Raw genomic sequence first — 114,756 nt, 5'->3', positions numbered from 1 at the left:
GCGTGCTCGGCGGGGAGCCGATCGGCGCCCTGCGGATCTCCGACGCCGACCCGCGCCCGCGCCACCGCGGCGTGTCCCACCACTCGCTGACCGCCTTCGGCCGGGTGGCGCTGGCCGGGGTGACGCTGGTGGCCCCGCGCGGGCTGGGCTCGGAGCTCGGGCAGCAGGTCGAGGAGGACCTGGCCGGGCAGCCCGAGCGCAACCGGGTCGTGTGGGTCGACGTCGACGGGCTCGACGAGGCGCTGCAGCTGTCCCCGGTGACGCTGTCGACGATGGGCCGCGGCTGGCCCGAGGAGCGCGCGTACTTCCTCGCCGCCGCCGCGGCCGGCCGCTACGCCGCCCTGCGGGTGCCGCTGCCCGAGGACGCCTGACCCCCTGTGCACTTCCGCGGAAGTGCACAGGTCACATGCTGGCGATGAGCTTCTCCACCCGCTCGTCGACGCTCTTGAACGGGTCCTTGCACAGCACGGTGCGCTGCGCCTGGTCGTTGAGCTTGAGGTGGACCCAGTCGACGGTGAAGTCGCGCCGCTTCTCCTGCGCCCGGCGGATGAACTCCCCGCGCAGCTTGGCGCGGGTGGTCTGCGGCGGCACGTTCTTCGCCTCGAACACCCGCGGCTCGTGCGCCACCCGCTCGACCTGGCCGGCCCGCTCGAGCAGGTAGTACAGCCCGCGGGTGCGGGAGATGTCGTGGTAGGCGAGGTCCATCTGCGCCACCCGCGGCGAGGACAGCGACAGGTCGCGCTTGGCCCGGTACCGCTCGATGAGCGAGAGCTTGATGGCCCAGTCGATCTCGCGGTCGATGAGCGAGAGGTCGCCGGTGTCGACGGCCTTGATCACCCGCCCCCACAGCTCGAGCATCTGCCGGTGCACCGGGCCGAAGCCCTCCCGGTCGACGAACTCCGCCGCCCGCGAGTGGTACTCGGCCTGGATCTCCAGCGCCGACATCTCCCGGCCGTTGGCCAGGCGGACCTTGCGCCGGCCGGTGGTGTCGTGGCTGATCTCGCGGATGGCCCGGATCGGGTTCTCCAGCGCCATGTCCTTGATCGGCACCCCGGCCTCGACCATCCGCAGCACCAGGTCGGTGATCGTGACCTTGAGCAGCGTCGTCGTCTCGCTCATGTTCGAGTCGCCGACGATGACGTGCAGCCGCCGGTAGCGCTCGGCGTCGGCGTGCGGCTCGTCGCGGGTGTTGATGATCGGCCGCGAGCGGGTGGTGGCCGAGGACACGCCCTCCCAGATGTGCTCGGCGCGCTGGCTGACGCAGTAGATCGCCCCGCGGGGGGTCTGCAGCACCTTGCCCGCGCCCACCACCAGCTGCCGGCTGACCAGGAACGGGATGAGCACGTCGGCCAGCCGGCTGAACTCCCCGTGCCGGCCGACGCAGTAGTTCTCGTGGCAGCCGTAGCTGTTGCCGGCCGAGTCGGTGTTGTTCTTGAACAGGTAGATGTCGCCGGTCACGCCCTCCTCGGCCAGCCGCTGCTCGGCGTCGACCAGCAGGCCCTCGAGGATCCGCTCGCCGGCCTTGTCGTGGACCACGAGCTCGACGAGGTCGTCGCACTCGGCGGTGGCGTACTCGGGGTGGCTGCCGACGTCGAGGTAGAGCCGCGACCCGTTGCGGAGGAACACGTTGGAGCTGCGCCCCCACGACACCACGCGGCGGAACAGGTAGCGCGCGACCTCGTCCGGCGACAGCCGGCGCTGTCCCCGGAACGTGCACGTGACGCCGTACTCGGTCTCGATGCCGAAGATCCGTCGGTCCACGGACCGAGCCTAGGCGCCGGATGCGACTCCGGCCGTTTCCCGCCGCGGCCCGTCGGTCAGGACGCTCCGGACCCGCTGCCGGTACCGCCGTCGGTGCCGCCGCCCTCGCCGTCGGCCGGGTCCTGCTGAGGGCCGCTGCCCTCCCCGGTGCCGGCCGCGCCGCCCGCGGTGTCCGGCGCGGCGGGGTCGCCGAGACCGGCCGGGGTGCCCGGCTGCGGCGCGCTGGGGGTGTGCGCGTGGGTGGCGCCCTCGGTGGCGGCGTCGCCGGTCGCCTTCTCCCCCAGCAGCGACCGCAGGGCGGCGCCCACCACCCGCCGGAACGCCCGCTTGGGCCGCCGCCGGTCGAGGACGGCGACCTCGAGCTGGGTGGCGGCGAGCAGCTCGCCGTGCCCGTTGCCGCTCGACATCGCCGGGCTGACCGCCGACAGCGCGCGGACGCCGACCATCAGCGCCTCCCCCAGCGGCAGGCCCGCCCGGAAGTTCTCCCGCAGGTGGCCGGAGACGGCCTCGGCCTGCCCGCCCATGACGACGAAGTCGGGCTCGTCGACGACCGAGCCGTCGAAGGTCAGCCGGTAGAGCTGGTCGCCCTCGGGGTCGGTGCCGACCTCGGCGACGCACAGCTCCACCTCGTAGGGCTTCATCTGCTCGGTGAAGATCGCGCCGAGGGTCTGCGCGTAGGCGTTGGCGATGACCCGGCCGGTGACGTCGCGCCGGTTGTAGGAGTAGCCGCGGACGTCGGCCAGCCGCACTCCCGCCACCCGCAGGCTCTCGAACTCGCTGTAGCGGCCGACGGCGGCGAAGCCGATCCGGTCGTAGATCTCGCCCACCTTGTGCAGCGTGGAGCTGGGGTTCTCGGCGATGAACAGCACGCCGTCGGCGTAGGTGAGCACGGCGACGCTGCGGCCGCGCGAGATGCCCTTGCGGGCGTACTCCGAGCGGTCCCGCATCAGCTGCTCGGGCGAGGCGTAGTACGGCATGGTCATGGCGGTCAGGCCCCCCGGTCGACGTTCTCGCGGTCGGCGGCGGCCCGCTCGGTGACGATGGTGTCGGCGACCTCGGCGACCTCGGCGTCGGTCAGCCGCACCGCACCCTCGGCGTCGACGCGGTAGACGATCGGGTACAGCCGCCGCACCGGGTCGGGACCGCCGGTGGCGGAGTCGTCGTCGGCGGCGTCGTAGAGCGCCTCGACCACGGTGCGGGTGGCGGTGTCGCCGTCGAGACCCTGCCGCCAGGTCTTCTTCAGCGAGTTCTTGGCGAACAGCGAGCCCGAGCCGACCGCGGCGTAGCCGCGCTCCTCGTAGTTCCCGCCGGTGACGTCGTAGCTGAAGATCCGGCCCGGGATGGCGCCCGGGGCGGCGTCGAGGTCGTAGCCCGCGAACAGCGGGACGACGGCGAGGCCCTGCAGCGCGGCGCCGAGATTGCCGCGGATCATCTGGGCGAGCCGGTTGGCCTTGCCGTCGAGGCTCAGGGTGAGCCCCTCGATCTTCTCGTAGTGCTCGAGCTCGACCTGGTAGAGCCGGACCATCTCGATGGCGATGCCCGCGGCGCCGGCGATGCCGATGACCGACCACGAGTCGGCCGGGTAGACCTTCTCGATGTCGCGGCTGGAGATCAGGTTGCCCATGGTGGCGCGGCGGTCGCCGCCCATGAGCACGCCGTCGGCGTAGGTGACGGCGACGATCGTGGTGCCGTGCGGGGTGAGGTCGCCGGCGTTCACGGTGGGCAGGGGGCGTCGGCCGGGCAGCAGGTCGGGAGCGGTGACGGCGAGGAAGTCGGTGAACGAGGAGCCCACCCGGTCCAGGTAGGCGGGCGGGAAGCCGCTCCGGCCGGTGTGCGACTGGGTCAACCCGTCCACCTCTCCGCCCCTCCCGGGGTCGCTCCTCGACGTGCCGCGGGCGACCCGCGGCGGCTCGTCGCCGACCCTACCGGCGCTGCTGGCGGCCCACCTGCGGCACGGACCGGTCGGGCGGCCGGCGGCGGTGCCCCGTCCGGCCCGGGGACGGTCCGGGTCCGTCGCGGTGCCCGTGCCACCGCCGCCGTCGTGTGCGGAAGTTGGGGATAACGGTCGACCGCCCGCCGACCTCGTGCTCGTAGGGGATCGCCTGCGTACCGGAGCCGGGTTCAGCGGGCTGCCGGCCGCTCCAGGGAGGCGATCAAGGCCGCCACCCGGGCGCGCACCAGGTGGTGCGTGGGACAGCCGGCTCCGCGGCGACGCAGCTCGAGGCCCCCAGGGCGGGGCGACCGTCGCTGCCCCCGTGACACGCGCTGGCGAGGCACCGGCTCGTCGACCGTCCGGCCCTGCGCCGCGCGGTGGCGCTCGACGTACCCGGCGGCGGCCCGCAGCACCACGGGGTCGTCCTTGAACTGACCCAGGTCGCCGTTGCAGTTGAAGCAGAGCAGCTGGCGCACCCGGCCGGTGGCGTGGTCGTGGTCGACGTGCACCGCCGGTTCCACCTCGCAGATGGCACACATGCCGCCCTGTGCGGCGAGCATCGCGTCGGCTTCCTCGGCCGTGATGCCGTAGCGCCGCTTGAGGTGATAGGTCCGCGATCCGCCCACCTTGTCCTTGGAAGCCTTACCGCGGATGTTGTGACAGGGCTTGCAGTAGGTGTACACGCCACTGGGGTTCGCAGTGGTCGTGGGAAAGTCCGAGACGGGCTTGACGGTGTCGCAGTCCGGACACCACTTGGACCCCGACGGCACATCTCGACCCACTGGGAAGCGGCGGCTCGGCGCACCGAGCCGCCGCCGTCGAGATTCCTGGGACCTCGCCCGCGCATGGTCGCGGCAGTAGAACGCCAGGCCGTCCGCTCGGCGCCTGTCGCGGGTGAACTGGTCGACCGGACGGTCGGTGCCGCAGTCAGGACACCATTTCGAGGCGACCATTCAAGCCGCTATTCCGGATAGCCGTGATGGGGTTTCACTGGCCCCCTTTTTGCACATATGAGCGAACGAATTCCTCCGCATTTTCCTCGAGGACGTCGTCGATTTCATCGAGAATGGCGTCGACGTCCTCGGACATCTCCTTGTGCCGCTCGGCGACCTCGGTGTCGACCGACGCCTCGACCTCCTCGGTCTCCTCCCGGGTGCGGGTGGTCCGCTGCTGCCCGCCGGTGTCCCTGGTGGCCATGTGCCCTCCCCTGGTGCACGCCGAGTGCGTGTCCCCGCCGAAACTACCCGCAGGTACCGACATCCAGCCCCCTCAACGGGCGGCGCCCAACCGTTCGAGCAGCGCGTCCCGGATGGCCGGCCGGGAGCCGAACACCAGCAGGAACACCGCCTCCCGCGCCGTCCGCTCGGCGACGCTGCCCGCGCGGGCCGCCCCGCTGCCGCCAACGACCGCCAGCGCGCCGGCGGCTCGGTGGGCCAGGGCGGCGGCCTCGGCCCGGGCGGCGGGCAGGTCCGCCGGACCGGCGGCGTCCAGCCGCGCCCGGACGGCGTCGAGCTCGGCGTCCAGCGACGAGGGACCGACCAGCCGCGTGCAGCGGCGGACCAGGCCGAGGGCCAGCGAGCCGTTGACCCGCAACCCGGCCGCGTCCGCCGCCCGCACCTCGGCCACCGGGGTGGTGCCCAGCAGCCGCCCGGCCGGCACCCGGTGACCGGTCAGCCGCAGCTCCACGGTCGCGCTGGCCTGCACCGCCGCCAGCGACTGCGGCACCGCCTGCAGGGTCGGCCCCTCGACGGCGTCGACGAGTGCGTAGGCCACGTCGTCGCCGTCGCGGGCGGCGACGAGCAGCACGTCGACCAGCCCCCAGCCGGTCACCCACGGCACGGCCCCGTCGAGCACCGGGTCCCCGCCGTCCCACCGCAGGGTGACCGGCGCGGCGTCCGGGCGGGTGGCCGCCTGCAGCGCGATCCCGCCCCGCCGCCGGCCGCGGCACAGGTCGGCCAGCAGGTCCGGGTGCGTCCCGGCGGCGGCCAGCCGGCCGACGGCGCCGTGGTGCTGCAGCCAGACGAACGCGGTCGCGAGGTCGCCGGCCGCGAGTTCCTCGACGACCGCGGCGAGCGTCGCGCCGTCGGCGCCTCCTCCCCCGGCGGCGGGCGGGCCGACCAGCCCGTACAGGCCGGCTCCGGCCAGGGCGTCGAGGTGCCCGCGCGGGAGGACGCCACCGGCGTCGACGGCGGCGGCCGCGGGCGCGAGCAGCTCCTCGGCCAGCCGGCGGGCGACCTCGACCGGGGCGGTCACTCAGCCGCCGGTGATGGTGTCGACCAGCTCCTGCGCGCTCGACGTCGACTCGAACAGCACGCCCACGTGGTCGCGGGTGCCCTTGAGCGGCTCCATCGTCGGGATCCGCACCAGGTTCTCCCGCCCGAGGTCGAAGACCACCGAGTCCCACGACGCCGCGGCCACCTGCGCGGGGAAGCGCCGCAGGCACTCGCCGCGGAAGAACGCCCGGGTGTCGCTGGGCGGGGTCACCATCGCGCGGGTCACCTCCTCGTCGGTGAGCAGCCGCTGCATCGAGCCGCGGGCCACCAGCCGGTGGTAGAGCCCCTTGTCCGGCCGGACGTCGGAGTACTGCAGGTCGACCAGCTGCAGCCGGGAGTCGCCCCAGCCCAGCCCGTCGCGGGACCGGTAGCCCTCGAGCAGGCGCAGCTTGGCCGGCCAGTCGAGCCGGTCGGCCAGCCGCAGCGGGTCGTCGGCGAGGGCGTCGAGGACCTCGGCCCAGCGGCGGAGCACGTCGGCGGTCTGCGCGTCGGCCCCGCCGGTGCGCTCGACGAAGCGGGCGGCCTGGTCGAGGTAGGCGCGCTGGACGTCGACGGCGGTCATCCGCCGGCCGTCGCGCAGCCGGACCAGGTGGGTCAGCGAGGGGTCGTGGCTGACCGCCTGCAGCGTGGCCACCGGCTCCTCCACGGTGAGGTCCTCGGTCAGCGCCCGCGCCTCGATCATCGCCAGCACGAGCGCCGTCGTCCCGACCTTGAGGTAGGTCGCCAGCTCGGCGAGGTTGGCGTCGCCGACGATCACGTGCAGCCGGCGGTACTCGTCGGGGTTGGCGTGCGGCTCGTCGCGGGTGTTGATGATCGGCCGCTTGAGGGTGGTCTCCAGGCCCACCTCGACCTCGAAGAAGTCCGCGCGCGAGGAGATCTGGAAGCCCTGGGTGCGGCCCTCGGTGCCGATGCCGACCCGGCCGGCGCCGGCGAACACCTGCCGGGTGACGAAGAACGGGATCAGCCCGCGGATGATCTCGATGAACGGCGTCCGCCGGTCCATCAGGTAGTTCTCGTGCGCGCCGTAGCTGGCGCCCTTGCCGTCGGTGTTGTTCTTGTACAACTGGATCGGCTGGGTGCCCGGGATGCGCGCGGCCCGGCGGGCGGCCTCGGCCATCACCCGCTCCCCCGCCTTGTCCCACAGCACGACGTCGCGGGGGTTGGTGACCTCCGGCGTGGAGTACTCGGGGTGGGCGTGGTCGACGTAGAGCCGGGCGCCGTTGGTGAGGATGACGTTGGCCATCCCCGAGTCCTCCTCGAGGTCGTTGTGGTCGAGGGCCTGGGCCGGGGAGAGGTCGAACCCGCGGGCGTCGCGCAACGGCGACTCCTCCTCGAAGTCCCACCGCGGCCGGCGGCGGGTCGGCGCGTCGGCCACCGCCCAGGCGTTGACCACCTGGCTGGAGAGGGTGGTCGGGTTGGCCGTGGGCTGCCCGGGCACCGAGATGCCGTACTCGACCTCGGTCCCCATCACCCGCCGAACGCTCATGCGACCGAGACTAGGCCCCGCCGGCGGGCCGCCCTGCGGCGCCGCGGCAGGTCAGGCGCGCACGCTCGTCGTCGTCCGGCCGCCGCCCGCGGGGACCAGGACGCACCGGCCGTAGGGGTACTCCGGCCACTCCGCGGGCGTGTCGGTCCAGACGTCGACGACGTAGCCGGCCGGCACCGCGCCGCCGCCGTAGTCCTCGGCCGCCGCGGTGCAGCTGCCCACGACCGACCGGCGGGTCTCCTCGTCCGGGTGCGGCGCGCCCTCGGGCAGGTCGGCGACCTCGGTGCCGACCGGCTCGGCCTCGTGCGGCTCCGAGCACGGCACCACGGTGTAGTCGGCCACCGACCCGACGAAGCAGGTGCGGTGCCGGGCGGCGTCCTCGCCCTGCAGCACGCCGGCCAGCACGCCGGGCGCGGTCTCGGGCACGAGGTAGCCGTGGAAGACGTCGCAGCGGATCCAGCGCGCGCCGGCGGCCCACTGCTCGGCGTCGGGCAGGTAGGGGGCGAACCAGGCGTAGGGGTCGTCGAGGGCGTCCCCGCCCAGGTACTCGCGGACGACGTCGAGGTCGCACAGGTCGGCCAGGGCGCCGCTGATCGGGCTGTCGGGGTCGTCGAGGTCGGCCTGCGTCGGGCGGGGGGCGTCGTCGGCCAGCCCGCTCTCCCCCACCACGGCCGTCTCGGCGTTGTGGGAGCCCGAGCAGTCGGCCCGGTCGGGTGGGTCCAGCGGCGTGCCCTCCTGGCCCTCGGCGATCGTCCAGCAGGTGCCCACCAGCGGGGGCTGCGCGGGGTCCAGCGAGCCGGGGTCGGCGGGGGGCACGGTCGGCTTGGCCACCTCGAGGGCGGCGTAGGAGGCCGAGCCGTGGACGGTGTCGACGCACCCGGTGACCAGGAGCACGGCGAGCAGCCCACCCGCACCGCACCGGTGTGCACGCCGCATGCTCCTGGCCTTCCCGCCGGGATGACCTGGCCCCTCCACCGGGCCCGGGCATCCCGGCGGGCAACCAGGTAGCACGCGGCGACGAGGGGCGCAACGGCCCCGGGCCGCGGCGCGGTGCCCGGCCATCCCGTGCCGGCGACGGGGTGGCCGGGACCGGCTCAGAGGTACTGGCCGGTGTTGGTGGCCGTGTCGATGGCGCGGCCGGAGTCGTTGCCCTTGCCGCTGATGAGCGTGCGGATGTAGACGATCCGCTCGCCCTTCTTGCCCGAGATCCGCGCCCAGTCGTCGGGGTTGGTGGTGTTGGGCAGGTCCTCGTTCTCCTTGAACTCGTCGACGCAGGCCTGCATCAGGTGGCCGACCCGCAGGCCGCGCGAGCCGGTCTCCAGGCTCTCCTTGATGGCCATCTTCTTGGCCCGGTCGACGATGTTCTGCAGCATCGCCCCGGAGTTGAAGTCCCGGAAGTACAGGACCTCCTTGTCCCCGTTGGCGTAGGTGACCTCGAGGAAGCGGTTCTCCTCGCTCTCGGTGTACATCCGCTCGACGGTGCGCTGGATCATCGCCTGGATGGTCGCCTCGGCGCTGCCGCCGTTCTCGGCGAGGTCGTCGGGGTGGATGGGCAGCGACGGCGTCAGGTACTTGCTGAAGATGTCGCGGGCGGCCTCGGCGTCGGGCCGCTCGATCTTGATCTTCACGTCGAGCCGGCCGGGGCGCAGGATCGCCGGGTCGATCATGTCCTCGCGGTTGGAGGCGCCGATGACGATGACGTTCTCCAGGCCCTCGACGCCGTCGATCTCGCTGAGCAGCTGCGGGACGATCGTGGACTCCACGTCGGAGGACACGCCCGACCCGCGGGTGCGGAAGATCGAGTCCATCTCGTCGAAGAACACGATGACCGGCGTGCCCTCGCTGGCCTTCTCCCGGGCGCGCTGGAACACCAGCCGGATGTGCCGCTCGGTCTCGCCGACGTACTTGTTGAGCAGCTCCGGGCCCTTGATGTTGAGGAAGTAGGACTTGGCCTGCCCCTCCCCCTTCACCGCGGCGACCTTCTTGGCCAGCGAGTTGGCCACCGCCTTGGCGATGAGCGTCTTGCCGCAGCCGGGCGGGCCGTAGAGCAGGATGCCCTTGGGCGGGCGCAGCTCGTACTCGCGGAACAGGTCGGCGTGCAGGAACGGCAGCTCGACGGCGTCGCGGATCTGCTCGATCTGCCGGGCCAGGCCACCGATGTCGGAGTAGTCGATGTCGGGGACCTCCTCGAGGACGAGCTCCTCGACCTCGCTCTTGGGGATCCGCTCGTAGACGTAGCCCGACCGGGACTCCAGCAGCAGCGAGTCACCGACCCGCAGCGGCTGGTCGGTCAGGGAGTCGGCGAGGAAGACCACGCGCTCCTCGTCGGTGTGGCCGATGACCAGCGCGCGCTGGGTGACGCCGTCGAGGGGCTCGAGCAGCTCCTTGAGCATGACGACGTCGCCCTGCTTCTCGAAGCCGAGCGCCTCGACGACGTTCATCGCCTCGTTGAGCATGACCTCCTGGCCGGGGCGCAGCGCCTCCCCCTCGACCGCCGGGGAGACCGACACCCGCAGCTTGCGGCCGCCGGTGAAGACGTCGACGGTGCCGTCGTCGTGCCGGCCGAGGAAGACGCCGTAGCCCGACGGCGGCTGGCCGAGCCGGTCGACCTCCTCCTTGAGCGTGACCAGCTGCTCGCGGGCGTCGCGCAGCGTGCCGGCCAGCTTGTCGTTGCGCTCGGAGAGGAAGGCCGCGCGGCCCTCCGCCTCGGCGATCCGCTCCTCCAGCACCCGCACCTGGCGCGGGCTCTCGGACACCTTGCGGCGCAGCAGGCCGATCTCCTCCTCGAGGTAGGAGATCTGGGCGAGCAGGGCGGAGACGTCACGCTCGCGCCGCGCTCGGAACTCGTCGGGACCATCGCCATGGCCGGGGCCCATCGCGCACCTCCGCACACATCAGGGGGAGCCAGGAGGCAAATCTATACACGCCGACCGACACCCTGCCCGGGGCTCGCGCGGGAGGTGACGCGCCTGAGCGGCCCCGGTGCAGGGGCCCGCCCCGAGCCTGCGAGGGGTGGGGGGCACCGGGGTCCTTCTACTTCTGCGGACGGCGCTGGCGCACCGGGGCGACGACGCCCTCGGCCAGCCGGCGGGCGGTCACCAGGAACGCGGTGTGGGCGACCATGCGGTGCTCGGGACGCACCGCGAGGCCGACGGCGTGCCAGGGGCGCACCAGCGACTCCCAGGCGTAGGGCTCGGTCCAGCAGCCCTGGGCGCGCAGCGCCTCGACGTAGGTCGACAGCTGGGTGACCGTGGCCACGTAGCCGACGAGCACGCCGCCGGGGCGCAGCGCCGCGGCGACGGTGGGCAGCACCGCCCAGGGCTCGAGCATGTCGAGCACGACCCGGTCGACGACCTCCTCGGCGGGGTGGCCGGCGAGGTCGCCCAGCCGCAGGTCCCAGGTGTCCGGCACCCCGCCGAAGAAGGCGCCGACGTTGCCGCGGGCGACGTCGGCGAAGTCCTCCCGCCGCTCGTAGCTGGTCACCCGGCCGTGCTCGCCGACGGCGCGCAGCAGCGAGCAGGTCAGCGCCCCCGACCCCGCGCCGGCCTCCAGCACCCGCATGCCGGGGCCGATGTCGCCGCTGCCGACGATCTGCGCGGCGTCCTTGGGGTAGATGACCTGGGCCCCGCGCGGCATGGACAGCACGAAGTCGGCCAGCAACGGCCGCAGCGCCAGGTAGCCGGTGTTGGCGGTGGAGTGCACGACCGAGCCCTCGGGGGCGCCGATGAGGTCGTCGTGGGCGATGGCGCCGCGGTGGGTGTGGAACTGCCTGCCCGGTTCGAGGACGACGGTGTGCAGCCGGCCCTTCGGGTCGGTGAGCTGCACCCGGTCGCCGGCGGCGAAGGCGCCCGGCACCGGCGAGGGAGCCTCCTGCCCCCCGCCGCTCCCGGGAGCGCGCTCGGGGACCGGGTCGGAGGCGGGCGCGGGCGCGGCGCTCGCCGCGGTCTGGCTGGGCTCGGGCTGCGGGTCCACGGGCGGCCAGCCTAGGCGAGCGGCCGGACGGGTCCGTCCGGCGCGGGCACTCGGAACTGTCGGAGGAGCGACCTAGCCTCGAACCCATGACGGCAGTCGTCTTCCCCGACACGGCACCCGGTGACGGTGAGCAGTCCCCCGGAGGGACCGCGCCGCGCCGGCCGTCGCTGTCGCCCAGCCGTGCGGCGGACTTCAAGACCTGCCCGCTGCTCTACCGCTTCCGCACCATCGACCGGCTGCCCGAGAAGCGCAGCGCGGCGGCGGTGCGCGGCACCCTGGTGCACGCCGTCCTCGAGCGGCTCTACGACCTGCCGCAGGCCCAGCGCACCGTCGAGGCCGCCCGCGAGCTGGTCGGCCCGGCGTGGGAGGAGCTGCGCGCCGACCCGGAGGTCGCGGCGCTGTTCGCCCCGGGCGAGGACGGCGGGCAGCCGCCGTCGCTGGAGGCGTGGCTGGAGTCGGCCGGCAAGCTGGTCGAGACCTACTTCCGGCTGGAGGACCCGACCCGCATCCAGCCCGAGGGCCGCGAGCAGCTGGTCGAGGTCACCCTGCCCGACGGGCTGCTGCTGCGCGGCTACGTCGACCGGCTCGACGTCGCCCGCAACGGCGCGCTGCGGGTGGTCGACTACAAGACCGGCTCGATGCCGCGGGAGGCGTTCGAGGCCAAGGCGCTGTTCCAGATGAAGTTCTACGCGCTGGTGCTGTGGCGCACCCGCGGCGTGGTGGCCAGCCAGCTCAAGCTCATCTACCTCGGCGACGGCGAGGCCCTCACCTACGCCCCCGACGAGGGCGAGCTGGTGCGCTTCGAGCGCACGCTGCTGGCGATCTGGGCGGCGATCGAGCGGGCGGTGGCCACCGGCGACTTCCGGCCCAACCGCACCCGTCTGTGCGACTGGTGCGACCACCAGGCGCTGTGCCCCTCCTTCGGCGGCACTCCCCCGCCCTTCCCCGCCGAGGCGGCGGCCGCGGCCGGGTGGGCGACGCTGCCGGTCGTCGAGCGCGACTGACGGCGAGCCCCTCACCGCTCGCGAGCCCACGCGCGGTGGCCGTCCGCCGGTGCCGTTCCCGGTCGGTGCCCTCCTGGTCGGTGCCGCCCACGGCCGTGTCCGTGGCAGGGTTGGGGATAACGGTACGAACAGCGGAACGCGCCCGGTCCCGTTGACCGGCGCGGTGCCCGGCACCAGCGTCGGGCCCGCCACCGTCCCCGACCCCGGGGGGCCCGCATGCGGGGATACCGGGCCGAGCGCGCCTTCGACGGCGAGCGGCTGCTGCCCGGCGGTGCGCTGGTGCTCGTCGAGGACGGCCGCATCGCCGGCGTCGAGCCCGCGTGGGCCGCCGCACCCGACGGCACCGAGGTGACCGCCCTGCCGGGGACGACGCTGCTGCCCGGGCTGGTCGACACGCACGTGCACCTCTGCGGCGACGCCGGCCCGCGGGCGCTGAACCAGCTGCCGGAGCTGACCCCCGACCAGGTCGACGCGATCGTGGCGAGGAGCCTGCAGCAGCACCTGGCCGCCGGGGTGACCACGGTGCGCGACCTGGGCGACGTCGACTGGGCCGTCGTCGAGCGGGCGCCGCGCACCGGGCCCACCGTGGTCGCGGCCGGGCCCCCGATCACCTCACCGGGCGGGCACTGCTGGGCGATGGGCGGTCAGGCCCGCGGCGTCGAGGCGCTGCGGGCCGCGGTGCGGGAGCGCGCCGGGCGCGGTGCCGGGGTGGTGAAGCTGATGGCCAGCGGCGGGCTGCTCACGCCGGGCACCGACGCGACCGCCTGCCAGTTCACCGACGCCGAGGTGCGGGCGGTGGTCGACGAGGCGCACCGGCTCGGCCTCCCGGTGACCGCGCACGCCTACCCGCTGGCCGCCATCCGGCAGGTGGTGGCCGCCGGCGTCGACGGCATCGAGCACGCCCTGTGCCTGGACGGCGCCGGCTGGGGGATCCCACCGGACCTCACCGCGGACCTCGCCCGCGCGGGCACCGCCGTGTGCCCCACGCTGGGCATCACGCCGGGCAGCCTGCCCGCGCCACCCGCCCGGGAGCTCTTCACCCGCCTCGGGCTCACCCAGGAGGCCCGCGCGGCGCAGTGCGCCCGGCTGCACGGGGCCGGCGTGACGCTGGTCAGCGGGGTCGACGCCGGCATCACGCCGGGCAAGCCGCACGGGATCCTCGCGCGGGCCGTCGCCGCGCTCGCCGGCGGCGGGCTGCCGGCGGTGGCGGCGCTGGCGACGGCGACCTCCGCGGCGGCCCGGGCCTGCGGCCTGGGCGGGCGCACCGGACGGCTCGCACCGGGCCTGGACGCCGACCTGCTGCTGGTCCACGGCGACCCCACCGCCGACCCGCTCGCGCTCGAGCGGGTCGCGCTGGTCGTCTCCCGCGGCCGCGAGGTGGTGCCGGCGGCCTGACCTCAGCCGCGCGGGGCCGCCGGCTGCCGGTCGAGCACCAGCCCCTCGAGGTCGGCGACACCCACGCCGGCCAGCGTGTCCCGCAGCACCAGGCCCGGCGCGGGCGCCAGCGGCTGCAGCGACGGGACCCCGAGCACGGCGCAGCCGGCGGCCAGGCCCGCGGCGACCCCGCACGCGGAGTCCTCGACGACCACGCAGCCGGCGGGGTCGACGCCGAGCGCCGCGGCGGCCTGCAGGTAGGGCGCCGGGTCGGGCTTGCGGGCGGGCACCTCGTCACCGCAGACGGTCAGGTCGAAGGGCGGCACGTCGAGATCGCGGACCAGCTGCGCGATGACCAGGTCGGCGAGGCGGCGCGGCGTCGTCGTCACCAGGGCGGTGGGCAGGGCCGCCGCGCGGACCTCCCGGAGCAGCTCACGGGCACCGGGGCGCCAGGACACCTCCGCCGCCAGCAGCCCGGCGACGACGTCCTCGACCCAGGCGGCGTCGGCCTGCCACCGGGCCGCGCGGTCGAGGCCGAGGTCGGCGTACACCAGCTCCATCGAGGTGCGCATGCTGGTGCCGACAATGGCCTCGCGGGCGGTGGGGCTCAGCTCACCGCCCAGGCGGCGGGCGAGGGCGAACAGCGCCGTCCCCCAGTGCTGCTCGGTCTCCACGAGCGTGCCGTCCATGTCGAACAGGACGGCGGCGAGGTCGTCGGGCATGCGATCGGCGGTTCCCTCGGTCGGGCGGCTCCCGGCTGCCCGGCGGGCACGCAGCGGGAACGGTCTCGGACACGGTCACGGCCACGCCGCGCGCGCCGCGGGCCCGTCGTCGGGCCCGGTGCCGGCGGGCACGCGGTGGATGGCCACCGGTCCCCAGTGTCCCAGCCGGCCGCGCCCCCCGCGCCGCCGGCGACCCCACGTGAGACGAGGCTCGCACCGGCCGGTCAGGGACGTGGCCCGGCGGGCGGCGGTGCCGCGGGGCGGGCGTCCGCGACGGCCTCGTCCACGATCGCGAACACCGCGGGGCGCTCGCGCTCGGCCAGGGCCCGGCGCAGGACGTCGCGCACCTGCCCGACGGGGTGCACGACGGCCAGGGCCACGCCGGCGCGGGCCAGGTCCTCGTGCAGCTGGTGCAGCACGTCGGCGCCGGTGACGTCGAGCCACGGCGTGGTCTGCCCGTCGAAGACGACCCGCCGCACGCCGGGTCCCGGCAGTGCCCGCACGGCGGCGCGGACGTGGTCGGCGTTGGCGAAGAACAACCCGGACTCCAGCCGGAACACGACGGCGCCGGGGACCTGCTCGGCCCCGGGGTGGCGCTCGAGGTCGACCCACAGCCCGCCGTCGGCGCCGGCCGTGCGGCCCAGGCGGGTCACCCGCGGCCGGGAGGACCGGGCCAGCACCAGCAGCAGGGAGGTGCCCACCCCGATGCACAACCCCGGCAGGGTGCCGAACACCAGCACGCCCAGGAGGGCGGCGAGGGCGGCGGCGAGGTCGGCCCGGGCGGTCAGCCACCGCAGCCTCCCGGCGCGGCTGCCGGTCCACACGCGGGCGAGCCGGCGCAGGGCGGGGACGTCGACCAGGTCGACGACGGCGGCGATGACGACGGCGGCCAGCGTCGCCTCGGGCAGCTGCTCGAACAGCCCGGTGAGGAACAGCAGGGTCAGCACGGCCAGCACCGCGCAGGTGACGCCGGACAGCTGGCTGCGGGCGCCGGCGGCGCCGTTGACCGCGGTCTTGGACAGGCTGCCGTTGACCACCATCCCGGAGGCCAGCCCGGCGCCCACGTTGGCCGCGCCCAGGCCGAGCAGCTCGCGGTCGGCGTCGATCTCGTAGCCGCGCCGGGCGGCGTAGGCCTTGGCCGCGCCCAGCCCCTCGGCGAAGCCGACCAGCAGGACGCCGAGGGCGGGGCCGACGAGGTCGACGTGGTCCCGCAGGTCCAGGCCGGCCGGCAGCCCGAGCTGCGGCAGGCCCGGGGTGATGGCACCGACCACCTCGACGCCGCGGTCGGGCAGGTCGGTGACGGTCATGAGCAGCACGCCGGCCAGGACGACGACCAGGGACGCCGGCACGCGGGGCAGCCAGTGGCGCAGCGCGAGGACGGCGGCCAGGCTGCCGGCCCCCACCAGCAGGGTCGGCAGGTGCACGTCCCCGAGACCGGTCACGACGCCGGCCAGCTTCGCGACGAACTCGCCGGAGGGGGCCTCGATGCCGACCAGGGCGGGGACCTGGCCGACGATGATCGTGAGGGCCAGGCCGACGATGAACCCCTTGAGCACCGGCTCGCTGACCAGCGTGGCCACGAAGCCCAGCCGCAGCAGACCGGCGACCACCCCGAGCAGGCCGACGACCAGTGCGAGCGCGGTGGTCAGCGCGACGAAGGCCTCCCCGGCGGGATCGGTGTAGGCGGCCACGACGCCGGCGGACAGCGCGGCGGTGGCCGACATCGGGCCGACGACCAGGTGCCGGCTGCTGCCGAGGAGGGCGTAGAGCAGCAGCGCGGGCACCGCGGCGTAGAGACCGACGACCGGGGGGACGCCGGCGATGGTGGCGTAGGCGAAGGACTCCGGCACGAGCACCGCCCAGACGGTGAGGCCGGCGGCGAGGTCGGCGCCCAGCCAGCGCCGCTGGTACCCGGCCAGCGAGGCCGGCACCAGCGGCCGCCACCACCGGGCTCCCGGCGCCTCACGCCGTGACACCGGCGATCCCGTGCCCGGCCACCACCGCGCCCATGACGGTGAACACGGTGCCGGTGATGACCGCGTTCTCCTGCACCAGCCAGGCGTGCAGCGCGTCCAGCGGCTTGGTCATCCGCTCGGCCGCCGCCGCGTGGGCGAGGACCGGCACGGCGACGGTCGAGGCGGCGAGGACGGCGAACAGGGCCACGGCCACCACCGCCCCACCGGTTGCCAGCCCGGCGGAGCCGACCGTGGCCCCGGCGGCCAGACACAGCCCGAGGTTCTTGGGGTTGAGCGCCGAGAGGGCGACGCCCAGGGCCGCGGCCCGGCCGGCGGTCACCCGGTCGAGGGCGGCCATCCAGCCGGGCAGGGCCGGCGCGGCCCCGGCGTGCGGGCGCGCGCGGAACTGGCCGATCCCACCGGCCAGGAGCAGGGCGCCGAGCACGACCTGGACCCAGGCGACCACCGGCGACGGCCCGCCCTCGGCGGGTGCGACGACCCCGCCCAGCAGCACGAACAGCGACGTGACGGCGACGATGCCGCCCACCCAGCCGAGCAGGAAACCGGCCGCGGCGCCGCCGGCGTGCGAGGACAGCAACAGCAGGACGACGGCGATGACCGGCACCGGGCTGACGGCCACCCCCACCGCGTAGGGCAGCACCTGCCCGAGGACCTCGCCCACGCTCGGCCACCTCCCTCGGGGCGTGGCGTGCCGGCGCCCGGGGAGCCCCGGGCACCGGCACGGAACGGTGGGTCAGTCGGCGAAGGCGGCGCGCAGCCGCTCCTCCTCCGCCGCGGACAGGTTGGTGGTGATCAGGTGCGGGCGGTGCACCTCGAAGGCGCTCCGGACCTTGTCCGGCACGACGTCCGAGGTCATCACGAACAGGGCCGAGGTGCCCGGCGTGACCTGGTCCCGCACCTCGCGGATGAAGTCGTCGTCGATGCCGACGTCGCCCATCGCCCCGCCGAGCGCGCCGAACGCGGCGCCGATCGCGGCACCGAGCAGCGGCACGAAGAAGACCAGGCCGAGGAGCAGCCCCCAGAAGCCGCCGCCCAGCGCGCCGCTGCCGACCAGGTTGTCGGCCTGGTGGGTCTTGGGCTTCCGGTCCCCCGGGTACCAGGAGACGGTCGCGGCGTCGTGGACGTGGACGAGCTCCTGCTTCTGCAGGTCGGTGAGCGTGTCGAGCGCCATGTCGGCGCCCTGGGGGGAGTCGAACCGCCAGACGGACAGCGTTGCCATGCCAGCTCCTCGGGTGGGGACGTCGGTGCCTCCCACGGTGCGGAGCCCGCCGCGGTGCTCCCTCACCCGTAGCAGGCGAACGGCCCGGTCACCGCCGTGGAGCACCGACCCGGACACCACCCGTGTCACCGATGAGCTACGCACGGTGACGTGACGCCGTGTCGTCTGGCGGGTCCTCACCGACCGTGCATCCGTTCTCTTCCCTGCGGCGAAGTGGTGGCTGAGTCTGTGCCGTGCGACCACGGGGGCCGCCGTGACCGTGGACCCTTCCTCCACTCCCCCGGCGGGTACCCATGGGCCGTCGTCGACCGAGGAGAGGTCGAACCGGATGCAGGTGCTGCAGAGCAAGCTGCGCCGACCGCAGGTGAGCCAGTCGGTCCTCGACCGCACCTGGCTGTTCCGCCGTCCGCTGACCCGCGCACCCGACACCGGCGACGAGGGGACACCCGCCGGCACGTCCGTGACGGTCCTCTCGGCCCCCGCGGGCACCGGGAAGACGACGGTGATGTCCACCTGGGCGCGCGACCGGTCCGAGCAGGGTGCGCGGGTCGCGTGGGTGGCACTGGACGGCGGCGACAACGACCCGGACACCTTCTGGACCACGGTCACGGAGGCGGTCCGGGGCGCGCTCTCCACGCCGTCCGGGGAGGCGGTGGACCCCCCGCAGACCGGTGCCGGCAGCTGGCGGCCCCCACCGGCGGTCCGGCTCGAGCTGCTGATCGCCCAGGTCCCCGGGCCCCTGTGGCTGTTCCTCGACGACCTGCAGGAGGTGGACAACCCCGAGGTCCTCGCCGGCCTGGACGCGGTCGTCCGCCGTCCTCCCGACGGGCTGCACCTGGTCCTGGCCACCCGCCGCGACCCGGCCCTGTCCCTGCACCGCTGGCGGCTCAGCGGCGGCCTGCGCGAGATCCGGGCGGCCGACCTGGCGCTGGACGCCGACGAGGTGCGGCGCATCCTCGGCCAGCACGGCGTCGAGGTCACCGACGACGACCTGCGCCTGCTGGTGGAGCGGACGGAGGGCTGGGCGGCGGGGATCCGGCTGGCCGCCCTCACCCTGGCCGACGCCCCGGACCCGCACGTGGTGGTGCAGCGCTTCGCCGGCGACGAGCGGCAGGTGGCCGACTACCTCGCCACGGAGGTGGTGGCCGGCCTGGGCGACGCCGAGCGGCGGCTCCTGCGGCTGTGCGCGGTGCCCGAGCAGCTGACCGCCGAGCTGGCGGTCGCCCTCACCGGGGACCCCGCCGCCGAGGACGTCCTCGAGCGGCTGCACCGCAGCAACGTCCTCGTGGTCCGCCTGACCGAGACCGAGGACTGGTACCGGATGCACGCCCTGCTGCGCAGCCACCTGCTCGCCGGGCTGCGCCGCAGCGACCCGCAGGAGCTCGCGGCCGCCCACCGCCGCACGGCCCTGTGGCTGGCCGGCCACGGGCACCTGGCGTGGGCGATCGGCCACGCCCTGCAGGTCGGCGACCCCGCCCTGGCCACGGAGATGCTCACCGCGCACGGGCCCACTCTGCTGGCCGACGGCCGGGGTCAGGTGCTGCACCGGCTGATCCGCTCGGGTCCCGCGGACCTGCTCGGCGACCCGGCCGTCGCCCGGCTCGCCGTGCTCGCCGCCCTGGAGGTGGAGGACACCCCGGCGACGGCGACCCGTCCGGCCGCGGTCGACGGCGGACCGTCCGCGCCGCGCAGCGACCCGCTGGACGCGCTGGTCGCGCTGCAGCAGGCCCGGCACCACCTCGCGCTGTCCCCGGCCGTCCTGGCGGCCACGACCGGGGTGCCCGACGTCGCCGACCCGGACCTGCGGCTCCTGCTGCTCCTCGTCCGGGCGCGGGTGCAGTACCTGTCCGGCCGGCTGGAGGAGGCCGGGGCCGGCTGGCAGGAGGCGGCCGAGCTGGCCCGGCGCACCCGGAACGGGCACGCGCTGGTCGGTGCGCTGACCGGCCTCACCGCCCTGGAGACCACCCGCGGGCGCTTCGACGCCGCCTGGGCGCTCGCGGAGGAGGCCATCCGCGTCGCGGCCCGTCTCGGCCCGCTGCGCAGCCCGGACGTCGGCGCGGTCCTGGTGATGGCCGCGCGCTGCGCCCGGCAGCGCCTCGACGGAGAGGGTGCCCGGCACCTCGCCGCCCGCGCGGCGGTGATCCTCGACGACAGCCCGAACCTGTCGGCGCGGCTGTCCATCCGCTGGCTGCGGGCGGTCGTCGACCTCGAGGCCGGCGGCGACCCGCTCGAGGCGGCGCGTCACCTGACGGCGAGCTGGGCGCTGGCCGGGGAGGAGCGGATCTCACCGCTGGTGGCGATCCACCTCGCGTTCCACCAGCACCGGTGCGCCTGGCTGGCGGGCCGGCCCGACTGGGCGGCCGAGGCGCTGGTGCACCTGGCCGAGCACGCCGGGCCGGGTGGGGAGCTGGCCACGCTGCAGGCCCTCGAGCACCTGGCGCGGGGACGCCACGACGCCGCCCGTGCCCGCGTGGCGCCCGTCGTCGGCGGCCGGCTCCGGTGCCTGATGCCGATCTTCCACCTGCAGGCGTGGCTGCTCGAGGCGCAGCTGGCCGCGACGGCCGGGCAGTCCGCGCGCAGCCACGAGGCGCTCCAGCGGGCACTGCAGATGGCCGGCGAGATGCAGGCGCTGCGCGGTTTCCTCGACGTGCCCGGCATCCCCGCCCTGCTCGACGAGCAAGCCGGCCGGTTCGGCCGGCTCGACCCCCTGGTCGAGCGGATCCGCGCCGCGTCCCGCACCCGGCCGGACCACCCCTTCGTGCCGATGACCCCGCGGGAGCTGGCCCTGCTGACCGACCTGCCGGCCCAGCTGACCCTGGAGGAGATCGCCGCCCGCCAGCAGGTGTCGGTCAACACCGTGAAGACGCACGTGCGCTCGATCTACCAGAAGCTGGGTGCCTCCAGCCGCCGCGACGCCATCGCCACCGCCCGCCGCCGCGGCCTGCTCTGACCGGGGTGGAGGCCGGGACGGGTCAGTCGGGCAGCCGGCGCAACTCCACGACGGTCAGGGCGAGGGACTGGAAGCGGGCCAGCAGGCCGTGCAGCTGCGCGCCGTCACCGACCGGCCCGAACAGCACCGTGCCGCCGGCGGATCCCGGCCGGGCGGTGAGCTCGGGGAACGCGGCGCACGTCTCCTCGGACAGCCGGCCCGGGAGCAGGAACTCGTAGCGCGGGACGGTCGCGCCGCCGGTCCGGGTCTGCTCGGGCATCAGCGCCTCCGTCGTCGGCATCGGTGGCCGGCCTCCTGCATGACCCCGTGACCGGCAGGAGTCTCGTGCGCCGGCCGGCCCCCCGGATCACCCGCGCCGGATGAGCGGCACCCGCCCCGGGCGGGTCAGTCGGGCAGCTGGCGGAACTCCACGACGGCGAGGCCGAGGTGCCGGAACCGGTCGAGCAGGCCGTGCAGGTGGGCCCGGTCCTCGACCGGCCCGAACAGCACCGTCCCCCCGGTCGCGCTCCTGCCCACCGCCAGCTCGGGGAAGGCGGCGGCGACGGACTCCGGCACCCGGCCGGGGAGGAGGAACTCGTACCGCATGCACCCGACCCCCTGACTGTCCGCGTCCGGCCGATGCTCCCCCGGACGCGGTCCGGCGGACCTCACCCGGCCGGCGCGAGCCCGGCCGTCACCGGCGCGACCGCAGCAGCCAGCCGACGGCCGCGCCGAGCAGGACCATGATCGTCAGGATGAGCCACACCGGTGCCGAGACGTCCACGGTGAACAGGTCCACCGTCACCCGCTCGCGGTTCTGCACGATGAACACGACCGCGACGACGGCCGGGACCAGCGCGACGACCTGCCCGGGACGGAGCGACGCCGCCGGGCGCTGCGGGGACGAGGTCGCGGGTCGGTCGGCCATGGCGGTCCTCCACCGGGCGGGGGTCCGCCCGGGCGGCGGACCCTCCGGGACACGCTCGCCCGCGCGGGGACCGGCGCGGATCACCTGATCCAGATGACCCGGCCCGGACCGGCCCGCGGTGCCCGGCTCACCTGCTGGGGGCGACGCCCCGGACGGGCACCGGCCGCACCCTGCACGCGTGACCGACCCCGCTGGTGACCGCGTCCTGCCCCGCTGGCTGGTCGTCCTGCTCGGGGTCGCCGCCACGGTCATCGCGGTGGCCGGGGTGCGCAGCGCGGCCGACGTCGTCGCCCCGGTCTTCCTGGCCCTCATGCTGATCATCGCCGTCCACCCGGTCCTCACGTGGGCCCGGCGGCACGGGGCCCCGACCTGGCTGGCGCTCACCCTCGCCCTGCTCGTGCTCTACGCCGTCGTGATCGGCCTCGTGCTCACCCTGGGGGTGTCGGTCGCCCGGCTGGCCACGCTGCTGCCCGAGTACCGGGAGGAGATCGACGGACTGATCGACGACGTCGGGGGGCTACTCACCTCGCTCGGCATCGGCCAGGACGAGGTCGACCGGGCGCTCGCGGGGATCGACCCGGAGTCCGTGCTCGGCTTCATCGGCGGGCTGGTGTCGGGGCTGCTCGACGCGGTGAGCAACCTGCTGTTCGTCCTCGCCACGGTCCTGTTCATGGGGGTCGACGCCGGCGGGCTGCCCGACCGCCTGCGATCGGTGCCGGGGGCCTCCCCCGCCCTGACAGCCGCGCTGGGCGGCTTCACCCGGAGCACCCGCAGCTACCTGGTGGTGTCGACCGTGTTCGGCCTGGTCGTGGCCGTCGTCGACACCGTGGCGCTGTTCCTGCTCGGCATCCCGCTGCCGATCCTGTGGGGGCTGCTGTCCTGGATCACCAACTACGTGCCCAACATCGGGTTCGTGATCGGGCTGGTCCCCCCGGCGCTGCTGGCCCTGCTCGTGGACGGACCCGGCCTGGCGCTCGTCGTGGTGGTCGTCTACAGCGTCGCCAACTTCGTGATCCAGTCGATCATCCAGCCGGCCGTGGTCGGCGACGCCGTGGGCCTGTCGGTGACCGTCACGTTCCTCTCCCTGGTGGCCTGGACCTGGATCCTGGGCCCCCTGGGTGCCCTGCTCGCCCTGCCGCTCACGCTGCTGGTGAAGGCGGTGCTGCTCGACGCCGACCCCGGTCGGGAGTGGGCGCGGACGCTGGTGTCCAGCCCGCCGCCGCGACCCGGGCGGCGGGCGCGGCGGCGGCCCGGGCCGGACGCCGCGGCACCGGGACCCCCGGCCCCCGGCCCCGACGACGCTCCTCCCGCGGCGCCGGACGGCCGCGGACCGGCCGGCCCGGACGGTGCCCGGCCGGCGCCCGAGGACGCGTCCCGCGGCGCGCCGTGACCGTCTCCTCCCCCGGTCCCCGGCTCGCGTCCTGGCGCTCGGGCCTGTCGTCCTCGCTGCTCTGGCGCTGCGCGCGGCGGTTCGTCGGCATCACCGGCTACGACCGGGCGCTGGGCCTGGCGGCGCAGGCCTTCGTCGCCACCGTCCCGACGACCGTGGTCGTCTCGTCGGTGACCGAGGAGGCCGGGGACGGCCTCGCCGAGGGGGTCGTCACGCGGTTCGAGCTGTCCGGCGACACCGCGGACCTGGTGCGCGAGGCGCTGCGGCCACCGGCCGACACCAGCCTCACCGTGTGGGGGGCCTGCCTGCTCGTGGTGTCCGGCATCGGCTTCACCCGGGCGCTGCAGCGGGCCTTCCGGGCGGCCTGGCGGATCCCGCCGTCGCCGGGGTGGCGCGGCTGGCTCGGGGGCGTCGGCGGCGCCGTCGCGGTGGCCGCCGTCGTCGTCGCCGGCATCGGCGTGGCCGTCCTGGTCGACGGCTTCCGGGGAGCCGGCCCGGCGGCCTTCGCGGTCCGCGCCTGCGTCTCCGGCGTCCTCTGGCTCGTGGCCACCCGGCTGCTGCTGGGCTGGTCGCTGCCCTGGCGCCCGTTCGTGCCCGGCGCGGTCGTGGCCGGCGCGGGGACGGCCGCGACCTGGCTGGTCTCCGAGGTCTGGCTGCCCCAGGCGTTCATCTCCCAGGCCGGGACCTACGGGCTGGTCGGGATCGTCGTCGTGCTCATCAGCTGGCTCATCCTGATCGCGCTGCTCCTGGTCGTCGCGGCCGTGGTGGGCGCCGAGCTGTGGCACGCCCGCGGCGACCCAGCGGCCTCCACCCGGCCGGACGGCATCGCACCGCTCGCCCGACCCGGGTGATCCCCCCGCGCCGGGCGACGACCCGGCCTCGACGGGCCCGGACACCCGAGGAGGACACCGGCATGGAGACGCTCGCGGCCCCGTACACGTTCGAGGGCGGCTACCCGACGCCGGAGACGGTGCAGCCGGTCTACGACGACGCCGACCTGGCCCGGGCCGTCACCGTGTACCGGTCTTCCTCCCCACCGTGTCCGGCGCGGCGGTCTACCAGGGCGACCTGGCCGCCGGATCGGTGCCCGACCGGGTCTTCGGCGCCATGGACGCCCGGCCCCGGCACGTCGGCCTGACCCTCGACTCCGACACCCCGTACGGGCCGGTCGTGCTCGACCTGCACGAGGGTCCGGTGGTGATCGAGCTGCCGCCGGGCCCGCTGCTCGGCGTCGTCCTCGACCTGCACCAGCGGTGGCTCGCGGACATGGGCCTGCCCAGACCGGACGCCGGGCGGGGCAGGTCCCCCGTGGTCCTGCCACCGGACGGGGACGGCCCGGTGCCCGCGGCCCTCGACCTCCTCACCCGGGTGGTGGTCCGCCCCCTCACCGCCACCGGCGGGCCGGGCGCCGCCTCGTGGATCGACGTCTCCGGCGCGCCCCAGGACGCCACCCCGCACCGCTGGGAGGAGGGCCTGGAGTTCCGGCGCGTGCTGCACGACGTCGTCGACACCGAGCCGCACGCACCGGAGCGGAGCGTGGTGTACGGCCTGCTGGCCGCGCTCGGCATCGCGCGGGGCCGGCCCTTCGCACAGGACGAGCGGATGACCCGGATCCTCGGGGAAACGGCCCGGAGGGGAGCCGCGCAGCTGCGGGTGCAGTCGCTGGCCGACCGCCGGCCCGACCGGGTGCCTGGCCCGGCACGCACTGGGAGTGGGCCACGCTCGGGCAGGACCCGGAGTTCGTCCGCCCGCGACGGTGACCTGGACGCCGACGCCCGCGACAAGTGGTTCTTCCAGGCCATCGGCGTGTCCCCCGCGATGATGCGGCGGGCGGTCGGCGCCGGCTCCCTCTACTGGCCGGGGACGCGGGACGCCACCGGCGCCTGGCTCGAGGGCGGCGTGTCCTACCGGCTCGTCGTCCTCCAGCCGGTGCCCGCGCGGCTGTTCTGGTCGGTGACCGTCTACGACGCCGCCACCCGCAGCCAGGTCTCCACCCCGCAGGGCCGGGCCGCGATCCGGTCACTGTTCGAGCTGGCCGACCAGGACCCGGCCGCACCGGTCGAGCTGCGGTTCGGACCGGAGGACCCCGGCGCCGGCAGCCGCTGGACCAGGACGGTCCCCGGCGCCGGGTGGTTCGCCTACGTCCGCGCCTACGGTCCCGAGCAGCCGGCGTTCGACGGCTCGTGGCGGCTGCCCGACGTCGAGAGGACCGGCTGACGGTGCGCCGGGCCGGGGGCCTCACCTGCCACGGATGAGCCGCGCGCCCGGCCGCGGCGTGCCCGTGCGGCACCGGACCGCTCCGGTCCCCGGTTGCCGTCCGAGACCTCATGCGCCCCGGGGGAGCCGCCCGCGGCGGGGGCGCTGCGACGGTCGCACCGACGCCGACCGACGGAGCAAGGAGCCCCCATGCCCCCCGACCACGCCGACCGGACCGACTTCGAGAACGCCGAGCGCGGGTTCGTCGACCGGCTCGAGCCCTGTCGCGTGACGGCCGCCGACGGCCGCACGGTCTGGGACCTGGAGCAGTACGCCTTCCTCGACGGCGACTGCCCGGACACCGTGCACCCGAGCCTGTGGCGGCAGGCCCAGCTGTGCCGCATCAACGGCCTGTTCGAGGTGACCGACGGCATCTACCAGATCCGCGGGTTCGACCTGTCGAACATGACGATCGTCGAGGGCGACACCGGGGTCGTCGTCATCGACCCGCTCATCTCGGCCGAGACCGCCGCGGCGGGCCTCGCGCTGTACCGCCGGAACCGCGGTGACCGCCCGATCACCGGGGTGGTCTACACGCACTCCCACGGCGACCACTTCGGCGGGGTCCGTGGCGTGCTGCCCGACGGCGCCGGCGGTGTCCCGATCCTCGCCCCGGCGGGCTTCCTGGAGCACGCCGTGTCGGAGAACGTCTACGCCGGCGGCGCCATGCTGAGGCGCGGCGACTACATGTACGGGATGCTGCTCGGCGCCGGTCCGACCGGCCAGACGAGCACCGGCCTGGGCATCGCCGGGTCCACCGGCACGCCGGGGCTGCTCGCACCCACCGTGGACGTCACCCGCACCGGGCAGGTCGAGACCGTCGACGGCGTGCGCATCGTCTTCCAGCTCACGCCGGGGACCGAGGCGCCGGCGGAGATGAACGTCTCCTTCCCCGACCGGCGGGCGCTGTGCATGGCCGAGAACGCCACCCACAACATGCACAACCTGCTCACCCTGCGCGGGGCGCTGGTCCGGGACCCGCGCGTGTGGTCGCGCTACCTCGACGAGGCGATCGAGCTGTTCGGCGCCGACACCGACGTGGCCTTCGCCTCCCACCACTGGCCCACCTGGGGGACCGAGAACGTGGTGCGGTTCCTCGCCGAGCAGCGCGACCTGTACGCCTTCCTGCACGACCAGACCCTCCGGCTGCTCAACGAGGGCCTGACCGGGATGGAGATCGCCGAGGAGTTCCGGCTCCCGCCGGCGCTGGACTCGGCCTGGCACGCCCGCGGCTACTACGGCTCGGTCTCGCACAACGTCAAGGCGATCTACCAGCGGTACCTGGGCTGGTTCGACGGGCACCCGTCCTCGCTGTGGGCACACCCGCCGCAGGCCGCCGCCACCCGCTACGTCGACGTCATCGGTGGCCTCGGTGCCGTCCTGGAGAAGGCGAGGGGCTACGCGGACGCCGGTGACCTGCGGTTCGCCGCCGAGCTGCTCAAGCACGCCGTCTTCGCCGAGCCGGAGGACGCCGACGCGCGGAACGCCCTGGCCGACGTGTACGAGCGGCTCGGGTACGGCTGCGAGAACGCGACGTGGCGCGGCTTCTACCTGACCGGCGCCGAGGAGCTGCGCCACGGCATCCAGCCTCCGCCGCTCACCTTCGCCGAGGGCATGGCCGCCGCGCTCACCGTCGAGCAGCTCTTCGACACCCTGGCCATCCGCATCGACGGCCTGCGCGCGGCGTCCGAGTCGCTGGTCATCGACTGGCGGTTCAGCGACCTCGACACGATGGTCCGCACCCGGCTGTCCAACGGGGCGCTCATCCAGACGACCAACCCACGGTCGGCCGCCGACGCGGACCTGGAGGTCACCCTCACGAGGGCCCAGCTGCTCGGTGTCCTGGCCGGACACGGCCTCGAGGGCACCAAGCACGTGGGCGATCCGGCGGCGTGGACACGGCTCCAGGACTGCCTCACCACACCCGACCGGGCCTTCCCCGTCGTGACGCCCTGACCCGGCCGCCGGCCCGGACGTGACACCGGCCTCCGACGGGTGTACAACGTGAGTGAGTGCTCACTCACCTCGCTGTCCCCTGTTGGAGGAGAAGCACCATGCCAGCGGCTCCGGCCTCCCCGCCCACCACCACGCCCACCACCACGACCTCACTGCGCACCACCGCGCTGCGTCGGACCTTCGGCCCCGTCGTGGCCGTCGACGACCTGACCCTGGCGCTGCCCGCCGGCGGCGTGGTCGGCCTGGTCGGCCCCAACGGTTCCGGCAAGTCCACCCTGATCCGCATGCTGCTCGGGCTGGTCCGCCCGAGCGGGGGCACCGGCGAGGTCCTCGGCGAGCCGATCACCGACCCGACGGCCTACGCCGGCCGGGTCGGCGCGCTGATCGAGAGCCCCGCCTTCGTGCCCGGGATCTCCGCGCGGGCCAACCTCGTGTCCCTCGCCCGCCTGCGCGGGGTGCCCACCGGCCGGGTGGACGAGGTGCTCGACGTCGTCGGCCTCCTCGGCCGCGACCGGGAGCCGGTCCGGCGCTTCTCCCTGGGCATGAAGCAGCGCCTGGGCATCGCGGCCGCGCTCCTGCCCGACCCCGCCCTGCTGGTCCTCGACGAGCCGACCAACGGCCTCGACCCCGCGGGCATCGTCGAGATCCGGGCCCTGCTCCAGCGGCTGGGCCGGTCCGGCCGCACGGTGGTCGTGTCCTCGCACCTGCTCTCGGAGATCGAGAGCATCTGCACCCACCTGGTCGTCATCCGCTTCGGCGTCCTGCTCTACAACGGGACCGTCGCCGACCTGCTGGCCCGCGCCGCGACGCACGTCGACGTCGCCCCCGAGCACGAGGCCGACACCGAGCGGCTCGGCGGCGTTCTCGCCCAGGCCGGGTGGGACGTCTCCGCGGCGGCGCCCGGCCGGCTGCGCGTGTCCACCGACACCGACGCCGCGGCGGCGGTCAACCGGGCCGCCGCCGCGGCCGGCATCACCCTGCGCGCCCTGACCGTCACGCGCGACAGTCTCGAGTCGGTCTTCCTCGCGATGACCGGCAGCGACGACGGCGAGCTGGCCGCCTCCCGCGCGGCAACCGCGGAGGGGTCCCGGTGACCGCCGTCGTCCGCAGCGAGCTGGTCCGGCTCCGCCGGCGCAGCATCCTGGTCGGCTGGCTCGGCCTCACGGCGCTGTTCACCGTGCTGGTCGACCTGGTGGTGTTCCAGGTCGTCGAGCCGGGCGCGCCCCCGGCCGAGAACGGGCCCGGCGTCACGTTCCCCAGCGCCGCCGAGCTGCTCAGCAGCGAGGGGATCGTCGCGGGCCTCGGCGCCGCCTCGTCCTTCTCCGGCGTCATCGCCCTCGCCTTCTGGGCGCTGGCCTCGGCGTCGGACTGGTCGACCGGCCTGGTGCGGGTCCTCGCCGCCGCCGAACCCCGCCGCTGGCGCCTGCTCGCCGGCAAGTGGGTCGCCCTGGCGATCACGACCGCCGGCGCGACGCTCACCGCCGTCCTGGTCAACCTCCTGGTGGCGCCGGTCGCCGCCTCCGCGGGCGGGTACGAGCCCACCGCCTGGGGCGACGACGTGGTCTCCGTCGTGCTCGGCGCGGCCGTGAACCTGTACCTGTCCCTACTGGTCTGGGGCACGATCGGCCTGGCCCTGGCCACCGTCACCCGGTCGGCCGGGATCGCCATCGGCATCGGCGTCGGGTACGTCCTGCTGGTCGAGGCGGTCCTCACCGTGGCCGTCGAGTCCCTCCGCGAGTGGCTGCCGGGCACGACGATCACCGCCCTCGCCCAGGGCGGCACGGCCGACCTCGCCTACAGTGGCGCCCTGGGGCTGGGCCTCGCCTACGTCGTCGTCGCGGCCGCCGCCTCACTCGCCGTCTTCCGGCGCCGTGACATCACCGACTGACCCCGTCCGGCGCCGCACCGCCGACCCGGGAGCCCTGACCATGCCGCGCGGCGTCGACACCCGGGCAGCCCTGATCCGGGCCGCGACCGAGCTCGTCGCCGAGGTGGGGTACCACGACGCCACGACCCGGGCCATCGCCGAACGCGCCGGGGTGGCCGAGGGCTCGATCTACCGCCACTTCCCCGACAAGCGGGCGCTGTTCGTCGCCGCGGCCCTCGAGGGCCAGCGGGGGCCGGCCGAGTGGCTGGCCGACCTGCCCGCCCGCGCCGGGGACCGGCCGGTGGCCGACGTCCTCACCGAGGTCCTCGTCGAGCTCTCCCGGCTGCGGGAGGCCGTCGTCCCCCTGGAGCTGGCCATGGCGGCCACCCCCGAGCTGCAGCGGCAGCTGGCGGGAACCGCGCTCGAGGAGGCGATCGCGGCGCGGGGCGGTCCTCCGCAGCTGCTCGCCGACTACCTGCGCGCCGAGCGCGACCTCGGCCGGGTGCGTGCCGACCTCGACCCGACGCGCACGGCGGTGGTCCTGCTCGCCACCCTCTTCGGCGTGCAGACCAGCCCGCTGGCGGCCCCGGGCGGCCTCGACGAGCGCGGCATCCGCGAGGTCGTCACCCTGTTCGTCGACGGGATCGCCCCGCGGGCGCCGTCCTCCCCCGACGCCGGGTCCCGCTAGGACGGCGGCTCCCCCGCCATGGCCCGGGCCCAGCCGCCGGGGTCCCGGACGGGGTGGCCGTGCACCGGCACGACCAGCGCCGGCTCGAGCCCGGCCAGCCGGCGCCGGGAGCGCCGCACCGCTGCGGGGTCGTGGTGCAGCGACGCCGGCAGGTGCAGCCACCGCGGGCGGCGGGGGTCGCGGGACAGGTTGACCGGGCCGTCGCCCACCACGAGGGTGCGGTCGGCCTCCCGCCACAGCGCGATGGTGCCCGGGCTGTGACCGGGGACCTCGACGACCCGGAAGGACCCCACGGCGTCCCCCTCGCGCAGCCGCCGGTCGACCGGTGCCCGCTCGGGGTCGGCCAGCCGGGCCACGGCCCGCCCGACCCGGCTGGTCACGGTGTCGATGCGCCCGGACTCGAAGCGGTCGGCGTCGCCGTGGCCCATCTCCAGCCGGGTGCCCAGGGTGGCGCACAGCCAGGCGGTCGACCCGAGGTGGTCGGCGTGCGCGTGGGTGACGACGTGCGCGGCGACGTCACGCCCGCGCAGCAGGGCCGCGAGCCGGCGCCGCGACCAGCGCACCCCGGAGTCGACGACCACGTCGTCGACCACGACCAGGTTGAGCCACGGCCCGGGCACCGTCGGGCCGGACCAGACGCCGTCGGCGAGCTGCCGGAGCTGCGCGGGCACCGGCCGAGTCTGGCGCACCCCGGGCCGGGGTGGCGGGCCGGGGATCCCCACGGGCCAGGGATCCCCACGGGCGCGAGGGACCCCGGCCGGCGCCGAGGCTGGCACCGGTGACCCCGCCCCGGAGAGGACCCGGCCATGGCCAACGACCACCTGATCCCCGCCGCCCGCCGCGTCGGACGGCTGTTCCACCCCGACGACGTCCGGGCCGAGGACCGCGGGATCGCCGACGGCGAGGACGCGCTGTGGCCGGTCGAGGCCGACTTCTCCCTCGACGGGGCCACCGAGTGGCTCAACTCGCCCCCACTGACCGGAGCGGACCTGCGCGGCCGGGTCGTCATGGTCAACTTCTGGACCTTCACCTGCATCAACTGGCTGCGCCAGCTGCCCTGGGTCCGCGCGTGGGAGGAGGCCTGGCGCGGCTCGGGGCTGGTCGTGGTCGGCGTGCACTCGCCGGAGTTCTCCTTCGAGCACGACGTCGACCACGTCCGCCGCGCGGTGCAGGACCGGTCGATCCGCTACCCCGTCGCCGTCGACGACCACTTCGCCGTGTGGCACTCCTTCCACAACCACTTCTGGCCGGCGCTGTACCTGGTCGGTGCCGACGGGCGGCTGCGCCACCACACCTTCGGCGAGGGCGGCTACGAGGAGACCGAGGCCATCGTCCGGCAGCTGCTCACCGAGGCCGGCGCCGGCGACCTCGGCCCCGAGCCGGTGCCGGTCGACGCCCGCGGCATCGAGGCCCCCGCCGACTGGGACACCCTGCGCTCCGCGGAGACCTACCTCGGCTACGACCGCACCACCGGCTTCGCCTCCCCCGGCCGGCTGGTCGCCGACCGGCCGCACGCCTACACCGCGCCGTCCCACCTGCGCACCGGGCACTGGGCGCTGACCGGCGGCTGGACCATCGGCCGCGAGGCGGCGGTGACCGAGGAGGCCGGCGCGCGGCTGAGCTGCCGCTTCCACGCCCGCGACCTGCACCTGGTGGTCGCGCCGCCGGCCGGGGCCGCCGCGCGGTTCCGGCTGTCGCTCGACGGCCGCCCGCCCGGTGCCGACGCCGGGGACGACGTGGACGCCTCCGGAGAGGGCGAGGTCACCGGCCCGCGCCTGTACCAGCTGGTGCGCCAGCACGGCGCGGTCGGGAGTCGCACGGTCGAGATCGAGTTCGCCGACCCCGGCGTCGGGGTCTACGCGTTCACGTTCGGCTGACCCGCCGCCGGCCGGGCACCGCCCGCGGACCGGCCCCCGTGCGCCGGCCCGCGGGCGGTCAGCTCCCGACCGCGACCGCGCGGCGTCGGGCGCGGCGCAGGACCACCGCGCCGACCCCGGCCGCCACGGCGACGCCGATCACCACGCCGGTGCCGTTGCCGTCGGCCGGCATCTGCGTGGCCGGCGGGCAGGCGGCGTCGGCCGTGCGCGCGGCCAGGTTGATGCCGCCCAGGTGCCACATCGGCCCGCCGCCGCCGGTCACGGTCACGGCGAACACGCCGTGCCGGACGCCCGGGTCGAAGGTGGTCGGCTGCGGGCTGCCGTACCCGGTGGGCGTGACCCGGTTGGCCGGGCCGACCGGGATCTCCACCGGCGCGCCGGTGCGGTTGTCGTAGCCGAACACCGCCGTCCAGCTGCCGTCGTCGTGCCGGACGACGCAGTCGACGACCGGGACGACGTCGGGCGGCGCCGAGCGGTTCGGCGCCGCACCGGCCACCCCCGGCGCGAGGACGACGACGGCGCCGACCGCTGCGGCCGTGGCCGACCGCGCGAGGCGGGACCGGCCGCGGCGGGCCGGCGGGGTGCTGCTCATGGGGCGCGGGGTCCTGTCGTCCGGGCGGGCGGCTGTCCTGACACCGGACCATCGGCAGCCGGCCGGGCCGCTGCAGCCGGACGGCGGGCGACCACCCGCCCGGGTGAGGACTACTCGAAGCGCACCGGCTGGCCGGTGGCCTCCAGCACCGACAGCCACAGGTCGCCCAGCGGGTCGACGTGGTTGCGGCGGCTGACCGCCAGCGGCATGGGGATGTGCACGAACCGGCGCCGCCGGCGGGCGACGATCACCTCGGTGCGCCCGGCCATCGCCGCGTGCACCGCGGCGTGCGCCAGGCGCAGGCAGTAGGCGCTGTCGTAGGGGTTGGCCGGCACGCTGCGGATGGCGTAGCTCGGGTCGAAGTAGCGGACGTTGTTCTCCACCCCGGCCTTGTCCAGGTGCTCGCAGACCAGCCGGCGCAGCAGCCGGCCGATGTCGCCCAGCCGCACGTTGCCCGACGCGTCCCGCCCGGGCTCCTCCTCGTCGATGTGCTCCTGGCCGGCGCCCTCGGCGACCACCACGACGGCGTGCCCGCGGTCCTCGACCCGGCGGCGCAGGTGCTCGAGGAAGCCGCGCTCGCCGTGCAGCGCGAAGGGCACCTCGGGGATGAGCACGTAGTCGGCGTCGTCCTTGGCCAGCACCGAGTAGCAGGCGATGAAGCCGGAGTGCCGGCCCATCAGCTTGACCAGCCCCACCCCGCCGGGCGCCGACCGCGCCTCGACGCTGGCCGCGTGGATGGACTTGGTGGCCTCGGCCATGGCGGTCTGGAAGCCGAAGCTCTGGTCGATGTAGGGGATGTCGTTGTCGATCGTCTTGGGGATCCCGACCACGGCCACCTTCAGGCCGCGCTCGCCGATCACCCGCACGACCTCCATGGCGCCGCGGATGGTGCCGTCGCCGCCGACGACGAACAGGATGTTGATGTTGAGCCGCTCGAGCGCGTCGACGATCTCCTCGGGGTCCTGCACGCCCCGGGAGGTGCCGAGGATGGTGCCGCCCTCGTCGTCGATGTGCTGGACGACCTCGGGGGTCAGGTCGACGACGTCCTCGCCGTAGTGCGGGATGAAGCCGCGGTAGCCGTTGCGGAAGCCGACGATGCGCCGCACGCCGTAGTGCCGGCTCAGCTCCAGCACCAGCCCGCGGATGACGTCGTTGAGGCCCGGGCACAGCCCGCCGCAGGTGACGATGCCGACCCGGGTCTTGGCCGGGTCGAAGTAGATGCGCTTGCGCGGGCCGCCGGGCTCGAGGCTGGGCAGCTGCTCGACCGGCAGCCCGCGGGCGCCGGCCATGGAGATGGTGTCGTCGAAGAGGATCCGGTCCTCCTCCACCACCGAGTGCTGCGTCGTCTCGCGCGAGGCGAGCCGCTCGGCCAGCGGCGAGTCGATGCGGCACGGACCGAGCGTCCGCACGGCGAGGTCCTCGTGTCCGATCACGGCTCCACGGTTCCACACCGGTGCCGCGGCGCTGCGCGCGGCACCCCGGTCATCAGGACGTCATGTCGAATCCGTGACCGTGCGGCCGTCCGCACCATGTGCCCGACCCTGCGCTGCGGGGTGAGGTCGGGCACCGCACGGTGGGGACGGCGTCAGTCGACGAGGTCGAGCGCGGCGCCGACCAGCGAGTCGACGTCGAGGCCGTGGTACCGGTACACGCTGTCGAGGTCGCCGCTCTGCCCGAAGCGGGTGACGCCCAGGTGCGTGGCAGGCACGCTCCGCACACCGGCGAGGAAGGCCAGCGTGTGCGGGTGGCCGTCGAGCACGGTGAGCAGCGGGGTGGCCCGGTCGGCGGGCAGCACGGTGTCGAGCACCCACGGCGCGGCCTCGTCCAGGCCGCGGCGGGCCTGCGCGGCGCGGAACAGCAGGCCGGGGCTGGTCACCACCACCACGTCGGCGGGGAACCCGAGCCCGTCGAGGCGCTCGGCGGCGGCCAGGGCCTCGGGGACGACGGCGCCCATCGCGGCCACGGTCACCGCCGGGCGCGGCACCCGGCGCAGCGGGTAGGCGCCGGCCACCACCTGGCGACGGCGGCGCTCCCGGGCGGCGGGGTCGGCCGGGACGGCGGCCAGCGCCTGGTCGACCGGGCGGGTGGACAGCCGCAGGTAGGCCGACTGCCCGCCGGGGCGGCCCATCTGCCCGAGCGCGGCGAGCAGGCACCACTCGGCGTCCAGCGCGAACGCCGGCTCGTAGGAGAGGCAGCCAGGCTGCTCCAGGCCGATCGACGGCGTGGTGATCGACTGGTGCGCGCCGCCCTCGGGCGCCAGCGTCACCCCCGACGGGGTGCCCACCAGCAGCGACTGCCCGCCGGCGTAGACGGTGAACGACCACGGCTCCAGCGCCCGCCCGACGAAGGGGTCGTAGAGCACGCCGATCGGCAGCAGCGGCTGGCCCCAGCGGGACCAGGTGGCGCCCAGCTCGCCGATGGCGCCGACCAGGTTGGTCTCGGCGATGCCGAGCTCGACGTGCTGGCCGGAGGGCCGCTCGCGCCAGTGCAGGATCGTCTCGGGGTCGTCGGCGAACCAGTTGCGCCGGTCCTCGTGCGACCAGACGCCGACCTTGTTCACCCAGCCGCCGAGGTTGGTCGAGCTCGACACGTCGGGGCTGACGGTGACCACCCGCCGGCCCACCCCGGGCGCGGCGCGGTTGAGGTCGAGCAGCGTGCGGCCCAGCGCCGCCTGGGTGGTGGCCGTGCCGTGGGGGGTGCGGCCGAGGTCGGCCGGGACGTCGGGCGCCGGGGCCTGCTCCGGCGGGGTGCGGGCCAGCCGCTCGGCGGCGGCGGCGAGCAGCCGCGCCGGCGCGCTGCCGGCCGGGAAGCCGGCCCAGGGGTCGGCCGGGTCGACGCCGACGCGCGCGGCCAGCTCGCCCAGCTGCGCCTCGGTGAGCAGCGCCGAGTGGTTCTGCGGGTGGCCCTCGGTGGCCAGGCCGTGGCCCTTGAGCGTGTAGGCGATGACGACGGTGGGGCGGGTGTCGTCGATCTGCGCGAAGGCCTCCCGCAGCGCGGCCAGGTCGTGCCCGCCGAGGTTGCGCACCGCGGCCACCAGGGCGTCGTCGGGCACGTCGGCGATCAGCGCGGCGACCGCGTCGGCGCCGGGCTCCTCCCCCGGCAGGTGGGCGCGCAGCTCGGCCGGCGCGCGGCGGACCATCCGCTGGTACTCGGCGTTGCTCATGCCGTCGATCCGGGCGCGCAGCGCCGGCCCGCCGGGACGGGTGAACAGCTCCTCGAGCAGCCGGCCGTACTTGACGGTGAGCACCTGCCAGCCGGCCGCGGCGAACATCCCCTGCAGCCGGGGGACGCCCATGGTGGGGACGACGCGGTCCAGCGACTGCCGGTTGAGGTCGACCACCCACACGACCTCGCCGAGCTCGGCGACCATCGGGTCGAGCACGGCCTCCCACACCGCGCCCTCGTCGAGCTCGGCGTCGCCGACCAGCGACCACTGCCGCCCGGTGCCGCCGGCGCCGAACTGGGTGTTGACGTAGCGGCGGGCCAGCGCGCCCCAGATCGGCGCGGTGGCGCCGATGCCGACCGAGCCGGTGGAGTAGTCCGCCGGCACCGGGTCCTTGAGCCGCGAGGGGTAGGACTGCAGGCCGCCGAACTGGCGCAGCGTGGTCAGCCAGGAGGCGTCGAGCTGCCCGAGCAGGAACTCCAGGGCGTGCAGCACCGGGCTGGCGTGCGGCTTGACCGACACCCGGTCGTCGGCGCGCAACTGCTCCAGCCACAGCGCGGTCATGATCGTCACCATCGAGGCGCTGGAGGCCTGGTGGCCGCCGACCTTGAGACCCGACGGGTTCGGGCGCACCCGGTTGGCGTGGTCGACGACCGCGGTGGCCAGCCACAGCACGCGCTGCTCGATCTCGCGCAGGGCGGCGTCGTCGGCGCCGGTGGCGGGCGGCCGCGGGGCGGCGAGCGTCATGGGACTCCTGTCGGGCGTCGGTGGGGGGACCACAGGATGGCGCGTGCCCGTGGTCCGCCCGTGGCGAGGTCCTGCGTGCCACCCTGCCCTGCCACGACCGGACCGTCGCCCGAGGAGGCCGGCAGCCGATGACCGCACCCGACCGCGAGGAGCTGCTCCGCTCGCTGTACCGGGCCTTCACCGTCCGCGACCTCGACACCGTGCTCGGAGCGATGAGCCCCGACGTCGACTGGCCCAACGGCTGGGAGGGCGGCCGGGTGCACGGGCACGACGGCGTCCGCGACTACTGGGAGCGCCAGTGGGCGCAGGTCCGGCCCTCGGTCCGGCCCACCGCCGTCCGCGAGCGCCCCGACGGCTCCGTGGAGGTCACCGTCGCGCAGGTGTTCCGCGACCCGGGCGGGGCGGTGCTGTCGCGGCGCACGGTCCGCCACGTGTACCGGTTCACCGCCGGCGACCTGGTGGCCCGGATGGACGTCGAGGCGTAGGCGCGCCGGGAGGTCCCGACACGCCCGGTGTCCGTGCGACCCTGCTGGGTATCGGACCGCCGTCCCCGGAGGACGCCGACCATGACCGACCCCGACCGCGACGAGGTCATCCGGTCGCTGTACCGGGCCTACAGCGCGCACGACCTGGACGGGGTGCTCGCCGTGCTCAGCCCCGACGTCGACTGGCCCAACGCCTGGGAGGGCGGCCGGGTGCACGGACGGGACGCCGTCCGGGCCTACTGGGAGCGCCAGTGGCAGCACATCCGCCCCTCCGCCCGGCCGACCACCATCCGGGAGCGCCCCGACGGCGCGGTCGAGGTCACCGTCGCCCTCGTCGTCCGCGACCCGGCCGGCACCCTGCTGTCGCGGACCACCGTCCGCCACGTCTACCGCCTCGCCGGCGGGCTGGTGCAGCGCATGGACGTCCGGTACGAGCGGTAGGGCGTGTCTGACGGACCCATGCCGAGGGGAGCGACGTCCAGGTGGATGCTCCGCAAGGCCGAGGGGCCGCCGGATACCGGGGTTGTATCCGGCGGCCCCTCGAACGCAGCGGAGCGCCGCCTGGGCGGTGCTACCGAGGCTGGAGGTCCGTCAGACACGCCCTGGGCGCAGCGGCCCCGGCCGGCGCGAGGGGCGGCCGGGGCGCCACGGCGTCAGGGCACGAGGATCGCGCGCCCCCGGACCTTCCCGGCGTCGAGGTCGCGGAGCGCGTCCACGGCCCGGTCGAGCGGGTACTGCTGGGTGTGCAGGGTGACCTTCCCGGCCTGTGCGAGCACCATCAGCTCGGCCAGGTCGGTGTAGGTGCCGACGATGTTGCCCACGACGTTCTTCTCCCCGGCGACGAAGTCCAGCGTCGGGATCCGCAGCTCGCCGCCGTACCCGATGACGTAGTACGAGCCGGCGGGGCGGGTCATGCGCCAGCCGTCCATCTCCGCACCCTGCTCGGCGACGAAGTCGAAGACGACGTCGGCGCCCCCGCCGGTCAGCTCCTGGACGGCCCGCACCTGGTCGCCGTCGGCGACCACGGTCTCGTCCGCGCCGATCCGCCGGGCGAGGTCCAGGGCGTCGGGGTTGCGGTCGACGACGACCACCCGGGTCGCCGAGAGCGCGGCCAGGCACTGCACGCCGATGTGCCCGAGGCCGCCGGCGCCGATCACCACCGCCGTCGTGCCCGGGTGGAGCAGCGGGAGGGCCTTGCGGACCGCGTGGTAGGCGGTGATGCCGGCGTCGGCGAGCGCGGCGACGTCGGCGGGGTTGGTGGAGGGGTCGAGCTTCACGCAGGCGCGGGCGGTGGTGCGCAGGTACTCGGCCATCCCGCCGTCGTCGTTCGACAGGCCGGGGAAGAAGGCGTTCTCGCACTGCATGTCCCGGCCGGCGCGGCACGGCATGCACAGCCCGCAGCTGGGCTGGGGGTGCAGGATCACGGTGTCCCCGACGGCGACGTTGGTGACCCCCTCCCCCACCCGGTGCACCCACCCGGCGTTCTCGTGGCCGATCACGTAGGGCAGGTCCGGGTTCTGCAGCTCGGCCCACTGGCCCTCGAGGATGTGCAGGTCGGTCCGGCAGACCCCGGCGCCGCCGATCTTGACGATGACGTCGAGGGGCCCCTGCAGCCGCGGTTCGGGGATCTCGTCGATCCGCGGGTCGGCGTGGTACTCGTGCACGCGGACGGCCTTCACGAGCGCACCTCCAGGGGGATGAGCGGACGGTCGTCGGGTCGGGGGGTCTGGTCGGCCTCCGACCCGGGGTAGCGGGTGGTGAGCAGCCCGCGGCAGAAGTGCGCGTTGCCGTCGACCGAGATCCGCACGGAGCGGGCCCGGCGCAGCACCGGCTCGGCGCGGGCGGGGTCGGGGCGGGTGCCGTCGTCGTGGAGCAGCACCGGGGCGGCGTCGTCGACGGGCAGGCCGAGGGCCGCCCGCCGGCGGCGCAGGGCGGCCGCGGCGTCGGCCGGGAGGTCGCCGAGGGTGGCCTCCCGGACGTCCACCGCCGGGTCGGTGCGGAGCAGGGCGGTCAGCGCCCGCTCCATCGCCGCGGTGTGCGCCTTGCGCCGGAAGGTCGCCCGCAGCTCGTCGAGGGACTCCTCGGCCTCGTGGCCGAAGGTGCCCCGGTAGCCCAGCCCCGCGGCGAGCCCCCGGTTGATGAGGTCGGAGTCGTGGTGGTCGTCGAGCTCGACCACCACCGAGTCCACCCCGGGGAGCGCGGACACCGCGTCGTGGGCGTCGGAGACCATCAGCCAGGCGAAGTTGGGCGCGCAGAACGAGGTGGGCAGCCGCAGGTGCACCTCGACGGCGCGCCCGTCCACGGACACCGAGCGGACGAAGCCGACGTCGGTGATCGGCTCGTCCAGCTCGGGGTCGACGACGGTGCCGAGCGCGGCGCGGACCGAGCTCTCGGTGACGGGGGCCTCGGTTCCGCCCAGCGCGGGGAGGACGGCGGTCACCGGACGCCCGCGAGGTCGGCGGCGGCAGGCTCGCGCGGGCCGGTGGCGGTCTCGTCGGCGTCGGGCAGCCGCAGGTGCTCGGGCACCGGCAGGTCGTAGAGCTTGGCGGCGTTGAGGCCGAGGACCTTCTTCTTCACCTCGGTGGTCAGCGGGGCGTACTCGGTCATGTCCTCGGGGATCTGGAAGTCGACGAACCGCTCCACCAACCACTTGGGCGTCCACAGCGCGTAGTCGCTGGCGAAGAGGATGCGGTCCTCGCCGAGCCAGTAGACGAGCTCGCCCATGATCTGCGCGAAGTACCGGGGGCGGGTGTGGATGAACGGGATCGCGACCGCCAGGCCCGCGTGCACGTTGGGCTCCTGGGTGGCGATCCAGCAGAAGTCCTCCAGCCGCGGCAGCCCGCAGTGCTCGACGACGAAGTTGAGGTCGGTGAAGTCCGAGGCGGCGTGGTCGACGTCGGCCACGTCGAAGGCGTCGCGGTCGAGCGGGCGGATCGTCGGGCCCTTGTGGATGTGGATGGTGCGGATGCCCAGCTCCCGGCAGGCCTCGAAGTAGCGGTAGGCCATCGGGTCGGTGAGCTTCCAGCCGCGGGAGTCCCCGTGCCAGTCGGCGGTGTAGAGCTTCACGCCCTGCAGGTGCATCCGCTCGGCGTTGGCGCGCAGCGCGTCCAGGCCGTTCTCGCCGTCACGCGGGTCCCAGTAGTGGTTGTAGGTCAGCTTGTCGGGGTGGGCCTGGGCGAGGGCGAAGGCCTCCTCGGTCTGGCCGAAACCGCGGTGGTAGAACTCGGCCAGCCGGGCGGGCTGGAAGACAGCGTGGTCGACGATGCCGTCGACGAAGACGTCGCGCATCAGCCGCTCGCCGCCCTGGTAGAGGTACTCCTCGTAGCCCCAGACCTCGGACTCGGGCGACAGGTTGCGGTGGTAGTCGTAGAAGCAGTCGATGAACTGCTTGCCGTGGACGTTGCGCTGGTTCTCGGGACGGGCGTCCCACAGCGCGATGTGCGAGTCCACCACGTAGTACTGCTCGCCGTCCTTGGTGTACATCCGTCGGCCTCCGTCGGCTCCGGTATGTGAGGCGGGTCACCTCTGGGCTGCCGACGCTACGTCCGGGGGAGCAGGCCGCCCACGGTCGCGCCGTCTCACTCTGAGACACCCTCCGCGGGCCGCCGGCGCGTACATTGCCGTGGCACAGGTCACACGCCCCGATGCGTCCGACAGCCGGCCGGGAGGCCCCGTGGACGAGCCGGTCCCCGCCCCCGACCCGCTGCCCGACCCGGCGCTGGCCGCCCGCGGTGCCGCGCCGCGGGTGCGCGCCTCCTGGCGGCGCAGCCAGGGCTACGGCGTCCCGCCCGACGAGGTCGTGCCCGTGTTCACCGGGTCCCCGGACACCGGCTCGCTGCTCTACGAGTGCGCCCACCGGGTGCTCACCGACCTGCAGGCCACCATCGCCGACGAGCCGGTGAGCCTGATGGTCGCCGACCCCGACGGGTTCGTGCTCGCCCGCCTCGGCGAGGACGCCTCGATCCACCGGGCGCTGGACCGGGTGCACCTGGCGCCCGGGTTCTCCTACAGCGAGCGCAACGCCGGCACCAACGGCCTGGGCCTGTCGCTGGCCGACCGGACGCCGTCGCTGGTGCGGGCCGGCGACCACTGGTGCACCGACCTGCGGGGCTACACCTGCGCCGCCGCGCCCGTGCTCGAGCCCACGACCGGCGAGCTCGCCGGCAGCATCAACCTGACCACCTGGTCGGACTCCTCCTCCGACCTGCTGCTCGGCCTCGCGCAGACGGCGGCCAGCGCCACCAGCGCGCTGATGGCGGTGCGCACCGGCGGGCGGCCGGTGCCGCGGCCGGCGCCGCGCGGTGAGGTGTTCCGGGTGATCGGCGGGTCGCCGGCGCCCGACGGCGGCGACCCCTGCGTCTCGGCGGCGTGGCGGTCGGCGGTCGACGCCGCCGCCGCCGCGGTGGCCGCCGCACGGGTGGTGGCCGTCGTCGGGGAGCCGGGGACGGGCAAGGCGACGCTGGCCGCGCTCGCCCGCCGCCGGCTGCCCGGCCGCCAGCGGCTGCTGCACGCCCGGGCGCCGGAGGCCGGGGACGTCGCGCCGTGGCTGGACCTGTGGACCCCCGAGCTCCGCGACGCCGACACCTGCGTGATCGTCTCCGGTCTGCACACCCTCCCGGCGTGGGCGGCCGGGGAGCTCGCCGGGGTGCTGGCCGCGGTCCGCCGCTCCGGCCGGCCGCAGCCGTTCGTGCTCACCGCGCCGGACTACCCCGCGCTGCCCGACCCGCTGGCCCGCCTGGTCGACGCCGTCGTGGAGGTGCCGCCGCTGCGCGCCCGGGCCGACGACGTCCTCCCGCTGGCCGGGTGGACGGCGCGCCAGGAGCGCCACCGCACGGTGTCGTTCACCCCGCGCGCCGCCCGGGCACTGGCCGGCTACGGCTGGCCGGGCAACGTCGCGCAGCTGCGGCGGGTGGTCCGCGAGGCGGTGACCCGCGCCGACGTCGTCGACGTGCACCACCTCGCCCCGGAGGTGCTCGACGGCGGCGGCCGCCCGCTGTCGCGGCTGGAGCGGCTCGAGCGCGACGAGATCGTGCGGTGCCTGACCGAGCCGGGGACCACGATGACCCGGGTCGCCGAGGAGCTGGGCATCGGCCGGGCCACCCTCTACCGCAAGATCGCCCAGTACCGGATCGCCGTCCCGCCCCGCTCCGGCTGACCCGCTCCCCGGGCCGGACCGGCCCCGGCCACCTAGGGTCGCGGGCAGGAGGTGGGGCGGTGTCGGACGGGCTCTACGTCACCGGCTGCGAACCGGCCAGCGGCAAGTCCGCGGTCGCCCTCGGGGTGTTCGAGCTGCTCGCCCGGCGGGTGGGGCGGCTCGGTGTCTTCCGGCCGGTGGTCTCCGCGCGGGAGGGCTCCGACGGCGTCGTCGACCTGCTCCTCCCCCGCGCGCACCCGGACCTGACCGCGGACGCGTGCGCCGGGGTGACCTACGCCGACGTGCTCGCCGACGAGGACCGCGCGCTGTCGGAGATCGTCGCCCGCTACCGGGCGCTGGCCGCGCGCTGCGACGGGGTGCTGGTCGTCGGCTCGGACTTCAGCGAGGCCGCCGCCGCGCGGGAGCTGGCGCTCAACGCCCGGATCGCGGCCAACCTCGGGCTGCCGGTCCTGTGCGTCGTCTCCGGCCGCGACCGCGACCCCGACGACGTCGCCGTCGCCCTGGGCGTGGGCCGCGAGGCCATGCGCGCGGCCGGGGCCGAGGTCGTCGCCGCCGTCGCCAACCGGGTGCCGCCGGCGCGGCTGGCCGCGGTGCGGGCGCGGGTCGGCGGCGGGGACCCGCCGGTCTACGTGCTCCCGGAGGCGCCGGTGCTCACCGCGCCGACGATGGCCGAGGTGGCCCGCGCCTGCGACGCCCGCCCGCTGGCCGGGGACGACGGCACGCTGGGCCGGGAGACCTCCGGGGTGCTGGTGGCGGCGATGACCATCCCCAACCTGCTCGAGCGGCTGGTCGACGACGTCGTGGTCATCACCCCCGGCGACCGGGCCGACGTCGTGCTCGGCGTGGTCGCCGCGCACCTCGCCGGCGGGCTGCCCGCCCCGGCCGGGCTGGTGCTGACCGGCGGCATCGAGCCGGCCGCCCCGGTGCGGCGGCTGCTCGAGCACCTGCCGGCCACCGTGCCGGTCGTGGTGACCGACCGGGACACCTACGTCACCGCCACCCTCGCCGGGTCGGTGCCCGGCCGGATCCGCCCCGGCGCGCAGCGCAAGATCGACGTCGCGCTGTCCCTCGTCGAGGAGCACGTCGACGCCGGGGAGCTGCTGGGCCGCACCGCGCTGGCCCGGCCGCGGGTGACCACGCCGCTGATGTTCGAGCACGAGCTGCTCGACCGGGCGCGGGCCGACCGCCGCCACGTCGTGCTGCCGGAGGGCACCGACGAGCGGGTGCTGCGCGCCGCCGAGCGGCTGCTGCGGCGCGGCGTGGTCGACCTGACCCTGCTCGGGGACCCCGCCGAGGTGCGCGCCGCGGCCACCCGGGCGGGGGTCGACCTCGGCGCGGCGCGGCTGCTCGACCCCTGCGACCGCGAGCTGCGGGAGCGGCTGGCGCTGGAGTACGCCCGGCGGCGGGCGCACCGCGGCGTGACCATGGACGCCGCCCGCGACCTCGTCGTCGACGTCTCCTACGCCGGCACGCTGCTGGTGGCCCTGGGGATGGCCGACGGGATGGTGTCGGGCGCGACCCACACGACCGCGCAGACCATCCGCCCCGCACTGGAGCTGATCAGGACGACCGAGGGCGTGTCGATCGTGTCCAGCGTGTTCTTCATGTGCCTGGCCGACCGGGTGCTCGTCTACGGCGACTGCGCGGTCAACGTGCACCCGAGCGCCGAGCAGCTGGCCGAGATCGCGATCACCTCGGCCGGCACCGCGGCGCGCTTCGGCGTCGAGCCGCGGGTGGCGATGCTGTCCTACTCCACCGGCTCCTCGGGCAGCGGCGAGGACGTCGACCGGGTGCGGACGGCCACCGAGCTGGTGCGCGAGCGGGCCCCGGAGCTGTCGGTCGAGGGGCCGATCCAGTACGACGCCGCGGTCGACGCCGGCGTGGCGCAGGCGAAGCTGCCCGGCAGCGCGGTGGCCGGGCGGGCCACGGTGTTCGTCTTCCCCGACCTCAACACCGGCAACAACACCTACAAGGCCGTGCAGCGCAGCGCCGGCGCGGTGGCCGTGGGCCCGGTCCTGCAGGGCCTGCGCGCGCCGGTCAACGACCTCTCCCGGGGAGCCACGGTGCAGGACATCGTCAACACCGTGGCGATCACCGCGATCCAGGCGCAGGGGCCGGCCGCCGGGGGCGGGGCGCAGTCGTGAGAGGGCGGGTGCTCGTCGTCAACTGCGGCTCGTCGTCGCTGAAGTACCGGCTGGTCGACGTCGCCGCCGGCGAGGCCCTGGCCTGGGGGCTGGCCGAGCGGGTCGGGCAGCCCTCCGGCCGGCTCAGCCACTCCCGGCCCGGTGCGCCGCCGGCGGTGGTCGAGCAGGCGCTGCCCGACCACGGCGAGGCGCTGGCCGCGGCGCTGGCCGCCTTCGAGCGCAGCGGCCCGTCGCTGGCCGACGCCGGGCTGGTCGCGGTCGCCCACCGGGTGGTGCACGGCGGCGACCGGTTTTCCGCGCCGGTGCTGGTCGACGACGGCGTGCTGCGGGCCATCCGGGAGCTGGCCACCCTCGCGCCGCTGCACAACCCGGTCAACGCCGTGGGCATCGAGGTGGCCCGCCGGACCTTCCCCGGCCTGCCGCACGTGGCGGTCTTCGACACCGCCTTCCACGCCACCCTGCCGCCCGCGGCGCACACCTACGCGGTGCCGCCGCAGTGGGCGCGCGAGCACGGCGTGCGGCGCTACGGGTTCCACGGCACCTCGCACGCGTTCGTCTCCCGCGCCGCCGCCGGACTGCTCGGGCGGCCGGTCGAGCAGGTCAACACCGTGGTGCTGCACCTGGGCAACGGCGCGAGCGCCACCGCCGTCGCCGGCGGCCGCAGCGTGGACACCTCGATGGGCATGACCCCGCTGGAGGGGCTGGTCATGGGCACCCGCTCCGGCGACGTCGACCCCGCTGTCGTCGCGCACCTGCACCGGGTGGCCGGGCTCGGGCCCGAGGAGGTCGACCGGGCGCTGAACACCTCCAGCGGCATGCTGGCGCTGGCCGGCACCAACGACCTGCGCGAGGTGCACCGGCGGATCGCCGACGGCGACGCCGACGCCGCGCTCGCCCTCGACGTGTTCTGCCACCGGGTGCGCAAGTACGTGGGCGCCTACCTGGCCGTGCTGGGCCGCACCGACGCGATCGCCTTCACCGGCGGCATCGGGGAGAACGACCCGGTGGTGCGGTCGCGGTCGCTGGCCGGGATGGAGCCCCTCGGCGTCCGGCTCGACGAGGAGCGCAACGCCGACCGGTCCCCCGGCGGGCGCCGGGTGTCGGCCGACGACAGCGCGGTCGCGGTGCTGGTGGTGCCCACCGACGAGGAGCTGGAGATGGCCCGCCAGGCCGTCGACCTCCTCGCCCCCTGAGTGCTCCTCGCCCCTTGAGTGCCATCAGCGCGCAATAGGCACCCGGGCGCCCGTCCCCAGGTGCCTTTCGCGCGATGAAGGCACCTCGGGCCGTCCTGACGACCGTGCGCGCCGGTGCCGCCGGGGGGCGGGGCGTCAGCCGGCCGGGCCCCCGAGGAGCCGGCGGACGGTGCGGGCGGCGACCAGTCCGGACTCGATCGCGCCGTCCATCGTGCCGGTCCACCCGGAGGCGTGGTCCCCACCGGCCAGGACGACCCGTCCCTCGGGCGCCTGCAGCGCGGGGAGGGCGGCGAGCCGGCCGGGGCGGGCGGTGGCCCAGGTGCCGCGGGAGAACTCGTCGGTGCACCAGTCGTGGGCGGTGACCGCCTCGATCCGCGCCCCGGCCGGCAGCAGCTCCTCGAACGCCGCGCGCACCGCCCCCTCGTCACCGGGAGGCACCCGGGCAGCGTCCGGACCGAGGGCGAAGAGCAGGTGCCGGCCGTCGTCGAGCAGCTCCCAGCTGGTCACCACGGTGACCGGGCGCGAGTCGGGCGCCAGCGCGAGGACCGGCTCGTCCACCCCGCCGACCAGCGCCCACAGCTTGACCCCGCGGCCGGCCTGCCCCTCCGCCACGACCGCCTGCGTGGCCCGGTCGAGGGCCGGCCGGAAGTCCACCGACCCCAGCACGTTGATCGGCAGCGCGACGACCGCGGCCGACGCCGGGACGGCGGTGCCGTCCCGGGTCGTCACGGTGACGGTGGCGTCGTGCTGCTCGACCCGGGCCACCGGCGCTGACGTGCGCACCTCCGGGGCGCCGTCGTCGGCGAGCGCCGTGACGAGGTCCGCCGTCCGGATGCCGAAGGCGCCCATCGCGTCCATCCACAGCCAGAGGTCCCAGCCGGCCAGCGCGATCTCGCGCACGAGCGTGAGCAGGCCGGCCTCGGAGTTCGGTGCCGACGCCGAGGTGGACAGCAGGGCGGCGGCCAGGTCGCGGTCGGCGGCCGACAACTCGGTGGCGTCGAGCCGGTCCTGCACGGACAGGCCGTCGAGCGCCGCGACGGCGTCGGGGACGGCGAGGGGCAGGTGCGGCAGGGGGAAGACCTCGCGGCCCTCGGGGAGCAGCCGGGCGAACACCTCGGTCAGCCGGGGGGCGAGCGCGGCCATCGGCTCCTCGTGCAGCCGTCCCCCGCTCCAGTAGATGGCCCGCCCGGGTACCGGGAGCGGCCGGTACGGGATGCCGTACCGGGTCAGCTCGGCGAAGACGTGCGGCTGGAACCAGTGCACCTGGGCGCCGCCGAGCTCGACGTCCCGGCCACCCAGTTGCGCGGTGCGGGTCCGGCCGCCGAGCCGGTCCCGGGCCTCGAGCACCAGGACCCGCAGGCCGGCGTGCCGCAGCTCCCGGGCCGCGGTCAGGCCGGCCAGCCCGCCGCCGACCACGACGACGTCCTGCCCGGGGGGCTCGGCCATGACCGCCTCGTCTCCGCCCGGGCCCGCGGCACGCCTCCGGTCCCGGGCCAGGGCACCTCGGTAGCAGCAGCGGCGGCCACGCTAGGGCCTGGCCGCTCCGCCGAGCGGGGACGACGTCGTCGTCGGGCGTCCGCGCGGTGGCGTCGTGCCCGACGGCGAGCCCCTCGTCGCTGCGGGCGAGGAACGGCGGCGCGGTGCCTCTATCGCGCTATCGGCCCCCGACGGGCGGGCCCTCAGTCGTCGTCGGTGCGGTAGCCCAGGTTGGGTGCCAGCCAGCGCTCGGCCTCGGCGAGGGTCCAGCCCTTGCGGCGGGCGTAGTCCTCGACCTGGTCGCGGCCGATCCGGCCCAGGTTGAAGTAGCGCGCCTCCGGGTGGGAGAAGTACAGCCCGCTGACCGCGGCACCCGGCCACATGGCCATCGACTCGGTCAGCCGCAGGCCGATCGCGGCCTCGACGTCGAGCAGCTCCCAGATCGTCTGCTTCTCGGTGTGCTCCGGGCAGGCCGGGTAGCCCGGCGCGGGGCGGATGCCGCGGTAGCGCTCGGCGATCAGCGCGTCGTTGTCCAGCCGCTCGTCGGCCGCGTAGCCCCAGAACTCCCGCCGCACCCGCTCGTGCAGCCGCTCGGCGAACGCCTCCGCCAGCCGGTCGGCCAGCGCCTCGAGCAGGATCGCCGAGTAGTCGTCGTGGGCGGCCTTGAACGCGGCCACCCGCTCGGCCGCGCCCAGCCCCGCGGTGACGGCGAAGGCGCCGACGTGGTCGGCCAGGCCGCTCTCCCGCGGTGCGACGAAGTCGGCCAGCGACGTGCGCGGGGCGCCGTCGCGGCCCTCGGTCTGCTGCCGCAGCTGGTGCAGCACCGCGCGTACCTCGCTGCGGGCCCCGTCGGTGTAGACCTCGATGTCCTCACCGGGCCCGTCCTCGCCGTCGACCCGCGCCGCCGGGAACAGCCCGAACACGCCGTTCGCGGTCAGCCAGCGCTCGGCGACGATCCGGTCGAGCATCGCCTGCGCATCGTCGAACAGCCGCCGCGCCGCCTCGCCGGTGGCCGGGTTGTGCAGCAGGTCCGGGAACCGGCCGCGCATCTCCCACGCGGTGAAGAACGGCTGCCAGTCGATGTAGCCGCGCAGCTCCTCGAGCGGGTAGTCGCGCAGCACCTGCACGCCGGTCCCCGTGCGCGGCTGCGGCGGCTCGTACGACGACCAGTCGAGCGCAGGCGCCGCGGTACGGGCGGCGGCGATCGGCAGCAGCGTGCGGGTGTCGGTGCGGGCGGCGTGCCGCTCGCGCAGCCCCGCGTACTCGGCGTCGGTGGCGGTCAGCAGGCCGGGGCGCTGCTCGTCGGACAGCAGCGCGGCGACGACGGGCACCGACCGCGACGCGTCCTTCACCCAGATGACCGGGCCGTGGTAGCGCGGCGCGACCTTGACCGCGGTGTGCGCGCGCGAGGTCGTCGCCCCGCCGATGAGCAGCGGCACCTCGAAGCCCTGCCGCTCCATCTCGGCGGCCAGGCCGACCATCTCGTCCAGCGACGGGGTGATCAGCCCGGACAGGCCGATGACGTCGGCGCCGACCTCCTTGGCGGTGTCCAGGATCTTCTGCGCCGGGACCATGACGCCGAGGTCGACGACGTCGTAGTTGTTGCACTGCAGGACGACGCCGACGATGTTCTTGCCGATGTCGTGGACGTCGCCCTTGACGGTGGCCATGACCACGCGGCCGTTGGTGCGCTCGGCGTCGCCGGGCTGCCGCTCGGCCTCGATGAACGGCACCAGGTGGGCGACGGCCTTCTTCATCACCCGCGCGGACTTGACCACCTGCGGCAGGAACATCTTGCCGGCGCCGAACAGGTCGCCGACGACGTTCATCCCGCTCATCAGCGGGCCCTCGATGACCTCGATCGGCCGGCCGCCGCGGGCGGCGATCTCGAGGCGCAGCTCCTCGGTGTCGGCCTCGACGAACTCGTCGACGCCCTTGACCAGCGCGTGGGTGATCCGCTCGGCGACCGGCAGCGACCGCCACTCCTCGGTGGCCGCCTCCTCGGCGGCACCGGTGGCGGCGTACTCCCCGGCGATCTCCAGCAGCCGCTCGGTGGCGTCGGGCCGGCGGGCGAGGACGACGTCCTCGATGCGCTCGCGCAGCCGCGCCGGGACCTCCTCGTACACCTCGAGCGCACCGGCGTTGACGATCCCCATGTCCATGCCGGCGGCGACGGCGTGGAAGAGGAACACCGCGTGGATGGCCTCCCGGACGCGGTTGTTGCCGCGGAAGGAGAACGACACGTTCGACACCCCGCCGGAGACCCGCGCGTGCGGCAGGTTCGCCTTGATCCAGCGGGTGGCCTCGATGAAGTCCAGCCCGTAGCGGGCGTGCTCCTCGATGCCGGTGGCGACGGCGAAGACGTTGGGGTCGAAGACGACGTCCTCGGGCGGGAGGCCCACCCGGTCGACGAGCACGTCGTAGGCCCGGCGGCAGATCTGCTGCCGCCGCTCCAGGGTGTCGGCCTGCCCGTCCTCGTCGAAGGCCATGACGACGACGGCGGCGCCGTACCGGCGGCACAGCTCGGCCTGCCGGACGAACTCCTCCTCGCCGTTCTTCAGCGAGATCGAGTTGACGATCGACTTCCCCTGCAGCTGCTGCAGGCCGGCCTCGATGACCTCCCACTTCGAGGAGTCGACCATCACCGGCACGCGGCAGATGTCGGGCTCGGCGGCGATCAGCCGGGTGAAGCGGGTCATCGCCGCGACGCCGTCGATCATGCCCTCGTCCATGTTGACGTCGATGACCTGCGCGCCGGCCTCGACCTGCTGGCGGGCCACGGCGAGCGCGCCGGCGTAGTCGCCGTCGCGGACCAGCCGGCGGAAGCGCGCCGAGCCGGTGATGTTGGTGCGCTCCCCGACGTTGACGAACAGCGAGTCCTCGTCGACGGTCACCGGCTCCAGGCCCGACAGCCGCAGCGCCGGGCGGGCCGCCGGCGGGGTGCGCGGCGCGCGCCCGGCGACGGCGGCGGCGATGGCGGCGACGTGCGCCGGGGTGGTGCCGCAGCAGCCGCCGACGAGGTTGACGAAGCCGTCCTCGGCGAAGTCCTGCAGCACGCCGGCGGTCTCCTCCGGCGCCTCGTCGTACTCGCCGAAGGCGTTGGGCAGGCCGGCGTTGGGATAGCAGGAGACGAAGGTGTCGGCGACGCGGGCGAGCTCGGCGACGTAGGGGCGCAGCTCCTTGGCGCCCAGCGCGCAGTTGAGCCCGACGGCGAGTGGCCGCACGTGCCGCACCGAGTGCCAGAACGCCTCGGTGGTCTGCCCGGACAGGGTGCGGCCCGACGCGTCGGTGATCGTGCCCGAGACGACGACCGGCCAGCGGCGGCCGCGCTCGTCGAACAGCGACTCCAGGGCGACGATCGCGGCCTTGGCGTTGAGCGTGTCGAAGACCGTCTCGACCAGCAGCAGGTCGGCGCCGCCGTCGACCAGGCCGTCGGCCTGCTCGCGGTAGGCCGCGACGAGCTCGCCGAAGGTGACGTTGCGGGCGCCGGGGTCGTTGACGTCGGGCGAGATCGACGCCGTCCGGGTGGTCGGCCCGAGGGCGCCGGCGACGTACCGGGGCCGCTCCGGGGTGCGGGCGGTCATCGCGTCGGCCTCGCGGCGGGCCAGCCGGGCGGCGGCCTCGTTGATCTCGCGGGCCAGGGAGGCCATGCCGTAGTCGGCCAGCGAGACGGCGTTGGCGTTGAAGGTGTTGGTCTCGACGACGTCGGCGCCGGCCTCGAGGTACTCGCGGTGGATGCCCGCGACGAGCTCGGGCCGGGTGAGCACGAGCAGGTCGTTGTTGCCCTGCAGGTCGGCCGGCCAGTCGGCGAACCGCTCCCCGCGGTAGTCGGCCTCGCTCGGCCGCTGCTGCTGGATCGCCGTCCCCATCGCGCCGTCGAGCACCAGGATGCGCTGCTCGAGCAGGGCGGTGAGCTCCGTGGTGGCGTCGGGACGGAGCTGCGGGGCGTCGGTCACGGGCGTCCTCGGGGTCGGTCAGGCGGCAGGTCCTGCTGCTCGGGCAGCAGCCGCTGGGCCGCGTGTGTTCCCTGCGTCGTCGGAGGCGGTGCCGCGGGCCCGTGCCATCCTCCCACCCGCGCCACGCGGGGTGCGCGCCGCGATCGACGTAGGCTCGCAGGGGTGATCGACCCGAAGTCCGCTCCCGATGACCTGCCCCAGCTGAACCAGCCGGTGGCGGTGGTCGCCTTCGAGGGTTGGAACGACGCCGGGGACGCCGCCACCGGGGCGCTCGAGCACCTCGAGCTCATCTGGGACGCCACCCCCCTCGCCGCGCTCGACCCCGAGGACTACTACGACTTCCAGGTCAACCGCCCCACCGTCTCCCTGGTCGAGGGCGTCAGCCGGCGCATCGAGTGGCCGACGACGCGGGTCTCGGTGGCCCGGCCGCCGGGCAGCGACCGCGACGTCGTCCTCATCCGGGGGATCGAGCCCAACATGCGCTGGCGCGGCTTCTGCGCCGAGCTCATCGAGCTGTGCCAGGAGCTCGACGTGCAGACCGTCGTCGCGCTGGGCGCGCTGCTCGCCGACACCCCGCACACCCGGCCCACGCCGGTGAGCGGCTCGGCCTACGACCAGGAGTCCGCCCGGGCCTACGGCCTGGAGACCTCCCGCTACGAGGGCCCGACGGGCATCCTCGGCGTCTTCCAGGACGCGTGCGTGCAGCAGGGCCTGCCCGCGGTGAGCTTCTGGGCCGCCGTCCCCCACTACGTCTCCCAGCCGCCCTCCCCGCGGGCCACCGTCGCGCTGCTGCAGCGGGTCGAGGAGGTGCTCGAGCTGCCGGTGCCGCTCGGGGCGCTGCCCGCGCAGGCCGACGACTGGGTCCGGACCGTCGACGAGATGGCCCAGGAGGACGCCGAGGTCGTCGAGTACGTGCGCTCCCTCGAGGAGCGCGCCACCGAGAGCGACCTCTCCCAGGCCAACGGCGACCAGATCGCCCGGGAGTTCGAGCGCTACCTGCGCCGGCGCGGCTCCTCCCCCAGCTGACCGGTCCCGGTCGCCGGCCCGCCGTGGTCGGCGCCCGGCCCGGTCGGCGCGGTGGTCGGGGATAACGGTCGGGTTCGCGGCGTTGCGGGCGTTCCTCGCGCACTGCGGGCGCTGCAGCACCGGCGATCCGCGGGGAACGCCGGCAGTGCGGGGCCAGGCCGCCCCGCTCCGGTCACCGGCGCAGCAGCGGGGCCATCCGCGCCGCGGCGTCGTCGCCGAAGAGCCGGTCGTGGGTGGCGAGGGCGAACCGGTCGGTCATCCCGGACACGTGGTCGACGACCTGGGTGACCAGGTCGGCCTCGGTGTCGCGGTAGGTCGGCGGGATCAGCTCGGGGTGGGCCAGGTGGTGGTCGACCAGCCGGCGGATGACGTCGATGGCCAGCTGCTTCTGCCCGGCGGCGGTCTCGGACAGGTAGACCCGCTCGAACATGAACGTCCGCAGCCGGTGCATCGCGGCCAGCGGCTCGGGCGCCATGACCACCCGGCCGCCGTCGGCCAGGGAGCCAACGACGACGGCGTCGACCATCGCCCCGACCATGGCGCTGCCCGGCTCGCCGAAGGCCTCGCGCGCCACCGCGGGCAGGTCGCCGGGCACCAGCACCCCGGCGCGGACGGCGTCGAGGGCGTCGTGGGACAGGTAGGCGATCCGGTCGGCGTAGCGGACGCACTCCCCCTCGCGGGTCGCCGGCGGCGGCGTGATCTTCCAGCTGTGCGCGCGGATCCCGTCGCGGACCTCCCACGTCAGGTTCAGGTGCTCGAGGACCTCCACGATCCGCACGCCCTGCGCCGCGTGGTGCCAGCCGCCGGGCACGTAGGGGTCGAAGGCGTCCTCCCCGATGTGGCCGAACGGCGAGTGGCCGACGTCGTGGCCGAGCGCGATGGCCTCGGCGAGGGTCTCGTTGAGCCCGAGCGCGTGGGCGATGGCCCGGGCCACCTGGGTGACCTGCAGGGTGTGGGTGAGCCGGGTGACGAAGTGGTCGCCGTCGGGGTTGAGGAAGACCTGCGTCTTGTGCTTGAGCCGGCGGAAGGCCTTGGCGTGCAGGATCCGGTCGCGGTCGCGCTCGAAGGCGGTGCGCAGCCGGTCCTCGGGCTCGTCGACGGCGCGGCCGCGGGTGGCCGCCGAGCGGGCCGCGGCGGGGGCGAGCCCGGACTCCGCCGCCTCGCGGGCCGCGCGGCCGGTGAGCCGGAACCCGCCGGACACTCAGCCCTCCTGCAGCGCGACACCGAGCAGCGCGTCGACGGCGTCGGCCACCATCGCCGGGGCGCCGTCCTCGGCCTCGCCGTCCCCGGCCAGCGTGGCCGCCGCCCAGGCGTCGACGACGGCGATCGCGCCGGGGCTGTCGAGGTCGTCGGCGAGGCGCTCGCGGAGCCCGGCGAGCACCGGCGCGGCCGGGGCGCCCGCGGTCAGGGCGGCCGCCCGGCGCCAGGTGGCCAGCCGCTCCTGCGCGGCCGACAGCAGGTCCGGCGTCCAGGCGCGGTCGGTGCGGTAGTGGCCCGAGAGCAGCGCCAGCCGGATGGCCATCGGGTCGACGCCCTCGCCGCGCAGCTTGGAGACGAAGACCAGGTTGCCGCGGCTCTTGCTCATCTTCTCGCCGTCGAGGCCGATCATCGCCGCGTGCACGTAGGCCCGGGCGAACGGGCCCTTCTCCCCCGTCTCGGCGGCGGTGAGCGCCTCGGCGTGGACGGCGGAGTACTCGTGGTGCGGGAAGACCAGGTCGCTGCCGCCGCCCTGCACGTCGAAGCCGGTGCCGATGGTGTCCAGCGCGATCGTGGCGCACTCGATGTGCCAACCCGGTCGGCCGGCGATGCCGCGGGGGCCGGGCCAGGCGGGCTCGCCCTCGCGGCGGCCGCGCCACAGCAGCGGGTCGAGCCGGTTGCGCTTGCCCGGCCGGTCGGGGTCACCGCCGCGTTCGGCCGAGAGCGCCAGCATCGTCGTCTCGTCGTAGCCGGACTCCGCGCCGAAGCCGGGGGCCTGGGAGACGTCGTGGTAGACGTCGCCGGTGCCGTCGCCGATCACGTAGGCCAGGCCCTCGTCGAGCAGGGTCTCCACGTGCGCGACGATCCGCGGGATCGCGGCCACCGCGCCCACGTAGTCCTCCGGCGGCAGCACCCGCAGCGCGGTCATGTCCTCGCGGAACAGCGCCGTCTCGCGCATGCCCAGCACGACCCAGTCCTCGCCGTCGCGCTCGGCGCGCTCGAGCAGCGGGTCGTCGATGTCCGTGACGTTCTGCACGTAGTGGACGGCGTGCCCGGCGTCCCGCCACACCCGGTTGACCAGGTCGAAGGCCAGGTAGGTGGCCGCGTGCCCGAGGTGGGTGGCGTCGTAGGGGGTGATGCCGCAGACGTACATCCGCGCCACCGCACCGGGCTCGGTGGGCACGACCTCCCCGCGCGCGGTGTCGAACAGGCGCAGCACCGGACCGGAGCCGGGCAGGGTGGGGAGCAGCGGGGCGGGCCAGGCGAGCACGACGCCGAGGGTAGTTGCGTGTCCGGCGCCCCCCCGCCGCCCGCCCCGCACCTGGGGACGGCGCCCCGGCGCGCGATCCCGGCCCGCGCTGTGTGCACACGGCGCGGGCCGGCCGGCGCCGCGACGACGCCACGTGCACAGGACGTGGCCGACGGACCCGCCCGGTCGCGCGCTGCGCTGGGCCCCGTCAGCGGCGGGGCAGCCCGACCAGGACCTCGTCCTGCTCGGCCGGCCGGCGCGACGGGCGGGTGTCCCCGTCGGTCACCTGCCGGACCGCCCGCCACTGGCCGGGTGCCCACGCCCGTGTCAGCAGGCCGTCGTCCGACAGCGCGACCAGGGCGCCGCTCTCCGTCGCCAGCAGCCCGGCCTCGACCCGCTCGTCCTCGCCCCCGGTGGTCTGCACCGTCCAGATCGGCATCCCGTTCTCCCCCTCACGGCACCGCCCCTCGGCGCCCCGGTCCCAGCAGACAACGGGGCCGGGTGGCCGGGTGCAACCGTTCCCCGGCGCGCCATCGCTGTCCGTCAACGGAACGGCAGAGGACGGAAATCCGGGCCCGGCCGTCCTCAGTCGTCCTCGTCGACCCAGTCCAGGGTGCGGGTGACCGCCTTCTGCCACTTGCGGTAGTAGCGCTCACGCTGGTCGACGGGCATCTGCGGCGTCCAGCGGCGGCCCTCGGCCCACTGCGCGGTCAGCTCGTCCTGGCCGCTCCAGAAGCCGACGGCCAGGCCCGCGGCGTAGGCGGCACCCAGCGCGGTGGTCTCGGCGACCCGGGGCCGGACGACGTCGACGCCGAGGATGTCGGCCTGGAACTGCATGAGCAGCTCGTTGACCACCATCCCGCCGTCGACCCGCAGCTCGGCCAGTGCCACCCCGCTGTCGGCGTCCATGGCCTCGACCACCTCGCGGGTCTGGTACGCGGTCGACTCCAGCACCGCCCGCGCCAGGTGGCCGCGGTCGACGTAGCGGGTCAGCCCGACCACCGCACCGCGGGCGTCGGAACGCCAGTGCGGAGCGAACAGGCCGGAGAAGGCGGGCACGAAGTAGGCACCGCCGTTGTCCTCCACCGAGCGGGCGACCGCCTCGATCTCGCCGGCGCCGCCGATGAGCCGCAGGTTGTCGCGCAGCCACTGCACGAGCGAGCCGGTGACCGCGATCGACCCCTCCAGCGCGTACACCGGGTCGTCGTCGCCGAGCATGTAGCAGACGGTGGTCAGCAGCCCGTTCTCCGAGCGGACCGCGGTCTTGCCGGTGTTGAGCAGCAGGAAGTTGCCGGTGCCGTAGGTGTTCTTGGCCATGCCCGGCGTGAAGCAGACCTGGCCGAAGGTGGCCGCCTGCTGGTCGCCGAGCGAGCCGGCGATCGGGACCCCGGCCAGCGCCCCGCCCTTGCGGCCCTCGCCGTAGACCTCGGAGTTGGAGCGGATCTCGGGCAGCATCGAGGTCGGGATGCGCAGGTCGGCGGCGATCGACTCGTCCCACTGCAGCGTGCCCAGGTCCATGAGCAGCGTGCGCGAGGCGTTGGTGACGTCGGTGAGGTGCAGGCCGCCGTCCGGACCTCCGGTGGCGTTCCACAGCAGCCAGCTGTCGATGGTGCCCATGAGCAGCTCGCCGCGCTCGGCCCGCGCCCGGGCGCCCTCGACGTTGTCGAGGATCCAGGTGACCTTCGGCCCGGCGAAGTAGGTGGCCAGCGGCAGGCCGGTCCGCTCCTTGTAGCGGTCGGCGCCGCCGCCGAACTCGCCGAGCTCACGGCAGATCGCGTCGGTGCGGGTGTCCTGCCAGACGATCGCGTTGTACACCGGCTCGCCGGTGGTGCGGTCCCAGACGACGGCGGTCTCGCGCTGGTTGGTCAGCCCGACGGCGGCCAGGTCTCCGGCGACGGCGTCGGCGCGGGCCAGTGCCAGCCCGACCACGTCCCGGGTCTTGGCCCAGATCTCCACCGGGTCGTGCTCGACCCACCCGGCGCGGGGGAACACCTGCCGGTGCTCCTCCTGCGCCCGGGCGACGACCGCGCCCGCGGCGTCGAAGACGATGCAGCGGGTGCTCGTCGTCCCCTGGTCGATGGCGGCGACGTACCGGGTCAACGCTGACCTCCAGGCTCGGGTCGGACGGGGTCTCAGGCGGAGGCGGCGAACGGCCGGATCTCGGGGGCCTGCAGCCGGGCGCGCTCGGCGGAGGTGTCGTCGGGCATCGCCTCGGCGGCCCGCTCGGCCTCCACCCGCGCCAGGTAGGTCGCGACCTCGCGCTCGCGCTGGTCGTCGTCCCACCCGAGCAGCCCGGCCATGAGCTCGGCGGCCGGCCGGGCCGACGCCGTCCCCCGGTCGGCCTGCTCGTAGGACAGCCGGGTCCGGCGGGTCAGCACGTCCTCGAGGTGCAGCGCGCCCTCGGCGGTGACGGCGTAGACCACCTCGGCGCGCAGGTAGTCCGGCGCGCCCTCCAGCGGCCGGCCGAGGTCGGGGTCGGCGTCGACGAGGGCCAGCAGCTCGTCGACCAGGCTGCCGTAGCGGTCGAGCAGGTGCTCCACGCGGGTCTCGGTCCAGCCGTGCGCGCGGGCGAGGTGGGCCTTGCGGTTCCACCGCACCCGGTAGCCGTCGGCGCCGGCCAGCGGCAGCTCCTCGGTGAGCGAGGCGGGGATCGGCGCGTCGGGGTCCTCCCCCGGCGCGCGGTCGGCCAGCGCCATGTCAACGACGTCGCGGGCCATCACCCGGTAGGTCGTGTACTTGCCGCCGGCGATCACCGTGAGCCCGGGCCGGACGGTGGCCACGGTGTGCTCGCGGGACACCTTCGTCGTCGCCTGCCCCTCCTCGCCCACCGGCTGCAGCAGCGGCCGCAGGCCGGTGTAGACGCCGAGGACGTCGTCGCGGCCGAGCGGCCGGGTGAGCACGTCGTTGGCCCGCTCGAGGAGGTAGTCGACGTCGGCGGCCGAGGCGACCGGGTGGTCCTTGGCCAGGTCCCACGGGGTGTCGGTGGTGCCGATCACCCAGTGGGTGGGCCACGGGATGATGAACAGCACGCTCTTCTCGGTGCGCAGGATGACCCCGTCCTCGCCGGCGATGACGTCGCGCGGGACGGCGATGTGCACGCCCTTCGACGCCCGCACGGTCAGCCCCTGGGCACGGAAGAGCTCCTGGGTCTGGTCGGTCCAGACGCCGGTCGCGCCGACGACGTGCCGCGCGCGGATGGTGAGCTCGCGGCCGGTCTCCAGGTCGACCGCGCGCACGCCCGCGACCCGGCCGCCCTCCTCGAGGTAGCCGACGACCTGGGTGCGGCTCGCGGCCAGCGCGCCGTGGCCGACGGCGGTGCGCACGAGCACCTGCACGAGGCGGGCGTCGTCGACCTTGGCGTCCCAGTAGCGGATGGCGCCGACGGCGGCGTCCTCGCGCAGCGACGGCGCGACCCGGCGCAGCGCCTTCCGCGACAGGTGCCGGTGCAGCGGCACGCCCTGCCCGCCGACGCGGCCGAGCAGCCCGCCGAGCACGTCGTAGAGCGCGATGCCCGCCCCGGTGTAGGCCCGCTCCCACACCCGGTGGCGCAGCGGGTAGAGGAACGGCACCGGGTGCACCAGGTGCGGGGCGAGCCGGCCGACGAGCAGGCCGCGCTCGTGCAGCGCCTCGCGGACCAGGGCGAAGTCGAGCATCTCCAGGTAGCGCAGCCCGCCGTGGACGAGTTTGCTGGCCCGGCTGGACGTGCCCGAGGCCCAGTCGCGCTGCTCGAGCAGGCCCACCGACAGGCCGCGGCTGGCCGCGTCGAGGGCGGCGCCGGCGCCGGTGACCCCGCCGCCGATCACCAGGACGTCGAGGACGTCGGCGGACATGCGGGTGAGGGCGGTCGTGCGGACCTCGGGCGAGAGGGCGGTGGACACCGGGCGGCACTCCTGGCTGGGGACGGCGGCAAGGCCCGGGGCGGGCCCGGGGCCACCGCGAGTCTCCCCCACCAGCGGCGACGGCGGGTGGTGGGACGGACACCGGCCCGCGGCGCTAGCGTCGCCAGGGCGGGCACGAGGAGGGGGACGGCGATGACCACCCAGGCGATGGACACCGCGGAGTACCTGCCGGCGCTGAGCCGGACCGACGCCCGCTTCGCCGACGCCGCCGCCGAGGCCCTGCTGGCCTCCGGGTGGCGGGCGCCGGTCCCCGGCTGTCCGGACTGGACCCTCGCCGACCTCGTGCGCCACCTCGGGGAGGTCCAGCACTTCTGGGCCTGGGTGGTGCGCACCCGCGCCGCGTCGCCGGAGGGCTACGCCGAGCCGCCGCGCCATCCCGACGACGAGTTGCTGGGCTGGTCGATGGCGCAGGCGGCGGAACTGGAGACGGCGCTGGCCGCCGCCGACCCCGCCGAGCGGGTCTGGACGTGGGCGCCCCGGCAGGACGTCGGCTGGGTGCTGCGGCGGCAGGTCCACGAGGCGGTGGTGCACACCGCCGACGTCGAGCAGGTGCTCGGCGACGTCCGGCCGATCCCCGCCGGCCTCGGGCTCGACGGCCTCGACGAGTGGCTGGAGGTCATCGTGCCCGGTGCGCTGCCCGACGGGCCGCCGCCCGGCGCGCACCCCGTCGTGCTGCACGCCATCGACGCCGGGGTGGAGCGCACGCTGTTCGCCGGGTCCCGCCCGCGCCCGGTGGCGACGCTGCGCGGCACCGCGGGCGACCTGCTGCTGGCCTGCTGGCGGCGGGTGCCGCTGGAGGTGCTCACCGTCGACGGCGACGGCCTGCAGGCGGCCGCGATGATCGGCCTGGTCGACATGGAGTGACCCGGCTCCCGGGCCGGCTCAGGGCCAGGTGACGGCGTGCCGCTCGAAGGCCTCGCCGGTCTGGATGCCGACCACGCAGAACACCAGCCCGGCCGGGTCGGTCATCTGCCAGAACGAGCCCATGTCGGCCTTCCGGCGGGCGCCCAGGGCCTCCAGCCGCGCCACCTCGGCGGGGATGTCGTCGGTCTCGACGTCGACGTGCCAGCGCGGCGGCGTCCCCTCCCCGGTGCGCTGCACCTCGAGGTGGAAGCCGTCGGCGAACGAGCCGAGCGAGTGCCAGCTCGGGTCGGTCATGTCGGGTTCGACGGGGTGGCCGGTGGCCGCCGACCAGAAGTCGAGGCCGGCGGCGTGCACGTCCGGCGGCAGGTCGAGCAGGAGGATCGCGAGGCGGCTGCGGTGCGGCATGCCCCCGGATGCTGCCCGAGCGCTCAGAACGGCGGCCAGGGCAGCGCCGGCCACTGCCCCGACGGCTCGGGGTGCAGCTTGGTGCGCAGCAGCTCGGCCACCCGCTGCTGGGTGCAGCGGACCTCGCGCCGGGTCAGGTGCTCGTGCAGCGTCTCGCCGAGGTCGCCGCGCAGGTCGTCCGCGAGCCGCTCGAGCACCTCCAGGGCGGCCAGGGGCAGCGGCTTGCCCGCCCAGCGCCACAGCAGGGTGCGCAGCTTCGGGTCGGCCGAGAAGCAGATGCCGTGGTCGACGCCGTACACGTGACCCGACGCCGTCGGGATGATGTGCCCGCCCTTGCGGTCGGCGTTGTTGACCACCGCGTCGAACACCGCCATGCGGCGCAGCCCCGGGTGGTCGGAGCGGACGAAGGCGGCCAGGTCGACGCCGGGGTCGCCGTCGATCCACAGCTGCACCATGCCGGGGCCGAACGGGCCCTCGCGCAGCACGGTGGGCGGCACGATGCCCCAGCCGGTGGCCTCGCTGACCAGCGCCGCCGACACCTCCCGCCCGGCGAGGGTGCCGTCGGGGAAGTCCCACAGCGGCCGCTCGCCGGCCACCGGCTTGTAGACGCACTCGGCCTCGAGCTCGGCGGTGCGGATGGCGCCGACGAGGGTGACGTTGCTCGCGTCGAGCATCCGCCCCTCGAGGTCGATCTCGCCCTCGACCAGGAGGGTGCGCGCCTCGGCGTCGGTGTCCGGGGCGCGCAGCTCCCGCGCGGGCCGGCCGCCGGTCACCGCCGCGCTCCGCGGTTCAGCGGCGGTAGCCGTTCTGCCGCGGGCAGACGTGCCCGGTGGGGTCCAGCGGCAGCGAGCACAGCGGGCAGGAGGGGCGGCCGGCGGCGACGACGCGACGCGCCCGGGCGACGAACGACCGGGCGGCGCCGGGGGTGATGGTCACCCGCAGCGCGTCGGGACCCTCCTCGGCGTCGGAGAGGATGGTCTCCTCGTCGACCGGCTCGTCGGTGGCCGCCACGGCCTCGACGACGACGGCCTGCGCCTCGCCGTCCCAGGCCAGGCCCATCGCCGCGACGCGGAACTCCTCGTCGACCGGAGCGGTGAGCGGCTCGAGGTCGTCGACGTCGGCGGTGGCGGGGACGGCCGTGCCGGGCCGGGAGGCGATCTCGTCGAGCAGCTCGTCCATGCGCTCGGCGAGCACCTGCACCTGCGACTTCTCCAGCGCGACGCTGACCACGCGGCCGTCGTCGTCGGAGGCCTGCAGGTAGAAGGTGCGATCCCCGGGCTGGCCGACCGTCCCGGCGACGAACCGGGTCGGGCGCTCGAAACGGAAGACCTGGCGCGGCACGCTGCCAGGTTACGCGGGCGGTCCGACGACCGCCGTCACGTCGCGGCCGCGCCGGCGCCGCCGCCGACGACGGCGTCGGAGTCCCTGCCCCGGCGGCGACGGGGCCGCTTCTTCGGCGGCACCAGGGCGGCGACGTCACCCCCGGTGTCGTTGACCCGCAGCACGAAGGGGCGGGTCTCGGTGTAGCTGACCACCGAGATCGAGGCGGGGTCGACGACGATCCGCTGGAAGGCGTCCAGGTGCAGGCCGAGGGCGTCGGCGAGCACGGCCTTGATGACGTCGCCGTGGGAGCAGGCCAGCCAGACCGCGTCGGGACCCAGCCGGTCGTTCCACTCGCGGACGGCGGCGACCGCGCGGGCCTGGGTCTGCGCCAGCCCCTCGCCCTCGGGCCCGGGGAACACCGCCGCGGAGGGGTGCTGCTGCACCACCTTCCACAGCGGCTCCTTGACCAACTCCTTGAGCGGCCGGCCGGTCCAGTCGCCGTAGCGGGCCTCGCCGAGCCGGTCGTCGGTGCTCAGCTCGAGCCCGCGCCCGTCGAGCACGGCCCCGGCGGTCTGCCGGCAGCGCTCCAGCGGGCTGCTGACGACCGCGGCCAGCGGCACCGGCGCGAGCCGGGCGCCCACCGCGGCCGCCTGCGCCTGCCCGGCCTCGTCGAGCTCCACGCCGGGACTCCACCCGGCCAGCACACCACCGGCGTTCGCCGTCGTCCGGCCGTGCCGCAGGAGGATGACGGTGGTCACGCGGCCGAGCGTAGGCGGACCCGCGCCGGCGTCCTCCCTCACCGCAGGGGGGGGGGGGGGCGGGGGGGGGGGGGGGGGGGGGGGGGGGGGGGGGGGGCGGCGGGGGCGGGGGGGGGGGGGGGGGGGGGGGGGGGGGGGGGGGGGGGGGTGGGGGGGGGGGGGGGGGGGGGGGGGGGGGGGGGGGGGGGGGGGTGCCCGGCCCCCGCCCGCCGCCCGCCCCCGCGGGGGGCCGCCCGCGGCCCCGGCGGGGGCGGCCCCCCCCCGACGATCAGGTCACCTGATCCCGGCGGGACGCCTCAGTTGGGCGCGAGCACGCCCGCGCCGACCAGTGCCAGCAGCGCCAGGCCGAGCACCACCCGGTAGACGACGAACGGGGTGAACGTGCCGCGGTCGAGGTAGCGCAGCAGCCAGGCGATCACCGACAGGCCCACGCCGAACGCGATCACCGTGGCCAGGAGGGTCGGCCCCCAGGCGACGCTCTCGCCGGCCACGCCGCCGGTGAGCGCCTCGTAGGCCTGGAAGAACCCCGACCCGAGCACCGCGGGGATGGCCAGCAGGAACGAGTAGCGGGCCGCGGCGGCGCGGGTGTAGCCGAGGAACAGGCCCATCGTGATGGTGCCGCCGGAGCGGGACACGCCCGGCACCAGCGCCATCGACTGCGCCAGCCCGAACAGCAGCCCGTCGCGGACGGTGAGCTGGCGCAGCTCACGTGTCTTGCGGCCCACGCGGTCGGCCCAGTAGAGGACCAGCGAGAAGGCGACCAGCGCGATCGCCACGATCCGCAGGTCGCGGAAGGTGGTCTCGATGTCGTCCTGGAACAGCAGCCCGAGGACCACGATCGGGATGCTGCCGACGATGATCAGCCAGCCCATCCGGGCGTCGGGGTCCGCACGCATCGAGCGGTCGGTCAGCGCCCGCAACCAGGCGACGACGATGCGCGCAATGTCCCTGCGGAAGTAGAGCAGGACGGCGGCCTCGGTGCCGATCTGCGTGATCGCGGTGAACGCCGCGCCCGGGTCACCCCAGCCCGACGCCTCGCCGACCACCCGCAGGTGCGCGCTGGAGGAGATCGGCAGGAACTCCGTGAGCCCCTGCACCAGCCCCAGGACGACCGCCTCGAACCACCCCACGCCGCTCAGCCCCGGGACCGGGTGGGACGGCGGACAGGACGGTTCGGGACTCGCGACGGCACGGGGGGACAGCCTAGGCCGACCCCCGCGGCGGACCCGGGCACGACCCGGCGCGGCGCCGTCCACACCCGCCGCGTCCCCCGGCTCCTGTCGGCCGGCGGCGGTAGGTTGGCCCGTCGTGGAACAACGGGCGCTGGGACGCAGCGGCCTGGTCGTCTCCCGGCTGGCGCTGGGCACCATGACCTGGGGCCGCGACACCGACGAGGACGAGGCGGCGATGCAGCTGACCGCCTTCGTCGACGCCGGCGGCACCCTCGTCGACACCGCCGACGTCTACTGCGACGGCGACAGCGAGCGCACCCTGGGCCGGCTGCTGACCGACGTCGTCCCCCGCTCGGAGGTGCTGCTGGCCACCAAGGCCGTGGGCCGCACCGGGCCCGGGCCGCTGGGCCGCGGCGCCTCCCGCGGGCACCTGCTGGCGGCGCTGGACGCCTCGCTGCGGCGGCTGGGCGTCGAGCACGTCGACCTGTGGCAGCTGCACGCCTGGGACGACCTCACCCCGCTCGAGGAGACCCTCGCCGCCTGCGACGCCGCGGTCGCCTCGGGCCGGGTCCGCTACGTCGGCGTGAGCAACTACACCGGCTGGCAGACCGCGCAGGCGGCCACCTGGCAGCGCGCCTGGCCCGGGCGGGCGCCGCTGGTGAGCACCCAGGTCGAGTACTCGCTGCTGCAGCGCGGCGTCGAGCGGGAGGTCGTGCCCGCCGCCGAGGCGCTCGGGCTGGGCGTGCTGGCCTGGTCGCCGCTGGGCCGGGGGCTGCTCACCGGCAAGTACCGGGCGGCGACGCCGGAGGGCTCGCGCGGCGCCTCGCCGCAGTGGGCCGGGTTCCTCGACGACCTGCGCTCGGCCACCGCCGACCGCATCGTGGAGGCCGTGGTCACCGCCGCCGACGGGCTGGGCACCACCCCGCTGGCGGTGGCGCTGGCCTGGGTGCGCGACCGCCCCGGCGTCGTCGCGCCGGTGGTCGGCGCCCGCACCGCCGCGCAGCTGCAGGAGTCCCTCGACGCGGAGTCGGTGCGGCTGCCCGCGGCGATCCGCACGGCGCTCGAGGACGTCTCGGCGCCGCACTTCTCCTACCCCGACCAGCGGGCGGCCCGGTGACCACTCCCTCGACCGGCACCGCCCCCTCCCCCACCGCGCCCGACCCGGTCTTCGCCGCGTTCTGCGCCGCCGGGCTGTGGCCGAGCCTGGGCAAGCGGGCCGCCGCCGAGCTGCCCGGCGCGGGCATCACCTCGCCCGACGACGTCACCGTCGCCCGGCTGCTCAAGCTCCCCCGGGTGGGCAAGCAGCGCGCCGAGCGGCTGTTCTCCTCGTTCCTGGCGGCCGCGCCCACCTACGGCGTGGTCGAGCTGCTGGTGCGGGCCGGGCTGGAGGCGCGGCTGGCGTCCTCGGCGGCCGACGTCCTCGGTGACGACGCCGCCCGCCGGCTGCGCGACGACCCGTGGTCGCTGCTCGGCCTGCCCGGCGTCACGCTCACCGACGCCGACCGGCTGGCCATCTCGGTGCTGCGCGGGGCCGACCGGCAGGACTCCCGCCGCGGCCGCGCGATCGTCGTCATGACGCTGCGCACGGCCACCCGCGACGGGCACACCGTGCTGCCGGCCGACCTGGTGGTGGCGGCGCTGCGCGCCGAGGGCATCGCCGATCCCGCGGCGGCGGTCGTGGCGGCGGTCGAGTCCGGCGACGTGCTCGACCACGAGCCGCCCGAGCCGGAGTGGGACGAGGACGCCGACACCGAGCCGCCCGAGCCCGACCCGGCGCTGCGGACGCTGTCGCTGGCCCGCTACGGCATGGCCGAGGAGGCCGTGGCCGAGAACGTCGCCCGGCTGGCCGCCACCGCCGAGCGGATCGCCGACCCCGCCGCGGTCCGGTCGGTGGCCAAGGGCCTCGACGAGGCGCAGAAGCAGGCGGTCGCGCAGGTGCTCGGCGCCGGCGTCTCGCTGCTCACCGGCGGGCCCGGCACCGGCAAGAGCCGCACGGTGGCCGCCGTCGTCCGGCTGCTGCGGGCCAAGGGCACCGAGGTGGCGCTGGCCGCGCCCACCGGCCGGGCCGCCAAGCGGCTGGAGGAGCTCACCGACCACCCGGCGGTGACCGTGCACCGGCTGCTGGGCGCCCAGGGGTTCGGCGGCGGGTTCGCCCGCAACGAGGAGTGGCCGCTCGACGCCGACGTCGTCGTCGTGGACGAGGCCTCGATGCTCGACGTCGAGCTGACCGCGGCGCTGCTGGAGGCCTGCCCCGACGGCACCCACCTGCTGCTGGTGGGCGACCCCGCCCAGCTGCCCTCGATCGGCCCCGGTCACGTGCTCGGCGACCTCATCGACTCCGGGGTGGTCCCGGTGACCGAGCTGACCACGCTCTACCGGCAGGCCGAGGGCGGCGCGATCGCCCGGCTGGCCTCGGCGGTGCGCACCGGCGAGCTGCCGCCGGTCGACTCCCCCGACCGGGAGGTCGTCGTCGTGCCCGCCACCGGCAGCGGCGAGGCCGCCCGGCGGGTGGTGCAGCTGGTCACCGACTCGATCCCGCGGGCGCTGCGGATCGACCCGCGCAACGTGCAGGTGGTGACGCCGGTGCACCGCGGCCCGGCCGGCACGATCGAGCTCAACAAGGCGCTCAAGGACCGGCTGAACCCCGGCGAGGGCACGGTGTTCGGCTTCGACGTCGGCGACCGGGTGGTGGCCACCGCCAACCACCTCGACCTCGAGCCGATCGGGTTCGCCAACGGCGAGGTCGGCGTGGTGACCGCCACCGGCGAGGGCTCGCTGACCGTCGACTTCTCCTCCGGCCCGGTGACCGTGCCCGGCGACGCGCTGCCCGACCTCAAGCACGGCTGGGCGATCACCGTGCACCGGGCGCAGGGGTCGGAGTGGCCCGGCGTCGTCGTGGTGCTGCCGCCGGAGGCCGGCGGGATGCTGTCGCGGCCGCTGGTCTACACCGCGCTCACCCGGGCGCAGCAGCACCTGTCGATCGTGCACGCCTCGGGTGCGGCGCTGGCGCGGGCGGTGCGGGAGGTCGACGTCCGCCCGCGGCGCACCCGTCTGGCCGGGCTCCTCCGCGAGAACCTGTCCCCGGCGTAGGCGGCGTCCTCCGATCCGGCGCACCGTAGGGTCGAACCGTGATCCGGGTCTGCTTCGCCGGCGTGACCGGCTGGACCGCGCCGCCCGTCCTGGCCGCCATCGACGCCGCCGACGACCTGGTCCTCACCGCGGGCGTGTCCCGGTCGGCCGCCGGCCAGCAGCTGACGGCGGTCACGGCGTCGCGCAGCGAGGGCCGGGTCTCCGCCTCGGTCGCCGACGCGCTCGCGTCCGCGGAGGTCGACGTGCTGGTCGACTACACCAGCGCCACCGCGGTCGAGGAGAACGTGTGGACCGCCGTGCGGGCCGGTGTGCACACCGTCGTCGGCTCCAGCGGGCTGACCGACGACGACTACGCCCGGCTCGACCGGCTAGCCCGAGACCGGGGCGTCGGGGTGGTCGCCGCGGGCAACTTCTCCGTCCAGGCCGCCGTGCTGCAGCGCGCCGCCACGCTGGCCGCCGCGCACGTCGACCGCTGGGAGATCGTCGACTACGCGAGCGCCGGCAAGCCCGACGTGCCCAGCGGCACCGCCCGCCAGCTCGCCGAGGCCCTCGGCGCGGTGCGCACGCCGGCCCCGGCGGTCCCGCTGGCGGAGCTGCACGGCCCGGTCGAGGCGCGCGGCGCGGAGGTGGCCGGCAGCCGGGTGCACTCGGTCCGGCTGCCGAGCTTCGTGGTCAGCACCGAGGTCGTGTTCGGCGGCACCGGCGAGCGGCTGGTCCTCCGGCACGACGCCGGCGAGACCCCGGACCCCTACGTCGCCGGCACCCTGCTGGCCATCCGGCGGGTGGCCGAGACGCCCGGCGTGCGCCGCGGCCTGGACACCCTGCTGTTCGACTGAGTCGTCGTCGGGATCAGTCGCGGCGGGCGAGCCCGGCGCGCAGGGCGCAGAGCAGCCGGGACGTCGCCGCGTCGACCTGGCCCGCGCAGGTGAGCGGGCCCGGGAAGGGCACCCGGACGTCGCGGTGCCCGCCGGCGCCCTCGACGCGCAGCCGGTAGCCGAACCGGTCGAGGCCCAGCGGCCGCAGCGTCTCCCCCGCCGTCACCGGCACCCGGCTGCGCGCGACCGCGCTGCCCAGCAGGGCCAGCACCTCGGGGTGGTCGCGGTCGAGGTGGCGCAGCAGCCGCTCCTCGACGCCGGCCAGCGGGTCGGGGCGCGCGGCGGCGTAGTCGGCCGGCGAGACCTCCGCGCAGCCGGTGCCCTCCCGCAGTACCACCTCGGCGAGGTCCAGCCGCAGCAGGGTCGCCGTCCCACCGACGTCGAGCAGCGCCTCCTCGGGGCGGACCTCGGCGAAGGCGACGGCGGCCGCGCGCCGGTCGGCCTCGGGCACCGGGGTCAGCCAGCCCGACAGCCACAGCGTGGCGCGCACCGGGTCGCGCAGCGCCACCGGCGCCCGGTCGCTGACCATGAGCAGCGCGCTCACGTCCCGGTCGGGCGCGCGGTCGAGGGCCGCGGCCACCTCGCCGTCGCCGGGCTCCAGCACCAGCACCTGGCCGGCGGCGGTGGTGGCGTGCGCCAGCGGCCGGCTCGGGTCGCGGCCGGGGAGGCAGAGCGCGGCCGCGGCACGGGTGGCCACGGTGCGCGCGCGCTCGGGAGCGGCGGCGACGGACGGCGCCTGCGGACCGTTGCAGGTGGTCATGACTCCCCTTGAGCGTCGACTTAGGGAAGCCTAACCACATCGGCGTGCCCGTGGGTAGCCACGCGCCCCCGATCGGGCGGCGAGCCGGCGCCGGACGTCGTCAGAGGGCGCGGTCGTCCTCGTCGTACGGCACGTCGGCCTCCTGCTCGAGGACGTCGGCCTCGTTGGCGTCCACGTCGCCGACCGACCGCGGCGCGCCCGCCGTCCCCGGCGCGGCGGCCAGCTGCTGCTCGAGCGCGTCGGCCTCGGGGACGCCGTCGCCGATCGGGTCGGCGTCCCCGGCGAGCTCGGGAGCGGCCGGCTCGAGCAGCGCCTCCTGCTCCGCGCGGTCGGCGTCGCTCGCGGTACCGGGATCGGTCACGGGTCCTCCTCGTGCTGCGGACGGTGCTCGGATGAGGCGCTGCCCATCCTGCCGCCGGGGGCTCCCTGGGGCAGGCCGGGAGGCGGCGCACACATGACCGGCAGGTGTCGTGCGTGGCAACATCGGTCGGGTGAGCGCGGCCGACGACTGGGAGTACGCGCCGCTGCGGATCCCGCCGGGCACGTCCCGTTCCGCAGCGGCGACCATGCTGAGCCTGCAGGTGGACGTCGGCGGCTGGGAGCTCGCCCGTCTGCAACTGCACGCCGACGGCACCCGCAAGGCGATCCTGCGACGCCGGGCGCGGCTGTCCTACCTGCCGATGCCGGTCACCTAGCCGGACTCAGGGGACGAGCACGACCTTCCCGACCGTGCCGCGGTCGGCGAGGGCCGCGAGCGCCTGGGGCGCCTGGTCGAGCGGCAGCACCTGGCCGATGAGCGGGTCGATCGCGCCGGCCTCGACCAGCCGGACCAGCTCGTCGTGGGTCTGGCCGATCACCGCGGGGTCCTTCTTCTTGTACAGGCCCCAGTGCAGGCCGACGACGCTGTAGTTCTTGACCAGCGCGTGGTTGGCCGGCGCCTCGGGGATGCGGCCGCTGGTGAAGCCGACGACGACCAGCCGGCCCTCGAAGGCGATGCACCTGCGGCTCTTGTCGAACACGTCACCGCCGACCGGGTCGTAGACGACGTCGGCTCCCTCGCCGGCGGTGATCTCCTTGACGACCGGGACGAAGTCCTCGGCGGTGTAGTCGATCACGTGGTCGGCGCCGAGCTCGCGGCACACCTCGACCTTGTGCGGGCCGCCCGCGGTGGCGATCACCTTCGCGCCCGCGGCCTTGCCCAGCTGGATCGCCGCCGACCCGACGCCGCCGGCGCCGGCGTGCACCAGCAGCCACTCCCCCGCCTGCAGGTTCGCGCGGCGGTGCAGGCCGACGTGCCCGGTCTGGTAGGTGAGGTAGAGCGCGCCGGCCTTCTCGTCGCTCATCGAGTCCGGCACCGGCCAGGCGTCATCGGCGTTCATCAGCGCGTACTCGGCGAAGGCGCCGGGCCCGCCCGCCGGGCTGCCGATCACCCGCCGGCCGTCCTCGGTCTCGCCGCACAGCTCCACGCCGGGCGTGTAGGGCAGCGGCGGGCGCTCCTGGTACATGCCGGCGGCCATCAGGACGTCGGGGAAGTTCAGCGCCGCCGCCCGCACCTTGACCAGCAGCTGACCCTCGCCCGGGGTGGGCCGGTCGACGTCCTCCAGCCGGAGCACCTTCGAGGGGTCGCCGAGCTCGTGTACCCGCCATGCACGCATGCGCCCGACCCTGCCAGACGCCCGGTGACCGCCGTCACCGGGCCCGGGGTGGCTCCGCCGGGATCAGGTGACCTGATCATCGGGCGTCCTCCCTCACGGTGGGCCACGAGGGAGGACGCCCTGCGGTGAGGGAGGACGCCCCGCGGTGAGGGCGGCCCGACCGCGTCAGAGCATCGACGGCGGCCGCAGCGCCTCGGGGACGACGGCGGTCTCACCGGTCGCCGTCTTGGCGCTGGGGACACCCTTGAACCGGTAGGGCACGGTGCCGACGCCGGGCTGGATGACGTACGCCGCGCCCGGCTCCCCCGACTCCCAGGCCCGGACCATCGCGTCGGCGACCTCGGCGGCGGGGATGACCGGGAAGCCGGCGGCCTCGAACTCGTGCCGGATGCGGTCGATGATCGCGGTGTCGGCGAACCCGGGGCAGATCGCGGAGATGGTGATGCCCTCGCGGGCCAGCCGCGGCGCCATCGACCGGACGAAGGCGATCGCGCCGCTCTTGGCGACGCTGTAGCCGGGGTCGCTGGGCATCGGCGAGAGGCCGGCCAGCGACGCGGTCACCACGATCGCGCCCCCGCCGGCCCGCCGGATCGCCGGGCGGGCGGCCACCGCGCCGTAGACGACGCCGAACAGGTCGATGTCGACGACCCGCATGAACTCGTCGAGGTCGAGCGCGTCGTCGCTCTTGGCGGCGGAGATGCCGGCGTTGAGGTAGGCGGCGTCGAGCCGGCCGTGCTCGGCCTCCACGCGCGCGACGACGGCCTCGTTGGCCGCGCGGTCGGTGACGTCGAGGGCGGCGAAGGGGCAGCCGAGCTCCTCGGCGACCGACCGGTTGCGCTCGGTGTCGAGGTCGGCGAGGACGGCGGTGACGTCCCGCTCGCGCAGCGCGGTGGCGAGGGCCCGGCCGAAGCCGCCGGTCCCTCCGGTGATCAGCGCGACGGAGCCGGGACCGGGAGGCGTGGGAGAGGTCACCCGGGCATCACACCACGGTCGCCGACGGCGCCAGCGCGGCGTCGACGGCGGCGGTGACGTGCAGCCGGGCGGAGGGCAGCAGCGGCACCGGGGAGTCCTCGGGCGCGAGCAGCAGCTCCAGCTCGGTGCAGCACAGCGCGACCGCGTCGGCGCCGCGTGCGGCCAGTCGGGCGACGACGCCGCGCAGCTCCGCCCGGGTCACGTCGGAGAGCACGCCCCGGCACAGCTCGCCGAAGATCGCGGCGTCCACCCGGTCGACGTCGTCGTCCGGGGGCACGAGCACCGTCAGGCCGGCGGCGGCCAGCCGCTGCCGGTAGAACGGCTCGCGCACGGTGCCGGCCGCCCCGAGCAGGCCGACCACCGGGCCGGGCGCCGCGGCGGCCACCGCGTCGGCGATGTGCAGGAACGGCACGGTCAGGCCGGTCTCCAGCGCCGGTGCGACCTTGTGCATGTAGTTGGTGCACAGCAGCACGAGCTCGGCTCCGGCCGACTCCAGCGACCTCGCCTCGGCCAGCAGCAGCGCGGCGGCGTCGTCCCAGCGGTCCTCGACCTGGCACGCCCGGACCGCCCGGAAGTCCAGGCTGCGGACGAGCAGCGAGGCGCTGGCCAGGCCGCCCTCCCGCTCGCGCACCAGCTCGTTGGCGACCCGGTAGTACAGCGCGGTCGACTCCCAGCTCATCCCGCCGAGCAGCCCGATCGTCCTCATGGCGGTCAGCCTGGCGGCGCACGAGCCTGCCGACCAGACCGAGAGGTCGACCGCCGGACCCAAGCGCTGCTTGGATGTCGCCGTGGACCCCCGCCGGTTGCTCGTCTTCCGCGAGGTGGCCCGGGCCGGCTCGCTGGCCGGCGCCGCGCGGACGCTGGGCTGGACCCAGCCGGCGGTCAGCCAGCAGGTGCGGCGGCTGGAGGCCGAGACCGGCACGCCCCTGGTGGTGCGCGAGGGCCGCGGCGTCGCGCTCACCGAGGCCGGCCGGGTGCTGCTGCGGCACGCCGAGGGGGTCGCCGACCGGCTGGCGGCGGCCGAGCAGGACCTGGCGGCGCTGACCGGGCTCGCCGCCGGGGTCGTCCGGCTGGCCGCGTTCCCGACCGCCGCCGCGGTGCTGGTGCCCCCGGCGCTGGCCGACCTGCGCGGCCGCGCGCCCGGCCTGCGGGTGCACTTCGCCGAGCTGGAGCCGCCGGAGGCCGAGGCGGCGGTGCGCGAGGGCGCGGCCGACCTCGCCGTCGTCTTCCGCCACGACGAGGACGACGACCCCGTCCCCGGCGACCTGCTGCGCGAGCCGCTGCACCGGCACGCGGTGCAGGCGGTCGTGCCCGCCGGCGCGCCGGCCCCCGGCCGGCTGGCCGACCTGCGCGACGAGCCGTGGATCGCCGGGTGCGACCGGTGCCGGCAGCACCTGCTGCGCTGCGCGCGGCGGGCCGGCTTCACCCCGGACGTCCGGTTCGCGACCGACGACCACGTCGTCGTCCAGCGGCTGGTCGCGCGCGGCCTCGGCGTGGCGCTGCTGCCGGCCTGGGCACTGGCGGTCAGCACCCAGCCGGGCGTGACCGCCGTCGCGCTGGCCGACGTCGACGACCGGGTGGTGGAGACGCTGGTCCGGCCCGACGCCCGGCGGGTGCCGGCCGTCGCCGCGGCCCTCGAGGCGCTGCGGGCCGCCTGCTGAGGCGTCCTCAGACCGACCGGAGGAACCGGTCGAGCACCCGGACGCCGAAGCGCAGCGACTCCACCGGCACCCGCTCGTCGATGCCGTGGAACAGCGAGGCGAAGTCGAGGTCGGCGGGCAGCCGCAGCGGCGAGAAGCCGAAGCAGCGGATGCCCAGCCGCTCGAAGCTCTTGGCGTCGGTGCCGCCGCTCATGGTGAACGGCACCGGCCGGGCGCCGTCGTCCTCGCTCTTCAGGGCCGCGACCATCGCGTCGACCAGCGGGCCGTCGAAGGTGGTCTCCACGGCCTGGTCGTGGACGATCCACTCGCGCTGGATGCCCTCGCCGATGAGCGAGGCGAGCTGCCGCTCGAACTCCTCCGACTGGCCGTGCAGGAAGCGGCCGTCGACGGTGGCGCTGGCCGTCCCCGGGATGACGTTGGTCTTGTAGCCGGCGTCGAGCATGGTCGGGTTGGCGGTGTTGCGCAGGGCCGCGCCGATCATGCGGCTGATGCTGCCGAGCCGGGCGAGGGCCTCCTCGGGCTCGTCGGGGTCGATCTCGATGCCGTAGGCCTCCTCGACGGCGGCGAGGAACTGCCGCATCGGCGGGGTGAGCACGGTGGGCAGCCGGGTCGAGCCCAGCCGGGCGACGGCCTGGCACAGCCGGGTGACGGCGTTGTCGTCGTGGACGAACGAGCCGTGCCCGGGCTTGCCGCCGGCGGTCAGCCGCATCCAGGCCAGGCCCTTCTCCGCCGTCTGGACGAGGTAGAGCCGCAGGCCGTCGCGGACGGTGATGCTGAACCCGCCGACCTCGCTGATCGCCTCGCTGCAGTCGGCGAACAGGTCCGGGTGCTCGTCGACCAGCCAGCGGGCGCCGAGGGTGCCGCCGGCCTCCTCGTCGGCGACGAAGGCGAGGACGACGTCGCGCGGTGGCCGGACGCCGGTGCGGGCCCAGTCGCGCACCAGCGCCAGGACCATGGCGTCCATGTCCTTCATGTCGACCGCGCCGCGGCCCCAGACGTAGCCGTCGCGCTCCTCGCCGGAGAAGGGGTGCACGCTCCACTCGGCCGGGTCGGCGGGGACGACGTCGAGGTGTCCGTGGATCAGGAGAGGCGGTCGCGAGCGGTCGGTGCCCTCCACGCGGGCGACCAGGCTGGCCCGTCCCGGCTCGGACTCCAGGATCTGCGAGCCGATGCCGACCTCGTCGAGCTTGCCGGCCACCCACTCGGCGGCCACCCGCTCGCCGGCGCCGGTGGCGGTGTCACCGGTGTTGGTGGTGTCGATCCGGATGAGCTCGCTGAGCAGTTCTGCGACCTCGGCCTGGGCCTGGACGGGACCTTCGCTCTCCACCCGGCGAGCGTAGGGCTGGACGCCGTCCGCACGACGCAGCGCCGGGCCCTGCTCCGGTAGGCGCCGCCGGGTTGGTATCCTGGTCCCGCACTCGTCCGGGTGGCGGAATGGCAGACGCGCTAGCTTGAGGTGCTAGTGCCCTTTATCGGGCGTGGGGGTTCAAGTCCCCCCTCGGACACAACACCGCCCCGGTGTCTCTGCAGGTCAGAGGCCCGGGGCGCTTCCCTGCCCGGCCCCGATGACCCCCGGAGTACTGCTGTGGTAGCGCGCGGTCAAGGTGCGCCGCGAGTAGCGCGGCGAAGCGGTCGGCGGCTTGCCTGCCCATGTCGGGGTGCACGTGCTGGTGGACGATCAGCGTGATGGTGGCGCTCGTGTGCTTCAGGGCGCTCGGAGACGACCTTCACCGGTTCCTGCCCCGAGGCCGGGGACTCCGGCGAACGCGGGAGCCAGCTGGTCGACCCAGGATCCGCCCCCACCTCTGCGGTGATGCCGGTGAGTCGCTGGCCGGTACCTGGACCCTAACGAGCCTCCTCCCCGTCCGCGCCATCGAGGACTGACGTGCTCGACGTGGCGACGCGGCCGACGAAGGACTGCGAGCCCATGGGACGACTCCTCCGGAGCGGCGGCGGACCCGAACAGGGAGCCGTTCGCGCTGGCGGCCACGGGGTCGGCCACCTCGCACACATCGAACGACGTCACCCACAGCGATCGGCCAGCCGCTGCTCTCCGATCGTGGAGGCCGCTGACGCCTTGCAGCGGGCGGTGCTGCGTCGCCTACACCATCCGTGACGAGGCGACCTTCGTCGAGCTCGTGCTATCTCCCAGAGCGCTGGCATCTACGGGTGGCCATCCCCTCGGGACCGGAGGGCTGCCGGGATCGTCCCGAGCTCAGGCGAGTTCAGGATCCGGCCTCGGCGACGTTGTGGTTGTACCGCAGCATGTTGTCCGGGTCATAGCGCGCCTTGAGTTCGCGCAGGCGCGCGAAACCGGAGCCGTAGGCCTCCCGGATGCGGTTCTCCTCCCCTCGGTCGACGACGTTGGAGTAGACGCGACCGCTGCCGAAGGGGGCCAGGCCATCCCAGACCTGCCGCACCCAGGCGGTGTGCATGTCGTCCTCGCTGGGGTCCATCCACATCGCACTGACGATGAGGTCGAACTGCGGCTCACGATGGGGGAAAGCAGTCGCTCCTTCCGGGACGCGATTGGGCGCGCCGCCGTACCACTCCAGGACGATGGCGGAGAACGGCGAGGTTCGTGACGCCGCGGCCTCGACCATTTCCTCGACCACACCGTCCGACACCTCCTGCAGGAACGAAGATCTCCAGCGGTACCGAGCTCCTGCCGGGAACGCTGCGTCGAGCAGGGATTGCATCTCGACGTAGGGGCGCTGCTGGAACATGTCCGCGATGGGCCTCCCGAAGGAGCGCACCGGCGCGAGGACCGCCTCGGCTTCCTCGAGCGCTCCGTGGTAACAGCCGATGAGTGCGACGACTGGCGTGCCGTCAGGGGCGGAGAGGAGCCCGCAGTAGAGGCCCAACTCTTCAGGAGCAGTGGGGATGAATTCGCGGTAGAAGCGCAGCACGTCCGTCGCGTACTCGGCCGCATGCAGGATCATGCCGCCGACGATCGTGGGGCCGACGGGATGCAGCCGGAACTCCAGGGACGTCGCGATCCCCAGGTTCGCGCCGCCTCCGCGCATACCCCAGAACAGCTCCGGATGGTCATCCGCGCTGGCCGTGCGCAGCACGCCGTCCGGGGTGACCACGTCAACCGACACGAGGTTGTCACAGGAATGGCCGTACTTGCGTGCCAGCCAGCCGACGCCGCCACCGAGGGTGAGCCCGGCAATTCCGGTCGTACTGACGATTCCACCCGTGGTGGCCAAGCCGAAGGTTTGCGTCTCCCGGTCCAGGTCTCCCCAGAGCACTCCGCCCTCCGCGCGAGCGGTCCTGTTCTGCGGGTCCACCCGGATGGCCCTCATCGCCGAGAGATCCGCGACGACTCCGCCGTCACACATGGCCAGCCCGGCAACGTTGTGCCCACCCCCGCGGACAGCGAGCGGTAGCCCGGCGTCACGTGCCAGTGCAACGGTTCGCAGCACATCCGCCACGCCTGCGCACCGTGCGATGAGCGCAGGCCGCTTGTCCACCATCCCGTTCCACAAGGCCCGTCGCGCATCGAACCCGTCGTCGGATGGCGTGAAACACTCACCGCGATGCTCTGCCCGGAAGACTTCGAGCATGTCCCCCGACAGGCCACTAGCCAGCATCGACCCGGTCATGTGAGCACCTCCAGAGCTGGAGATCGGGTAGGGCCTCCAATGGCTCATGGCCCAGAGATCCCGCCCCCGGCGGACGCGCCCGGACGAGAGCGCCCGTACGGATTCTGGCGAGAGGCGTAGCACGCAGCCACCGTCGGCCGACCCTGTCTGCAGCGGGCGAGGACGTGGTAGGCATCCGGGCCGTCGGAGCACCGTGCCATTGGCTCGGGATGGCGCGATGTGTGCTGGCATCCGTCCCGGAACGAGGGCCCGCTCGGGGCGGGGGCCAAGCTTCACGCGCCGAGGGCTCCACCGCGGCGTTCGGGCCCTCACGACTACGAGTTCCTCGTCAGTGCGGACGTATTCTCGCCGCGCTGCGTCTACGGTCGATTTCCGCTTGTCCGGTCGAGTCATGGACCGGTCAGAGCCGTGTGCGTATGTAGCGTGTCGCCCCTCGGACACAGCATCGCCCCGGTGTTACTGCAGGTCAGGAGCTCGGGGCGCTTCCGTGTCCGGGCCTCGAGGGTCCTCGTGATACCGCTTTGATACTTCACGGCTGGATCAGCCGTCGAGCAACGCGGCGAAGCGCTCGGCGGCTTCGCGACCCATGCCGGGGTGCACGTGCTGGTACACGGTGAGCGTGATGGTGACGTTCGCATGCCCGAGGCGCTCGGAGACGACCTTCACCGGCTCGCCGACGGCCAGCAGCAGGGTGGCGTGGGTGTGCCGTAGGTCGTGCAGCCGGATCTCCGGCAGCCGGTCCTCCCCCAGCCCCCTGCGCGCCTGCACGACCTGCTCGACGAACCGGCGGGAGTACCGCTCGGGGTGGCGATGCGCGCCGTCGAGGGTGCCCAGCACGAGCGCGGCGTCCCGCACAGGCTCGGGTGCGAGCGGGGCGCGGGTGGCCCGGTAGGCGCGCAGGGCGGCGACCGTGTCGTCATCAATGTCCACGACCCGCGCCTGGCCGGTCTTCGTGGGTCCCTCGACGAGCTGCTGGCCGTCCCCCATGGCCTTGACGACGCCCACGCTGCGCCGCACCTGGAGGCAGCCGGCCTCGAGGTCCACGTCCCGCCAGCGCAGGGCCAGCGCTTCGCCCCGGCGCACCCAGGTCGCGGCCAGCAGCCGACCAAGCGATAGCGAGGTCCGGATCGCGGCTCTCGGCCCAGGCCAGGAAGCGTCCGAGCTCACGGGCGGTCCAGGCCTGCATCTCCGGCGGCCTGGCCTCCGACGGGCTCGGCGGCGTGGAGCGGTCGGTGGGGTTCACGGCCAGCCGGCCGTGCTTGACGGCGTCCCCCAGCGCCGACCGCAGGATCGTGTAGACGCGGCGCACCGTGCGGGCCGACAGCCCTCCTCGGCCGTCCGCACGTCCCGAGGTCTCCAGTGTGCGCATCCACGCGTCCACCGCCGTCCCGGGGAGCCGGGACAGCGGCGTTCCGCCGAGGTAGGGGTCGATGTGCAGCCGGACCTCGAGTCGCTCGAGGAGACCATCGAGATCCTCGCCGATACCGACGCCATGCGGCCTGCACGCCTCCGAGGCCGAGGGCCGCGACGACCTGGAGGCGACGATGGCCCGCCGGCGCCGTCAGCCGCGGTGACCGACCAGGACGCCTACCTCCTGGCCACCACCCCCACCGCCCGCCGCCAGCTCACCGACCACCTGCCCGAGCCCGTCGCCGCGGCCGCCTACGAGTTCGTCGTCGGCCCGCTGCTGGACAATCCCCACCCCGTCGGCAAGCGGCTCCGCCCCACCCCTCGACGACCGGCACAGCGCCCGCCGCGGCACCTACCGGGTCGGCCACCGCATCGACGGCGACACGCGCACCGTCACCGTTCTCGACCTCGCCCACCGCCGCGACGCCTACCGAACCGTCCGCGGAGCACGCCGTCCGGGGCGGGCGGTCAGGCCTCCGGCGCACCGATCGTGGTGCTCAGCTGTGTGGGGCGGGCGAGGGCATTCGTCGCCTCATCGCCGAACGCCGCATCGACTGGCGTCGAGCTCGGCGAGCGACTGCGCGTGCAGCGGTCGGTCCCGGACGCTGTCCTCGAAGCCGGCCGGGTCGCCCGGGTGCCGGGTCACCCGCTGACCGGCTCAGGGCTACGCCGCTGCGCGGCCCTCCTCGTGGGCACGCGTCCGGCGACGATGCCTGAGGAGCGTCGGCTCGACGAGCCCCTGCGCTGCCGATGCGTCGTCCACTGCCGATGCGTCGTCCACTGCCGATGCGTCGTCCACTGCCGATGCGTCGTCCTGCCCACGCCGGAGGTCGAGGCTCACCGCGACCGCGCCGGCGACGAGGAGCCCGGCAAGGGCGACCACGGTGAGCCAGAACAAGCCCGGCACCGCAGTCCCGACGACCGCGGCACACAGACAGCCGACCAGGACCACGGACACGAGTCGCAACATGAGGCACTCCGGATGGATTCGCAGGCGACGGCACCCGATCAGGGCGTGGGCCACCTGAGGGCAGAGTCGAGCCGGATCACCGCCGGGCTCCGGTGCGGTGCAGCAGGTCCCCGGCGCGAGGTCGGCGCTGGGTGACAGAACTGCCCCGACCCTGGCTCGACGGACGTGACGTGCCCGCGGTCATCGCTCACCCCTCCATCGGCGGCTGATCGCTCGGGCGGACACCTACGAGGGTCCTCGCCGGAGATGACGTTCCACCGGCCTGCGACCTTGCGATCTCATGACAACGGCCGACACGGGACGCTCGGTCCTTGCCTCGACGAGCGGTCGCCCGGGCGTCTGCGATCGGCCTCCCCAGCCGGGCAGGGACGCCTCACACGACCGGTCGCCCGCGCTGCCCGCCACCCGGCCGACCGAGACGGTCCTGGCACGACCGACCCTCGCCCGGGCGGAGGTGTCCCACGTGGCGGCTCCTCCCGCACGGTGACTCCACCCGCGGGCGTCGAAGTGACGTTCAGCGACCTCTCAGCGACCGTCCAGTGAGGGACCAGTTCTCCGGCGCACCGTGGAGTCGTCGCGGCGGACGGCCGCGTACGCCGAGGACGCGTCGATCGAGGACTGGAGAGCAGTGACTTCCCACCGACCCCCGAACGCCACCGGTGGCCACCCGGGGCCGGCCGCATCCGACCTCCGCTGGGGGACTCCGCCCCACCCGCTCTGGCACCCCGCACCCGGACTCCCCGCGGCGAACACCCCGCCTGCGGCATGGGTTGCGGCGCCGGCCGGAGCGTCCCCCTACCCCACATCCGCCCGGTCGGCCGGACGCGTGCGGGCCGGCATCGCCGGCCTGCTCGCCGGCGCGCTCATCGGCGCGGGCACCGGTGCCGGGGTGGCCGTCCTCGCGGATGGTGCGAACGGGTCGCCACCGGCCGCGAACAGCGCGCAGAGCGTGGCGATCGACCCCCAGGCCGCCGGCGCGGTGAGCGCGGCTGCCGCCACGGCCACACCGAGCGTGGTCACCGTCTACGTCACCACGCCGGCGGGTGCCGGCAGCGGCTCGGGCGTCGTCCTCACCGAGGACGGCTACGTGCTGACCAACAACCACGTGGTCAGCCTCGACGGCAGCGGCTCCGCCGACGTCCAGGTGCGCACCGCGGACGGGACGCTGTACGACGCCACCGTCGTCGGCACCGAGGCGTCCATGGACCTCGCCGTCCTGCGGCTGTCCGGAGCGAGTGACCTGACCCCGGCCACGTTCGCCGACTCCACGGAGGTGCAGGTGGGCGACCTCGCCGTGGCCATCGGCGCACCGCTGGGACTGTCCGACACGGTCACCAACGGGATCATCAGCGCCACCCACCGGCCGGTGACCGCCGGGGAGGGCGGGAGCGAGGCGACCGTGATCGACGCCCTGCAGACCGACGCCGCGATCAACCCCGGCAACTCCGGTGGCGCTCTGGTCGACGCCGCCGGCGCGGTGATCGGCATCAACACCGCCATCGCGACCGTGCCCACCGGCCCGGGCGGACAGGTCTCCGGCGGCAACATCGGCGTGGGCTTCGCCATCCCGGGCAGCACCGCCCAGCGCATCGCCGAGGAGATCATCGCCACCGGCTCGGCCAGCACGGCGCTGCTCGGAGTCGACGTCCAGACGGCGCCCGCGGAGGACAACCCGGCGATCGGCACCGGCGCTCAGGTGGTGCAGGTCCAGCCGGGCAGCGCCGGTGCCGCGGCCGGGCTGCGGACGGGGGACGTGATCACCGCCATCGAGGACCGCCCCGTCACCACCTCCACCGAGCTGACCGCCGCGGTGCGCGGCAGGGCCCCGGGCAGCGAGGTCACCCTCTCCGTCCAGCGCGGCGGCGAGACCGAGGAGGTCGCGGTGACCCTCGGCAGCACGGCGACCTGACCCACTCGACTCCTCGACAGCGGGGCCGGTGCTCGATGCACCGGCCCCGCACTCACGTCTTCCACATCGCCGCAGCCAGCATTGACGGGTCGACGCGCCATCAGTCGCACGGGTGCCAGCACCCACCCAACGGGGGCGTTGCGCCTACTGGCCCGTGGGCAGAAGGACCCAGCGGCATTCGGATCACCTCGCCTCGTGCCACGGTCCGAGGCGGGCCCAGTCAGTCGACACGGGCCAGTTGCCGGGGACCGGCCACCGCGAGGGCGCGCAGCCGCTCGTCGAGGAGCCGGTCGGCCTGCTGCAGCCGGGCCTCGACGGTGATGACGAGGCGGGCCTCGAGCTCGGCGAGCTCCGCCTGACGGCGCCTGACCTCGGTCAGTTCCAGCACAGCGTCCCGCCGGACGGCGTGACAACGGTGCAGGTCGGCGTCGATCGAGGCGATGGGGCGGGGGCGAGGCTCCGACAGCATGACGCTCTCCGTCTCGTGGTGGCGGCCAGGGGGAGGACGGCGGCGAGGCTGGGACCACGGGTCCGCCGACCGCGCTCTGCCTCGTTCGGTCCCCCGTCCCGGTGCCGTCACTGAGCTCCGCCCACCTCCTGACATGAAGACGCAAAGCCGCTGCAACACGACATCGCGGAGGCGGGCGGATCGCCGGGGCGGCGAGAAGGTGATCACTCCCCCGGGGCATGCTCATCGGGGATGCCTGGTGAGCGGTCGCCTGCCAGCGCTGGCCGGCCGTGCAGGTCGGGCCGCCTGAGGGCCGGAGACCGAGCCGATGTGCGCACGGCCGGCGAGACCGCCCCGGCGGCGGCACATCCGGATCCCGACCGCCGCTGCACGAGCGTCCGACCCCTGCGCGGCAGGTCACTCGAACACCATCCGGACCGGGGCTGCGTGACGAGTCCGTAGCTCTCCCTCCGCTGACCGGTCGGTGCACCGGAAGCCGGACATGGCGTGGGGACGGTGACGCAGCCTCTCGAGGTCCAGCCGGTCGGCTGGATCCTGTCCGCGCCTTCTCGGCCGAGGTCCTCGCCGAGCGACCACGCCGAGGAGTATCGACGGCGGCGCGCGGTCGACCACGTCCAACCGGCGCCGCCGGGGCGCCGCCCCGCACATCTCCCGCACCGGCACCAGCGGAGAGCACGTGAGGATGCCACCGGCGACGCACCGGGTCCTGGCGGTGGCCGCCGACCTGGCGGGCCGGCCGCTGCACGGCTGGTCCGGCGCCGACCTGACGGGACGGCGCCCGGGTCGGTGACCAGCGCCCGACCACGGACGGTGCGACCAGAGACCGCGGGCTCCGCTGTCACATGAGCGTCACAGCTCCCGGCCGGGGATGACGATCCGCCGTCGACCGCGAACCCGGCGGTGGTCACCCGCCCCGTGCCGGGCACGGGCCCCGGCACAGCCCGGTGCCGCCCCGGTGCCCCGTGTCGGCTCGGACGGCACCGGACCCGCACCCGTCCGCCCGTCGGAGGTGCCCGACCGACCTGGAGACGACGATGAGCTGCGCCGCCGCTCCCATCTGTCCACTGCCCCGCTCTGGCGGCGTCAGGCCGGTCGAGGCACCCGGGCGACTGCGATGACCCACGCACCCGCGGACCCGCCCGGTGCCCAGCGCGACACCGAACACCCGGACCCGGGGACCGCCCGCCACACGGCAGGACGCGCCACCGCAGCAGACGCCGACACGACAGCGCCCCCGCGAGTACGGACGGCCGTGCCCTCGTGGACGCTCGGGATCCTGGCCCGCAGCGGCGCGGTGCTCGCCCTCGCCGCCACCGGCTGGCTGGCCTTCTGGTTCCTGCTCCTGGTCCCGCTGGTGACCGTGTCCATCGCAGTGGCGCTGCTCCTGACCGCGCTGTTGCAGCCGACCGCACGGTGGCTGCGCCGGGCACTACCGCCAGGGCTCGCGGCACTGGTCTCACTCCTGCTGTTCCTCGCCGTCCTCACCGGCGTGGGCGCCCTCGTCGGGTTCCGCGCGGCCGCCCGACTGCGCGACCTCACCCGGCCGTTGACAGCCGGGATCGACCGGATCCGGGTGTGGCTGGTGGAGGGCCCGCTCGGCCTGGATCCGCAGCAGGCCGCCGGCATCCGCAACACGCTGGTGACCCGGCTCTACGAGCTGGCACCCGAGCCCACGGCCGCAGCCCGGATGGCCCTCTACCTCCTGGCAGCGGCGGTCCTCGTGGCCTTCCTCGTGTTCTTCCTCCTCAAGGACGGTCCTCGGATGTGGGGATGGGTGCTGGAGAGGACGCCGCATCGGCGACGTGCACAGGTCGACGGGGCCGGGCGCTGCGCCTGGAGCGTCCTGTCCTCCTACGTCCGGGGCGTGGTCCTGGTGGCCCTCATCGACGCCGTCGGCATCGGCGCGGCACTGCTCGTCCTCGGCGTGCCCCTCTGGCTGTCGCTGACCCTGCTGACCTTCCTCGGCGCGTTCGTCCCCCTCTTCGGCGCCACCGTCAGCGGCGCGGTCGCCGTCCTCGTCACCCTGGTCACCAACGGCGTCACCGACGCGGTGATCGTCCTGGTCATCGTCCTGGTGGTGCAGCAGGTCGAGGGGAACCTGCTGCACCCGCTCATCGTCGGGCGCTCCCTGCGCCTGCACCCAGCGGCAATCCTCGTCACCGTCACCCTCGGCACGCTCCTGTGGGGGCTCGCCGGTGCCCTGTTGGCCGTGCCGCTCATGGCCGTCACCTACCGGGTCGCCGACCACCTGCGGCAGCACGGGTCCGCACCCGCCACGGGCTCTGGTCTGCGGCCCCCGTCGCCCGGAGGGCCGGTCCCGGCATCCGCTCCCCGTGTCGGGGCCGGGAGCTCCGGCTCGCCCGCCGGGGACGGCGTGGGCCCACGAGGCCCCTCTGTCGCGCCCGACGGGCGGGGCCGCAGCCGGGGCTGAGCGGCACGCCTCCCCGGAAACCGGCCTGCGGTCACACCCTCCACCCGGGACCGACACCGCCGGCATCGCCGCCGACCGGTGCGGACCCGGGAGACGAGCGACGCCGGCTCGCACACGCCGGCGCCCCGCGGCCACGGACAGGACCGGAGTCCGGTGTCCGGGCCGGGGGGGCGCCCGCGGACGGGGCTGATCAGCCGCTCTGCTCCTGGAGGACCTCGATGCGGTCGGCGGCCAGGGCGACCTCACCGTCGAAGGTGTCGAAGAAGACGTCGGGGTCGTCGAAGACCTCGTCGGCGGTGATGCCGAAGTCCTGCTCGAAGGTGTCGCGCTGCACCCGCACCACCGTGCCGGAGACCCGGACGACGTCGCCGACGTCCAACTGCGCAGGCGGGTTGGCCGAGACGACCGCGATCGGCTCGCCGCTCTCGTTGCCGATGCGGAACGCGCTGCCCACGTCCGTGGTGGTGATCACCTCGGACACTCCGGCGCTGACGGTCACGTCCTGCCCGATGAGCGGCTCCGGGTCCTCGAAGACGCCGGCCTCGTCCTCGACCAGCGGGTCCACCGGCGCGTCGGTGTCGCCTGCAGCGTCCACCGGCTGGTCCTCCAGTACGCCGACCCGCTCCTCGAGGGCCCCGAGGTCGTCCTGGATGTCCTGCAGGTCCTCGGTGCTGACGCCTCCGGCCTCGGGGCCAGCCGAGTCGCCGCAGGCGGCCAGCCCCCCGATGCCGATGGCGGCCGCGATCAGCGCGGCGGCGGCGCGTCCGGCACGCCGCCTGCGGATGGGGCCCAGGCGTCCACTCGTGCTCATGGCTGCTCCTCTGTCGATCACGGGCCGCACGACGCAGCCCGTTGTGGGTCTCGGACGGGGGCTGCGTGCCCGCCGCCCCCGGACGGACGCGGGCTGCGGGTCTTCTGACATCGATCCGCAAGCCGTCCGCAACACAGCGGAGCACCCGTCACACGACGACCGGGAGCTCGCCGGTCGCCCCGCGGTGCCCGGTGGCCGCCTCGACCGGCGTGCGATCGCGGGGCCGGCGACCGGCAGCGTGACAGTTCCGTGACGAAGGCCCCCCGGGAGCCGGGCCCGGCTGGCCGGGCACCGCGGCCGCGGTGACCGTGGAGGACCAGGGCCGCTCGAGGTGCGGCCCGCTGGGTGTCGCGGCCGAGGCGGGAGGAACGCCGGTGATGTTCTGTGGGGGGCCCCGGGAGTCCGGTGGCCGTCGGGTCGGTGAACCGGGCGGTCCGGTCGGGGGCACGACGTCGACCGACGTCCGGTCCTTCGACGGCACCCGGCTGGCGCTCGAGGTGGCCGGGCCGCAGGATGCGCCGGTCGTCGTCCTCGTCCACGGGCTGGGTCTGTCAACCGAGTCCTGGGGGAAGGTCCCCGAGTTGCTGGCCGACCGGTACCGCGTCGTCGGCTACGACCTGCGCGGGCACGCGCAGAGCGGGGATGCCCGCTGCGGCGGTTACGGTCTGGAGGCCCACGCCCGTGATCTCCTCGGCGTCCTCACCGCGTGCCTGCCCGAGGGGCGCCGGGCGGTGGTGGTGGGGCACAGCCTGGGCGGGGGGATCATCCTGGCGGCGGCCCGCCTGGCCGGCACCTCCCGCATGGCCGGGGTGGTCTTCGCCGGCTCGGGCGGGTCGGGTATCACGGTGCCCGGCCTGCCGGCCCGCCCGCTGCCGCCCCGCGCCCGGGCCGCGCTGCAGGGCGGATGGTTCCGCCTGCTGCGGGTGAGCGCGCTGGTCGCCCGCAGGCTGCGCCCGGTGCAGGCAGTCTCCGATCGGCTGGTGCGCCGCGCCGCCTTCGCCGGTGGGGCCCCGCAGGGGGCCGTCGACCGGGTGCGGGACAGCTTCCTGTCCACCCGGCCGCCGGCGCTGGCCGGCACGACCCTGGCCAGCGTCAGCCACGACGGCACCGAGCTGGCCCCGGCGCTCCGCGTCCCCACGCTGGTACTGCACGGCGAGAAGGACCCGGAAGTACCGCCCGACGAGTTGCGCGAGCTGATGGCCGCGCTTCCCGACGGCGAGGTCGTGGATGTGCCCGGTGCCGGTCACATGCTGCCGCTGCTGCACCCGGACGTCGTCGCCGAGCACGTCGCCCGCTGGGTGACCCGGACCGCCGCGTGATGGAGCTGCAGACCCACTTCGAGCCGTTCGTCCACCTCGTCGACGTCGGGCCGGACCGGGCGCTGATCGCCTGGGGCGGGTTCTGGTTCGCCTGCGACGACGCGGTCGGCCGCTGGCGGGTCCTCGGCGACGGTCACCTCGACGAGGTCGACCCCGGCCGTACGGCGAGCATCGGCGCCGACTCCGAGCCCTACGGCGACGCCGTGGTCGAGGTGCTCGACGACGCCGGGACCGTCGTCGCCCGGGCGGTGACCGCCGAGGGCAACCACGTCTGGGTCGAGGGCCTGGCCCCGGACACCCGCTACCGGTACCGGATCGTCGTCGACGGACGGCCGTGGGCCGACGGGAAGCGCTGGGACTGGGGCCCGGTGCCACGCGGCGGGCTGGACCTGCGCCCGGGCGGACGCTGCTACTCCTTCACCTTCCGCACCCACACCGCCCCCGACCGGTCCGCGCCGCTGGACTTCGCGGTCCTGGGCGACTTCGGCATCGGCATCGTGGCCGACACCGAAGCCGGCCGCCGCCAACGACGAGTGGCCGAGGTGCTCGACCGGGTTGCCGACTCCCCCGGCGTCCGGCTCGTCCTCACCACCGGGGACAACGTCTACGCCACCCCCGGTCGGCGGGGGGCGCAGGGCAGCGGCGGCACCGACGACGCCTGGTACGGCAGCTTCTACCAGCCCTACCGCTACCTGCTGGCCCGCGTGCCGGTCTACCCGACGGTGGGCAACCACGACACCGCCGACGAGGAGTCCAGCGACGACCGCGCCCAGGTCCGCGCCAACTTCCACACCGACGCCCGGTTCACCCCGGAAGTCGCCGGGCCGCGAGCCTCGGTGGACCCGGGCATGTTCTACCGCCTGACCTTCGGCGCCGACGTGGAGTTCGTCTGCATCGACACCTCGCTGTCGCGGGAGCTGCCCACCACCCACTTCTTCGAGCACCCACGTCACCGGCGCTTCCTGGACGGGGCCTTCCCCGCGACTGCCGGCGGGCCGCGCTGGCGCATCCCGTTCTCCCACCACCCTGCCTACTGCGCCGGCCCGCACCATCCGAACACCGCGGCGATGATCGACCACCTCGTACCGCTGTTCCGCCGGGCCGGCGTCCGGGTGGCCTTCGCCGGCCACGAGCACAACTTCCAGCTCTCCGAGGTGAACGGCACTGCCTTCGTCCTGTCGGGCGCGGGCGGCCAGGTGCGGGAGGGGAGGCCGACGGGGTTCACCGAGGCGGGCACCGTGGCGTGGGCCGCGCAGGCGCACCTCCTGCTCGGCCGGATCGACGGGGACGAACTGGTGTTCACGCCGGTCTCCGGCGTCGGCCGGGACGGCGCCCTGGAACACATGACGCCGCGGACGCCGGACGGCCGCGTCGTCGAGGTGCCGTTCACCGTCCGGGCGCCCTGACGGCGGCGGTGGCCGTGGCGCCCACCCAGGCCGATCGCACCGCGCTCCCCGGCAGCCCTGGCGGCGGGATCGGCCGTGTCACCCCCGGCAGGGTCCTGACCGGCACGCGCGTCGGGCCGTTCCACCGCCGGAGTCGCGGGGCCGGGTCAGGGGATCGTCACACCCGCCGGGCGAGCGTCCGGTGTGACGATCCCCTGACGGGCACCGGTGGTGGTCGACAGCCCGCCGCCCCGGGGACCGTGGGAGGTGCGCCTCGGAGCCGGGCCAGAGGCGCCGCCCGTGGCCGGAGACGTCGGGGGCGCCCGTCGGCGCCGCGGTCCCGTGGCGAACCCGGCGCCGGGAGGCGCCCGTGGGCCACCGCCGGTCACGCCGCTGTCGAGGAGGGCGCCGTGTCGAGCACCTCCCCGTCCCGTTCGGAGCCGCCCAGCCGGACGGCGGGATGGCGATCCGATGACGGTTTCGGATCGAACCGGCCCGGTGGCTCGCTGGCGCGCTTCCCGCGGGCACCGCGCGGCAACCTCGGCCGGGTGGATCCCGACACCTCGGCGAACCGATCCGGCACCGTCGGTGCTGCCCACCGCCCGCCGGTCCTGCGCCTGGACGATCCTGCCGCGGTCGACGCGGCGTGGACCGGGGCCAAGGCTGCGACCCTGGCGGCGGCGGCCCGGGCCGGTCTGCCGGTGCTGCCCGGCATCGTGGTGACCACCGCGGCGGTGGAGGGCCTCGCCGCCGGGGCGCCGTGGCCGCAGGAGGTGCTCGACGCCTGGCGCGCGGTCTCCCACGACGACGCGCTGCCGCTCGTGGTGCGCAGCAGCTCCACCGTCGAGGACCTCGGGGAGTCCTCGATGGCCGGTCGGTTCGAATCGGTCCTGGGAGTCCGCGGGCTGGACGGCTTCCGCCGCGCCGTGGGACTGGTGATCTCCTCCCGACAACGGGCGGCGGACGGCTCCGGCGTGCTCACCGGGCAGGAGCCGCTGGCCGTGCTGGTCCAACCGTTGCTGTCGGCCCGGTGCGGCGGAGTGCTCTTCGGCATCGACCCGGTGTCCGGACGGGAGGACCGGCTGGTCGTCGCGGCCGTGACGGGCGGGCCGGATCGGCTGGTCGGTGGTGAGGTCGACGGGAGCCGGTACGCACTCGATCGCCACGGCCGGCAGGTCGAGGTCACCCACGGGGACGGCGGCGCGCGGCTGCGTCGCCGCCGGCTGCGGGAGCTGGCAGGGCTGGCAGCGCGAGCCACGGCCGTCTTCGACGGCCCCCAGGACATCGAGTGGGCCTACGGGGACGACGGCCGGCTGCGGCTGTTGCAGAGCCGGCCGGTCACCGCCGAGCCCCGCGGCCGGCCACGAGGACCGGTGCTCGGCCCCGGCCCGGTCGCGGAGACCTTCCCGCAGCCGCTGCAGCCGCTCGAGGTCGCGCTGTGGGTGTCACCCCTGCGTGAGGCCCTGGCCCACGCCCTGCTCCTGACCGGCACCGCCGCCGAGTCCGACGTGGCCGCGTCGCCCCTCGTGGCCGTGGTCGACGGCTGGGTGGCCGTCGACCTGGACCTGCTCGAGCCCGGCAGCGGCACACCGGGCATCCGGGGGTGGCTGGACCCCCGGCCCCGGCTGCGGCGGCTGCACGCGTCGTGGCGGGTGGGCCGGCTGCGGTCGGCGCTGCCGGCGCTGGCGCGAGACGTCGTCGAGGCCGCCGACGCCGCCCTGGCCGGCATCCCGACGCTGCGGGACCTCGACGACCGTCAACTGGTGGCGTTGCTGCACCGACTGCGGCCTGCGCTGAGGGCCGCGCACGCCCATGAACTGCTGATGGGGTTGCTCGTCGACCCGGACGCGCCACGGACCACCGGGGCCGCCGCGGCGATGAGGGTGCTCGCCCGCGCCCGTCAGGCCGGGCTGGCCGATCCGGAGATCCTCGCCGCCTCCCCGGTGGTGCTCGCGCTGGCCGCCCCGCAGGTGAGGTCCTCCCCCGACCTGCCGGACGACGTGCAGGCCCCCGAGACCACGCCGCCCGGTGATCCCGACGACCCCGGCGTGCTGCGGGAGGCGCTGCGGTTGCGGGTGCGCTGGTTGCAGGAGGCCGGTGCGCGGACCGCCTGGACCCTCGGGGAACGGCTCGCCGCCGCCGGGCGGCTGGCGCGCGCCGACGACGTCCGCGGCCTGGGCCTGGCCCGGCTCACCGCCGCCGTCGAGGACCCGGAGACGGCCCTCTCCCCCCGGATGGCGATGCCCGGCGACCCGCTGCCCGCGCGGTTCCGGCTCAGCGACACCGGCCGACCGGTCCCGGTGTCCGGCGGCGCGGGAGCCACCGGCGCCGGTGGGGGCACGGGACGAGGGCCGGTGCACCACGGCGCCGATCCCCCGGAGGGCGTGGTGCTCGTCGTGCGGACGCTGGATCCCGGTCTGGCCCCCGTGCTGCCGCGGCTGGCCGGCCTGGTGGCCGAGACCGGGAGCGTGCTGGCGCACCTGGCGATCCTCGCCCGCGAGTCCGGCGTGCCCACGGTCGTGGGTGTGGCCGGCGCTCTCGAGCGGTTCCCACCCGGCACGGTGATCCGTGTGGACGGCGCCACCGGTGAGGTCGAACGGCAGGAGACACCGTGAAGAAGCTGAGCTGGATCCTCGCCGCCGCCGTGCTGGTGGCCTCCGGCGGCTACGTGCTCGTCTACGTCTACCGGTGGGAGTGGCACCGCGCCCTGCTCGTCGGCGTCCTGTTCCTCGCCGCGCTCGTCGGCTTCACCGCCGCACTGGTGCTGCGCCGCATCGGCCGGGTGGAGCGCGCCCTGTCGGCCTCCGCCGGCGGGCATCCGCCGGACCCGCTGCGGCGGCTGCGTGCCGCACCGGTGGAGCCGCGGCCCTTCCGATGGCTGCGTCCGGAAGACCTGCAGCGCACGCACGTCTTCATCCCGATCCTGCTCGGTGGTGGCGTGCTCGTCTCCGGCCTCGCCTGGCTGCTCGAGCGGCTGGCCGGCGCGTCGGCGCGGGCCGGGGTGGAGGAGGACCTGGCCGTCTCCCTGCAGCAGGTCAGCTTTCCCCAGGGCCCGCTGGTGCCCACGCGAGCCGAAGCGCTCGCCGGGGCCGCGCCGACCGGTGACCCGGCCCTGCGGCTGCTGCTCGGCCCGGCGGCGACCGAGGTGCCGCGGTGAGGCGGATCCTGGCCTGGTCGGCGCCTGCCGTCGCGGCCGCCATCGGCGTGCTGCTGCTGCGCGCGGAGTTGATGACCGTGGAGGTCGAGGCACCGGAGGGGTCGTTCACCGACGTGGTGGTCGCCGCGCGGGTGCACCAGGAGGACCCGGCGACGGTCCGGGAGGAGATGACCCGCGGCCTGGTGAGCACCTGCCGCCTGCTGGTCAACGCCGACGTGGTGGCCGAGTCCTTCCGCACCGTGGACACCGGCGTGTTCAGCTTCCGCCTGCGCCCCGGCCTGGACGAGTTCGACCGGCGGGAGCTGCGCGGTTGCCTGTCCGACAGCCGGGTCCAGCACCTCCTGCTCGACGTGCTGCACCTGCAGACGGTGACGCCGGCCGACGGTGCGGATCCGCGCGACCGCTGACCCGCGCACACCACACGCCCCGGAGCCGGAACACCCCGACGGCGACAGGCCGTTGCCCTTGGTACCGCTCTCGACTCTCCGGAGGTCCCGCCGGCCGTGCCCCAGCTCAGCCGCAGACAGCTGCTCGCCGCCGGTCTGGGAGCCGCCGGGACGCTCGCCGGCGGCACGTTGAGCGCCTCGCTGTGGTCGGTGTTCGGCCGGGAGGACCTCGTGCCCGGCGCGGTCCCCCGGTCGTCCCTGCCGGCGCGGGCGTGGCCGGAGACCGCCGACCGGCTGACCTTCGCCGCGGTCGGCGACACCGGCAGCGGCGGCCGGCAGGCGATGGCGGTCGCCGAGCGCATGGCCCGCGGCTACCAGGAGGCCCCCTACGGGTTGGTCACGCACCTGGGTGACCTGTGCTACTACGGCCGTGTCGAGGACCGCTTCGACGACGTCTTCACCCGGCCGATGCGCCCCCTCATCGACGCAGGTGTCCGCTTCGAGCTGGCCATCGGCAACCACGACGGCGCGGTGCACCACAGCGACGCCAGCCTGGCCGAGATCGACGCGGAACTGCGCCTGCTGGGCACTCCGGCCCGCAACTACACGACCAGCCACGGGCCGGTCGACTTCTTCTACCTCGACTCCAGCACTCCCGGGCTGTTCGGCGACGACGCCCCCGCCCAGCTGGAGTGGCTGGACGACGCGCTGGCCGGCTCCACCAACCAGTGGAAGGTCGTGTGCATGCACCACCCGGTGTACTCCGCCGGTGCGCACGGGCCCACCTCGGGCGCGCAGGAGTTCCTCGAGCCGATCCTCGCGCGCCGGGCTGTCGACCTGGTGCTCACCGGCCACGACCACCACTACGAGCGCAGCCGCCCGGTCCACGGGATCACACACGTGGTCAGCGGCGGCGGCTGCAAGACCACACCCGTCGGCCGCAGCGCCACCACCGTGGCCGCCGCCTCCGCCCTGCAGTACCTGCACGTCGACGTCACCGGTGATCGGCTGACCGGGCGGGCGGTGCGAGCCGACGGTCACGTCCTCGACCGGTTCGAGCTGCGCGCCCGGGAGGGCCGGTGACCCTGGCCCGGGCCGCCAGCGCCGGATACACGGCCCTGGTCCTGGGCGCGGTCCTCGTGCCGGCCCTCGCCGTCCGGGCCGCCGGCGGGCGGGGCGGATCCGGGACAGCCGGCAGCGAGGACCTCCTCGCGGTCAGCGTCGTGGTCGGTGTGGCAGCGGCCGTGCTGGCCCGGCGCCGGCTGCTCGGTGGCCGGCCGTCCACCTCGCCGCCGACCGGCCGATGGCCGGCGGCGCTGTGCGCACTCGGGGTGCTCGGCGTGGGCGCGGCCGGCCTGCCCGCCCTCGCGCTGTACGCCACCGCGCGCCTGCCCCCCGACCTGACCGGACAGCCCTGGGTCGCCCCGGCGCTGTGGGCGGCGGGGCTCCTGATGGCCGTCCTGGTCTCCGCCGGCACCGACCGTGCGCTCTCCGGCTGGCTGGACGACGGGCGGTCCTCCGGCCGGTCCGGGTGCGGCTCGGCCGGAGGATCCCGGCGGGAGGAGCCGACCGCTCAGCAGCGTCGCCCATCGGGCTGCGGTGACCTGACCGGTCCGGCCTCGCGGGGCGCCCGTCGGCACGGCTGACCGCGGAGGACCACGCGGTCTTCCGGTGACCGCCCTCCCGAGCCCGGCGGGGGGAGTTCGAGGGGGTCGGCTGCAGCAGCCGTTCGCGCGCCGAGGCGGTGTCGTCCGCGCACCGGGCCTGCAGACGCCGACTCACCCCGAGTGCTCCCGCGGCGAGGATCCCAGCGAGGGGAGCCACCGTGAGCTCGAACAGGCCTGGAGCGGCCGTGCCGACCGGCGACTACTCGGCGGCCGGGTCGGTCGTGACGGTGCTCGCGCTCAGGTAGGGCTCGCCCTCCCACTCCTCGTAGGGTTCGCCCGGCAGCGACGCATCCAGGTCGTCCTCCACGACCGACAGGTCGAACTCGTCGTGCGGAACCGCGGCGACGACGACGTCCTGGCCTGCCTGCAGCTCCGGCAGCGGGTCGTCGGCCACCACCAGCAGCGGCTCGACGTCCTCGCCGTCGCGGCCGGTGATGGTGAACGCGACGGACGAGACCGTGCGGTCCACCGAGGCCTCCAGGGTGACCTCCTGGTCGACGTACGCCTCGACGTCGTCGTGGAAGTCCGGCGTGTAGGGACCGTCGTAGGGGTCCTCCAGGTCCTCGGCCCCGCGGATGTCCGGCGCATCACTGCCTGTCTCGGGCTGCCGCGGGTTCTCCCCACACGCCGACGACGCCGCCGTCCCGGTCATGACGAGGGCCGTCGCCAGGGCCCGTGCGAGACGGCCGTGGGACGGGTGCGCACTCATGGTCTCCTCCTGCAGTTGGGCGGCCGTGCGTCAGCTGGGTCGCGGTCGTGCGGCGGTGAGGAACGGCAGCCGGTCCGGATCCGCGGACACCTGCGGGCCGTACGTGGACAGGTCCAGGTCGTCGACGCGGTAGTGGATCGTCTGCGCGGTGATCCACCCGTCCTCGATGAGGTAGGAGTCGACACCGCACCGCACCTCGACGTGGTCGTCACCTCCGCGCCACTCCAGCAGGCACATCCGGTCGTCGGCCAGGACCTGGCTGTACGCGTAGGCCCCTCCGTGTCCGATGGCCGCCCAGAGCCGGTGCGCCGACCTCCGGACGCCCTCGTGGCCGCGGAAGACCTGTCGGGCGGTGAGGACGACGACGCGTGGGGAGTAGTTCTCCCGCAGGTCGCGCTCGAGGTCCCCGGCCTTGCGCAGGTCCAGGTGTGCGGTGAGGACGTCCCGGCTGCTCCGACCCCGCAGCGCAGACGCCGATCCCTCGTGCTCCGATCCCTCGTGCTCCACGGTGCTCCTCCTCCGTCCGGCGGGTCAGGGTCGACCGGCGTACGGGGTCTCCGGACCTCTCGGCCGGGCATCCGGGCTGGGCTTGCGTCCGGGCTGGACGGTCACCCCGTCGAAGACGACGTCCACGGGCGTCGCGAAGCGCCTGCCGTTGACCGGGTCGTGGCGCAGCCAGGTCGGCGGATCGATCTCCACGAGGACCGTGTACGGCCCCTCTCCCGGAAGGCACGCGTTGAACCCGTAGTGGTACAGGAACGGGTGCCAGAGGAAGTCGGCCGGCTGGGTGAACAGCCGTCGCTGTCCGTTCAGCACCGTCACCCGCACGTCGAGTCCGGGCACGAAGCGGCCATCCGCTCCGTCGGCGACGGCGACCTCGAGGTGCGCGTTGGCTCCTCCGGGGCCTCTCGCCACACCAGGCGTCCGGAGTCGTCGGGGGCGTACACGCCCTCGGCCTGCTCGGTCACCAGGGCGACCAGGTAGTGGCCGGCGCGCGTCACGGCCGCGCCGTCCTCCTCGGCCATGCTCTGCAGGGCTGCGCCGTAGGCGTCACCCTGCTGTTCGGCGGTGGCCAGCTGTCCCGGCCCGGCCTCGTTGCTGCGTTCCCTGGGCGGCACGATCGCCGGGGTCGACTGCTGTTCGACCACGTGGCCTGCTGACACGGCACGCCTCCTCGGCCCGGTGGTGTGGTGTCCTCGGGCTGCCCGCGCCACGGACGGGATAACGACGGCCGCTCCCTCTGTCACACAACCGACACGGGGTACGGCGACGGCGGCGCACCGGGCGACGGACACGAGGAGACGCGATGCCCACGTGGCTGGTGGGGCAGGTCGACACGTTGGTCGGTGTCGCGGCGAAGGCCCTGCTGATGTACCTGACGGCGGTGGTGGGCCTGCGCATCGCGCACCGCCGCACGCTGTCCCAGTGGACGGCGATCGACTTCGCCGCCGCGGTCGCGATCGGCGCGGTGATGGGGCGGACGGCGGTCGCCGAGGGACAGTCGTTCCTCGTCGGAGCGGTGGCCCTGGGGACGCTGCTGGCCGCGCACGCCGCGGTCACCCTCGCGCGCGGCAACCGGTGGATCGCCAAGGCGGTCGACCACCGCGTGCGCGTGCTCGTCGACCACGGGCGGCTGCGGCGGAGCCAGTTGCGCGCCTGTGGGCTCACCGAGAACGACGTGCTGGCCAAGCTCCGTGAGCTCGGCATCCACGAGCTCGGCGAGCTGCGCTACGTGCTGTACGAGACCAAGGGCGAGCTGACCGTCGTCCGCGAGACGGGCGAGCCGGACGGCGCGCTGGTGCGAGCCGGCCTGGCCGACGCGGCCGGATTCGACCCCGGGCCCCGGCCCTCCGAGGCCGCCGGACCACGCTCATGACGACGGCCACGGCCAGGCGGCCTCGTGCACCAGCCGCTGCAGCCGGGCCCGGCGCTCGGTATCGGCACGCAGTCGCTCCTGCAGGGCGGCCGGCGGCTGCAGGGGGATGCCGGCACGGAGGAGAGGAGCCATGGACGGTGGCGGCGGCGCGCCTCCCGAGCCGGTGGCCGACAGGGCGCCCACGGTCCGGATGTAACTGGTCGATGACGTGCCGCACGGGGGCGAGAGCGGCGCGGTCCGGAGCCGCTGCCGGTGCGACCGCAGCGAGCATCAGGAGCAGCGCGTCGTCGAGGACGGCGATCGCCACCGGGGCCGACTCCTCGGGTGACCGGCTGCGGAAGAAGTGCAGCACCGGGTAGGCGAAGTGCTGCTGCACCACCGTGGCGAGGGGAGCCGCGAGGCCGATCAGGTACTGGGTGAAGGCCGGGCTGAACGACCGTCCGGTCCACCCCGCGAGCACCATCTCCGCCGCCGTCGGGCCGAGCGCCCTGATCTGGGTGGCGAGTGCGCGCCGGGTGACCACGGCCGAGATCACCGACAGCAGGTAGGTGATCGCCAAGGTGACCAGCGCGAGGCCGCCGAAGCTGGCCACGTTCGTCAGGACCCGCCACCCAGGGGAGCCGGCCACGACGTCCCCGACGCCGAGGGTGAAGACGGCGAACCCCGCGTAGTAGGCGACGTCCCAGCCACCGGCAGGTGACCCGCTGTCCGCCTTCTCGATCGACCCGCTGCCGAGGAAGACCAGCCACCAGCCCACCCACGTCAGCAGGACCCAGATCCCGACGGTCAGCACCAGCAGCGCCGGGCCGGCGTTCGCCAGGAGTCTCGACCGGCTCGTCGTCGGCCGCAGCTGCAGCACGCTCCGCCACAGCCACCTCAAGAGACGCCGGGTCACCGGGCCGGCACCCCGTCCGAGCGTGAGCGTGGTCGACAGGACGTCCAGGAGGACGATGAGGACCAGCACCGCGCCCCCCACGATGGCGGCCGCGTGCATCACCGCACGGTCCCGTCCGGTGCGTCGGACCCGGGTCCCGGTGCGCGCCCGGCCGGCTGTTCCGTCACTCGTCGTCCCCTCTCCGCGCGACTGGGGACGGGCTGCCCACGGACCCGCCCCCCGAGCGGTCCGCGCACGTGACGAACTCATGACGTTGCGAGCCGGCGGAGGGGCGGGCGTCGTGCGGAGGTATGCACCAGGTGTGCGACCTCCCCGCGGCCGGCGACTGCTCAGCCGCGCCGGGGCCTGGCTCCTGTCCCGGGTACGCGGGTCGCTGTGGCCGCTGCCGGTGCTGGCGATCGTGGTGGCGGTGGTGCTCGGGATCGGTCTGCCCGCGCTGGACGAGGTCCTCGAGGAGCCCGGGGGCCGGCATCCGCTGACGCTGGCGTTCGGCGGCGGGCCGTCTGCGGCCCGGGACGTCCTGGCCGCCATCGCCGGTTCGCTGATCTCGGTGACCGGGCTGACGTTCTCGTTCACCGTGGTGGCGCTGCAGCTGGCCAGCAGCCAGCACTCGCCGCGGTTCCTGCAGACCTTCGTCACCGACCGGGTGGTGCAGACGACCTTGGCCCTGCTGGTCGGGACGTTCGTCTACGCCCTGACGGTGCTGCGCACGGTGCGCACCGAGGAGTCCGCCGGACCGGCGTTCGTGCCGCGGCTCTCGGTGACCGTCGGGTTCGCCCTCACCCTGGCCAGCGTGGTGGGCCTGGTGCTGTTCCTCGGCCACCTCGCACGGTCCCTGCGGGTCGAGACGATGCTCCGTGACGTCTCCGACGAGGCGCAGCACACCTACGCCCGGGAGCTGCCCCGTGACGAGGACCGCCCCGTCGGCGCGCCGCCGTCCGGCCCGGCCGTCGTCGTCGACGCCGACCGGAGTGGCTTCCTCACGGACGTCGACGGCGCGCGGATCGCGGCCGCGGCGGCCGCCGCCGGCGCCACCGTCGTCCTGGAGCCGCGGATCGGCGACTCGGTCGTCGCCGGTACGCCGCTGGCCCACGTCAGACCTCCGGCGGTGGCAGGCACCGCAGGGCTCGAAGGCGTGGAACGCGCGCTACATCGCAGCGTGTCCCTGGGCTTCGAACGACGTCCCGAACGGGACGTCGCCTACAGCCTCCGCAAGGTCGTCGACATCGCCGTCCGCGCACTCTCCCCGGGCACGAACGACCCCACGACCGCGGTGCACGCCCTGTCCCACGTCTCCGCTCTCCTCGGTCACCTCGTGACCCACCCGCCCGGGACGAGGGCGTTCCGGGACGAGGCCGGTGTGGTCCGCGTGCTCCTGCCGCAGTGGGACGTGCACGCACTGGTGCGGCTGGGCCTGGAAGAACCACTGCACTTCGCCGAGGGGCAGCCCGCGGTGCTGCGCCGCATCGCCGGACTGCTGCGAGAGCTGGCCTGGCGGGCACCGCGGGATGCCCTCGACCGCGACCTGCGGCGATACCACGACCGCGTCGTCCGGCTCGCCGCCGAGTCGACCGACGTGGACGAGGCCGAAACCGCACGCTGGCGGGAGGAGTTCACCGACGCGCTGGGCGGCCGCTGGGCGCCACGCCCGTGACGCTGCGCTGCGGCCGGCCGTGGTCTCACTCGCCGGCGCCGCGGACGCCGCGCAGGCTCGACCCGTCCCCGAGCTGGGCGACCGGGACGACGCTCAGCGACCCGTCGCTCTCCAGGACCACCGCCGCGATCGACGACAGGTCACCCGCGCCCGAGGCACGAACCGCCTGCCGGACCTCGTCCTCGGTCATCCGCGTCTCCCGCAACGCCGCTGGGAGAACGCAGCCGGACCGGAGGAGCAGGGTGGGTCGGGCCGTCACCAGCCCTCGCCACCGAGGACGGCGCACCGTCGTCCACGCGACGACCGTCTGCAGCAGCGCCAGCAGCACCAGGGCGATGGCTCCCTCGGCCCATGAGACGTCGCTGCTGAGGAGGATGGTGGCGAGGGTCGAGCCCAGGGCCACGGTGACGACCAGGTCGAAGGCGTTGAGCTTGGCGAGGGTCCGCTTCCCCGACAGGCGCAGCACCAGCACCACCGTCAGGTAGGCGCTGGTGCCGACCGCCACGATGCGTCCCAGGTCGGACCACGAGTCGAACCACACGTGCGCGCCCTCCCCTCAGCGCCCGGGCCCGTCGGCCCCGCCCGCCCGGGCGCGCCGGTACAGCACCCGGCCGGGCGCGGAGGTGACCCCGTGGACGACGGTGCTCGACGCCACGACGAGGCCACCCACGGCCAGCACGACCGGGTCCACGGCGAGCCGCTCGGCCTCCAGCGCCAAGTAGAACAGCGCCGACACCCCGATGGGGCCGAACCAGCCAAGGAACACCGCGTCCGCCCGCCTCAGCCCCAGCGTGCGGCGCAGCAGCCACACGACCGGCAGCCGCCGCAGCAGCAGGACACCCAGGACGAGGACCGGACCGCGCCATCCCAGGTCGGCCCACGCGGACCACGGCAGGACGACGCCGAAGGCGACGAACAGCGGGAGCACCAGGAACCGGTTGACCGCCTCGTCGATGGGGACGTCGTCGGTCCGGTCCGGGCCGGTGGCCACGGCGTTGAAGGCGAGCCCGGCGACGAACACCGCGAGGATCCCGTCGACGTGGAGCAGACCGGCCGCGCCCAGGACGGCGTAGGCGAGGACTGCTGTGAACAGCAACCGGGGACCGGCGTCGGTGGAGCCGTGTTCCTCCCCCGCCCGCAGGGCCCGGGCACCGAGCCAGCCGAGGAGGACCCCGAGGACGACCGCGCCGGCGACCTGCCACAGCGACTCGGCGAGCGCCGCCCCGACACCTCCGGCACCGGCGACGGCGACGGCGATCAGGACCACGGGCAGCGCGAGCCCGTCGTTGGCGCCGGACTCCAGGGACAGCACCTGCCGATCGCGGGCCGGGAGGTCCTGCTCGGCCGGACCGCCGGTGACGACGCTGGAGGCCAGGACGGGGTCGGTCGGGCACAGGGCGGCACCGATCAGCGCCGCGGTGCCCAGCCCCACGCCCAGCACGGCCGCCGCCAGCCCCGCGGTCACGACCGCCATCACCGGCATGGCGACGGCCAGGAGCAGGAGCACGGGACGCAGGTTCGCCCGCGCGTTCCGCACGGGGTAGCGCAGGGCCACCGCCATCACCGAGATGGCCAGGAGCAGCCGGGTCGCCGTGTGCAGCCAGGTCGTGTCCTCCGTCAGCGGCGGGGCGTCGACGATCCCGAGCACGGCCGGGCCGAGCACGACCCCCAGCACCAGAGCCAGGACGGGCTCGGACACCGGCCACCGGCGCAGGCGTCCCGACAGGGCGGCGACGGCCAGCCCGAGGGCGCCGGCGGCGAGCAGGACGACGTCGGTGGTCACGGAGCCGCCGCCTCCCGTCGCCCGATCACAGCTGGGGCCGGACGCCGGCCTCCGCGGCCAGTTCCTCCGCGCTGAGCGTCCCCTGCCCGTGGACGGCGGAGCGTCCGGCGCCGTGTCGGCCCAGCGGGAGGACCGTGCGCCGTTCGCTGCCCTCGAGCTCGAGGGCCAGGGCCGCGTACAGCGCGAGCGCGCCCAGCGCCAGCCCCACCCAGCCCGCGGCTGTCTTCCAGACCGTCGAGCCGGTGAGCTCGTAGGCGCCGGTGACGGCGAACCGGATCCCGGCCAGGCCCATGACGGCAGCGGGGACCAGCTTGCTGGCCGCGGCCGAGGCGGCGGGCACCTGCATGGCCACTGCGGCGGTGAGCAGCAGGACGCCCAGCCCCGCGCTCGTCGCCCCCGGCTCGCTGCCGTCGGGGTGCTCCTCGTTGCAGGGCCACTGGATGCCGCTGCCCCCGCGCAGCTTGTCGTAGGACAGGCCCGTGTAGTCGCAGGGACGTCCGCGGCTGCACTCCTTCCAGCCCTCGAACGCGCCCTCCGGGTCCGACCACTTGACCAGCGGGGCCCCGTCCTTGTCCCGCAGGTCCAGTCGCCGCGCGAAGTCGACGAGGATGTCGAGGTCCGGTCGCCCCTCCCCCGGCGGATCCACGGCCTTCTCCGACAGGTGCACGGTCCGGTCGACGTTGGTGAAGGTGCCGGTCTTCTCCCCCCAGGTGGCCGCCGGCAGGACGACGTCGGCCAGCTGTGCCGTCTCGGACAGGAAGATGTCCTGCACGACCAGGAACAGCCGCTCCTGGGACAGGACCGACCGGATACGGGCCAGCTCGGGCAGGGACACCGCCGGGTTGGTGGCGGTGACGTAGAGGAACCGGATCGAGCCCTCCTCGGCGTAGCGGAACATCTGCATCGCGTGGGTGGGAGGCGAGTAGTGCGGGATGTCCAGCGGATCGACGTTCCACACCCGCGCCAGGTCAGCGATGTGGCTGTCGTTGGACCAGTTGCGGAAGGCCGGCAGGTCGCCATCGGCACCCGCCTCACGGGTGTTCTGCGCGGTGGGCTGGCCGTTCATCTGCAGGATCCCGCAGCCCGGCCGTCCGAGCATGCCGCGGATCACGTTGATGTTGTTGACCTGCACGGCCGCGGCGGTGGCCTGGTGTGACTGGTAGAAACCCTGCAGCACCGTCGACATGAGTCGCTCGGCATTGCCGATGAGCCGGGCGGCCTCGCGGATCTGCGCCGCCGGGACGTCGCACACCTCGGCGGCGACCTCCGGCGGGTAGTCGGCCACCCGCTCCGCCAGCTCCTCGAAGCCGACGGAATGCGCCTCGACGTACGCGGAGTCGACCCAGCCGTTCGCGACGATCTCGTGGAGCAGCGCGTTCACCAGCATCACGTTGGTGCCCGGCCGCGGGGCCAGGTGCACGGTGGCCGCCCGCGCCACCGGGGTCTCGCGCGGGTCCACGCAGATCACCGCCGGCGGGTTCGGGCCGGCCAGCCGGTCCAGCACCCGGGTCCACAGCACCGTCTGGGTCTCGGCCATGTTGTGGCCGTACAGGCAGATGACGTCGCAGTGGTCGATGTCGGTGTAACTGCCCGGCTGTCCGTCGGAGGCGAAGGTCTCCTTCAGCGCCGCCGCGGCGGTGGCGGTGCACAGCCGGGTGTTGCCGTCGACGTGGTTGGTGCCGATGCCGCCGTGGGCGATCAGCCCGAGGGTGTAGTACTCCTCGAGGAAGAGCTGCCCGGTCGTGTAGAAGGCGATCGAGCTCGGCCCGCGCTCGTCCAGCAGCTCGCGGCAGCGGCCGGCGACGGCGTCCATCGCGGTGTCCCAGTCCGTCTCCACCAGCTCGCCGCTCCGCCGGATGAGCGGCCGGGTCAACCGGTCCGGGGAGTTGTTGGCCTGCCAGCCGAACAGGTCCTTGGGTCCCAGCCGGCCGTGGTTGACCCGGTCGTCGGCGCGGCCCCGGACACCGACGATGCGGCCGTCCTTGACCGCGATGTCCAGGCCGTCGCCGTTGCTGTGCAGGATCGTCGCCGACTGCACCCACCGGTCGACGTCGTCCTCGGTGAGCCCGTCGGCCAGGTACTGGTCGACCCGCACCGGCCAGGTCTCCCCCGGCCCGTACGGCGTCCGTGTCCCCCACGGCTCGGCGATGCGGTCGATCCGTGGCATCGCGCGTCCTTCCCCGACGTGTCCGGCGGCCCCTCGTGCGGGGCCTCGTCCCGCCTACCCGCGCAGGCCCGACGGGCGCGGCCAGGCTCATGACGGTTCTGTGACATCGCGGCGCTGACCGGCCGGCGCGGGTAGGGCGCACTGGGTCGGTGTCCCGCGGACGTGCACCGGACGTCCGCCACCGACACGAGGAGGAACCCGTGACCGTTGCCGGGCAGATGCTGGAGACGTATCCGGAGGACCTGGGCGGGGTCGACCGCCAGGCGCTGCTGGAGTGCATCGAGGCCTGCGTCGAGTGTGCGCAGGCCTGCACCGCGTGCGCCGACGCCTGCCTGTCGGAGGACATGGTCGCCGACCTCACGACGTGCATCCGCACCGATCTGGACTGCGCCGACGTCTGCGAGGCCACGGGCCGGGTGCTCTCCCGGCACACCGGCTACGACGCGAACCTCACCCGGACCGTGCTCGAGGCGTGCGCCGCCGCCTGCCGGGCCTGCGGCGACGAGTGCGGGTCGCACGCGGAGATGCACGAGCACTGCCGGGTGTGCGCGGAGGCCTGCCGGCGCTGCGAGGAGGCCTGCCGGGCGCTCCTCGCCGGACCGCGCTGACGAGGGCCGGGCGGCGGGCCGCGGGGAACCTCAGCCGCGCCAGTTCACCAGCGCCACGTGACCGCCCTCCGCGGCCACGTGCTCCTCCAGGGAACGCACGGCGTCCACGGCGACGGCGTCCGCGGGCACGCCGCCGAGATCGAGGACGACCCCGGCGCAGCCGCCCTGCCGCAGTGCGTCCACCGTGCCGCGGAGCATGTCCGCGGCACGGCCGTCGAGACGACCGTGGGCACGGATGCGACCGGTTCGGCGGTCGATCGCCTCGGTGAAGGAGGCCGCGCCGGGTGTCGGCGCGACGGTGGCGGCCCCGCGGGACCCGCGGGTGTCCCGACCGTCAGAACGGGTGGCGCTCATCGCGTCGAGCCCTCCTCTCCGCGACCCGGCGGGCACCTCCCGGCCGGTGGAGCTCAGCCTGCTCCGCCCCTCCGGCCGGCCCAACGGGTCGGCGGCGTTCGTCACGAGGTCGTCGCATCGGAGGCCAGACCGGACCGGACCGGATGGGCGCCCGCGTCACCGGTTCGTCACACCCGGCGCCCGCCCGGGCCGGCGTCGATGACGGTCCCGTGACATCCCGGCGCCGTCACGTTTCCTCTGCGCAGACCCGGTCACCGTGCCGGGCGGATCCGTGAACCGGACCAGAGCGTTCCAGGAAGGCTGGTGGAGGGGGAGCCGGGTGAGCAGACTCTCCGACGTGCCCAGATCCGTGCTCATCGTCGAGGACGACCCGAGGGTCCGCCGCATCGTGCAGATGACCCTGCAGCGCGAGGGACTCGACGTCGTCGAGGCCGACAGCGGTGAGACCGGGCTGGAGCGCCTCGGCGAGCGGGACTTCGACGTCGTCCTGCTCGACCTCATGCTCCCGGGCAAGGACGGCTTCGAGGTGTGCCGGGAGATCCGCCGCACCTCCAACGTCCCCATCATCATGGTCACCGCCCGCGGCGACAGCCACGACGTCGTCGCCGGGCTGGAGGCCGGCGCCGACGACTACGTGTCCAAGCCGTTCGTCGCCAAGGAGCTCTCCGCACGGATCCGTGCCCTCGCCCGCCGGACCCGCGTCCCCGAACCACGGGTGCGCATCACCGTCGGGGACCTGGAGATCGCCCCCCAGGAGGGCACCGTGGTCCGCGACGGGCAGCCGGTCGACCTGACGCGCACCGAGTTCCGCCTGCTGTGCGAGCTGGCCGCAGATCCGGGACGGGTCCTCAGCCGGGAGGAGCTCCTCGAACGGGTGTGGGGATACGACTACTTCGGTGACTCCCGGCTGGTGGACGTCCACGTCCGGCGGCTGCGCAAGAAGGTCGAGGAGGACCCCAGCAACCCCAGCGTGGTGACCACCGTGCGGGGCATGGGGTACCGCGTCCCGGGATGACCGCGATCCGGTCCCACCCGGACCTGTCGCTCCCGGCCGACGCCGGCGCCCCCGCGACGCAGGCACCTGCAGCGACCCGGCGCCGGACGGGCCGCTGGCGCACCCTCCGGGGGAGGGCCACCCTCGCCTTCACCGCGGTCACCGTCGTGCTCTCCGCCGTGCTGGCGGTGGCCGTGTGGACCGCGGTCTCCCAGTACCTGCTCGTGCAGCGCGAGAGGAGCACGTTGATCCAGACGGCGGACAACGCCGCACAGGTGCAACGGGCTCTCGGCACCGAGGGTCTCAGCGTGCCGCAGCTGCTGGCCGCGCTCCCCCGGGAGACGGGCTCGGTGTCCCTGTACGTCGACGACGGCGAGTGGGTGACGACGTCGCTGCTCGTCGGACGCGACGACGTCCCCGCCGTGCTCGCCGAGACGGTCGTGGACGGCACCCCGGCCCGGCAGCGGATCGAGGTGCACGGCAGCACGGTGATGGTGGTCGGCATCCCGCTCGCCGGGCTGGACGAGGCCTACTTCGAGGTGTTCCCCCTCGACGAGCTCGACCGGACCTACCGCGTCCTCGGCGTGGTGCTCACCGTGGCGGTCATCGGCCTCCTGCCGCCGCTGTTCCTGGTGGGCTGGTGGATCACCGGCCCGGCACTCCGGCCGCTGCAGCGCATCGCCTCGGCCGCGGGGGCGATCGCCGGAGGCGACCTGTCGGCCCGCATCGATCCCCGTGGGGACCCCTCCCTGACGCCCATCGCCTCGTCGTTCAACCGGACCGCCGCGGCCCTGGAGGCGCGGGTCCGGGCCGACGCCCGGTTCGCCGCCGACGTCAGTCACGAGCTGCGCACGCCACTGACGGCGATGCTGGGTGCGCTCGACCTGGTCGAGGGCAGTGGTGTCCACCTGCCCCCCGACGGCCGGGAGGGACTGTCCCTGCTGCGCGCGGAGGTGGTGCGCTTCGAGCGACTGGTGGCCGACCTGCTGGAGATCTCCCGCGCCGACGCGGGCAACGCCGACCTCGCCGTGGAGGAGGTCCGCCTGGCCGCCCTGGTGGAGGAGACCCTCGCCCGGCGCAGGCTCGCCGGCCGGACGACCCCCCGGCTCGACATCGGCGAGGATGCTGCACGGGCGGTCATCCACGCCGACAAACGCCGGCTCGAGCGGGTCCTGGGCAACCTGATGGACAACGCCGACAAGCACGGTGGCGGCCTGACCGGCGTCACCGTCAGCTGTGGGGACGCCGTCGTCCGCGTCCTGGTCGACGACGACGGCCCGGGGGTCCCGGAGGAGGAGCGCAGCCGCATCTTCGAGCGGTTCGCCCGGGGCAGCGGCAGCATCCGCACCCGGACGGAGGGGGCGGGCCTGGGCCTGGCGCTCGTGGCGCGGCACGTGCAGGCGATGGGCGGCACCGTGACCGTGGACGAGAGCCCGTCCGGTGGCGCCCGGTTCGCGGTCGAGCTCCCGGTACGACTGGTCCGATGAGGAGCCCGAGCGGTGCCGTACGGGCGCTCACGTTGCTCGTCGCTGCCCTGTTGCTCGCGGGGTGCGGGGTCCGCCCGCAGGACGACCCCGAACCGGTCACGCCCGTGGCCGCGCCGGCGCCGCAGGCCGGGGACGGCTCCGATGCCGCGGGGCCGCGGCTGATCGTCTACTTCGTGCGCGGCGCCGAGCTCACGCCCGTCGAGCGGCGCACCGACGCGGCCACGACCGCGTCAGCCCTCGACGAGCTCGTGGAGGGGCCGTCCCGGGCCGAGGTGGGCAGCGGGATCCGGACCGCCCTGGCGCCCGAGGTGGTCGGCGTGGAGGACGTTGGCCCCGAGGGCTCTGCGACGGTGGCGGTGACCCGCGGGTTCGCCGGGATCACCGGCGGCAACCAGCTGCTCGCGGTGGCACAGGTCGTGTGGACGCTCACCGACCTGCCCACCGTCACCGGCGTCCGCTTCGTCGTGGACGGCGTGCCCGTCGAGGTCCCGACCGACGCCGGGCTCAGCGACCGGCCGGTGGACCGTGACGACTACCGGTCGGTCGCGCCCGCCGAACCGAGCCCGCCCTCCTCCCCCGCGACCTCCCCCGCGACGGACGACGGCACCCCCACGCCCCGCTGACCCGAGCGACGACCGCGTCACGCCGCCAGCGGTGCGGGCGCCTGCATGACGAGGTGATGACATCTCGCCCGGGCAGGTGAGGACGGGCAGCCCGCGGAGCACGTCCCCGGTCGACGGCGCACTCCCCACCCCGGACGGAGGACCCCCATGGCGGCCAGCGGAGTCCGGGTGTCGTCGGGGACCCACGGCCTCGGGTCCGCTCTCCTGCGCGCCCTGCGGCCGGTCGCGGTGGTCGTCCTCGCACCGCTGGTCGTGCTCGGTGCACTGCTGTCGCCCGGACCGTCCCTGGCCGTCGGGGCGGCCTTCGCCGCGCTCGCGGGTGGCTCGGTCCGGCTGCTGCACCGGGCGTCGATCCCCGACCTGCCGCCCCTGCCGCACCCGGCCCTGGTCGCCGCGCACGCGGCGCTCCTCCCGGCGGCCGTCGCGGGAACCGCGGCCCTCGGCCTGCTCCCCTTCGGCCTGCTCGCCGGCGTCCTGGCACCGGCGATCGCCATCGGCTGGTGGGGCGGGTCGGTGTGTGAGCCGGGTCCGCACGCGTCCGTGCCGGCCGTCACCCCGCAGCCGGACGCGGAGTCGGTGCACGACTTCCTCCGCTCGCTACCGGTCGACGTCCTGCTCGCCGAGTGGCGCGACCTGACCGGCATGGGCCCGTCCCGCGACGAGGACAGCGGCGTCCGGCACGCGTGGCGGTGCATGCTCGTCGCCGAGCTGCGCCGGCGCGACCCGGCCGGGACGAGCCGGTGGCTGTCCGAAGCCCCAGGCGTTCCGCCCGACGGATACGTGCAGGACACCACGGACGGGCCCCGGTGAGAGCGCCGTCGGCCACCTCGTCCTCCGCGTCCCGGCCGACGTTCCCCTCCCGGTCGGCGGCCGCAGGCTCTCCGCCTCCCCACCGGGCGCCGACCGCGAGGCCGATCGCCGCAGCCGGCACCGCCGGGCCGTTCGGTGACGGGAACGGCGGTCTCTTGCTGATGTCCGGGCGCCGACCGGACCCCCGGCCGCGCAACCGGACCGGAGTCACTCCCCCAGCGCGGTGACCACCGTGAGCAGAGCGGCGTAGAGCACGAGTCCGGTGAGGAACCAGGGGTAGCTGGATCGCCCGGTGGCCGGCAGCTCCTCCTTGAAGACGTTGAGCAGGATGGAGCCGCCGAGCAGCGCGGTCAGCACCGCGACGAGCAGGGCGCTCGTCGGCGCGAAGAAGGCGTCCAGCAGCCACCCCACGACGAGGGCGGCGGCGAGGACCAGCCGGCCGGAGCGGGCGAAGCGCTGGGGATAGTGCTCCTCCAAGGACCGGTCGGTCAGCACGAAGTGCAGTCCCATCGCGACGGTGAAGAGCAGGGCGAACGCCAGGCCCGTGCGCAGCCGCAGGGCCATCGTGTAGGTGATCAGGACGTTGTAGACGGTGAACGCCCCGAGGTGCAGCCAGTAGACGCCGGCCGGCTCGTCCGCCCGCAGCGGTTGGCCCTGAGGCGTGCGCGAGGGGGCAGGTGCCCGCCGGTCGGCCAGCCGCTGGAGGCCGTAGAACGCCGCGAAGCCACCGAGAGCCACCAGGAAGACGCCCAGGTCGACCAGCGGCGTCGGCGTTACCACGTCACCGAGAGCCTCCCCGACCGCCTCGTTGCCCTCCGCGATCTCCGGCAACAGGTGCAGGAAGACGTAGGCGACGGCGAGCCCGCCGGCGAAGGATGCGGTCGCCCGCTCGGGCACCAGCGGCAGCCACCGGATGCGCGGCGCGGCCAGGTGGAGTCCGGCCAGCAGCACCGCCAGCACGAGCGCACCGACGACGCTCTGGGTGGTCGTCAGCACACCGTCCACGGCGCGCTCCGACCGCCCTCAGTCCTCGTCGAGCAGGTTGACGTCGACCGCGGCGATGTAGGGGCCGTCCTCGAAGACCGCGAAGCCCTCGTCGACCAGGTCGACCCCGAGGTCCTCCTCGACCTCCGGCAGGATGAACGTCCCGACGTCGCCGGTGACCTGCGCGGTGTAGCCCGGCAGCAGCGTCACGCCGTTCATCGTCGGTCGGGTGACCAGGGTCGCCATGTCGCCCTGGCCGATCACGAAGGCCTGCGGGTCGAGCACCTCGACGATCTCGCCCCGGACCGTCACCGGTTCGTCGGTGAACGCCCCGGGGTCGTCGAAGAAGGCGACGGTGTCGTCCTCGTTGGGTGCCTCGGCGATGTCCTGCTCGGAGGCGTCGTCCTGCAGGTCGTCGAGGTCACCGAGGTCTTCGGCGCCTTCTTCGTTGATGTCCTCGAGCGTCGTCCCCCGGTCCTGCTGGTCGTCGCCACAAGCGGTCAGGCCCAGGCCGGTCGACACAGCGATGGCCGCGGCGGTGAGCACTCGGCCGGTCCGGGATCGGATCGTGGCCATGGGTCCTCCTCGGTCGGTGTGGGAAGCGGTCGGCGAGCGACGCACCTGGGGTGGTCATCGGCTCGGCAGGGGGCTGCCCAGCGCACGGGCCACGTCGCGTTCCCGGCCGGCTTCGTCACACGCTCGCAACGACGGGGATGGGCTGGGTGACGGGGCTGTGACCACAGCGGGACCGACGCGTCGCCCTCACCTGGTCATCGACCGCCGAGACGACGGCTACCGACCCCTCGGCCGGCCCGCGTGCGGGGAGGGGCACCGCATCGCATCGACGGCGGTCGCACCGGCCGCGCTCCACCCGGGCGTGCCCGGAGCGCGGGAGGAGGGCCCCGCCGTCACCGTCCTCGACCCGGACAGCGCAGGACATGCGGACTCCCCCGGCGGTCACACAGCCGTCACATCCCCCCTCCTGATCCCGCCGTGGTGTGACAGGCCGCTGACGACTGCGGCGACCAGAGGTTGCGGTGCCCGTCGAGGGGTGACGGTGGAAGCGCCGGTCCGGCGCCTCCCCCTTCGCCGGACCGGCCCCGACAGGACGACGACCAGAGGTGAACGCGGTGCTCCCCGTCGACAACACCCGCCCGGCCCGGACGGCCGGGGCCGGTCCCCGTGCTCCAGCTGCCTGCCGGCGTGCCGGCAGCCTCCTCGCCGGCGTCCTGGTCGCGGCGACGCTCGTCGCCTGCGGCGATGAGGGTGGCGGCGACGGTGCCCCGACGCTCACCTGGTACACCAACCCCGACTCGGGCGGGCAGGCCGAGATCGCGCGCCGGTGCACCGAGGCCGCCGACGGCGCCTACGAGATCCGCACCTCCCGGCTCCCCCGCGACGCGAACGCCCAGCGCGAGCAGCTGGTCCGCCGGCTGGCGGCCGAGGACGACTCCATCGACCTGATGAGCCTCGATCCGCCGTACATCCCGGAGTTCGCCCAGGCCGGCTTCCTCGCCGACGTGCCCGAGGACGTCGAGGACCGCGTCACCGACGGCGTCGTCGAGAGCGCCGTCGAGGCCTCGACCTGGGACGGGGAGGTGGTCGCCGTGCCGTTCTGGGCCAACACCCAGCTGCTCTGGTACCGCACATCCGTCGCCGAGGCCGCCGGCCTCGACATGTCCAAGCCGGTGACCTGGGACCAGATCGTCGACGCCGCCCAGCGGACCGGCACCGACATCGGCGCCCAGGGCGCCCGGGCGGAGTCGCTGACCGTGTGGCTCAACGCGCTCATCGAGTCTGCCGGCGGCTCGATCATCACCGAGCACGCCGAGGACCCCGGGCGGATCGAGCTGGGCCTGACCTCGGACGCCGGGGTGCGCGCAGCCGAGGTGATGAACGCGGTCGCGACCTCGGGCGTCGCCGGGCCGGCGTTCTCCGGCGAGAACGAGGACGCCTCGGCCAACGCGTTCGAGGGACCCGACGGCGGGTTCATGGTCAACTGGCCGTTCGTCTGGCCGCGCGCCCTGACCGCCGTGGAGGCCGGCACGCTCGGCCCGTCGGTCCCGGCCGACTACGGGTGGGCGATGTACCCGCGGGTGAACGCCGACGACCCCGCGCGCCCGCCCTACGGCGGCATCAACCTGGGCGTGAGCGCGTTCAGCCGCCATCCCGACCTGGCGTTCGACGCGGCCGAGTGCATCGTCTCCGACCAGAACCAGGCCTACTACTTCATCACCAACGGCAACCCCGCCTCCTCCGCCGCGGTCTACGACGACCCGGAGGTGATCGAGGCGTTCCCGCAGGCGCCGCTGATCCGGGAATCCCTCGAGCAGGCCGCTCCGCGACCTCAGACCGCCTACTACAACGAGGTCTCCTTCGGCATCCAGCGCACCTACCACCCGCCGGAGGCTGTCGTGCCCGGGGTGACCGGCGAGCAGGCGACCGCGCTCATCGAGGCGGTGCTCGCCGGGGAGCAGTTGCTGTGATCGCGTGAGAGGCCTCCGGTCGTCCTCGCGATCGGCGCCGACCCGCACCCAGCCAGCGACCTCCGGGCCCGTCGGAGCTCGACCCGCGTCCGCGACTGCCGAATCCGGTCCGATCCCGGACGATGTCCTGCTACCCCCGGCCCTCGGTTGTCTGCGGCACCGACCGCACGATCGCGACGGGAACCTCGCCGAGGCGTACCCCGGCGAGGAGCCCTCGTCTCGGTCACGAGTCGTCGAGCAGGGTCCCGATGACGCCGGAGGGCAGCGTGCTGTTCCGCCGTCTCGTCGTCCATCTCGTCCGCTGCCGCACGCGCGACGGGCGGGCACCGATACCCCCGGCCACACTCACCTGGGCGGGGTCCGCGGCGAGCCGCCGCCGGGTGGAGTGGGCCGGTGCACCCGACGCCGGCGTGTTCGGCAGCAGCCGGCGCACTGGCACGAGCGACCGCGGCTGGGCCGGACGGGCTGATGACTCCGTGAGTGCCGCTCGCTGGCACCCGGAGACGCTGCGTCCGGACCCGGAGGCCGCGGACCGGTCATCGTCCTGGCGGACCGTCCGTCGGCCCCGTGTGCACGTCGAGCCTCCGCCGGCCATCTCCACCCAGGTCTCGCGGACAGGCCGACCAGTGGTCGGTCGGCAGGGCTCCAGCCACGAGATCCGAGACAGCCCTGGCCACGACGGGACACGCGCGCAGTCCGCGGTGAGGATCCGACCGCCGGCACCGGCGAACAGCGGACGCTCACCAGCGCCGCCCTGGCTCCCGCCGCGCGAAGCGTGAGGCCACGTCGCGTCGTCCGCTCCACGGCCACCGTCCGCGCCGCGGGTCTGCCGGCCGGACGGGTCCTGTGCTGCGGGGCCATTACAGCTCCGCGACAACGGCGCGACATCCCCTGTCCGCCTCGCCGTCCGGGGCATCCGTGGACCGCGGCCGCCGTCGGACACCGCGACCCGCCACTCTGGAGGAGCGACCATGGCTGTGACCACCGTCCCGGGAACCGTGGACGCCCGTCCGCCGGCCCGCGCCATCGGCGGGGCCGACCGCCTCGGAGTCGGACAGGACGCCTGGCGACGGGGGCACTCCCCGAAGGCCGCGCCGGCCGGTGTGTCGGAGTCGCCGGGGGACGCATCCGGTGACCTCCTCCGGGAGGCGTGGCGGCCGGGGACGGCAGAGCCGGTCGCCATCCACGTCCGGCCCGAGCTGTGCGCTCGACTCCTCGAGGACCGCCGCACTCCCCCACGGCGTGCTCCTGCGCCGGCTCCGGTGCGGCCACGCAGGCCGGTTCCTCTCGTCGTCGACGACCGGATCCCCACCACGCCCGGCTTCGAGGTGCACCGAGCGGCTCCCGATGCCAGGACCGGCACCTCCTGGACGGGCACCGTCTCGGCGATCCTGCTCGTGCTCGACCCGTCCGGGGAGTGCCGGTCCCTCCCCCATCCGGCGGGGGGCGCCCCTGCGGCCGCCGCCGCGGCAGACGTGACGCCGGGCTGCCCCGTCCCCGCCGGACCAGGACCCGAGCACCGAGGGCACCGGTGATGGACGGGGACCGTGGCGCACCGAACCACCACCACGAGGACCCGCGGAGCACGGGCCGATGGCTCCGGGTGGGGCTCCTGGTCCTGGGCCTGGCCCTCGGTGGGCTGCTCGGCGCGGGCATCACCACCCTCGCCGGGGACGACACAGCCGGCGACGACACAGCCGGGACGGTCGCCGCGCCCACCGCCACGGCGGACGTCCCCGGGCAGGACTCCTCGCCGGGCCCCGAGGGGCAGGTGAGCATCTCCGTGGCCTGCCTGCGCGCCGTGGAGGCCGCCGAACGGGCCTACGTCGCCATCGAGGACCTGGGCAGCGCCCTGCTCGCCCTCGATGCGGGGCGACTCGACGCGGTCGTCCACGAGCTCCAGCCACTCCGGGACCAACTGGAGCGGGATCTGGCCGCCTGCCGGGTCGACATCCCGCGTGGCGAGAGCGCCACCGACCCGACCCGCCTGCCGTCGACCCCACCGGTGCCGTCGGCACCACCCGAGCCGTCCTCCGCGGGCGCCTCGCCCACCGGGTGACCTCCTCGTCGGGGCGATGACCCGGCCGACCGGCCCCCAGGCCGACGTCGTGCCCGGAGTGTGCCGTTCCCCACCCGACCATCCCGGGCCGTCCGGGGCTCTCCCCTGGGGGTCGTGATGTCCCAGCAGCACGGTGCCGCGCCGTCCCCGAGCCGGCTGCGCCGGTTGGTGCACCTGCCCGGTCGGGCCCTGCGGGTCGCCGTCGTGTGGGCGCGCTGGCTGGTGATCGGCGCCTGGGTCGCGGCCGCGGTGGTCGCCACCGCTGTCCTCCCCGGGGACGGCGACGGCGGCGGCGGTGACATCGGCAGCCTCCTGCCGGCCGACAGCCCGGCGGTCGCCGTCCTGGAGCGCTCCCTGGCCGAGTTCCGCGTCCCTGCCCTCTCCGAGACCTCGGTGGTCGTGCACGACCCGGACGGCCTGGACGTCCTCACCCGTGCCGACGTCGCTGTGCACGCCCTGGCCACGACCCAGGCCTCGATGCGGGACCCGGCAGGACCCGGCCGCACCCGCGTCGAGGCAGCGGTGCCGGTTCCCACGGCCACCCCCGAGACCGCGGTCACCTACCTCTACACCACCGAGGGCATCGCGCTCGAGGACAGGGTCGAGCTGGCCGAGCAGTACGCCGCGCACTTCGCCCGGGACCCGTCCGTGCAGACCTACGTCACCGGTGTCGTCCCGGCGCAGGTCCGCCAGGTGCACCACCTCGAGTCACGACTGCACCTGTTCGAGATCGCGACCCTCGTGCTCATCGCCGTCGTGGTGGCCCTGACCTTCCGGTCCGTCGTCGCCCCCGTGGTGGTCCTCCTCGTCGCCGGCATCGGGTACCTGGTGACGGTCCGGCTGCTGGAGTTCCTCGCCGGGGTCCTCGGGTTCGCGCTCCCCGACCAGCTGCGCCCGCTGACTGCGGCGCTGCTGATCGGCGTGGTGACCGACTACTGCGTGCTGTTCTTCACCGGGTTCCGGTCACACCTCGAGCGCGGCCTGCACCGCATCGAGGCCGCCCGGTGCACCCTGGCCACCGAGGGCCCGATCGTCACCGTCGCCGGCATCACCGTCGCCGGCGGGACGGCCGCCCTGCTGGTGGCGGACTTCCAGCTGTTCCAGGCCTTCGGACCGGCCCTCTCGCTCACCGTCGTCGTCGGCCTGCTGGTCTCCCTGACCCTGGTGCCGGCGCTGCTCGCCGTGCTCGGCAGGACCCTGTTCGCCCCTCGTCGGATGGCGACGGCCCGCGGCTCCGCCCCCGGCACGTCCTCGCGCCGAGCCAGTTGGCTGGTCCGTCTCGTCGTCGACCGGCGGGGTGCGGCCGTGGCGACCCTGCTCGGCGGGACGCTGCTGGCCCTGGCCGCGCTGCCGGTCCTGCACATGCGCCTCGACGTCTCCTTCGCCTCCGGTCTGCCCTCCGGCGATCCCGTGCAGCTGGGGGCCGAGGTGCTCCAGGAGGCCGGCATCCGCGGGGTGGTCGCGCCGACCGAGGTCCTCCTCGAGGGAGTGGACGTCACCAGCCAGCGGACCGCCCTGGATGCGCTGCAGGCGGCCATCGCCGAGCAGCCCGGAGTGGCACAGGTGCTGGGCCCGGCACAGAACCCGGTCGACGACGAGTTCGGCATCTTCCTCGCCGAGGACGGGGACGCGGCACGGTTCGTCGTCATCCTCGACAGCGATCCCCTGGCCGCTGATGCCCTCGCGGACCTGCGGGAGCTGCGGGACCGGCTCCCCGACCTGCTGCTCGAGGCCGGGGTCGACGACGCGACCGTGGCCGTGACCGGTCAGACGGTGATCGCCGCGGAGCTCGTCGAGCTGACGCGCGAGAACCTGTGGCTCATCCTGGCCGCGGCGCTGGTCGTGGAGCTGGTGATCCTCACGGTCTACCTGCGCGCCCTGGTGGCACCGGTGCCGTTGCTGACGTGCAGCGCGCTGGGCGTCGCGGCCGCGGTGGGTCTCACGGTGCTCGTCTTCCAGGACCTCCGGAACGATCCGGGGCTGACCTTCTACGTCCCCTTCACCACGGCGGTCCTGCTCCTGGCCCTCGGTTCGGACTACAACGTCTTCGCGGTCGGGGCGATCTGGGAGCGGGCCGCCCGCCATCGCCTGGCGCGGGCCATCGCCTTGGCCCTTCCGGCCACCGGCCGGGCGATCAGCGCCGCCGGGCTCATCCTCGCCGCCACGTTCGCGATGGTGGCGATCATCCCGCTCGCCTCCTTCCGCCAGGTGGCCTTCACGATGGCCGTCGGCCTCCTCATCGACACCTTCCTCATCCGGCCCGTTCTCACGCCCGCGATCCTCACGCTGCTGGGATCGACCGCCGGCTGGCCCGGTCGGCGCATCCGCACCGCGCACCCAGCAGGGGAGCCCCCGCCGGGGGCCGTGGCGGGAGCGGTGACGCCTGAGCCGGTGCCCGGCGCCCGGTGACCGATCCGATCGCCGGGTGCGGACCTGAGAGCACGACCCCGGCGACGCGATCGCTGAGGGTCCGCCGTCGGTTCCACGACCGTTCCGGGCGGGGACGGCGGCAACGGACCGCCAGGTGCCGACGGCGCCGTCCGCACCGGGAGGAGCGACCCCCGCTGGCCCCGGTCGCGCCATCGGCGGGCTCGAGACGTCGCCGAGGGCCCGCGGCGGTGACTGCCGATCACCTCCAGCCGCGGCGCCGTCACCTCGGTGTCACACCGCCGCGGATCCCGGCGGGGGCCGCTTGTCAGCTCGATGACGACCCGTCGTGGTCCGAGTCGGGGCCGTCGGGCCGTGGGCACGGTGGACGTGCAGTCGTCGATGCCGGATCCGAACCGGCAGGAGGAGCAACCATGCGCACGACCCCGACCACGCCCAAGAGCGTCCGCGTCGCCGTCGCGGCGTTCGCCGCCGTCTCGACCGTGGGACTGTCCGCGTGCAGTGACACGGCCGGATCGGAGACCGGCACCGACGTCGAGGACGTCGTCGAGGAGGAGTCCGCCGTCGCGGAAGCCTACGAGGGCCCCTACGACACCGACTTCCACGAGGGTCTCGGCGAGTACACCAGCGAGCAGGTCACGCTGTCGGCCGACGTCGACGAGGTCATCACCCCCGAGGCGTTCACCATCGCCGGCACCGACGACACCACCGTGGACTCGCTGCTCGTCGTCGGCGCCGCCGGAGACGCCCAGCTGTCGCCGGAGACCACCGTCGAGGTGACGGGCACGGTGCAGGAGAGGTTCGTGATCGCTGAGGCCGAGGAGGACCTGGGGGTCGACCTCGACGACGCGCTCTTCGCCGAGTGGGAGCAGGAGCCCTACGTCGTCGCCGACGACGTGGAGGTCCTCGAGAACGTCGACTGACGAGCCCCTCACCACGCAGGCGCGCCGCCGGGCCGGGCGGCGCGCCTGCGGTCGCACGGAGGAACACCGACCGGAACCCGTGGAGGACCGACGATGCGACACGACCTCGCCCCGCGCACCACCTCGGCGGACACCGCCGGGATCGGCCGCTTCGGCGTGCGCGCCGTGCTCGGCTGGGCCGCCGTCGCCGTCGGTCTGGTCCCGTTCCTGCTGCTGTGGCTGCTGGTGCAGCGCTCGTGGGCGCCACTGACCGCCCTCGATGGCGAGGTCGTCCGCGCGCTCAACGAGGAGGTGAGCCGATCCCCGGCGCTCGTGACGACGCTCTCCGCCGTGACCGACCTGGGTGGCACCGGGACTGCGGTGCTGCTGCTGGTGCTCGCCACCGTCTTCCTCCTGATCCGCCGGCGACGGCGGCTGGCGGCGTTCGTGGCGACGACGGGGCTGGGGCTCGGGGTGCTCGGCCCGGTGACCAAGGCCGTCGTCGACCGGGCCCGGCCGGTGGTCGAGTCGCCGGTCGTGCAGACGCCGTCCAACGCCAGCTTCCCCAGCGGGCACGCCATGACCGCCCTGGTGACGTGGGGAGTGCTCCTCCTCGTCGCCCTGCCGGCGGTCCGGCGCCGGACGCGGCCGTGGCTGGTCACCGCCACGGCGCTCCTCGTTGTGGGAGTCGGGTTCACCCGCCTGGCCCTGGGGGTGCACTTCGTCTCCGACGTGCTCGCCGGCTGGGCGCTGGGTGCCGGCTGGCTGGCCGTCACCGCCGCGGCCTTCCGGGCCTGGCAGCACGACACCGGGCGGTACCCCCACCAGCCCCTCGATCCGCTCGAGGTCCCTCCCGAGGAGGCGGCCCACCTCACCCTCGCCGGCCGGCCGGGGGGGGGGGGGGGGGGGGGGGGGGGGGGGGGGGGGGGGGGGGGGGGGGGGGGGGGGGGGGGGGTGGGGTGGGGGGGGGGGGGGGGGGGGGGGGGGTGGGGGGGGGGGGGGGGGGTGGTTGGGGGGGGGGGTGTGG

The 114,756-nt window shown here is 75.1% G+C and carries 103 protein-coding genes and 1 tRNA gene (1 of these 104 only partly in view); 46 read left to right on the top strand and 58 right to left on the bottom strand.

Features of this window, described 5'->3' with window-relative positions:
• A protein-coding gene (locus tag ACI79O_RS08225; RefSeq protein WP_456889885.1) for a DUF3866 family protein crosses the window boundary here: on the top strand, positions 1-371 show its end. The gene continues 748 nt to the left of window position 1, outside the view; 371 of the gene's 1,119 nt are visible here — the last part of the coding sequence; the start codon falls outside the window, past its left edge; its stop codon occupies positions 369-371.
• Positions 372-402: 31 nt separating this feature from the next.
• Here the strand turns inward: ACI79O_RS08225 and pafA are convergent, their stop codons facing one another.
• The 10 genes from pafA to ACI79O_RS08175 all read right to left on the bottom strand — a co-directional run bounded on the left by pafA (position 403) and on the right by ACI79O_RS08175 (position 11,425).
• Positions 403-1,761, bottom strand: coding sequence for a Pup--protein ligase (pafA, locus tag ACI79O_RS08220; protein ID WP_456873268.1), 1,359 nt, complete (start codon positions 1,759-1,761; stop codon positions 403-405).
• A 56-nt stretch (positions 1,762-1,817) separates the two neighbouring features.
• Positions 1,818-2,744 carry a proteasome subunit alpha gene (gene prcA / locus ACI79O_RS08215; protein ID WP_456889887.1) on the bottom strand — a complete coding sequence of 309 codons (927 nt, stop codon included), beginning with the start codon at positions 2,742-2,744 and terminating at the stop codon, positions 1,818-1,820.
• A gap of 5 nt (positions 2,745-2,749) precedes the next feature.
• The gene (gene prcB, locus ACI79O_RS08210) at positions 2,750-3,607 is read right to left on the bottom strand and encodes a proteasome subunit beta (protein WP_456873270.1); all 858 of its coding nucleotides are present in this window, start codon (positions 3,605-3,607) and stop codon (positions 2,750-2,752) included.
• A gap of 275 nt (positions 3,608-3,882) precedes the next feature.
• Positions 3,883-4,377 carry an endonuclease VII domain-containing protein gene (locus tag ACI79O_RS08205; RefSeq protein ID WP_456913822.1) on the bottom strand — a complete coding sequence of 165 codons (495 nt, stop codon included), beginning with the start codon at positions 4,375-4,377 and terminating at the stop codon, positions 3,883-3,885.
• Between the two features lie 304 nt (positions 4,378-4,681).
• On the bottom strand, positions 4,682-4,891 hold the full coding sequence (locus ACI79O_RS08200) for a ubiquitin-like protein Pup (protein WP_456889891.1): 210 nt from the start codon (positions 4,889-4,891) through the stop codon (positions 4,682-4,684).
• Between the two features lie 72 nt (positions 4,892-4,963).
• Positions 4,964-5,947, bottom strand: coding sequence for an acyl-CoA dehydrogenase family protein (locus tag ACI79O_RS08195; RefSeq protein ID WP_456913821.1), 984 nt, complete (start codon positions 5,945-5,947; stop codon positions 4,964-4,966).
• Positions 5,948-7,453: a depupylase/deamidase Dop gene (dop, locus tag ACI79O_RS08190; RefSeq protein ID WP_456913820.1), complete on the bottom strand. Its 1,506-nt coding sequence runs from the start codon at positions 7,451-7,453 to the stop codon at positions 5,948-5,950.
• 51 nt (positions 7,454-7,504) lie between these two features.
• Positions 7,505-8,389 (bottom strand): septum formation family protein, encoded by an 885-nt coding sequence (locus tag ACI79O_RS08185; RefSeq protein ID WP_456913819.1) that lies wholly within the window; start codon positions 8,387-8,389, stop codon positions 7,505-7,507.
• A 158-nt stretch (positions 8,390-8,547) separates the two neighbouring features.
• A complete protein-coding gene (gene arc / locus ACI79O_RS08180; RefSeq protein WP_456873276.1) occupies positions 8,548-10,329 on the bottom strand; it encodes a proteasome ATPase in 1,782 nt (593 codons plus the stop codon).
• A gap of 157 nt (positions 10,330-10,486) precedes the next feature.
• Positions 10,487-11,425 carry a tRNA (adenine-N1)-methyltransferase gene (locus tag ACI79O_RS08175; RefSeq protein ID WP_456913818.1) on the bottom strand — a complete coding sequence of 313 codons (939 nt, stop codon included), beginning with the start codon at positions 11,423-11,425 and terminating at the stop codon, positions 10,487-10,489.
• An 86-nt stretch (positions 11,426-11,511) separates the two neighbouring features.
• Here ACI79O_RS08175 and ACI79O_RS08170 point away from each other — a divergent pair, with 86 nt between their 5' ends.
• Positions 11,512-12,429 carry a RecB family exonuclease gene (locus tag ACI79O_RS08170; protein ID WP_456913817.1) on the top strand — a complete coding sequence of 306 codons (918 nt, stop codon included), beginning with the start codon at positions 11,512-11,514 and terminating at the stop codon, positions 12,427-12,429.
• Between the two features lie 216 nt (positions 12,430-12,645).
• Positions 12,646-13,824 carry an amidohydrolase family protein gene (locus ACI79O_RS08165; protein ID WP_456913816.1) on the top strand — a complete coding sequence of 393 codons (1,179 nt, stop codon included), beginning with the start codon at positions 12,646-12,648 and terminating at the stop codon, positions 13,822-13,824.
• Between the two features lie 2 nt (positions 13,825-13,826).
• Here the strand turns inward: ACI79O_RS08165 and ACI79O_RS08160 are convergent, their stop codons facing one another.
• From ACI79O_RS08160 to ACI79O_RS08145, 4 genes are all read right to left on the bottom strand, one after another.
• Positions 13,827-14,525: an HAD family hydrolase gene (locus ACI79O_RS08160; protein WP_456913815.1), complete on the bottom strand. Its 699-nt coding sequence runs from the start codon at positions 14,523-14,525 to the stop codon at positions 13,827-13,829.
• Between the two features lie 224 nt (positions 14,526-14,749).
• On the bottom strand, positions 14,750-16,501 hold the full coding sequence (locus tag ACI79O_RS08155; protein WP_456913813.1) for a SulP family inorganic anion transporter: 1,752 nt from the start codon (positions 16,499-16,501) through the stop codon (positions 14,750-14,752).
• On the bottom strand, positions 16,488-17,162 hold the full coding sequence (locus ACI79O_RS08150) for a GAP family protein (RefSeq protein ID WP_456913811.1): 675 nt from the start codon (positions 17,160-17,162) through the stop codon (positions 16,488-16,490). The genes ACI79O_RS08155 and ACI79O_RS08150 overlap by 14 nt, the downstream gene beginning before the upstream one ends.
• A 72-nt stretch (positions 17,163-17,234) precedes the next feature.
• A complete protein-coding gene (locus ACI79O_RS08145) occupies positions 17,235-17,720 on the bottom strand; it encodes a DUF1269 domain-containing protein (RefSeq protein WP_456913809.1) in 486 nt (161 codons plus the stop codon).
• Positions 17,721-18,048: 328 nt separating this feature from the next.
• Here ACI79O_RS08145 and ACI79O_RS08140 point away from each other — a divergent pair, with 328 nt between their 5' ends.
• Complete coding sequence (locus ACI79O_RS08140) at positions 18,049-20,670, top strand: LuxR C-terminal-related transcriptional regulator (protein ID WP_456913807.1); 2,622 nt, start codon at positions 18,049-18,051, stop codon at positions 20,668-20,670.
• A 22-nt stretch (positions 20,671-20,692) separates the two neighbouring features.
• Here the strand turns inward: ACI79O_RS08140 and ACI79O_RS08135 are convergent, their stop codons facing one another.
• The 3 genes from ACI79O_RS08135 to ACI79O_RS08125 form a co-directional block, all read right to left on the bottom strand.
• On the bottom strand, positions 20,693-20,950 hold the full coding sequence (locus tag ACI79O_RS08135) for a hypothetical protein (RefSeq protein ID WP_456913806.1): 258 nt from the start codon (positions 20,948-20,950) through the stop codon (positions 20,693-20,695).
• A 104-nt stretch (positions 20,951-21,054) separates the two neighbouring features.
• On the bottom strand, positions 21,055-21,255 hold the full coding sequence (locus ACI79O_RS08130; RefSeq protein ID WP_456913804.1) for a hypothetical protein: 201 nt from the start codon (positions 21,253-21,255) through the stop codon (positions 21,055-21,057).
• 88 nt (positions 21,256-21,343) lie between these two features.
• Positions 21,344-21,577 carry a LapA family protein gene (locus ACI79O_RS08125; protein WP_456913802.1) on the bottom strand — a complete coding sequence of 78 codons (234 nt, stop codon included), beginning with the start codon at positions 21,575-21,577 and terminating at the stop codon, positions 21,344-21,346.
• A gap of 178 nt (positions 21,578-21,755) precedes the next feature.
• Here ACI79O_RS08125 and ACI79O_RS08120 point away from each other — a divergent pair, with 178 nt between their 5' ends.
• From ACI79O_RS08120 to ACI79O_RS08090, 7 genes are all read left to right on the top strand, one after another.
• Positions 21,756-22,967: an AI-2E family transporter gene (locus ACI79O_RS08120; protein WP_456913800.1), complete on the top strand. Its 1,212-nt coding sequence runs from the start codon at positions 21,756-21,758 to the stop codon at positions 22,965-22,967.
• Positions 22,964-23,818, top strand: a complete 855-nt coding sequence (locus ACI79O_RS08115; RefSeq protein WP_456913799.1) for a YhjD/YihY/BrkB family envelope integrity protein — start codon at positions 22,964-22,966, stop codon at positions 23,816-23,818. The genes ACI79O_RS08120 and ACI79O_RS08115 overlap by 4 nt, the downstream gene beginning before the upstream one ends.
• A 187-nt stretch (positions 23,819-24,005) precedes the next feature.
• Complete coding sequence (locus ACI79O_RS08110) at positions 24,006-25,184, top strand: DUF1214 domain-containing protein (protein ID WP_456913797.1); 1,179 nt, start codon at positions 24,006-24,008, stop codon at positions 25,182-25,184.
• Positions 25,185-25,373: 189 nt separating this feature from the next.
• Positions 25,374-27,179 carry an alkyl/aryl-sulfatase gene (locus ACI79O_RS08105; protein WP_456913795.1) on the top strand — a complete coding sequence of 602 codons (1,806 nt, stop codon included), beginning with the start codon at positions 25,374-25,376 and terminating at the stop codon, positions 27,177-27,179.
• 98 nt (positions 27,180-27,277) lie between these two features.
• Positions 27,278-28,273, top strand: a complete 996-nt coding sequence (locus ACI79O_RS08100; RefSeq protein ID WP_456913793.1) for an ABC transporter ATP-binding protein — start codon at positions 27,278-27,280, stop codon at positions 28,271-28,273.
• The gene (locus ACI79O_RS08095; RefSeq protein WP_456889913.1) at positions 28,270-29,067 is read left to right on the top strand and encodes a hypothetical protein; all 798 of its coding nucleotides are present in this window, start codon (positions 28,270-28,272) and stop codon (positions 29,065-29,067) included. Before ACI79O_RS08100 ends, ACI79O_RS08095 begins: the two co-directional genes overlap by 4 nt.
• A gap of 40 nt (positions 29,068-29,107) precedes the next feature.
• The gene (locus ACI79O_RS08090; RefSeq protein WP_456913792.1) at positions 29,108-29,734 is read left to right on the top strand and encodes a TetR/AcrR family transcriptional regulator; all 627 of its coding nucleotides are present in this window, start codon (positions 29,108-29,110) and stop codon (positions 29,732-29,734) included.
• Here ACI79O_RS08090 and ACI79O_RS08085 read toward each other — a convergent pair.
• On the bottom strand, positions 29,731-30,405 hold the full coding sequence (locus ACI79O_RS08085) for an MBL fold metallo-hydrolase (protein ID WP_456913790.1): 675 nt from the start codon (positions 30,403-30,405) through the stop codon (positions 29,731-29,733). The two genes, ACI79O_RS08090 and ACI79O_RS08085, sit on opposite strands and share 4 nt — an antisense overlap.
• Before the next feature lie 135 nt (positions 30,406-30,540).
• On the opposite strand from ACI79O_RS08085, the gene ACI79O_RS08080 reads away from it, so the two are divergent.
• A complete protein-coding gene (locus ACI79O_RS08080; RefSeq protein WP_456913788.1) occupies positions 30,541-31,611 on the top strand; it encodes a thioredoxin in 1,071 nt (356 codons plus the stop codon).
• Positions 31,612-31,669: 58 nt separating this feature from the next.
• On the opposite strand, the gene ACI79O_RS08075 is transcribed toward ACI79O_RS08080, so the two are convergent.
• The 3 genes from ACI79O_RS08075 to ACI79O_RS08065 all read right to left on the bottom strand — a co-directional run bounded on the left by ACI79O_RS08075 (position 31,670) and on the right by ACI79O_RS08065 (position 36,113).
• Positions 31,670-32,203, bottom strand: coding sequence for a hypothetical protein (locus ACI79O_RS08075; protein ID WP_456913787.1), 534 nt, complete (start codon positions 32,201-32,203; stop codon positions 31,670-31,672).
• A 110-nt stretch (positions 32,204-32,313) separates the two neighbouring features.
• On the bottom strand, positions 32,314-33,636 hold the full coding sequence (locus ACI79O_RS08070) for an ATP-dependent 6-phosphofructokinase (protein WP_456873297.1): 1,323 nt from the start codon (positions 33,634-33,636) through the stop codon (positions 32,314-32,316).
• A gap of 152 nt (positions 33,637-33,788) precedes the next feature.
• Positions 33,789-36,113 carry a transketolase-like TK C-terminal-containing protein gene (locus tag ACI79O_RS08065; RefSeq protein WP_456913785.1) on the bottom strand — a complete coding sequence of 775 codons (2,325 nt, stop codon included), beginning with the start codon at positions 36,111-36,113 and terminating at the stop codon, positions 33,789-33,791.
• A 128-nt stretch (positions 36,114-36,241) separates the two neighbouring features.
• On the opposite strand from ACI79O_RS08065, the gene ACI79O_RS08060 reads away from it, so the two are divergent.
• On the top strand, positions 36,242-36,598 hold the full coding sequence (locus ACI79O_RS08060) for a nuclear transport factor 2 family protein (protein WP_456913783.1): 357 nt from the start codon (positions 36,242-36,244) through the stop codon (positions 36,596-36,598).
• A gap of 81 nt (positions 36,599-36,679) precedes the next feature.
• Positions 36,680-37,039, top strand: a complete 360-nt coding sequence (locus ACI79O_RS08055; protein WP_456873300.1) for a nuclear transport factor 2 family protein — start codon at positions 36,680-36,682, stop codon at positions 37,037-37,039.
• Positions 37,040-37,251: 212 nt separating this feature from the next.
• Here ACI79O_RS08055 and ACI79O_RS08050 read toward each other — a convergent pair whose 3' ends face one another.
• From ACI79O_RS08050 to ACI79O_RS08040, 3 genes are read right to left on the bottom strand one after another with little or no spacing between them, the layout of a single operon-like run.
• A complete protein-coding gene (locus ACI79O_RS08050) occupies positions 37,252-38,277 on the bottom strand; it encodes an NAD(P)-dependent alcohol dehydrogenase (RefSeq protein WP_456889926.1) in 1,026 nt (341 codons plus the stop codon).
• Entirely contained in the window at positions 38,274-39,038 is a 765-nt protein-coding gene (locus ACI79O_RS08045) for a metal-sulfur cluster assembly factor (RefSeq protein WP_456913781.1), read from the bottom strand. The genes ACI79O_RS08050 and ACI79O_RS08045 overlap by 4 nt, the downstream gene beginning before the upstream one ends.
• Complete coding sequence (locus tag ACI79O_RS08040) at positions 39,035-40,081, bottom strand: amidohydrolase family protein (RefSeq protein WP_456889930.1); 1,047 nt, start codon at positions 40,079-40,081, stop codon at positions 39,035-39,037. Before ACI79O_RS08040 ends, ACI79O_RS08045 begins: the two co-directional genes overlap by 4 nt.
• A 190-nt stretch (positions 40,082-40,271) precedes the next feature.
• Between ACI79O_RS08040 and ACI79O_RS08035 the strand changes: the two genes are divergently transcribed.
• From ACI79O_RS08035 to ACI79O_RS08025, 3 genes are read left to right on the top strand one after another with little or no spacing between them, the layout of a single operon-like run.
• The gene (locus ACI79O_RS08035) at positions 40,272-41,753 is read left to right on the top strand and encodes an AAA-type ATPase lid domain-containing protein (protein ID WP_456913780.1); all 1,482 of its coding nucleotides are present in this window, start codon (positions 40,272-40,274) and stop codon (positions 41,751-41,753) included.
• Between the two features lie 59 nt (positions 41,754-41,812).
• Positions 41,813-43,897, top strand: coding sequence for a phosphate acetyltransferase (gene pta, locus ACI79O_RS08030; protein ID WP_456913778.1), 2,085 nt, complete (start codon positions 41,813-41,815; stop codon positions 43,895-43,897).
• Positions 43,894-45,090 (top strand): acetate/propionate family kinase, encoded by a 1,197-nt coding sequence (locus tag ACI79O_RS08025; RefSeq protein WP_456889935.1) that lies wholly within the window; start codon positions 43,894-43,896, stop codon positions 45,088-45,090. The genes pta and ACI79O_RS08025 overlap by 4 nt, the downstream gene beginning before the upstream one ends.
• A 135-nt stretch (positions 45,091-45,225) precedes the next feature.
• On the opposite strand, the gene ACI79O_RS08020 is transcribed toward ACI79O_RS08025, so the two are convergent.
• Both ACI79O_RS08020 and metH read right to left on the bottom strand, forming a co-directional pair.
• Positions 45,226-46,536 carry a flavin monoamine oxidase family protein gene (locus tag ACI79O_RS08020; protein WP_456913776.1) on the bottom strand — a complete coding sequence of 437 codons (1,311 nt, stop codon included), beginning with the start codon at positions 46,534-46,536 and terminating at the stop codon, positions 45,226-45,228.
• 233 nt (positions 46,537-46,769) lie between these two features.
• Complete coding sequence (gene metH, locus ACI79O_RS08015) at positions 46,770-50,522, bottom strand: methionine synthase (RefSeq protein ID WP_456889939.1); 3,753 nt, start codon at positions 50,520-50,522, stop codon at positions 46,770-46,772.
• A 162-nt stretch (positions 50,523-50,684) separates the two neighbouring features.
• On the opposite strand from metH, the gene ACI79O_RS08010 reads away from it, so the two are divergent.
• Positions 50,685-51,548 carry a PAC2 family protein gene (locus ACI79O_RS08010; RefSeq protein WP_456873309.1) on the top strand — a complete coding sequence of 288 codons (864 nt, stop codon included), beginning with the start codon at positions 50,685-50,687 and terminating at the stop codon, positions 51,546-51,548.
• Between the two features lie 172 nt (positions 51,549-51,720).
• Here the strand turns inward: ACI79O_RS08010 and ACI79O_RS08005 are convergent, their stop codons facing one another.
• From ACI79O_RS08005 to ACI79O_RS07985, 5 genes are all read right to left on the bottom strand, one after another.
• Positions 51,721-52,749: an HD domain-containing protein gene (locus ACI79O_RS08005; protein ID WP_456913774.1), complete on the bottom strand. Its 1,029-nt coding sequence runs from the start codon at positions 52,747-52,749 to the stop codon at positions 51,721-51,723.
• Positions 52,750-54,015 (bottom strand): cysteine--1-D-myo-inosityl 2-amino-2-deoxy-alpha-D-glucopyranoside ligase, encoded by a 1,266-nt coding sequence (gene mshC, locus ACI79O_RS08000; protein WP_456913773.1) that lies wholly within the window; start codon positions 54,013-54,015, stop codon positions 52,750-52,752.
• Positions 54,016-54,202: 187 nt separating this feature from the next.
• Positions 54,203-54,433 carry a hypothetical protein gene (locus tag ACI79O_RS07995; protein WP_456889943.1) on the bottom strand — a complete coding sequence of 77 codons (231 nt, stop codon included), beginning with the start codon at positions 54,431-54,433 and terminating at the stop codon, positions 54,203-54,205.
• Positions 54,434-54,579: 146 nt separating this feature from the next.
• The gene (gene glpK, locus ACI79O_RS07990) at positions 54,580-56,094 is read right to left on the bottom strand and encodes a glycerol kinase GlpK (protein ID WP_456913771.1); all 1,515 of its coding nucleotides are present in this window, start codon (positions 56,092-56,094) and stop codon (positions 54,580-54,582) included.
• A 32-nt stretch (positions 56,095-56,126) separates the two neighbouring features.
• Entirely contained in the window at positions 56,127-57,872 is a 1,746-nt protein-coding gene (locus tag ACI79O_RS07985; RefSeq protein ID WP_456889947.1) for a glycerol-3-phosphate dehydrogenase/oxidase, read from the bottom strand.
• Between the two features lie 153 nt (positions 57,873-58,025).
• On the opposite strand from ACI79O_RS07985, the gene ACI79O_RS07980 reads away from it, so the two are divergent.
• Positions 58,026-58,757, top strand: coding sequence for a maleylpyruvate isomerase family mycothiol-dependent enzyme (locus tag ACI79O_RS07980; protein WP_456889948.1), 732 nt, complete (start codon positions 58,026-58,028; stop codon positions 58,755-58,757).
• An 18-nt stretch (positions 58,758-58,775) separates the two neighbouring features.
• Here the strand turns inward: ACI79O_RS07980 and ACI79O_RS07975 are convergent, their stop codons facing one another.
• From ACI79O_RS07975 to ACI79O_RS07955, 5 genes are all read right to left on the bottom strand, one after another.
• Complete coding sequence (locus ACI79O_RS07975; RefSeq protein ID WP_456889950.1) at positions 58,776-59,162, bottom strand: VOC family protein; 387 nt, start codon at positions 59,160-59,162, stop codon at positions 58,776-58,778.
• Positions 59,163-59,185: 23 nt separating this feature from the next.
• Positions 59,186-59,935: an SCO1664 family protein gene (locus ACI79O_RS07970; protein ID WP_456889951.1), complete on the bottom strand. Its 750-nt coding sequence runs from the start codon at positions 59,933-59,935 to the stop codon at positions 59,186-59,188.
• Positions 59,936-59,951: 16 nt separating this feature from the next.
• Positions 59,952-60,503 carry a DUF3090 family protein gene (locus ACI79O_RS07965; protein ID WP_456913769.1) on the bottom strand — a complete coding sequence of 184 codons (552 nt, stop codon included), beginning with the start codon at positions 60,501-60,503 and terminating at the stop codon, positions 59,952-59,954.
• Positions 60,504-60,538: 35 nt separating this feature from the next.
• The gene (locus tag ACI79O_RS07960) at positions 60,539-61,243 is read right to left on the bottom strand and encodes a histidine phosphatase family protein (protein ID WP_456889955.1); all 705 of its coding nucleotides are present in this window, start codon (positions 61,241-61,243) and stop codon (positions 60,539-60,541) included.
• Positions 61,244-61,539: 296 nt separating this feature from the next.
• Entirely contained in the window at positions 61,540-62,373 is an 834-nt protein-coding gene (locus ACI79O_RS07955) for an undecaprenyl-diphosphate phosphatase (RefSeq protein WP_456890741.1), read from the bottom strand.
• Positions 62,374-62,551: 178 nt separating this feature from the next.
• On the opposite strand from ACI79O_RS07955, the gene ACI79O_RS07950 reads away from it, so the two are divergent.
• Genes ACI79O_RS07950 through dapB form a run of 3 tightly spaced genes read left to right on the top strand, consistent with a single transcriptional unit; the run spans position 62,552 to position 66,341 of the window.
• Positions 62,552-63,532 carry an aldo/keto reductase gene (locus ACI79O_RS07950; RefSeq protein ID WP_456890743.1) on the top strand — a complete coding sequence of 327 codons (981 nt, stop codon included), beginning with the start codon at positions 62,552-62,554 and terminating at the stop codon, positions 63,530-63,532.
• A complete protein-coding gene (locus ACI79O_RS07945) occupies positions 63,529-65,505 on the top strand; it encodes an AAA family ATPase (protein ID WP_456913768.1) in 1,977 nt (658 codons plus the stop codon). The genes ACI79O_RS07950 and ACI79O_RS07945 overlap by 4 nt, the downstream gene beginning before the upstream one ends.
• A 38-nt stretch (positions 65,506-65,543) precedes the next feature.
• On the top strand, positions 65,544-66,341 hold the full coding sequence (dapB, locus tag ACI79O_RS07940; protein WP_456913766.1) for a 4-hydroxy-tetrahydrodipicolinate reductase: 798 nt from the start codon (positions 65,544-65,546) through the stop codon (positions 66,339-66,341).
• Between the two features lie 13 nt (positions 66,342-66,354).
• On the opposite strand, the gene ACI79O_RS07935 is transcribed toward dapB, so the two are convergent.
• The gene (locus ACI79O_RS07935; protein ID WP_456913764.1) at positions 66,355-67,140 is read right to left on the bottom strand and encodes a DUF2470 domain-containing protein; all 786 of its coding nucleotides are present in this window, start codon (positions 67,138-67,140) and stop codon (positions 66,355-66,357) included.
• A 100-nt stretch (positions 67,141-67,240) separates the two neighbouring features.
• Positions 67,241-67,501 (bottom strand): hypothetical protein, encoded by a 261-nt coding sequence (locus tag ACI79O_RS07930; protein ID WP_456890752.1) that lies wholly within the window; start codon positions 67,499-67,501, stop codon positions 67,241-67,243.
• Positions 67,502-67,631: 130 nt separating this feature from the next.
• Here ACI79O_RS07930 and ACI79O_RS07925 point away from each other — a divergent pair, with 130 nt between their 5' ends.
• Positions 67,632-67,835, top strand: a complete 204-nt coding sequence (locus ACI79O_RS07925; protein WP_089404027.1) for a DUF5703 family protein — start codon at positions 67,632-67,634, stop codon at positions 67,833-67,835.
• Positions 67,836-67,841: 6 nt separating this feature from the next.
• Here ACI79O_RS07925 and ACI79O_RS07920 read toward each other — a convergent pair whose 3' ends face one another.
• From ACI79O_RS07920 to ACI79O_RS07910, 3 genes are all read right to left on the bottom strand, one after another.
• Positions 67,842-68,795: an NADPH:quinone oxidoreductase family protein gene (locus ACI79O_RS07920; protein WP_456913763.1), complete on the bottom strand. Its 954-nt coding sequence runs from the start codon at positions 68,793-68,795 to the stop codon at positions 67,842-67,844.
• Between the two features lie 165 nt (positions 68,796-68,960).
• Entirely contained in the window at positions 68,961-69,767 is an 807-nt protein-coding gene (locus ACI79O_RS07915) for an SDR family oxidoreductase (protein ID WP_456873331.1), read from the bottom strand.
• 7 nt (positions 69,768-69,774) lie between these two features.
• A complete protein-coding gene (locus tag ACI79O_RS07910; protein ID WP_456890756.1) occupies positions 69,775-70,473 on the bottom strand; it encodes an aspartate/glutamate racemase family protein in 699 nt (232 codons plus the stop codon).
• On the opposite strand from ACI79O_RS07910, the gene ACI79O_RS07905 reads away from it, so the two are divergent.
• Positions 70,472-71,428 (top strand): LysR family transcriptional regulator, encoded by a 957-nt coding sequence (locus ACI79O_RS07905; RefSeq protein ID WP_456913761.1) that lies wholly within the window; start codon positions 70,472-70,474, stop codon positions 71,426-71,428. The two genes, ACI79O_RS07910 and ACI79O_RS07905, sit on opposite strands and share 2 nt — an antisense overlap.
• Before the next feature lie 7 nt (positions 71,429-71,435).
• Here the strand turns inward: ACI79O_RS07905 and ACI79O_RS07900 are convergent, their stop codons facing one another.
• The gene (locus ACI79O_RS07900; protein WP_456890760.1) at positions 71,436-72,755 is read right to left on the bottom strand and encodes a M20/M25/M40 family metallo-hydrolase; all 1,320 of its coding nucleotides are present in this window, start codon (positions 72,753-72,755) and stop codon (positions 71,436-71,438) included.
• 93 nt (positions 72,756-72,848) lie between these two features.
• On the opposite strand from ACI79O_RS07900, the gene ACI79O_RS07895 reads away from it, so the two are divergent.
• Positions 72,849-72,933, top strand: a tRNA-Leu gene (locus ACI79O_RS07895).
• A gap of 720 nt (positions 72,934-73,653) precedes the next feature.
• Here ACI79O_RS07895 and ACI79O_RS07890 read toward each other — a convergent pair.
• The 3 genes from ACI79O_RS07890 to ACI79O_RS07880 form a co-directional block, all read right to left on the bottom strand.
• Positions 73,654-75,036 carry an FAD-binding oxidoreductase gene (locus ACI79O_RS07890; protein WP_456890443.1) on the bottom strand — a complete coding sequence of 461 codons (1,383 nt, stop codon included), beginning with the start codon at positions 75,034-75,036 and terminating at the stop codon, positions 73,654-73,656.
• Between the two features lie 540 nt (positions 75,037-75,576).
• On the bottom strand, positions 75,577-76,203 hold the full coding sequence (locus tag ACI79O_RS07885) for a site-specific integrase (RefSeq protein WP_456913759.1): 627 nt from the start codon (positions 76,201-76,203) through the stop codon (positions 75,577-75,579).
• 907 nt (positions 76,204-77,110) lie between these two features.
• The gene (locus ACI79O_RS07880; protein ID WP_456913757.1) at positions 77,111-77,404 is read right to left on the bottom strand and encodes a hypothetical protein; all 294 of its coding nucleotides are present in this window, start codon (positions 77,402-77,404) and stop codon (positions 77,111-77,113) included.
• Between the two features lie 838 nt (positions 77,405-78,242).
• Here ACI79O_RS07880 and ACI79O_RS07875 point away from each other — a divergent pair.
• A complete protein-coding gene (locus ACI79O_RS07875) occupies positions 78,243-79,325 on the top strand; it encodes a S1C family serine protease (RefSeq protein ID WP_456890439.1) in 1,083 nt (360 codons plus the stop codon).
• Between the two features lie 220 nt (positions 79,326-79,545).
• On the opposite strand, the gene ACI79O_RS07870 is transcribed toward ACI79O_RS07875, so the two are convergent.
• Positions 79,546-79,794 carry a hypothetical protein gene (locus tag ACI79O_RS07870; RefSeq protein ID WP_456890438.1) on the bottom strand — a complete coding sequence of 83 codons (249 nt, stop codon included), beginning with the start codon at positions 79,792-79,794 and terminating at the stop codon, positions 79,546-79,548.
• Positions 79,795-81,046: 1,252 nt separating this feature from the next.
• On the opposite strand from ACI79O_RS07870, the gene ACI79O_RS07865 reads away from it, so the two are divergent.
• Entirely contained in the window at positions 81,047-82,225 is a 1,179-nt protein-coding gene (locus ACI79O_RS07865; protein ID WP_456913755.1) for an AI-2E family transporter, read from the top strand.
• A gap of 190 nt (positions 82,226-82,415) precedes the next feature.
• On the opposite strand, the gene ACI79O_RS07860 is transcribed toward ACI79O_RS07865, so the two are convergent.
• Positions 82,416-83,036: a hypothetical protein gene (locus ACI79O_RS07860; RefSeq protein ID WP_456890436.1), complete on the bottom strand. Its 621-nt coding sequence runs from the start codon at positions 83,034-83,036 to the stop codon at positions 82,416-82,418.
• A 377-nt stretch (positions 83,037-83,413) separates the two neighbouring features.
• Between ACI79O_RS07860 and ACI79O_RS07855 the strand changes: the two genes are divergently transcribed.
• The 7 genes from ACI79O_RS07855 to ACI79O_RS07825 all read left to right on the top strand — a co-directional run bounded on the left by ACI79O_RS07855 (position 83,414) and on the right by ACI79O_RS07825 (position 90,929).
• Positions 83,414-84,355 (top strand): alpha/beta fold hydrolase, encoded by a 942-nt coding sequence (locus tag ACI79O_RS07855; protein WP_456913833.1) that lies wholly within the window; start codon positions 83,414-83,416, stop codon positions 84,353-84,355.
• Entirely contained in the window at positions 84,355-85,761 is a 1,407-nt protein-coding gene (locus tag ACI79O_RS07850) for a metallophosphoesterase (protein ID WP_456913832.1), read from the top strand. Before ACI79O_RS07855 ends, ACI79O_RS07850 begins: the two co-directional genes overlap by 1 nt.
• 527 nt (positions 85,762-86,288) lie before the next feature.
• On the top strand, positions 86,289-88,355 hold the full coding sequence (locus tag ACI79O_RS07845) for a PEP/pyruvate-binding domain-containing protein (protein WP_456913754.1): 2,067 nt from the start codon (positions 86,289-86,291) through the stop codon (positions 88,353-88,355).
• Complete coding sequence (locus ACI79O_RS07840; protein WP_456890434.1) at positions 88,352-88,897, top strand: hypothetical protein; 546 nt, start codon at positions 88,352-88,354, stop codon at positions 88,895-88,897. The genes ACI79O_RS07845 and ACI79O_RS07840 overlap by 4 nt, the downstream gene beginning before the upstream one ends.
• On the top strand, positions 88,894-89,304 hold the full coding sequence (locus ACI79O_RS07835) for a hypothetical protein (protein ID WP_456890433.1): 411 nt from the start codon (positions 88,894-88,896) through the stop codon (positions 89,302-89,304). The genes ACI79O_RS07840 and ACI79O_RS07835 overlap by 4 nt, the downstream gene beginning before the upstream one ends.
• Positions 89,305-89,400: 96 nt before the next feature.
• The gene (locus tag ACI79O_RS07830; protein WP_456913752.1) at positions 89,401-90,366 is read left to right on the top strand and encodes a metallophosphoesterase family protein; all 966 of its coding nucleotides are present in this window, start codon (positions 89,401-89,403) and stop codon (positions 90,364-90,366) included.
• Entirely contained in the window at positions 90,363-90,929 is a 567-nt protein-coding gene (locus ACI79O_RS07825) for a hypothetical protein (RefSeq protein ID WP_456890431.1), read from the top strand. The genes ACI79O_RS07830 and ACI79O_RS07825 overlap by 4 nt, the downstream gene beginning before the upstream one ends.
• 220 nt (positions 90,930-91,149) lie before the next feature.
• On the opposite strand, the gene ACI79O_RS07820 is transcribed toward ACI79O_RS07825, so the two are convergent.
• The 4 genes from ACI79O_RS07820 to ACI79O_RS07805 are packed head-to-tail and all read right to left on the bottom strand — an operon-like array spanning position 91,150 to position 92,822.
• Positions 91,150-91,659 carry a hypothetical protein gene (locus tag ACI79O_RS07820; RefSeq protein ID WP_456913751.1) on the bottom strand — a complete coding sequence of 170 codons (510 nt, stop codon included), beginning with the start codon at positions 91,657-91,659 and terminating at the stop codon, positions 91,150-91,152.
• Between the two features lie 30 nt (positions 91,660-91,689).
• A complete protein-coding gene (locus tag ACI79O_RS07815) occupies positions 91,690-92,166 on the bottom strand; it encodes a nuclear transport factor 2 family protein (protein ID WP_456890429.1) in 477 nt (158 codons plus the stop codon).
• A 24-nt stretch (positions 92,167-92,190) separates the two neighbouring features.
• Entirely contained in the window at positions 92,191-92,502 is a 312-nt protein-coding gene (locus tag ACI79O_RS07810) for a hypothetical protein (RefSeq protein ID WP_456913749.1), read from the bottom strand.
• Positions 92,478-92,822, bottom strand: a complete 345-nt coding sequence (locus ACI79O_RS07805) for a hypothetical protein (RefSeq protein WP_456913748.1) — start codon at positions 92,820-92,822, stop codon at positions 92,478-92,480. The genes ACI79O_RS07810 and ACI79O_RS07805 overlap by 25 nt, the downstream gene beginning before the upstream one ends.
• 143 nt (positions 92,823-92,965) lie before the next feature.
• On the opposite strand from ACI79O_RS07805, the gene ACI79O_RS07800 reads away from it, so the two are divergent.
• On the top strand, positions 92,966-93,535 hold the full coding sequence (locus ACI79O_RS07800) for a DUF421 domain-containing protein (RefSeq protein WP_456913746.1): 570 nt from the start codon (positions 92,966-92,968) through the stop codon (positions 93,533-93,535).
• Here the strand turns inward: ACI79O_RS07800 and ACI79O_RS07795 are convergent.
• The gene (locus ACI79O_RS07795; RefSeq protein WP_456913744.1) at positions 93,530-93,718 is read right to left on the bottom strand and encodes a hypothetical protein; all 189 of its coding nucleotides are present in this window, start codon (positions 93,716-93,718) and stop codon (positions 93,530-93,532) included. The genes ACI79O_RS07800 and ACI79O_RS07795 overlap by 6 nt on opposite strands.
• A gap of 1,013 nt (positions 93,719-94,731) precedes the next feature.
• On the opposite strand from ACI79O_RS07795, the gene ACI79O_RS07790 reads away from it, so the two are divergent.
• Positions 94,732-96,084 carry a DUF2254 domain-containing protein gene (locus ACI79O_RS07790; protein ID WP_456890425.1) on the top strand — a complete coding sequence of 451 codons (1,353 nt, stop codon included), beginning with the start codon at positions 94,732-94,734 and terminating at the stop codon, positions 96,082-96,084.
• A 25-nt stretch (positions 96,085-96,109) separates the two neighbouring features.
• On the opposite strand, the gene ACI79O_RS07785 is transcribed toward ACI79O_RS07790, so the two are convergent.
• The 3 genes from ACI79O_RS07785 to ACI79O_RS07775 are packed head-to-tail and all read right to left on the bottom strand — an operon-like array spanning position 96,110 to position 100,034.
• Positions 96,110-96,625, bottom strand: coding sequence for a DUF421 domain-containing protein (locus tag ACI79O_RS07785; protein ID WP_456890424.1), 516 nt, complete (start codon positions 96,623-96,625; stop codon positions 96,110-96,112).
• Positions 96,626-96,640: 15 nt separating this feature from the next.
• Positions 96,641-97,867 carry a cation:proton antiporter domain-containing protein gene (locus ACI79O_RS07780; RefSeq protein WP_456913743.1) on the bottom strand — a complete coding sequence of 409 codons (1,227 nt, stop codon included), beginning with the start codon at positions 97,865-97,867 and terminating at the stop codon, positions 96,641-96,643.
• 25 nt (positions 97,868-97,892) lie between these two features.
• Entirely contained in the window at positions 97,893-100,034 is a 2,142-nt protein-coding gene (locus ACI79O_RS07775; protein ID WP_456913741.1) for a molybdopterin-dependent oxidoreductase, read from the bottom strand.
• A gap of 200 nt (positions 100,035-100,234) precedes the next feature.
• On the opposite strand from ACI79O_RS07775, the gene ACI79O_RS07770 reads away from it, so the two are divergent.
• Complete coding sequence (locus tag ACI79O_RS07770) at positions 100,235-100,642, top strand: four-helix bundle copper-binding protein (RefSeq protein ID WP_456913740.1); 408 nt, start codon at positions 100,235-100,237, stop codon at positions 100,640-100,642.
• Between the two features lie 30 nt (positions 100,643-100,672).
• On the opposite strand, the gene ACI79O_RS07765 is transcribed toward ACI79O_RS07770, so the two are convergent.
• Complete coding sequence (locus ACI79O_RS07765) at positions 100,673-100,996, bottom strand: hypothetical protein (RefSeq protein WP_456890483.1); 324 nt, start codon at positions 100,994-100,996, stop codon at positions 100,673-100,675.
• 337 nt (positions 100,997-101,333) lie between these two features.
• Here ACI79O_RS07765 and ACI79O_RS07760 point away from each other — a divergent pair, with 337 nt between their 5' ends.
• The 4 genes from ACI79O_RS07760 to ACI79O_RS07745 all read left to right on the top strand — a co-directional run bounded on the left by ACI79O_RS07760 (position 101,334) and on the right by ACI79O_RS07745 (position 104,910).
• Positions 101,334-102,011, top strand: a complete 678-nt coding sequence (locus ACI79O_RS07760; protein ID WP_456890421.1) for a response regulator — start codon at positions 101,334-101,336, stop codon at positions 102,009-102,011.
• Positions 102,008-103,477, top strand: a complete 1,470-nt coding sequence (locus ACI79O_RS07755; protein ID WP_456890420.1) for a sensor histidine kinase — start codon at positions 102,008-102,010, stop codon at positions 103,475-103,477. The genes ACI79O_RS07760 and ACI79O_RS07755 overlap by 4 nt, the downstream gene beginning before the upstream one ends.
• Entirely contained in the window at positions 103,474-104,100 is a 627-nt protein-coding gene (locus ACI79O_RS07750) for a GerMN domain-containing protein (RefSeq protein ID WP_456913739.1), read from the top strand. Before ACI79O_RS07755 ends, ACI79O_RS07750 begins: the two co-directional genes overlap by 4 nt.
• A 147-nt stretch (positions 104,101-104,247) precedes the next feature.
• Complete coding sequence (locus tag ACI79O_RS07745; protein WP_456890418.1) at positions 104,248-104,910, top strand: hypothetical protein; 663 nt, start codon at positions 104,248-104,250, stop codon at positions 104,908-104,910.
• Positions 104,911-105,117: 207 nt separating this feature from the next.
• Here ACI79O_RS07745 and ACI79O_RS07740 read toward each other — a convergent pair whose 3' ends face one another.
• Entirely contained in the window at positions 105,118-105,915 is a 798-nt protein-coding gene (locus tag ACI79O_RS07740) for a hypothetical protein (protein ID WP_456890417.1), read from the bottom strand.
• Positions 105,916-105,933: 18 nt separating this feature from the next.
• Positions 105,934-106,470: a hypothetical protein gene (locus ACI79O_RS07735; protein WP_456890416.1), complete on the bottom strand. Its 537-nt coding sequence runs from the start codon at positions 106,468-106,470 to the stop codon at positions 105,934-105,936.
• A 554-nt stretch (positions 106,471-107,024) separates the two neighbouring features.
• On the opposite strand from ACI79O_RS07735, the gene ACI79O_RS07730 reads away from it, so the two are divergent.
• The 5 genes from ACI79O_RS07730 to ACI79O_RS07710 all read left to right on the top strand — a co-directional run.
• The gene (locus ACI79O_RS07730; RefSeq protein ID WP_456913738.1) at positions 107,025-108,380 is read left to right on the top strand and encodes an extracellular solute-binding protein; all 1,356 of its coding nucleotides are present in this window, start codon (positions 107,025-107,027) and stop codon (positions 108,378-108,380) included.
• Between the two features lie 1,603 nt (positions 108,381-109,983).
• Positions 109,984-110,439 carry a hypothetical protein gene (locus ACI79O_RS07725; protein ID WP_456913737.1) on the top strand — a complete coding sequence of 152 codons (456 nt, stop codon included), beginning with the start codon at positions 109,984-109,986 and terminating at the stop codon, positions 110,437-110,439.
• Positions 110,440-110,556: 117 nt separating this feature from the next.
• Positions 110,557-112,848 (top strand): MMPL family transporter, encoded by a 2,292-nt coding sequence (locus tag ACI79O_RS07720; protein ID WP_456913831.1) that lies wholly within the window; start codon positions 110,557-110,559, stop codon positions 112,846-112,848.
• A 392-nt stretch (positions 112,849-113,240) separates the two neighbouring features.
• Positions 113,241-113,750, top strand: a complete 510-nt coding sequence (locus tag ACI79O_RS07715) for a hypothetical protein (RefSeq protein ID WP_456913736.1) — start codon at positions 113,241-113,243, stop codon at positions 113,748-113,750.
• Between the two features lie 93 nt (positions 113,751-113,843).
• A partial coding sequence (locus ACI79O_RS07710) for a phosphatase PAP2 family protein (protein ID WP_456913735.1) occupies positions 113,844-114,756 on the top strand: 913 nt, incomplete at its 3' end.

The sequence above is a fragment of the Geodermatophilus sp. SYSU D00696 genome (assembly GCF_054050235.1).
This window is presented reverse-complemented; position numbering and strand designations above follow the sequence as displayed.

Bases quoted from the DNA above. Each gene is read 5' to 3' on its own strand.
- ACI79O_RS08130 (WP_456913804.1), bottom strand. From the start codon at position 21,255: ATGCGGTACGAGTTCCTCCTCCCCGGCCGGGTGCCGGAGTCCGTCGCC.
- ACI79O_RS08060 (WP_456913783.1), top strand. From the start codon at position 36,242: ATGACCGCACCCGACCGCGAGGAGCTGCTCCGCTCGCTGTACCGGGCC.
- ACI79O_RS07720 (WP_456913831.1), top strand. From the start codon at position 110,557: ATGTCCCAGCAGCACGGTGCCGCGCCGTCCCCGAGCCGGCTGCGCCGG.
- ACI79O_RS08125 (WP_456913802.1), bottom strand. From the start codon at position 21,577: ATGGCCGACCGACCCGCGACCTCGTCCCCGCAGCGCCCGGCGGCGTCG.
- ACI79O_RS08075 (WP_456913787.1), bottom strand. From the start codon at position 32,203: ATGAGCAGCACCCCGCCGGCCCGCCGCGGCCGGTCCCGCCTCGCGCGG.
- ACI79O_RS07910 (WP_456890756.1), bottom strand. From the start codon at position 70,473: ATGAGGACGATCGGGCTGCTCGGCGGGATGAGCTGGGAGTCGACCGCG.
- ACI79O_RS07935 (WP_456913764.1), bottom strand. From the start codon at position 67,140: ATGACCACCTGCAACGGTCCGCAGGCGCCGTCCGTCGCCGCCGCTCCC.
- ACI79O_RS08065 (WP_456913785.1), bottom strand. From the start codon at position 36,113: ATGACGCTCGCCGCCCCGCGGCCGCCCGCCACCGGCGCCGACGACGCC.
- ACI79O_RS07715 (WP_456913736.1), top strand. From the start codon at position 113,241: ATGCGCACGACCCCGACCACGCCCAAGAGCGTCCGCGTCGCCGTCGCG.
- ACI79O_RS08020 (WP_456913776.1), bottom strand. From the start codon at position 46,536: ATGGCCGAGCCCCCCGGGCAGGACGTCGTCGTGGTCGGCGGCGGGCTG.
- ACI79O_RS07975 (WP_456889950.1), bottom strand. From the start codon at position 59,162: ATGCCGCACCGCAGCCGCCTCGCGATCCTCCTGCTCGACCTGCCGCCG.
- ACI79O_RS07765 (WP_456890483.1), bottom strand. From the start codon at position 100,996: ATGAGCGCCACCCGTTCTGACGGTCGGGACACCCGCGGGTCCCGCGGG.
- ACI79O_RS07755 (WP_456890420.1), top strand. From the start codon at position 102,008: ATGACCGCGATCCGGTCCCACCCGGACCTGTCGCTCCCGGCCGACGCC.
- ACI79O_RS07820 (WP_456913751.1), bottom strand. From the start codon at position 91,659: ATGAGTGCGCACCCGTCCCACGGCCGTCTCGCACGGGCCCTGGCGACG.
- ACI79O_RS07775 (WP_456913741.1), bottom strand. From the start codon at position 100,034: ATGCCACGGATCGACCGCATCGCCGAGCCGTGGGGGACACGGACGCCG.
- ACI79O_RS08140 (WP_456913807.1), top strand. From the start codon at position 18,049: ATGCAGGTGCTGCAGAGCAAGCTGCGCCGACCGCAGGTGAGCCAGTCG.
- ACI79O_RS08135 (WP_456913806.1), bottom strand. From the start codon at position 20,950: ATGCCGACGACGGAGGCGCTGATGCCCGAGCAGACCCGGACCGGCGGC.
- ACI79O_RS07750 (WP_456913739.1), top strand. From the start codon at position 103,474: ATGAGGAGCCCGAGCGGTGCCGTACGGGCGCTCACGTTGCTCGTCGCT.
- ACI79O_RS07905 (WP_456913761.1), top strand. From the start codon at position 70,472: ATGGCGGTCAGCCTGGCGGCGCACGAGCCTGCCGACCAGACCGAGAGG.
- ACI79O_RS08100 (WP_456913793.1), top strand. From the start codon at position 27,278: ATGCCAGCGGCTCCGGCCTCCCCGCCCACCACCACGCCCACCACCACG.
- prcA (WP_456889887.1), bottom strand. From the start codon at position 2,744: ATGACCATGCCGTACTACGCCTCGCCCGAGCAGCTGATGCGGGACCGC.
- ACI79O_RS08080 (WP_456913788.1), top strand. From the start codon at position 30,541: ATGGCCAACGACCACCTGATCCCCGCCGCCCGCCGCGTCGGACGGCTG.
- ACI79O_RS07745 (WP_456890418.1), top strand. From the start codon at position 104,248: ATGGCGGCCAGCGGAGTCCGGGTGTCGTCGGGGACCCACGGCCTCGGG.
- ACI79O_RS08185 (WP_456913819.1), bottom strand. From the start codon at position 8,389: ATGCGGCGTGCACACCGGTGCGGTGCGGGTGGGCTGCTCGCCGTGCTC.
- ACI79O_RS07855 (WP_456913833.1), top strand. From the start codon at position 83,414: ATGTTCTGTGGGGGGCCCCGGGAGTCCGGTGGCCGTCGGGTCGGTGAA.
- ACI79O_RS07890 (WP_456890443.1), bottom strand. From the start codon at position 75,036: ATGACCGGGTCGATGCTGGCTAGTGGCCTGTCGGGGGACATGCTCGAA.
- arc (WP_456873276.1), bottom strand. From the start codon at position 10,329: ATGGGCCCCGGCCATGGCGATGGTCCCGACGAGTTCCGAGCGCGGCGC.
- ACI79O_RS08160 (WP_456913815.1), bottom strand. From the start codon at position 14,525: ATGCCCGACGACCTCGCCGCCGTCCTGTTCGACATGGACGGCACGCTC.
- ACI79O_RS07980 (WP_456889948.1), top strand. From the start codon at position 58,026: ATGACCACCCAGGCGATGGACACCGCGGAGTACCTGCCGGCGCTGAGC.
- ACI79O_RS07920 (WP_456913763.1), bottom strand. From the start codon at position 68,795: ATGCGTGCATGGCGGGTACACGAGCTCGGCGACCCCTCGAAGGTGCTC.
- ACI79O_RS08200 (WP_456889891.1), bottom strand. From the start codon at position 4,891: ATGGCCACCAGGGACACCGGCGGGCAGCAGCGGACCACCCGCACCCGG.
- ACI79O_RS07850 (WP_456913832.1), top strand. From the start codon at position 84,355: ATGGAGCTGCAGACCCACTTCGAGCCGTTCGTCCACCTCGTCGACGTC.
- ACI79O_RS08040 (WP_456889930.1), bottom strand. From the start codon at position 40,081: ATGTACACCAAGGACGGCGAGCAGTACTACGTGGTGGACTCGCACATC.
- ACI79O_RS08170 (WP_456913817.1), top strand. From the start codon at position 11,512: ATGACGGCAGTCGTCTTCCCCGACACGGCACCCGGTGACGGTGAGCAG.
- ACI79O_RS08105 (WP_456913795.1), top strand. From the start codon at position 25,374: ATGCCCCCCGACCACGCCGACCGGACCGACTTCGAGAACGCCGAGCGC.
- dop (WP_456913820.1), bottom strand. From the start codon at position 7,453: ATGAGCGTTCGGCGGGTGATGGGGACCGAGGTCGAGTACGGCATCTCG.
- ACI79O_RS08090 (WP_456913792.1), top strand. From the start codon at position 29,108: ATGCCGCGCGGCGTCGACACCCGGGCAGCCCTGATCCGGGCCGCGACC.
- ACI79O_RS08055 (WP_456873300.1), top strand. From the start codon at position 36,680: ATGACCGACCCCGACCGCGACGAGGTCATCCGGTCGCTGTACCGGGCC.
- ACI79O_RS07860 (WP_456890436.1), bottom strand. From the start codon at position 83,036: ATGAGCACGAGTGGACGCCTGGGCCCCATCCGCAGGCGGCGTGCCGGA.
- ACI79O_RS08145 (WP_456913809.1), bottom strand. From the start codon at position 17,720: ATGGCAACGCTGTCCGTCTGGCGGTTCGACTCCCCCCAGGGCGCCGAC.
- ACI79O_RS07735 (WP_456890416.1), bottom strand. From the start codon at position 106,470: ATGGCCACGATCCGATCCCGGACCGGCCGAGTGCTCACCGCCGCGGCC.
- ACI79O_RS08165 (WP_456913816.1), top strand. From the start codon at position 12,646: ATGCGGGGATACCGGGCCGAGCGCGCCTTCGACGGCGAGCGGCTGCTG.
- ACI79O_RS07870 (WP_456890438.1), bottom strand. From the start codon at position 79,794: ATGCTGTCGGAGCCTCGCCCCCGCCCCATCGCCTCGATCGACGCCGAC.
- ACI79O_RS07800 (WP_456913746.1), top strand. From the start codon at position 92,966: ATGCCCACGTGGCTGGTGGGGCAGGTCGACACGTTGGTCGGTGTCGCG.
- ACI79O_RS07995 (WP_456889943.1), bottom strand. From the start codon at position 54,433: ATGCCGATCTGGACGGTGCAGACCACCGGGGGCGAGGACGAGCGGGTC.